The 113,220-nt window shown below is 60.3% G+C and carries 105 protein-coding genes, 4 tRNA genes, 2 pseudogenes and 1 other annotated feature (2 of these 112 running past the window's edge); of the genes and pseudogenes, 64 read left to right on the plus strand and 47 right to left on the minus strand.

The window, feature by feature from the left end:
- Nucleotides 1-443, plus strand: partial view of a helix-turn-helix transcriptional regulator gene (locus tag QO002_RS09530; RefSeq protein ID WP_307228976.1) — the 3' end only. 652 nt of this gene lie to the left of the window's left edge; only the last 443 of its 1,095 coding nucleotides appear in the window; its start codon lies off the left edge, out of view; its stop codon occupies nt 441-443.
- 9 nt (nt 444-452) lie between these two features.
- On the opposite strand, the gene uvrC is transcribed toward QO002_RS09530, so the two are convergent.
- Together uvrC and QO002_RS09540 are read right to left on the minus strand one after the other, a co-directional pair.
- Entirely contained in the window at nt 453-2,471 is a 2,019-nt protein-coding gene (gene uvrC / locus QO002_RS09535; protein ID WP_307228978.1) for an excinuclease ABC subunit UvrC, read from the minus strand.
- Nucleotides 2,468-3,232, minus strand: a complete 765-nt coding sequence (locus QO002_RS09540) for an SDR family oxidoreductase (RefSeq protein WP_307228980.1) — start codon at nt 3,230-3,232, stop codon at nt 2,468-2,470. The genes uvrC and QO002_RS09540 overlap by 4 nt, the downstream gene beginning before the upstream one ends.
- Nucleotides 3,233-3,598: 366 nt before the next feature.
- On the opposite strand from QO002_RS09540, the gene QO002_RS09545 reads away from it, so the two are divergent.
- Both QO002_RS09545 and QO002_RS09550 read left to right on the plus strand, forming a co-directional pair.
- Nucleotides 3,599-4,237: an outer membrane protein gene (locus tag QO002_RS09545; protein WP_307228982.1), complete on the plus strand. Its 639-nt coding sequence runs from the start codon at nt 3,599-3,601 to the stop codon at nt 4,235-4,237.
- Nucleotides 4,238-4,359: 122 nt separating this feature from the next.
- Nucleotides 4,360-5,388, plus strand: coding sequence for an IS110 family RNA-guided transposase (locus QO002_RS09550; protein ID WP_307228984.1), 1,029 nt, complete (start codon nt 4,360-4,362; stop codon nt 5,386-5,388).
- A 455-nt stretch (nt 5,389-5,843) separates the two neighbouring features.
- Here QO002_RS09550 and QO002_RS09555 read toward each other — a convergent pair.
- The 5 genes and pseudogenes from QO002_RS09555 to QO002_RS09575 form a co-directional block, all read right to left on the minus strand.
- Nucleotides 5,844-6,280: pseudogene (locus QO002_RS09555) on the minus strand (DUF1801 domain-containing protein).
- 48 nt (nt 6,281-6,328) lie between these two features.
- A pseudogene (locus tag QO002_RS09560) lies at nt 6,329-6,771 on the minus strand (DUF1801 domain-containing protein).
- 48 nt (nt 6,772-6,819) lie between these two features.
- Nucleotides 6,820-7,410 carry a glutathione S-transferase gene (locus tag QO002_RS09565; protein ID WP_307228986.1) on the minus strand — a complete coding sequence of 197 codons (591 nt, stop codon included), beginning with the start codon at nt 7,408-7,410 and terminating at the stop codon, nt 6,820-6,822.
- 53 nt (nt 7,411-7,463) lie between these two features.
- Complete coding sequence (locus tag QO002_RS09570) at nt 7,464-8,204, minus strand: ribonuclease T2 family protein (RefSeq protein ID WP_307228989.1); 741 nt, start codon at nt 8,202-8,204, stop codon at nt 7,464-7,466.
- Nucleotides 8,205-8,307: 103 nt separating this feature from the next.
- Nucleotides 8,308-9,171 (minus strand): 23S rRNA (adenine(2030)-N(6))-methyltransferase RlmJ, encoded by an 864-nt coding sequence (locus QO002_RS09575; protein WP_307228991.1) that lies wholly within the window; start codon nt 9,169-9,171, stop codon nt 8,308-8,310.
- Nucleotides 9,172-9,239: 68 nt separating this feature from the next.
- Here QO002_RS09575 and QO002_RS09580 point away from each other — a divergent pair, with 68 nt between their 5' ends.
- Complete coding sequence (locus tag QO002_RS09580) at nt 9,240-11,378, plus strand: molybdopterin-containing oxidoreductase family protein (RefSeq protein WP_307228993.1); 2,139 nt, start codon at nt 9,240-9,242, stop codon at nt 11,376-11,378.
- Complete coding sequence (locus QO002_RS09585) at nt 11,375-11,977, plus strand: NUDIX domain-containing protein (protein ID WP_307228995.1); 603 nt, start codon at nt 11,375-11,377, stop codon at nt 11,975-11,977. Before QO002_RS09580 ends, QO002_RS09585 begins: the two co-directional genes overlap by 4 nt.
- A gap of 82 nt (nt 11,978-12,059) precedes the next feature.
- Here QO002_RS09585 and QO002_RS09590 read toward each other — a convergent pair whose 3' ends face one another.
- The 4 genes from QO002_RS09590 to purM form a co-directional block, all read right to left on the minus strand.
- Entirely contained in the window at nt 12,060-12,542 is a 483-nt protein-coding gene (locus QO002_RS09590; protein WP_307228997.1) for a YcbK family protein, read from the minus strand.
- Nucleotides 12,543-13,034: 492 nt separating this feature from the next.
- Complete coding sequence (locus QO002_RS09595) at nt 13,035-13,979, minus strand: omptin family outer membrane protease (protein ID WP_307228999.1); 945 nt, start codon at nt 13,977-13,979, stop codon at nt 13,035-13,037.
- 210 nt (nt 13,980-14,189) lie between these two features.
- Complete coding sequence (gene purN / locus QO002_RS09600; protein ID WP_307229001.1) at nt 14,190-14,822, minus strand: phosphoribosylglycinamide formyltransferase; 633 nt, start codon at nt 14,820-14,822, stop codon at nt 14,190-14,192.
- The gene (purM, locus tag QO002_RS09605) at nt 14,819-15,889 is read right to left on the minus strand and encodes a phosphoribosylformylglycinamidine cyclo-ligase (protein WP_307229003.1); all 1,071 of its coding nucleotides are present in this window, start codon (nt 15,887-15,889) and stop codon (nt 14,819-14,821) included. Before purM ends, purN begins: the two co-directional genes overlap by 4 nt.
- A 226-nt stretch (nt 15,890-16,115) precedes the next feature.
- On the opposite strand from purM, the gene QO002_RS09610 reads away from it, so the two are divergent.
- The 4 genes from QO002_RS09610 to ppx all read left to right on the plus strand — a co-directional run bounded on the left by QO002_RS09610 (nt 16,116) and on the right by ppx (nt 21,740).
- Nucleotides 16,116-17,252, plus strand: a complete 1,137-nt coding sequence (locus tag QO002_RS09610; protein ID WP_307229005.1) for an AI-2E family transporter — start codon at nt 16,116-16,118, stop codon at nt 17,250-17,252.
- Between the two features lie 8 nt (nt 17,253-17,260).
- The gene (hdaA, locus tag QO002_RS09615; RefSeq protein ID WP_307229007.1) at nt 17,261-17,947 is read left to right on the plus strand and encodes a DnaA regulatory inactivator HdaA; all 687 of its coding nucleotides are present in this window, start codon (nt 17,261-17,263) and stop codon (nt 17,945-17,947) included.
- Between the two features lie 68 nt (nt 17,948-18,015).
- Nucleotides 18,016-20,208 carry an RNA degradosome polyphosphate kinase gene (locus QO002_RS09620; RefSeq protein WP_307229009.1) on the plus strand — a complete coding sequence of 731 codons (2,193 nt, stop codon included), beginning with the start codon at nt 18,016-18,018 and terminating at the stop codon, nt 20,206-20,208.
- Nucleotides 20,209-20,219: 11 nt separating this feature from the next.
- Nucleotides 20,220-21,740 carry an exopolyphosphatase gene (gene ppx, locus QO002_RS09625; RefSeq protein ID WP_307229011.1) on the plus strand — a complete coding sequence of 507 codons (1,521 nt, stop codon included), beginning with the start codon at nt 20,220-20,222 and terminating at the stop codon, nt 21,738-21,740.
- A 254-nt stretch (nt 21,741-21,994) separates the two neighbouring features.
- On the opposite strand, the gene QO002_RS09630 is transcribed toward ppx, so the two are convergent.
- The 4 genes from QO002_RS09630 to QO002_RS09645 all read right to left on the minus strand — a co-directional run bounded on the left by QO002_RS09630 (nt 21,995) and on the right by QO002_RS09645 (nt 27,283).
- Complete coding sequence (locus QO002_RS09630; RefSeq protein ID WP_307229013.1) at nt 21,995-23,353, minus strand: esterase-like activity of phytase family protein; 1,359 nt, start codon at nt 23,351-23,353, stop codon at nt 21,995-21,997.
- Nucleotides 23,354-23,802: 449 nt separating this feature from the next.
- Nucleotides 23,803-24,948 carry a ribonuclease D gene (gene rnd / locus QO002_RS09635; protein WP_307229015.1) on the minus strand — a complete coding sequence of 382 codons (1,146 nt, stop codon included), beginning with the start codon at nt 24,946-24,948 and terminating at the stop codon, nt 23,803-23,805.
- Between the two features lie 82 nt (nt 24,949-25,030).
- Entirely contained in the window at nt 25,031-26,437 is a 1,407-nt protein-coding gene (locus QO002_RS09640) for a multicopper oxidase family protein (RefSeq protein WP_307229017.1), read from the minus strand.
- Between the two features lie 174 nt (nt 26,438-26,611).
- Complete coding sequence (locus tag QO002_RS09645; protein WP_307229018.1) at nt 26,612-27,283, minus strand: TetR/AcrR family transcriptional regulator; 672 nt, start codon at nt 27,281-27,283, stop codon at nt 26,612-26,614.
- Nucleotides 27,284-27,349: 66 nt separating this feature from the next.
- On the opposite strand from QO002_RS09645, the gene QO002_RS09650 reads away from it, so the two are divergent.
- The gene (locus tag QO002_RS09650) at nt 27,350-28,486 is read left to right on the plus strand and encodes an FAD-dependent oxidoreductase (RefSeq protein ID WP_307229020.1); all 1,137 of its coding nucleotides are present in this window, start codon (nt 27,350-27,352) and stop codon (nt 28,484-28,486) included.
- 47 nt (nt 28,487-28,533) lie between these two features.
- On the opposite strand, the gene QO002_RS09655 is transcribed toward QO002_RS09650, so the two are convergent.
- Both QO002_RS09655 and QO002_RS09660 read right to left on the minus strand, forming a co-directional pair.
- Nucleotides 28,534-29,769 carry an MFS transporter gene (locus QO002_RS09655; RefSeq protein ID WP_307229022.1) on the minus strand — a complete coding sequence of 412 codons (1,236 nt, stop codon included), beginning with the start codon at nt 29,767-29,769 and terminating at the stop codon, nt 28,534-28,536.
- A 151-nt stretch (nt 29,770-29,920) separates the two neighbouring features.
- The gene (locus tag QO002_RS09660; protein ID WP_307229024.1) at nt 29,921-30,538 is read right to left on the minus strand and encodes a TerC family protein; all 618 of its coding nucleotides are present in this window, start codon (nt 30,536-30,538) and stop codon (nt 29,921-29,923) included.
- 394 nt (nt 30,539-30,932) lie between these two features.
- Nucleotides 30,933-30,988, plus strand: a sequence feature (sul1 is cis-regulatory element that is thought to sense ions involved in sulfur or methionine metabolism; They are found in Alphaproteobacteria).
- A gap of 65 nt (nt 30,989-31,053) precedes the next feature.
- Here QO002_RS09660 and QO002_RS09665 point away from each other — a divergent pair.
- The 7 genes from QO002_RS09665 to QO002_RS09695 all read left to right on the plus strand — a co-directional run bounded on the left by QO002_RS09665 (nt 31,054) and on the right by QO002_RS09695 (nt 38,522).
- Nucleotides 31,054-32,520, plus strand: coding sequence for a SulP family inorganic anion transporter (locus QO002_RS09665; RefSeq protein WP_307229026.1), 1,467 nt, complete (start codon nt 31,054-31,056; stop codon nt 32,518-32,520).
- 359 nt (nt 32,521-32,879) lie between these two features.
- Nucleotides 32,880-33,407 carry a hypothetical protein gene (locus QO002_RS09670; protein ID WP_307229028.1) on the plus strand — a complete coding sequence of 176 codons (528 nt, stop codon included), beginning with the start codon at nt 32,880-32,882 and terminating at the stop codon, nt 33,405-33,407.
- A 150-nt stretch (nt 33,408-33,557) separates the two neighbouring features.
- Complete coding sequence (locus QO002_RS09675; RefSeq protein WP_307229030.1) at nt 33,558-34,028, plus strand: PepSY domain-containing protein; 471 nt, start codon at nt 33,558-33,560, stop codon at nt 34,026-34,028.
- A gap of 4 nt (nt 34,029-34,032) precedes the next feature.
- Nucleotides 34,033-34,698 carry a response regulator transcription factor gene (locus tag QO002_RS09680; RefSeq protein WP_307229031.1) on the plus strand — a complete coding sequence of 222 codons (666 nt, stop codon included), beginning with the start codon at nt 34,033-34,035 and terminating at the stop codon, nt 34,696-34,698.
- A complete protein-coding gene (locus QO002_RS09685; protein ID WP_307229033.1) occupies nt 34,695-36,047 on the plus strand; it encodes a sensor histidine kinase in 1,353 nt (450 codons plus the stop codon). Before QO002_RS09680 ends, QO002_RS09685 begins: the two co-directional genes overlap by 4 nt.
- 193 nt (nt 36,048-36,240) lie before the next feature.
- A complete protein-coding gene (aspS, locus tag QO002_RS09690) occupies nt 36,241-38,031 on the plus strand; it encodes an aspartate--tRNA ligase (protein ID WP_307229035.1) in 1,791 nt (596 codons plus the stop codon).
- A 170-nt stretch (nt 38,032-38,201) separates the two neighbouring features.
- Nucleotides 38,202-38,522: a DUF1236 domain-containing protein gene (locus QO002_RS09695; RefSeq protein ID WP_307229037.1), complete on the plus strand. Its 321-nt coding sequence runs from the start codon at nt 38,202-38,204 to the stop codon at nt 38,520-38,522.
- Nucleotides 38,523-38,719: 197 nt separating this feature from the next.
- Here the strand turns inward: QO002_RS09695 and QO002_RS09700 are convergent, their stop codons facing one another.
- Nucleotides 38,720-39,916 carry an aq_1923 C-terminal domain gene (locus QO002_RS09700; RefSeq protein ID WP_307229039.1) on the minus strand — a complete coding sequence of 399 codons (1,197 nt, stop codon included), beginning with the start codon at nt 39,914-39,916 and terminating at the stop codon, nt 38,720-38,722.
- A 264-nt stretch (nt 39,917-40,180) separates the two neighbouring features.
- Here QO002_RS09700 and parC point away from each other — a divergent pair, with 264 nt between their 5' ends.
- Nucleotides 40,181-42,433, plus strand: coding sequence for a DNA topoisomerase IV subunit A (parC, locus tag QO002_RS09705; RefSeq protein ID WP_307229041.1), 2,253 nt, complete (start codon nt 40,181-40,183; stop codon nt 42,431-42,433).
- A gap of 8 nt (nt 42,434-42,441) precedes the next feature.
- On the opposite strand, the gene QO002_RS09710 is transcribed toward parC, so the two are convergent.
- The 6 genes from QO002_RS09710 to hemB all read right to left on the minus strand — a co-directional run bounded on the left by QO002_RS09710 (nt 42,442) and on the right by hemB (nt 46,691).
- Nucleotides 42,442-42,756, minus strand: a complete 315-nt coding sequence (locus QO002_RS09710; protein ID WP_307233298.1) for a type II toxin-antitoxin system death-on-curing family toxin — start codon at nt 42,754-42,756, stop codon at nt 42,442-42,444.
- A gap of 71 nt (nt 42,757-42,827) precedes the next feature.
- Entirely contained in the window at nt 42,828-43,049 is a 222-nt protein-coding gene (locus QO002_RS09715; RefSeq protein WP_307229044.1) for an AbrB/MazE/SpoVT family DNA-binding domain-containing protein, read from the minus strand.
- 60 nt (nt 43,050-43,109) lie between these two features.
- On the minus strand, nt 43,110-44,015 hold the full coding sequence (locus tag QO002_RS09720; RefSeq protein ID WP_307229046.1) for a DMT family transporter: 906 nt from the start codon (nt 44,013-44,015) through the stop codon (nt 43,110-43,112).
- Nucleotides 44,016-44,019: 4 nt separating this feature from the next.
- Entirely contained in the window at nt 44,020-44,802 is a 783-nt protein-coding gene (locus QO002_RS09725; protein ID WP_307229048.1) for an arginyltransferase, read from the minus strand.
- A gap of 163 nt (nt 44,803-44,965) precedes the next feature.
- On the minus strand, nt 44,966-45,430 hold the full coding sequence (locus QO002_RS09730; protein ID WP_307229050.1) for an RDD family protein: 465 nt from the start codon (nt 45,428-45,430) through the stop codon (nt 44,966-44,968).
- Nucleotides 45,431-45,677: 247 nt separating this feature from the next.
- Nucleotides 45,678-46,691 carry a porphobilinogen synthase gene (hemB, locus tag QO002_RS09735; protein ID WP_307229053.1) on the minus strand — a complete coding sequence of 338 codons (1,014 nt, stop codon included), beginning with the start codon at nt 46,689-46,691 and terminating at the stop codon, nt 45,678-45,680.
- Nucleotides 46,692-46,846: 155 nt separating this feature from the next.
- Here hemB and QO002_RS09740 point away from each other — a divergent pair, with 155 nt between their 5' ends.
- From QO002_RS09740 to QO002_RS09770, 7 genes are all read left to right on the plus strand, one after another.
- A complete protein-coding gene (locus tag QO002_RS09740) occupies nt 46,847-47,284 on the plus strand; it encodes a DUF6163 family protein (RefSeq protein WP_307229055.1) in 438 nt (145 codons plus the stop codon).
- A gap of 130 nt (nt 47,285-47,414) precedes the next feature.
- The gene (ldtR, locus tag QO002_RS09745) at nt 47,415-47,927 is read left to right on the plus strand and encodes a transcriptional regulator LdtR (RefSeq protein ID WP_307229057.1); all 513 of its coding nucleotides are present in this window, start codon (nt 47,415-47,417) and stop codon (nt 47,925-47,927) included.
- A gap of 361 nt (nt 47,928-48,288) precedes the next feature.
- Nucleotides 48,289-49,596 carry a L,D-transpeptidase family protein gene (locus tag QO002_RS09750; protein ID WP_307229059.1) on the plus strand — a complete coding sequence of 436 codons (1,308 nt, stop codon included), beginning with the start codon at nt 48,289-48,291 and terminating at the stop codon, nt 49,594-49,596.
- 212 nt (nt 49,597-49,808) lie between these two features.
- Nucleotides 49,809-51,107 (plus strand): serine hydroxymethyltransferase, encoded by a 1,299-nt coding sequence (gene glyA, locus QO002_RS09755; RefSeq protein WP_307229062.1) that lies wholly within the window; start codon nt 49,809-49,811, stop codon nt 51,105-51,107.
- Between the two features lie 15 nt (nt 51,108-51,122).
- The gene (gene nrdR, locus QO002_RS09760; RefSeq protein ID WP_307229064.1) at nt 51,123-51,596 is read left to right on the plus strand and encodes a transcriptional regulator NrdR; all 474 of its coding nucleotides are present in this window, start codon (nt 51,123-51,125) and stop codon (nt 51,594-51,596) included.
- A gap of 136 nt (nt 51,597-51,732) precedes the next feature.
- Nucleotides 51,733-52,848, plus strand: coding sequence for a bifunctional diaminohydroxyphosphoribosylaminopyrimidine deaminase/5-amino-6-(5-phosphoribosylamino)uracil reductase RibD (gene ribD / locus QO002_RS09765; protein WP_307229066.1), 1,116 nt, complete (start codon nt 51,733-51,735; stop codon nt 52,846-52,848).
- Nucleotides 52,848-53,468: a riboflavin synthase gene (locus QO002_RS09770; protein ID WP_307229069.1), complete on the plus strand. Its 621-nt coding sequence runs from the start codon at nt 52,848-52,850 to the stop codon at nt 53,466-53,468. The genes ribD and QO002_RS09770 overlap by 1 nt, the downstream gene beginning before the upstream one ends.
- Here QO002_RS09770 and QO002_RS09775 read toward each other — a convergent pair whose 3' ends face one another.
- Together QO002_RS09775 and QO002_RS09780 are read right to left on the minus strand one after the other, a co-directional pair.
- Entirely contained in the window at nt 53,469-53,987 is a 519-nt protein-coding gene (locus tag QO002_RS09775) for a GNAT family N-acetyltransferase (protein ID WP_307229071.1), read from the minus strand.
- A gap of 2 nt (nt 53,988-53,989) precedes the next feature.
- Nucleotides 53,990-54,511 carry a cupin domain-containing protein gene (locus tag QO002_RS09780; protein WP_307229073.1) on the minus strand — a complete coding sequence of 174 codons (522 nt, stop codon included), beginning with the start codon at nt 54,509-54,511 and terminating at the stop codon, nt 53,990-53,992.
- Between the two features lie 209 nt (nt 54,512-54,720).
- Here QO002_RS09780 and ribH point away from each other — a divergent pair, with 209 nt between their 5' ends.
- The 4 genes from ribH (at nt 54,721) to QO002_RS09800 (ending at nt 59,365) form a co-directional block, all read left to right on the plus strand.
- Entirely contained in the window at nt 54,721-55,185 is a 465-nt protein-coding gene (gene ribH, locus QO002_RS09785; protein ID WP_307229075.1) for a 6,7-dimethyl-8-ribityllumazine synthase, read from the plus strand.
- Nucleotides 55,178-55,663, plus strand: a complete 486-nt coding sequence (gene nusB, locus QO002_RS09790) for a transcription antitermination factor NusB (RefSeq protein WP_307229077.1) — start codon at nt 55,178-55,180, stop codon at nt 55,661-55,663. The genes ribH and nusB overlap by 8 nt, the downstream gene beginning before the upstream one ends.
- A gap of 9 nt (nt 55,664-55,672) precedes the next feature.
- Nucleotides 55,673-56,908 carry an MFS transporter gene (locus QO002_RS09795; RefSeq protein ID WP_307229079.1) on the plus strand — a complete coding sequence of 412 codons (1,236 nt, stop codon included), beginning with the start codon at nt 55,673-55,675 and terminating at the stop codon, nt 56,906-56,908.
- A gap of 321 nt (nt 56,909-57,229) precedes the next feature.
- The gene (locus tag QO002_RS09800; RefSeq protein ID WP_307229081.1) at nt 57,230-59,365 is read left to right on the plus strand and encodes a sodium-translocating pyrophosphatase; all 2,136 of its coding nucleotides are present in this window, start codon (nt 57,230-57,232) and stop codon (nt 59,363-59,365) included.
- Between the two features lie 98 nt (nt 59,366-59,463).
- On the opposite strand, the gene QO002_RS09805 is transcribed toward QO002_RS09800, so the two are convergent.
- Nucleotides 59,464-59,994, minus strand: a complete 531-nt coding sequence (locus tag QO002_RS09805) for an outer membrane protein assembly factor BamE (protein WP_307229083.1) — start codon at nt 59,992-59,994, stop codon at nt 59,464-59,466.
- Between the two features lie 131 nt (nt 59,995-60,125).
- On the opposite strand from QO002_RS09805, the gene QO002_RS09810 reads away from it, so the two are divergent.
- From QO002_RS09810 to QO002_RS09845, 8 genes are all read left to right on the plus strand, one after another.
- Entirely contained in the window at nt 60,126-60,665 is a 540-nt protein-coding gene (locus tag QO002_RS09810; protein WP_307233300.1) for a ubiquinol-cytochrome C chaperone family protein, read from the plus strand.
- A gap of 58 nt (nt 60,666-60,723) precedes the next feature.
- Nucleotides 60,724-61,275, plus strand: a complete 552-nt coding sequence (locus QO002_RS09815) for a YceD family protein (RefSeq protein ID WP_307229085.1) — start codon at nt 60,724-60,726, stop codon at nt 61,273-61,275.
- A 200-nt stretch (nt 61,276-61,475) separates the two neighbouring features.
- Nucleotides 61,476-62,534: a phosphate acyltransferase PlsX gene (gene plsX, locus QO002_RS09820; RefSeq protein WP_307229086.1), complete on the plus strand. Its 1,059-nt coding sequence runs from the start codon at nt 61,476-61,478 to the stop codon at nt 62,532-62,534.
- 3 nt (nt 62,535-62,537) lie between these two features.
- Entirely contained in the window at nt 62,538-63,509 is a 972-nt protein-coding gene (locus QO002_RS09825; RefSeq protein ID WP_307229088.1) for a beta-ketoacyl-ACP synthase III, read from the plus strand.
- 96 nt (nt 63,510-63,605) lie between these two features.
- Nucleotides 63,606-63,944: an integration host factor subunit alpha gene (locus tag QO002_RS09830; protein ID WP_307229090.1), complete on the plus strand. Its 339-nt coding sequence runs from the start codon at nt 63,606-63,608 to the stop codon at nt 63,942-63,944.
- Nucleotides 63,945-64,244: 300 nt separating this feature from the next.
- Complete coding sequence (locus QO002_RS09835) at nt 64,245-64,778, plus strand: MerR family transcriptional regulator (protein ID WP_307229093.1); 534 nt, start codon at nt 64,245-64,247, stop codon at nt 64,776-64,778.
- Nucleotides 64,779-64,905: 127 nt separating this feature from the next.
- Nucleotides 64,906-64,982: transfer RNA gene (locus QO002_RS09840), tRNA-Pro, on the plus strand.
- 162 nt (nt 64,983-65,144) lie between these two features.
- A complete protein-coding gene (locus tag QO002_RS09845; RefSeq protein WP_307229095.1) occupies nt 65,145-65,855 on the plus strand; it encodes a thermonuclease family protein in 711 nt (236 codons plus the stop codon).
- Between the two features lie 40 nt (nt 65,856-65,895).
- On the opposite strand, the gene QO002_RS09850 is transcribed toward QO002_RS09845, so the two are convergent.
- Genes QO002_RS09850 through QO002_RS09870 form a run of 5 tightly spaced genes read right to left on the minus strand, consistent with a single transcriptional unit; the run spans nt 65,896 to nt 71,785 of the window.
- Entirely contained in the window at nt 65,896-67,131 is a 1,236-nt protein-coding gene (locus tag QO002_RS09850; RefSeq protein ID WP_307229097.1) for a glycosyltransferase, read from the minus strand.
- Entirely contained in the window at nt 67,128-68,405 is a 1,278-nt protein-coding gene (locus tag QO002_RS09855) for an O-antigen ligase family protein (RefSeq protein ID WP_370878473.1), read from the minus strand. The genes QO002_RS09850 and QO002_RS09855 overlap by 4 nt, the downstream gene beginning before the upstream one ends.
- Nucleotides 68,402-69,964 (minus strand): undecaprenyl-phosphate glucose phosphotransferase, encoded by a 1,563-nt coding sequence (locus QO002_RS09860; protein ID WP_307229099.1) that lies wholly within the window; start codon nt 69,962-69,964, stop codon nt 68,402-68,404. The genes QO002_RS09855 and QO002_RS09860 overlap by 4 nt, the downstream gene beginning before the upstream one ends.
- A 46-nt stretch (nt 69,965-70,010) precedes the next feature.
- Nucleotides 70,011-71,201, minus strand: a complete 1,191-nt coding sequence (locus tag QO002_RS09865) for a glycosyltransferase family 4 protein (protein WP_307229101.1) — start codon at nt 71,199-71,201, stop codon at nt 70,011-70,013.
- Between the two features lie 5 nt (nt 71,202-71,206).
- Nucleotides 71,207-71,785 carry a polysaccharide biosynthesis/export family protein gene (locus QO002_RS09870; RefSeq protein WP_307229103.1) on the minus strand — a complete coding sequence of 193 codons (579 nt, stop codon included), beginning with the start codon at nt 71,783-71,785 and terminating at the stop codon, nt 71,207-71,209.
- Nucleotides 71,786-71,990: 205 nt separating this feature from the next.
- On the opposite strand from QO002_RS09870, the gene QO002_RS09875 reads away from it, so the two are divergent.
- Nucleotides 71,991-74,126 (plus strand): GumC family protein, encoded by a 2,136-nt coding sequence (locus QO002_RS09875; RefSeq protein ID WP_307229105.1) that lies wholly within the window; start codon nt 71,991-71,993, stop codon nt 74,124-74,126.
- 29 nt (nt 74,127-74,155) lie between these two features.
- Here QO002_RS09875 and QO002_RS09880 read toward each other — a convergent pair whose 3' ends face one another.
- The 3 genes from QO002_RS09880 to QO002_RS09890 all read right to left on the minus strand — a co-directional run bounded on the left by QO002_RS09880 (nt 74,156) and on the right by QO002_RS09890 (nt 76,567).
- Nucleotides 74,156-75,433 (minus strand): GNAT family N-acetyltransferase, encoded by a 1,278-nt coding sequence (locus QO002_RS09880; RefSeq protein ID WP_307229108.1) that lies wholly within the window; start codon nt 75,431-75,433, stop codon nt 74,156-74,158.
- Between the two features lie 165 nt (nt 75,434-75,598).
- The gene (locus QO002_RS09885) at nt 75,599-76,351 is read right to left on the minus strand and encodes a metallophosphoesterase family protein (protein WP_307229109.1); all 753 of its coding nucleotides are present in this window, start codon (nt 76,349-76,351) and stop codon (nt 75,599-75,601) included.
- 3 nt (nt 76,352-76,354) lie between these two features.
- A complete protein-coding gene (locus QO002_RS09890; RefSeq protein ID WP_307229111.1) occupies nt 76,355-76,567 on the minus strand; it encodes a DUF2842 domain-containing protein in 213 nt (70 codons plus the stop codon).
- A gap of 176 nt (nt 76,568-76,743) precedes the next feature.
- Between QO002_RS09890 and QO002_RS09895 the strand changes: the two genes are divergently transcribed.
- A complete protein-coding gene (locus tag QO002_RS09895) occupies nt 76,744-77,850 on the plus strand; it encodes a COX15/CtaA family protein (protein ID WP_370878474.1) in 1,107 nt (368 codons plus the stop codon).
- 81 nt (nt 77,851-77,931) lie between these two features.
- On the opposite strand, the gene argC is transcribed toward QO002_RS09895, so the two are convergent.
- The 5 genes from argC to QO002_RS09920 all read right to left on the minus strand — a co-directional run bounded on the left by argC (nt 77,932) and on the right by QO002_RS09920 (nt 81,731).
- Nucleotides 77,932-78,864: an N-acetyl-gamma-glutamyl-phosphate reductase gene (gene argC, locus QO002_RS09900; protein ID WP_307229113.1), complete on the minus strand. Its 933-nt coding sequence runs from the start codon at nt 78,862-78,864 to the stop codon at nt 77,932-77,934.
- Nucleotides 78,865-79,013: 149 nt separating this feature from the next.
- Nucleotides 79,014-79,976: an agmatinase gene (speB, locus tag QO002_RS09905; protein WP_307229116.1), complete on the minus strand. Its 963-nt coding sequence runs from the start codon at nt 79,974-79,976 to the stop codon at nt 79,014-79,016.
- 163 nt (nt 79,977-80,139) lie between these two features.
- Nucleotides 80,140-80,613, minus strand: a complete 474-nt coding sequence (gene rpsI / locus QO002_RS09910) for a 30S ribosomal protein S9 (protein ID WP_307229118.1) — start codon at nt 80,611-80,613, stop codon at nt 80,140-80,142.
- A gap of 2 nt (nt 80,614-80,615) precedes the next feature.
- Complete coding sequence (rplM, locus tag QO002_RS09915) at nt 80,616-81,080, minus strand: 50S ribosomal protein L13 (protein ID WP_307229120.1); 465 nt, start codon at nt 81,078-81,080, stop codon at nt 80,616-80,618.
- 225 nt (nt 81,081-81,305) lie between these two features.
- Nucleotides 81,306-81,731 carry a PaaI family thioesterase gene (locus QO002_RS09920; RefSeq protein WP_307229122.1) on the minus strand — a complete coding sequence of 142 codons (426 nt, stop codon included), beginning with the start codon at nt 81,729-81,731 and terminating at the stop codon, nt 81,306-81,308.
- 151 nt (nt 81,732-81,882) lie between these two features.
- Here QO002_RS09920 and QO002_RS09925 point away from each other — a divergent pair, with 151 nt between their 5' ends.
- The 3 genes from QO002_RS09925 to QO002_RS09935 all read left to right on the plus strand — a co-directional run bounded on the left by QO002_RS09925 (nt 81,883) and on the right by QO002_RS09935 (nt 83,334).
- Nucleotides 81,883-82,704, plus strand: a complete 822-nt coding sequence (locus tag QO002_RS09925; protein WP_307229124.1) for an enoyl-CoA hydratase — start codon at nt 81,883-81,885, stop codon at nt 82,702-82,704.
- A gap of 154 nt (nt 82,705-82,858) precedes the next feature.
- The gene (locus tag QO002_RS09930; RefSeq protein WP_307229126.1) at nt 82,859-83,035 is read left to right on the plus strand and encodes a type II toxin-antitoxin system RelE/ParE family toxin; all 177 of its coding nucleotides are present in this window, start codon (nt 82,859-82,861) and stop codon (nt 83,033-83,035) included.
- A gap of 11 nt (nt 83,036-83,046) precedes the next feature.
- Nucleotides 83,047-83,334 (plus strand): HigA family addiction module antitoxin, encoded by a 288-nt coding sequence (locus QO002_RS09935; RefSeq protein ID WP_307229128.1) that lies wholly within the window; start codon nt 83,047-83,049, stop codon nt 83,332-83,334.
- Here QO002_RS09935 and QO002_RS09940 read toward each other — a convergent pair.
- Entirely contained in the window at nt 83,331-84,167 is an 837-nt protein-coding gene (locus QO002_RS09940) for an EamA family transporter (RefSeq protein WP_307229130.1), read from the minus strand. The genes QO002_RS09935 and QO002_RS09940 overlap by 4 nt on opposite strands.
- 215 nt (nt 84,168-84,382) lie before the next feature.
- Between QO002_RS09940 and QO002_RS09945 the strand changes: the two genes are divergently transcribed.
- The 3 genes from QO002_RS09945 (at nt 84,383) to QO002_RS09955 (ending at nt 86,625) form a co-directional block, all read left to right on the plus strand.
- Nucleotides 84,383-84,811 (plus strand): CoA-binding protein, encoded by a 429-nt coding sequence (locus QO002_RS09945; protein ID WP_307229132.1) that lies wholly within the window; start codon nt 84,383-84,385, stop codon nt 84,809-84,811.
- A gap of 129 nt (nt 84,812-84,940) precedes the next feature.
- Nucleotides 84,941-86,221 carry an O-acetylhomoserine aminocarboxypropyltransferase gene (locus QO002_RS09950; protein WP_307229134.1) on the plus strand — a complete coding sequence of 427 codons (1,281 nt, stop codon included), beginning with the start codon at nt 84,941-84,943 and terminating at the stop codon, nt 86,219-86,221.
- Nucleotides 86,222-86,280: 59 nt separating this feature from the next.
- On the plus strand, nt 86,281-86,625 hold the full coding sequence (locus QO002_RS09955) for a cupin domain-containing protein (RefSeq protein ID WP_307229136.1): 345 nt from the start codon (nt 86,281-86,283) through the stop codon (nt 86,623-86,625).
- Nucleotides 86,626-86,634: 9 nt separating this feature from the next.
- Here QO002_RS09955 and QO002_RS09960 read toward each other — a convergent pair whose 3' ends face one another.
- A complete protein-coding gene (locus QO002_RS09960; RefSeq protein WP_307229138.1) occupies nt 86,635-87,894 on the minus strand; it encodes a cytochrome P450 in 1,260 nt (419 codons plus the stop codon).
- 150 nt (nt 87,895-88,044) lie between these two features.
- Here QO002_RS09960 and QO002_RS09965 point away from each other — a divergent pair, with 150 nt between their 5' ends.
- The 7 genes from QO002_RS09965 to QO002_RS09995 all read left to right on the plus strand — a co-directional run bounded on the left by QO002_RS09965 (nt 88,045) and on the right by QO002_RS09995 (nt 98,611).
- Nucleotides 88,045-88,896 carry an endonuclease/exonuclease/phosphatase family protein gene (locus QO002_RS09965; RefSeq protein ID WP_307229140.1) on the plus strand — a complete coding sequence of 284 codons (852 nt, stop codon included), beginning with the start codon at nt 88,045-88,047 and terminating at the stop codon, nt 88,894-88,896.
- A 17-nt stretch (nt 88,897-88,913) separates the two neighbouring features.
- Complete coding sequence (locus QO002_RS09970) at nt 88,914-90,470, plus strand: phospholipase D family protein (RefSeq protein ID WP_307229142.1); 1,557 nt, start codon at nt 88,914-88,916, stop codon at nt 90,468-90,470.
- Nucleotides 90,471-90,764: 294 nt separating this feature from the next.
- On the plus strand, nt 90,765-91,397 hold the full coding sequence (locus QO002_RS09975) for an ATP-dependent Clp protease proteolytic subunit (protein ID WP_307229144.1): 633 nt from the start codon (nt 90,765-90,767) through the stop codon (nt 91,395-91,397).
- A gap of 299 nt (nt 91,398-91,696) precedes the next feature.
- On the plus strand, nt 91,697-92,974 hold the full coding sequence (clpX, locus tag QO002_RS09980) for an ATP-dependent Clp protease ATP-binding subunit ClpX (protein ID WP_307229146.1): 1,278 nt from the start codon (nt 91,697-91,699) through the stop codon (nt 92,972-92,974).
- Nucleotides 92,975-93,347: 373 nt separating this feature from the next.
- Complete coding sequence (lon, locus tag QO002_RS09985; RefSeq protein WP_307229148.1) at nt 93,348-95,768, plus strand: endopeptidase La; 2,421 nt, start codon at nt 93,348-93,350, stop codon at nt 95,766-95,768.
- A gap of 216 nt (nt 95,769-95,984) precedes the next feature.
- Nucleotides 95,985-96,257 carry a non-specific DNA-binding protein Hbs gene (gene hbs, locus QO002_RS09990; protein WP_307229150.1) on the plus strand — a complete coding sequence of 91 codons (273 nt, stop codon included), beginning with the start codon at nt 95,985-95,987 and terminating at the stop codon, nt 96,255-96,257.
- 164 nt (nt 96,258-96,421) lie between these two features.
- Nucleotides 96,422-98,611 carry an esterase-like activity of phytase family protein gene (locus tag QO002_RS09995; protein ID WP_307229152.1) on the plus strand — a complete coding sequence of 730 codons (2,190 nt, stop codon included), beginning with the start codon at nt 96,422-96,424 and terminating at the stop codon, nt 98,609-98,611.
- A 120-nt stretch (nt 98,612-98,731) separates the two neighbouring features.
- On the opposite strand, the gene QO002_RS10000 is transcribed toward QO002_RS09995, so the two are convergent.
- Entirely contained in the window at nt 98,732-99,187 is a 456-nt protein-coding gene (locus tag QO002_RS10000; protein ID WP_307229155.1) for a MarR family winged helix-turn-helix transcriptional regulator, read from the minus strand.
- Nucleotides 99,188-99,394: 207 nt separating this feature from the next.
- On the opposite strand from QO002_RS10000, the gene QO002_RS10005 reads away from it, so the two are divergent.
- The 3 genes from QO002_RS10005 (at nt 99,395) to QO002_RS10015 (ending at nt 104,604) form a co-directional block, all read left to right on the plus strand.
- Entirely contained in the window at nt 99,395-100,678 is a 1,284-nt protein-coding gene (locus QO002_RS10005) for a metallophosphoesterase family protein (RefSeq protein WP_307229157.1), read from the plus strand.
- The gene (locus QO002_RS10010) at nt 100,678-104,148 is read left to right on the plus strand and encodes an ATP-binding protein (RefSeq protein WP_307229159.1); all 3,471 of its coding nucleotides are present in this window, start codon (nt 100,678-100,680) and stop codon (nt 104,146-104,148) included. Before QO002_RS10005 ends, QO002_RS10010 begins: the two co-directional genes overlap by 1 nt.
- An 81-nt stretch (nt 104,149-104,229) precedes the next feature.
- Nucleotides 104,230-104,604 carry a CAP-Gly domain-containing protein gene (locus tag QO002_RS10015; RefSeq protein ID WP_307229161.1) on the plus strand — a complete coding sequence of 125 codons (375 nt, stop codon included), beginning with the start codon at nt 104,230-104,232 and terminating at the stop codon, nt 104,602-104,604.
- Nucleotides 104,605-104,628: 24 nt separating this feature from the next.
- On the opposite strand, the gene QO002_RS10020 is transcribed toward QO002_RS10015, so the two are convergent.
- On the minus strand, nt 104,629-105,693 hold the full coding sequence (locus QO002_RS10020; protein ID WP_307229163.1) for a capsular polysaccharide export protein, LipB/KpsS family: 1,065 nt from the start codon (nt 105,691-105,693) through the stop codon (nt 104,629-104,631).
- 346 nt (nt 105,694-106,039) lie between these two features.
- Nucleotides 106,040-106,115 (minus strand) — tRNA-Val (locus QO002_RS10025).
- Nucleotides 106,116-106,584: 469 nt separating this feature from the next.
- Between QO002_RS10025 and QO002_RS10030 the strand changes: the two genes are divergently transcribed.
- Both QO002_RS10030 and QO002_RS10035 read left to right on the plus strand, forming a co-directional pair.
- Nucleotides 106,585-106,661: transfer RNA gene (locus QO002_RS10030), tRNA-Asp, on the plus strand.
- A gap of 51 nt (nt 106,662-106,712) precedes the next feature.
- Nucleotides 106,713-106,789, plus strand: a tRNA-Asp gene (locus QO002_RS10035).
- 60 nt (nt 106,790-106,849) lie between these two features.
- Here QO002_RS10035 and QO002_RS10040 read toward each other — a convergent pair.
- Both QO002_RS10040 and QO002_RS10045 read right to left on the minus strand, forming a co-directional pair.
- Complete coding sequence (locus tag QO002_RS10040; protein ID WP_307229165.1) at nt 106,850-107,158, minus strand: antitoxin YezG family protein; 309 nt, start codon at nt 107,156-107,158, stop codon at nt 106,850-106,852.
- A gap of 195 nt (nt 107,159-107,353) precedes the next feature.
- The gene (locus QO002_RS10045) at nt 107,354-107,581 is read right to left on the minus strand and encodes a hypothetical protein (RefSeq protein WP_307229167.1); all 228 of its coding nucleotides are present in this window, start codon (nt 107,579-107,581) and stop codon (nt 107,354-107,356) included.
- Between the two features lie 560 nt (nt 107,582-108,141).
- On the opposite strand from QO002_RS10045, the gene QO002_RS10050 reads away from it, so the two are divergent.
- The 7 genes in view from QO002_RS10050 to nuoF are tightly spaced (at most 53 nt apart) and all read left to right on the plus strand, a layout consistent with a single transcriptional unit that may run on beyond the window.
- Entirely contained in the window at nt 108,142-108,507 is a 366-nt protein-coding gene (locus QO002_RS10050) for an NADH-quinone oxidoreductase subunit A (RefSeq protein WP_307229170.1), read from the plus strand.
- Entirely contained in the window at nt 108,498-109,076 is a 579-nt protein-coding gene (locus QO002_RS10055; protein ID WP_307229172.1) for a NuoB/complex I 20 kDa subunit family protein, read from the plus strand. The genes QO002_RS10050 and QO002_RS10055 overlap by 10 nt, the downstream gene beginning before the upstream one ends.
- A gap of 18 nt (nt 109,077-109,094) precedes the next feature.
- A complete protein-coding gene (locus QO002_RS10060; protein WP_307229174.1) occupies nt 109,095-109,697 on the plus strand; it encodes an NADH-quinone oxidoreductase subunit C in 603 nt (200 codons plus the stop codon).
- A gap of 53 nt (nt 109,698-109,750) precedes the next feature.
- Nucleotides 109,751-110,941 (plus strand): NADH-quinone oxidoreductase subunit D, encoded by a 1,191-nt coding sequence (locus QO002_RS10065; protein WP_307229176.1) that lies wholly within the window; start codon nt 109,751-109,753, stop codon nt 110,939-110,941.
- Nucleotides 110,941-111,198, plus strand: coding sequence for a hypothetical protein (locus QO002_RS10070; RefSeq protein WP_307229178.1), 258 nt, complete (start codon nt 110,941-110,943; stop codon nt 111,196-111,198). The genes QO002_RS10065 and QO002_RS10070 overlap by 1 nt, the downstream gene beginning before the upstream one ends.
- 15 nt (nt 111,199-111,213) lie before the next feature.
- A complete protein-coding gene (locus QO002_RS10075) occupies nt 111,214-112,356 on the plus strand; it encodes an NADH-quinone oxidoreductase subunit E (RefSeq protein WP_307229180.1) in 1,143 nt (380 codons plus the stop codon).
- An 11-nt stretch (nt 112,357-112,367) separates the two neighbouring features.
- On the plus strand, nt 112,368-113,220 hold the 5' portion of the coding sequence (gene nuoF / locus QO002_RS10080; RefSeq protein WP_307229182.1) for an NADH-quinone oxidoreductase subunit NuoF. 452 nt of this gene lie beyond the right edge of the window; only the first 853 of its 1,305 coding nucleotides appear in the window; it begins with the start codon at nt 112,368-112,370; its stop codon lies beyond the right edge, outside the window.

Below are 113,220 nucleotides of genomic sequence, written 5' to 3' on the forward strand. Positions count from 1 at the left end.
TCTCCATCGATCAGCCGCAGGCCAACAGGCTGTTGCAGCGCAGCTTCGAACTCCTGAGCGTGCCGGAGAGCCCGCGAGTACAGTCGCTGCCGCTTGCTGCCACCGCTGAAGAGCCGGCACTGGTGCTGCATGTTCTGCCGGTTCGCCGCAACGCGCGCGATATTTTCTCACGCAGCATGGCAGTCCTTATGGCAACCCCGGTCGGCGGCGCCGGCTTGCCGGATATTGGGGTCCTTGCCGGGCTTTTCGATCTGACACCGGGGGAGGCACGTGTCGCCCGCGAACTCGCCAAGGGCGCCAGCATTGAAGCCGTGGCGGCGATACTCAACCTGAGCATCGAGACAGTGCGCACCTACCTGAAGCGCATCTTTCTCAAGACGGGAACCCGCCGGCAGCCGGAACTGGCAAGCCTCCTGAGTGGCTTGGGTCGCGTCGCCGCCTGACGCCGCCGGCTACTTCCCCCCATCCTCGTGGAAATGGTCATAGACCAGCTTTGCGACCGAAGCCGAAATACCTTCCACCGCCATCAGATCATTGACGCCCGCACGCGATACCGCTTTCGCCGTCCCGAAGTGATGAAGCAGCGCCCGCTTGCGCGTCGGCCCGATGCCGCCGATCTCGTCGAGCGGGTTCTTGACCATTTCCTTCTTGCGCCGTGCCCGGTGCGAACCGATGGCGAAGCGGTGGGCCTCGTCGCGCAGCCGCTGGGTGAAGTAGAGCACGGGGTCGCGCGGCGGCATGGTGAAGCTTTCCCTGCCCGGCGGAAAGAAGCGTTCGCGCCCGGCATCGCGGTCCACGCCCTTGGCGACGCCGATGGCGATCACGCTATCTTCGATGTCGAGTTCCTTCAGGATTGCCCGCACCGCCGTCATCTGTCCCTGGCCGCCATCGATCAGGATCACATCCGGCCACGCCGGAAATCCCGCATCCTCGGAAGGCGATATTGTCCGATCCGGCTTGCCTTCCTCCTTCAGGAGGCGGGCAAAGCGGCGGGTCATCACTTCGCGCATCATGCCGAAGTCATCGCCCGGCGTGATGTCAGTCGATTTGATGTTGAACTTGCGGTACTGGCTTTTGACGAAACCTTCCGGACCTGCGACGACCATGCCGCCAACGGCATTGGTGCCCATGATGTGCGAGTTGTCGTAGATCTCGATGCGTTCGGGAGCGCGTTCCAGCTTGAACGTTTCGGCAAAGCCCTGCAACAGCCGCGACTGTGACGCCGTCTCTGCCAGCTTGCGCCCATGCGCCTCGCGGGCATTGGCGACGGCGTGGTCCACGAGATCCTTCTTCTCGCCGCGCTGCGGCACTGAAATCGCGACCTTGTAGTTCGATTTTTCCGAGAACGCCTGGGCAAGCAGATCCTGTTCCTCCACCTGCTCGCAGAGCAGGATCTGCCGCGGACAGGGCTTGTCGTCATAGAACTGCGCAAGGAATGCGCTCAGCACCTCGGAGGAGGGCATGGCCGGGTCGGCCTTCGGGAAATAGGCGCGGTTACCCCAGTTCTGCCCGGTGCGGAAGAAGAACACCTGGATGCAGGAGATGCCGCCCTCGTGATGGATCGCGAAGACGTCGGCCTCCTCGACCCCTGCGGGATTGATGCCTTGATGGCTCTGCACATGGGACAGCGCCGCCAGCCGGTCGCGGTAAAGTGCTGCCCGCTCGAAGTCGAGATTTTCGGAGGCTTCGCTCATGGCAGACGCGATCGTCGCCTTTACCGCCTGGCTCTTGCCGGACAGGAAGTCCTTGGCCTCGGTCACCAGTTCGGCATAGCCCTCGTCGGAAATCTCATGGGTGCACGGTGCCGCGCAACGCTTGATCTGGTGCAGCAGACAGGGCCGCGTGCGGGTCTCGAACACGCTGTCGGTGCAGGTGCGCAGCAGGAAGGCCCGCTGCAGCGAGTTGATCGTGCGGCCGACGGCGCCGGCGGAGGCGAAGGGGCCGAAATAGTCGCCCTTGCGGCTGCGTGCGCCACGATGCTTGTAAAGCGCCGGTGCGCGGCTGTCGCCGGTGACGAGGATGTAGGGAAAGGACTTGTCGTCGCGCAGCAGGACGTTGAAGCGCGGGCGCAGCCGCTTGATCAGGTTCGCCTCGAGCAGCAGCGCCTCGATCTCGGTCCGCGTGGTGACGAATTCCATGTTGGCGGTCTCGCGCACCATGCGGGCGAGGCGGTTCGAATGCAGCCGACCTTGCGCATAGTTGCTGACGCGCTTCTTCAGGCTGCGGGCCTTGCCGACATAGAGGACGTCACCCGCCTCGTTGAACATGCGGTAGACGCCGGGACTGTTGGGCAGGTGCTTGACGAATTCCTGGATCAGCTCCGCGCCGCGAATCCCGTCCTTGACCGCTCCGGCCTCGGCCCAGTCGATTTCGGGCAGGGCGCCATCGGTCGCGATCTCGATCAGGTCTTCGTCGTCTGCGGCATTTTCGTCATACAGGATGCCGGCATCACTGGGCGTGCGTCCGCTCATTCCACGATCTCCAATATGTCAGGCGTCTCCCAGGCCAGATGCTGGCCGCCATCCAGTGCGATCATCTGACCGGTGATCGACGGTGTCTCGAACAGGAACCGGATCGTGCGTCCGAACTCCGAAAGTTCCGGTCCGGTCCGCAGGATCAGCGCCTCGACCTGCGCCTCGAAGTCGGACTGGTTCTGCCTCTCGTTCGGCAGCGTCGGTCCCGGCCCGATGCCGTTGACCCTGATGGCCGGCGCCAACGCCTGGGCCATCGTCTTTGTTGCCATCAGCAATGCCGCCTTTGACAGCATATAGGAATAAAAGCGCGGATTGGGAGCCCAGACCCGCTGGTCGATGATGTTGACGATCAGTCCGCCGCAGGATTTCGGCAGCTGACCGGCAAAGTCGCGCGCGAGGATGGAAGGTGCCTTCACATGCAGCGCAAAATGCCGGTCCCAGATCTCTTCGTCGAAATGATCGATGCTGTCCTTCTTGAAAATCGAGGCGTTGTTGACGAGCAAGCCGATCGGACCTATTGCCTCCACGGCTTTGCTCATCAGGCCTTCCGTGGCCGACGTATCCGTCAGGTCAGCCACGATTGCGGCAGCCTTGCCCCCCTGGTCGCGGATAGATGCCGCCAAGGTCTCTGCTTCATCACGGGCCTGATGGGCATGGATCGCCACCGCAAAACCATGGGCCGCAAGGTCCTCGACAATAGCCTTGCCGATGCGCTTGGCGCTGCCTGTCACAAGGGCGGTTTTCAGCGGTTTTCTCAAGGCCTGTCCCATTGCCAGATTCGGATGCGGTGAGCCGCAAGATATAGGTGGCCAGGCGCTTTCGCGAAACTGCGAATGCACAATAGTTTCGAAAAAATTAATGGCTGTAACAAGAACTGAGATAAATTAGCGCATGTTAAGTATAGCGGCATTAATTATTATTTCACGGTTAACAAGTACCCTGTGGCTCTCAAGCAACATCGAATTTTCGACATGGTTGTGCCACTAAAATTTCACATTTTGGCTCTTGAGATTCCTCATTTGGCAGCCAATTTCACCTCAACCGGGCGGGGTTAAATGTAATTGCCGGTGTATCGATTTGAGCCGCGATAGGCTCGTGACACTGGTCTGAAAGGAGACTTTTATATGCGTACTCTCATCACCACCCTCATGGCATCGGCTGTGACCCTGATCACCTTCACGGCCGTGCAGGCCGCTGACGCGATCGACGAAGTTCCGGCTGCTCCTGCTGCCGAATACACCGAGCCGGCGATCAAGAACTGGTCGGGCGCCTATGTCGGTGGTACGGCTGATTGGGCACGCGGCGAATTCGACGGCACCGGCGGCCGTGGCGCTGCAGCCTTCGGCGGTGGCCTCTATGGCGGTTATAACGTCCAGAGCGGTCAGCTGGTTTACGGCGGTGAAGCCGACGTCAACTACCGCGGCAACGACGCCACCAACCCGGTCCGCACCATGAAGCAGGGCTTCAACGGCTCGCTGCGCGCTCGCGTCGGTGTCGATGTCAACCCGGTTCTGGTTTATGGTACCGCTGGTATCGCTGCTGCCGACGTCAAGGCCTCCGAGAGCGGTTCTTCCGACAGCAACACGATGATCGGATGGACGGCTGGTGCCGGTGCGGAAGCTTTTGTCACCGACAACATCACGGCGCGTGTCGAATACCGTTACACCGACTACGGTTCGAAGGACTTCGATCTGCCGAGCGGCAAGGTTTCCTCTGGCTATGACGAGCATAGCGTTCGCGTCGGTATGGGCGTGAAGTTCTGATTTCAGATAGATGGGGTAATTGGGGTCTTGGCCCGAGTTCCTGGCGAGGAATGGTGGCTGCTCCAATCGGATGATAAAACGAGGTTGCTAGCAAAGCACCTCAATCACCGAAAGGAACAGCCATGCAGTATTATGCCGGACTCGACGTTTCTTTGGAAGAGACAGCAATCTGCGTCGTCGATCAGACGGGCAAAATAGTCCGCGAGATGGTTGCGGTGTCAGAGCCGGAGGCGCTGGCAGCCGCCCTCGCCGGCACGGGACTGAGTTTTGAGCGGATAGGAATGGAAGCGTGCGGCACGACGGCCTGGCTGCACGACGGCATGCAGGAGCGAGGCGTAGCCTCGATCTGCATTGACGCGCGCCGCGCCAATGCAGCGATGAAGACGATGCCGAACAAGACGGACCGAAACGACGCAAGGTCCATCGCCCAGATCATGCGGACCGGCTGGTTCACGCAGGTGCATGTGAAGAGCAGGCGTTCGCGCCAGTGGCGGGCAACGCTGACCGCCCGAAGGACGGTCGCGCAGAACCTGCGAGACATCCAGAACGCGATCCGCGCGTTGCTCCGCGAGGAGGGGATAAAGCTGGGACGGCCGTCCAGCGCCAGTTTCATCGCCAGGGCGCGGGAAGCAGCAGGAGGGGAAGAGGCGCTTATGGCAGCGGTGGAACCGCTGCTGGCCGTTCTCACGGCCATGGAGCAGCAACTGAACCGTCTGACGAAAATCGTCATGAACCTCTGCCGAAGTGACGATACTTGCCGACGGCTGATGACCGTCCCGGGTGTTGGGCCGATCACGGCCGTGAGTTATGTCGCGACGATCGACGATCCGTCGCGGTTCCGGCGGTCGCGCGACGTCGGAGCGCATCTCGGACTAACGCCGCGACGATATCAGTCTGGCGAGACCGACACGCAGGGGCATATCAGTCGCTGCGGTGACGAAGCGATGCGGGCGCTGCTCTACGAGGCAGCGAACGCGCTGCTCTGCGTTTCGAGGAAATGGTCCAGCCTCAAGGTCTGGGGAATGGCGGTGGCGAAGCGGCGCGGTTTGAACCGCGCCCGCGTTGCAGTCGCGAGAAAGCTGGCGACGATCCTCCACCACATGTGGAGTGACGAGACGGACTTCCGGTACGGCAAGGAGATTGCGGCGTAACCGCCGCTCGAGGTTTGGAGCTTCGCCTGACCGGGCGATGACTGAACCGCCCCGAGGGGACGGTGAATGGAGTTACAGCGAAACATGCATTGTCTCGCCTTACGGCGAAGACGTCCGATAGATTGCTGAACTTCCTTCCCCATACCCCATCATGCGGCGGGCCTCGCCCCGACCGCGAAGAGAAGCGAGTGACCCGCGGGACGGGACGGTAAAAAGCAGCGAAGGAATGCCGAATGGAGTCTTGACCCAACGACCCCAATTAGAGAAGCATGTTATGAAGGAAAGGCCGGAGCGATCCGGCCTTTTCTCGTTTCTATGGCATTACTGCATAATTCCTTAGATCGGAATCGGTTTAAGGATAAAATTATGCAGCAGGTATAAGCTTACAGCGAACCTTAGCGCGTCATATATGACGCACGGCGCTGTAAGCTGACCAACTGCCTTCAGGGCGGGGCTCAGTCAGCCTTCGGTTTTTTCGCCGCGCTGCGCTTGGCCGGTTTCGACGTGTTCAGCGCGATGGCTGCACGGACAAGGGCCTTCAGCGCTTCTGCGTCAATGGCTTCTCCCTCACGCACATCGATGGCGCGACGCACGTTGCCCTCGAGGCTGGAATTGAACAGGCCTGACGGGTCCTCCAGCGCCGCGCCCTTGGCGAAGGTCATTTTGACCACGCTCTTGTAGGTCTCCCCGGTACAGATGATCCCGTCATGCGACCAGACGGGTACGCCACGCCATTTCACTTCTTCCACCACATTCGGGTCAGCTCGCGGATGATGCTGCGGATTCTGGCCAGCGTATCGCCGCGCCAACCGCCCAGTTCGGCAATCTTCTGGTCAATCAACTCCGAAGCGGAGCCTTCCTGCGCTGTCCTGTCCCCCTCCTTCGCCACCATTCCTCCGGCCTCCTCTTGGCTCCGCTGCGTGTTTTGGTCGTGCTTCGGCTACATCCGCTCGCCGGACAATCGGCTTGCCTGTTTCACCCGGGATGTGGTCAACGCTTCGTCCAGAGTGTCGGCTTCACGGATATGGACGTAGCCCGTTTCCTGGTTTTTGGAATCGACAGGCGGAACGGGATCGAGCGACGTGCCGCGAAAGAAGGCCACCTTGATATATGTGTTGAAGCAATGAAGGCTGAGGAACCAGCCGTCGTCCTTGATGCCATAGAGCGGCGAGTTCCACTTCACCGCCTTGTGCACCCCCGGTACTGCGTTGCCAATCAAGGCGTCAAGCCGCCGTCAACATCGCTCTTCCAGCCCGGCATGGCGGCGATATAGGCCTGCACCGGCCCGTCGCCTTCGCCCTTGGCGATCTGGGGATTGCCACCGGACAGCAGAACGGGTCCGCCTGTCCCACTTGATGCCTTGCCGGTCGATTTCCGCGCCATTCGGCTCCCTCCACCTCTGAAAAAACGTCTGGCACACTCCGCTTTGCTTCAGGCCTTGAACTTGCCGTAGTCCGGAAACTGCTTTTCGAATTTCTTCGGCCAGTTCTTCAATCTGGGGCGGCCGCGCTGCCATTCGCCGGTAAAACGCAGTTCTATATAGCGCAGCATCGCGGCAAGCGCGAAGTGACCGCCATGCAGCTTCGCCGCCGTCTTCGGCAGGTTGTCTTCGAGATAGTCGAGGCCGCGGACGACCTTTTCCCACTGCTTGTCGATCCAGGGCTGGTGGATCTTTTCCGGCGGATGGATGCGCTTTTCGTAGACGATGGCAAGCAGACTGTCGCAGATACCGTCGCACAGCGCTTCGAGGATTTCGACGTCGGTACGCTTTTCGGCGTTGCGGGGATAGAGCTTGCCCTTCGTCTCCCGGTCGATGAAGTGCATGATCGCCCGGCTGTCATAGATCGCCTTGTCATCGTCGGTGATCAGCGTCGGAATTTTGCCGAGCGGATTGTTGGCGATCAACTCCGGCGGGCTGGCGTTGGTGTCCGTCAACACGCTTTCGGCGGCAATACCGGCATAATGGGCGGCCATGCGCACCTTGTTCGAATAGGGAGAGGCCGGCGAATAGAGAATTTTCATCGCGATGACTTTCTTTTGCGATCGATGGAGGACTTGTCCTAAAGGGCGGGGTCCTAAAGGGCAGGCAGTGTCAGCGATCGCGCGCGGCAGCCGCCGCGATCGATCTCAGGGCATGAACGAAAACCGAGATTGTGGTCCAGGCAGATGCGGATTTCCTCCAGCTGCCCGGACTGGCAGGTCACGGCAACGCCACCAGCAGTCATTCCGGGATTGGCAGAAACCAAGCTCGCCTCGATCTCCGTCGGGCTGGACCGGCTGGCGGTTGCGCCGCTCTTCAGCGCCGGCGGCAATTTCAACTTGTTCCAGGCCGCGCGCATGACGGCGAAATAGTCCCTTTGGCTTAAGCCTGAGCAGGTGCCGTGCTTGCGCCATTCGTGGCCGATCAAACCCATGGACGGTATAATATCGAGAAACTGTCGCCCCAGCGTCTCCGGTACCCGGTCAGAATCGCGGCTGCGGCAGAATTCATAACCGCTGTCGTTCTGCGGCCAGAGCCCGTGCACGATCAGCCCATGACTGCGCGCCGTGTCACACTGCCTGGTCTTGCCCTGCGGGTCGTTTTCACCGCACCAGCTCGGCGACCACGACAGGGAGAGCACGTAGAAATCGAAACCGGTTCCGACTGGCACGGCGGCGGTTGTTTTTTCGGGCTTCTTTGCTGTGCTGGTAGAGGCGATTGGCGTCGGTACCTTGGCCGTCTGGCCATTCTTGGCACCGTCTTCCCCGCTCTCGCCGCATCCGGTAAGCGCAAGCGCCATCACGGCTGCCGCGAGGGTTTTGGCGGGTGATCTCATTGAGGGCACTCCGGAAGTTCGGCACTCGTTCCACTGCCCACCCGCAAGGCCTGATCCTCCAGGCTCCACCAGGGAGAAAAGGAAGCGCGCCGCGCCGCCACCCTCACTCCTCCTCGATCATCTCGCCGCGCAGCCAGAAGCTGCGGGCCGAACCATGCTTGTCCTGTGCCAGTCGCCCCTTCAGGAACGGCAGCAGCACATCGAGCTCGCCCTTCAGCGTAAACGGCGGATTGACGACGATCAGCCCCGAGCCGGAAAGCCCCGTCGTGTCGCGCTCGCTGCGCACCGAAAGCTCGGCACACAGCATCTTAGGAATATTCAGCGCCTGCAAACTCTCATGAAAGGCGCGGATCGGCGCGCCTTGTTTCAGCGGATACCAGAGGCAGAACACGCCGCCCGAAAAACGCTTGTAGGCCTTGGCCAACCCATCCGCCAGTCGATCATATTCGCCGGCTATCTCGAAGGGCGGATCGACTAGCACCAGCCCGCGCTTTTCCTTCGGCGGCACATGCGCGCCAAGCGCCAGCCAGCCGTCGAGCTCGGTGATCCGGCTCTGGAAATCGCCATCGAACAGCCGGTGCAGGGTCTCATAATCGTCGGGATGCAGCTCCATCGCCGAAAGCCGGTCCTGCGGTCGCATCAGCATCCGCGTCAGCTTTGGCGAACCGGGATAAAGCTTGACGCTGCCATCGGGATTGAGGTCGCGCACCGCCTCGAGATAAGGCGCCAGAATATCCGCGACATCGCGCGGCAGGGGCTTTTCGAGCAGTCGCCCGATGCCATCCACCCATTCGCCGGTCTTCTGCGCCTCTTCGCTGGACAGGTCATAAAGGCCGATGCCCGCATGCGTATCCAGCACGCGGAACGCCTTGTCCTTCTGCTTCAGATAGGTGACGAGACGCGCAAGCACGGCGTGCTTCAGCACGTCGGCAAAGTTTCCTGCGTGGTAGATGTGCCGGTAGTTCATTTGCTCAGCTGATCGCTCTCATGAATTGTTGGCATGGATGCGGATTGGCCCTTTGAGAGCCCTTTTTCGTGTCCTATAGAAAAGCGATGAACCTTGCGACCCCCATCAAAGCAGAAAAGTCCATCGGCCACACGGTCTGTCCCCATGACTGTCCGTCGGCCTGCGCGCTCGAAGTCGATCTGACGACTGAGGGCCGCATCGGCCGCGTGCGCGGTGCAGCCAGCAATACCTATACCGCGGGCGTCATCTGCGCCAAGGTGGCCCGCTATTCCGAGCGCCTCTATCACCCCGGTCGTCTGATGGTGCCGCAGCGCCGTCTCGGTGCCAAGGGCGAAGGTCGGTGGCAGGAGGTCTCCTGGGAAGCCGCTCTCGACGAGATCGCCAATGCCTTCGTCAAGGCCGAGCAGATCCACGGCTCGGAAGCAGTCTGGCCCTATTTCTATGCCGGCACGATGGGGCAGGTCCAGCGCGACTCAATCGAGCGCCTGCGCCACGCCAAGCGCTACTCCGGCTTTTTCGGCTCGATCTGCACCAACATGGCCTGGACCGGCCTTGCCATGGCGACAGGCTCGCTGCGTGGTCCCGATCCGCGCGAGATGGCGAAATCGGATTGCGTCGTCATCTGGGGCACCAATGCCGTCGCGACCCAGGTCAATGTCATGACCCATGCGGTCAAGGCCCGCAAGGAACGCGGCGCCAGGATCGTCGTCATCGATATCTACGACAATCCGACGGTCAAGCAGGCCGACATGGGCCTCGTCCTGAAGCCCGGCACCGATGCCGCGCTCGCCTGCGCCGTCATGCACGTCGCCTTCCGCGACGGTTATGCCGACCGCGCCTATCTCGCCCGCTACGCCGACGACCCCGCCGGCCTCGAAGCCCACCTCGCGACCCGCACCCCCGAATGGGCCTCGGCGATCACCGGCCTTTCCGTCGAGGAAATCGAGGCCTTCGCCAAACTCGTCGGCACCACGCCAAAAACCTATTTCCGCCTCGGCTACGGCTTCACCCGCCAGCGCAACGGCGCGGTCGCCATCCATGCGGCAGCCTCGGTGCCGACCGTGCTCGGCTCCTGGCAATATGAGGGTGGCGGCGCCTTCCACACCAATAACGACGTCTTCCGCTTCGACAAGCGCGAACTGATGGGCACCGCCATGGTCGACCCGGATATCCGCATGCTCGACCAGTCGCAGATCGGCCGGGTGCTGACCGGCTATGCCGAGGCGCTGCGCCATCGCGGCCCCGTGACCGCTCTGCTGATCCAGAACACCAACCCCGTCAACGTCGCGCCCGAACAGCGCCTCGTGACCAAGGGTTTCCTGCGCGACGATCTCTTCGTCGCCGTGCATGAGCAGTTCATGACCGACACGGCCAAGGTCGCCGATATCGTCCTGCCGGCCACCATGTTCCTTGAACATGACGATCTCTATCGCGGCGGCGGCCACCAGCACATCCTGCTCGGTCCCAAGGTCGTCGAGCCGCCCTCGACGGTGCGCGCCAACCTTTTCGTCATCGAGGAACTGGCCAAACGCCTCGGTGTCGCCGATCGCCCCGGCTTCGGACTGACCGAGCGCCAGCACATCGACCATACCCTCGTCAATTACGGCATCGGTTTCGATGAGTTGAAGCGGGAAAAATGGCTGGATATCCAGCCGGATTTCGACACCGCCCATTTCATCAATGGCTTTGGCCACCCGGACGGAAAATTCCGCTTCAAGGCCGACTGGACCGGCACTCCAGCCCCGAACCGCCCGCCCAAAGCGCTCGGTGCCTTCGGCCCGCATCAGGACTTGCCGGAATTCCCCGATCATGTCGACCTGATCGAAGTGGCGGATGCAGAACATCCCTTCCGTCTCGCAACCTCGCCGGCGCGGTCCTTCCTTAACTCTACCTTCGCTGAAACCCCGTCTTCGGTTCAGAAGGAGGTTCGCCCCGAGGCGATGATCCATCCGGACGACGCAGCGGTACTCGGAATCGCGGAAGGCGATATTGTCAGGATCGGCAATGTCCGAGGCGAGATCCGCCTGCACGCGAAACTCGGCGGCGGCGCACGGCGGGGTGTGGTGATCGCCGAGGGCCTGTGGCCCAACGACGCCCATCTCGATGGCGAGGGCATCAATGTTCTGACAGGTGGCGATGCCGTTGCGCCCTATGGCGGCGCTGCCTTCCACGACAACAAGATCTGGCTGCGCAAGGACCCCGCATGACGAAATTCAAGGATGCAAGGATCGAAATTCTCAAGGACGAGACGCTCTCGAAAAACTGGTACCACCTGCGCAACATCACCTTCAATTACACCGGCTCGAACGGCAAGACCAAGACGCTGAAGCGCGAGGTCTACGACCGCGGCAACGGTGCGACCATCCTGCTCTACGACCCCAGGCGTGACAGCGTCATCCTGGTGCGTCAGTTCCGCATGCCCGCGCATCTCAATGGCCATTCCGGTTGGCTCCTCGAAACCCCCGCCGGCCTGCTCGACGGCGACAACCCGACCGAAGCCATACGCCGCGAGGTGGTGGAAGAAACCGGCTATGTGGTGAAGGACGTCCACCCGGTCTTCCAGTCCTTCATGTCCCCCGGCGCCGTCACCGAAATCGTCCACTTCTTCGCCGCCGTCATCGACGTGACCGAGCGTGCGGAGGAGGGCGGTGGCGCGGCCCATGGGGACGAGGATATCGAGGTTCTGGAAGTGCCGCTCGCCGACGCGGTGGCGATGATCGAAACCGGCGAGATCTGCGACGGCAAGGCCATCATGCTGCTGCAGTGGGCGATGCTGAACAAGGGGAAGCTTGGGGCACAAGCGTGACCGCTCATCCCTGAGCTCCCGTTTTCCTGCCGTAATCCCTCGGATTTGCCTCAATCCGGCGGTTGATATCAAGCCGAAACGCTCAGGTCCGCCGTCCGGAGCGTCGTCGGGCGCTGAGGATGCCACCCTTGCCCTTGCCGCAATAGGTCCAGTTTCGCCTGGGGCCGATATCGACATGGATGATGCCGTTGCAATAGCGGCCGACGCCACCGATGCCGGGCGCCGACAAGGCGGCCGCGATGATGGAACTCTCCGAAACCCCTGGTACACGGATATCCGCCGCCTGGCAGGTACGATGAAGTGAGCCGCTTCGGCCGGATCGCGGCCTGTGGCCGGACGTTACCAATGGCCGGCGCCCGGTCCGGGCCGCAATATGCGCCAGGATGCCCTGCAGGCGCTGTGAAAAGCATCCTGTCCTGACCGAAACGGTCTGCACCGCGTATGCGATCGAAATACTGTGATTTGGAATTTTGACCTTGCGCCTCTTCTCTTCCTTGGCTTCGCAGGAGGTGAAGAACGACAGGGTCAGCAGACAGGTAAGAGCAATCGAAAAAACGTTACGCATTGCTATCCCCCTTTGCGGATGCCCCTACGGCACGGTGGGTGTTGGATGCGGGCGTATAAGGACACGGAGGGGTACCCACGTGTCGTGTGGTGCGCGGGCTATCCAGGGAGGCCCACGTGGATGAATGTCGGATTATTGGTGGAAGGGTAATTTCATCCAAAATAAAGCTATTTTGTGAAAGGCAATGCTTACTATCCGAAAGAGGTAGGCTCGTGGATAGTCAATTCGTATAGAAGGCAACAATAATATTGAGGAAAATATTCCATATGTGGCCGATCGCGCCGCCACAGCCGCGGGCGTTCGTAAACGTCAAACAATCTTGGGCTCTGTTCCCAGGACCACTGGTCCTTCGGCAACCGTCCGGTCGGATCGATCGCCCAAGCCGCCTGCAGTTCCGCAAGTGTCACCCCATGGAGCGTGCGACCGCCATCGTCACCCAGATCGGCGATCCCGTGGGTCGCGCGGCCTGCCGGTGCCCTACCTTTGCGTGGCTTAGAACGTGCCCTTCAAGCCGAATTTCACGGACATGCTCTGGTACGACGCGCCGGCTCCATTCTTGCGGCTGTCGGTTTCCCCGGTCACCGTATCCCGCGAGCGCACGTCGCCGCGTTTGTTGAAGACGTTTTCGTAGGAGCCGCCGAGATACAGCGATGCGGTCTCGGTCACATGATAGGCTGCCTCGACATTGAGCATCACGACCGGCGCGGCATACATGTCGTCGTGGTAGCGGGTATTGGTTCCCCAGTGATCGTCGATGTCCCTGACGCCGGTCGTGAAGCCGCCCTTGGCGCCGCCGGAAACAGTGAGGCGATCGATATCCGCGGAGCCGTCGAGACCCACGAAGAAGACCGGGATCTTCTGCTGGTAACTGATGACGCGCAACCCGTCCGGAAACGCGCCGATATCGTCGCGCGTCGTGGTGTCGCTGTAGATATAGGTGCCACCGAAGGATTCCCACTTCACGTCGGAATACTTGAACCCGGCATTGATACCGAACTGCTTGTCGTCATCCGCATAAACCTGGCGGGCGATCTCGATGGATCCAGCGAAATAATGGGACAGCCGCGTATCCGGGCTGATCGAACGATCGCTCCAGCCGTCCATGCTGGTATCGACATAGAGACCGGGGACCCAGTCGTAGTCGACCATATGGCCGTCGCCATTGGTGCCGATGTCGACCGTTGCCGTCACCGACCAGTCAGGGGTCAGTTCCACGCCTGCCGCGCCGCTGTAGAGCGTCACGCCCTTGCTTTCCCAGTCGAGCTGGCTGCCTTTGTGGGAGCCCAGGTAGACATATTCCTTGGCCTCGATGTTCGCGAGCCCCACCGAGCCGCTGAAGGTGAAGCGGCCGTTGTCAAAACTGGCGCCGGTGTCATCGGCAAGGCAGGCGGTGGTCGAAAAAAGCAGGCAGGCAATCGATAAAAGGGAAATACGCATGAAGAGAATCCGTCACATGAATTTGAAATTGCGCCGGATTGGTATGTATTCGCGGATGCGTCGCAAGAGCCTGAGGCAGATGCGCCCTATTTTGGACACGATGTGTATCCCCACCCGAACCTTTGCCGGTACGGTGATGCTACGAGGTCACATCGATGGATGAGGTTTTCGCCAATTTATAGCGTGCAGCAGATACGCACCGATTGCGTGTCAGCCCTCGACCCGCACTGTCTTCCCGCCATCCATGCGTACCTTGTCTTCGGCCAGCAGCCGCAACGCCCTCGGATAGGTCTGGTGCTCGACGGTCAGCACGCGTGCCGCCAGTGCATCCGGTGTATCGCCGGCAAGAACGGGCACCTCGGTCTGCAGGATGATGGGCCCTTCATCCATGCCTTCCGTCACGAAATGCACGCTGCAGCCGGCCGTCGCATGGCCCGCTTCGATCGCACGTCGATGCGTGTCCAGCCCGGGAAAGAGCGGCAGCAGGGAAGGGTGGATGTTGATGATCCTGCCTTCGTGGCGGCTGATGAAGGTGCCGGAAAGCAGTCGCATATAACCGGCAAGGCAGATGATATCGGGCGAAAGCGCATCGAGCGCCTCAAGGATCGCCGTCTCATGCTCATCCTTGCTGGCAAAGTCCTTGCGCACGAAGGCGAAGGTCTCGATCCCCAGCGCTTCTGCCTTGGCGAGACCGCCCGCATCCGCCTTGTCGGAGATGACGGCGATGATCTCGGCCGGGAAGTCAGCTGCTTCGGCCGCCTTGGCTAGCGCCAGCATGTTGGAGCCGCCGCCGGAAATGAAGACGACGACCCGCTTGCGGGCGGTGGCAGGCACGTCACTCATAGGGCAAGCGTACCCTTGTAGATGGTGCCGGCAGCACCTTCCTCACGAGCAACCATGCGGCCGAGCTTGAAGACTGTTTCGCCTTCTGCAGTCAGCGCGGCAGCAACCTGCTCGGCTGCGTCTGCGGGCACCACGGCAATCATGCCGACGCCGCAGTTGAAGGTGCGCAGCATTTCGTTGGCGGCCACGCCGCCGGTCTTGGCGAGCCAAGAAAACACGGCCGGCGCCTTCACCGCGTCGAGATCGATCTCGGCCGCCAGATGCTTCGGCAGCACGCGCGGAATGTTTTCCGGGAAACCGCCGCCAGTAATATGGGCAAGCGCCTTGATCGATCCGGTGTCGCGGATCACCTTCAGGAGCGGCTTCACGTAAATCTTCGTCGGCGTCATCAGCACATCGGCCAGCGTGCCTTCGCCGAAGGGAGCCGGCGCGTCCCAGCCAAGGCCCGAGAGTGCCACGATCTTGCGCACCAGCGAGTAACCGTTGGAATGGACGCCCGAGGAGGCGAGGCCAAGGATCACGTCGCCCTCGGCAATATCGCCTGCCGGCAGCAGCTTGCCGCGCTCGGCAGCACCCACGGCAAAGCCGGCGAGATCGTAGTCGCCACCGGAATACATGCCGGGCATTTCAGCGGTTTCGCCACCGATCAGCGCGCAGCCCGCCTGGCGGCAGCCATCGGCGATGCCGCCGACGATCGCTGCACCTTGGTCGGGGTCGAGCTTGCCGGTGGCGAAGTAGTCGAGGAAGAACAGCGGCTCTGCACCCTGCACGACGAGGTCGTTGACACACATAGCGACGAGATCGATGCCGACGGTATCGTGCTTGTTGGCGTCGATGGCGATCTTCAGCTTAGTGCCGACGCCGTCATTGGCGGCGACGAGCACCGGATCGGTAAAGCCGGCGGCCTTCAGGTCGAAGAGGCCACCGAAACCGCCGATCTCGCCGTCGGCGCCGGGACGCCGCGTCGAGCGCACATGCGGCTTGATCTTTTCCACCAGCAGGTTTCCTGCGTCGATGTCGACGCCTGCATCGCTGTAGGTCAGACCGTTCTTTCCCGCCTCGCTCATGGCTTAAGTCTCCGCTGGCTTGTCGTATGGGGACGTGTTTGGTTGCGATTGGCATGGGTGTACGCCGAGCGCAAGCGCAATAGGCCTGCAAAGGCCGTTTTTTCACCGTTTTGCCCGCATCCCCGAAGCGTTTTCTGCCATAGGGTTGACCCCGGTCGGCAGCGCATCCTATTTCCTCTCAAGGACGCGGCGGATAGTGCGGCGCGCGCGGACATGGGAAAACGGCATGATCAGCAACGGTAACCCCGAAAACGGGAGCGGCAAAGGCCTCCAGAGACAGCTCGTCTTCTGGACGCTCTGCTTCGTCGCGTTCATCGCCTTCCTCATGGTTTTCAGCTCGATCCTCCTGCCTTTTATCGCCGGCATGGCGCTTGCCTATTTCCTCGATCCCGTGGCCGACAGGCTGGAGCGCATCGGCCTCAGCCGCCTGATGGCGACCGTCGTCATCCTCATCAGTTTCGTCATTGTCTTTGCGCTGTCGCTGGTCATCATCATTCCCGTGGTCGCTTCCCAGGCCTCCGATTTCATCCACAAGATGCCGGGTTACATTTCCAGCCTGCAAGCCGTGCTGACAGATGCCAACGCGACCCTGGTGCCGGACTGGATATCGAGCCAGATGGGCACGATCAAGGAAAACTCGGCCAAGCTGCTGGAGCAAGGCGCCAGTTTCATCGGCACGCTGTTCCAGCAGCTCTGGAACTCCGGACTGGCATTGCTCGACATTCTGTCCCTGCTGATCGTCACCCCCGTGGTCGCCTTCTATCTGCTGCTCGACTGGGACCGTATGGTCGAGAAGGTCGATAGCTGGATCCCGCGCGACCACATCATCACCGTACGCCAGATCGCTCGCGACATGGATTCGACGATCGCAGGCTTCGTGCGCGGGCAGGGCTCGCTCTGCGTCATTCTCGGCCTGTATTATGGCATCCTGCTGTCGCTGGTCGGTCTCAATTTCGGCCTGCTCATCGGGCTTTTCGCCGGCATGATCAGCTTCATCCCCTATGTCGGCTCGATGGTCGGGCTGGTGCTGGCGCTTGGCGTTGCGCTCGTGCAGTTCTGGCCGGATTATACGTCGATCATTCTGGTGCTGGCCGTGTTCTTCTCCGGGCAATTCCTGGAAGGCAACGTCCTGCAGCCGCGTCTGGTCGGCAAGAGCGTCGGCTTGCATCCGGTCTGGCTGATGTTTGCGCTTTTGGCTTTCGGCGCGCTGTTCGGCTTCGTCGGCCTGCTGATCGCCGTGCCCGCCGCCGCCGCAATCGGCGTCCTTGTCCGTTTCGGTATCGAGCGGTACCTTCACAGTGCGCTTTATCGTGGCCGAAATGCTGCCCTAAAGGTTGAGCCGGAGCACAATCTTCCGGAATGAGCGTAGACATGATCCGTAAGTCAGAACAATTGCCCCTTGCCTTCGGGCATGAACCGCAGACCGGTCGCGACGACCTTCTGGTCTCCGATCCCCTGAGTGCTGCCATCTCGGTCGTCGATAGCTGGCCGAACTGGCCGTCGCCCGTGGTCATTCTTGCCGGACCCATCGGCTCGGGCAAATCGCACCTCGCCAGCATCTGGCGCGAGAAGAGCGGCGCCGTCGACATTCATCCCGAAGCGGATAGCGAAGCTTCCGTCATCGCCGCCAGCCATCCCGTGCTGTTCGAGGACGCCGATCGTCGCGGCTTCGACGACACCGCGCTTTTCCACGTCATCAACAGCGTCCGCGAAAACGGTAGCCATCTCCTGATCACCAGCCGCCTGTGGCCGATGTCCTGGCCGGTCGCGTTGCCTGATCTGCGCTCGCGGCTCAAGGCGGCGACCGTTGTCGAGATCGGCGAGCCGGATGATGAGCTTCTGGCGCAGGTTCTCGTCAAGCTGTTCGCCGACCGCCAGCTTTTCGTCGATGAGCGCCTTGTCGCCTATATCGTTGCGCGCATGGAACGCTCCCTGGATGCGGCCCAGACAATCGTCGAGCAGCTTGATCGACTTGCCCTTTCGCGCGCCAGCCGCATCAGTCGCGCACTCGCCGCTGAAGTGCTCGACAGCCTTGGAAATAAAAGCGAATCCGATTGACTGTCACAGTTCCGTCGTCAAACTACGGTAGCTGCATTGCAGGTGTAAGAGGGGCAAGGACTATGGACATGACGACGGAAGCAGCAGCCAATACGGCCCCCCCGGTCGCACAGGTGGACGACGCGATCGATTTGATGAACAGCCCCGAGCGCTTCATCAACCGCGAGTTCTCCTGGCTGCAGTTCAATCGCCGTGTTCTTGAAGAGACGCTGAACACCGCCCATCCCCTTCTGGAGCGTGTTCGTTTCCTGTCGATCTCGGCCGCCAACCTTGATGAGTTCTTCATGGTGCGCGTCGCCGGCCTCGAAGGCCAGGTGCGCCTGGGCGTGGTCGTGCGCAGCCCCGATGGCAAGACGCCGGTCGAGCAGCTTGAGGAAATCCTCAAGGAGATCGACAATCTGCAGATGGAGCAGCAGGCCTCGCTCGCCGTCCTGCAGCAATATCTCGCCAAGGAAGATATCCTCATCATTCGCCCGGTGTCGCTCTCGGTACAGGACCGTGTCTGGCTTCAGAATGAGTTCGAGCAATCGATCTTCCCCGTGCTGACGCCGTTGTCGATCGATCCGGCTCACCCGTTCCCCTTCATTCCGAATCTCGGTTTCACGATGGGCCTCCAGCTCGACAGCAAGACGGGCCGCGAGCCGATGACGGCGCTGCTGCGTTTGCCGGTGGCGCTGGACCGCTTCGTTCGCCTTCCTGATGCCAAGTCCACGATCCGCTACATCACTCTGGAAGATGCCGTCAGCCTGTTCATCGAAAAGCTCTTCCCGGGCTATGAGGTCAAGGGTTCCGGCACGTTCCGCATCATCAGAGACAGTGATATCGAAGTCGAGGAAGAGGCCGAAGATCTCGTCCGCTTCTACGAGACGGCCCTCAAGCGGCGCCGTCGCGGCTCGGTCATCCGCATCGAGCTCGATTCGGAAATGCCGCTGGAGCTTCGCCGTTTCGTGATCTCCGAACTCGGCGTCGCTGAAAATCGCGTTGCCGTCCTTCCGGGTCTGCTGGCGCTGAACACGCTTTCGGAAATCACGAAGGCGCCGCGCGAGGATCTGCGATTTCCGCCCTACAATGCGCGATTTCCCGAACGCGTCCGCGAGCACGCCGGCGATTGCTTCGCCGCCATCCGCGAAAAGGACATGGTGGTCCACCATCCGTACGAGAGCTTCGACGTGGTGGTCCAGTTTCTTCTCCAGGCTGCGCGCGATCCTGATGTTCTGGCGATAAAGCAGACGCTCTACCGAACCTCCAACGATAGCCCGATCGTGCGCGCGCTGATCGACGCGGCCGAAGCCGGCAAGTCGGTGACCGCGCTGGTCGAACTCAAGGCCCGTTTCGATGAAGAGGCCAACATTCGCTGGGCTCGCGACCTCGAGCGCGCTGGCGTACAGGTGGTCTTTGGCTTTATCGAGCTCAAGACCCACGCCAAGATGTCGCTGGTCGTTCGCCGCGAGGACGGCAAGCTGCGCAGCTATTGCCACCTCGGCACCGGCAACTACCACCCCGTCACGGCCAAGATCTATACCGACCTGTCCTACTTCACCTGCGATCCGGCCATCGCCCACGACATGGCCAACATCTTCAACTTCATAACCGGCTACGGCGAACCCGAAGCCGGCATGCAGCTTGCCGCATCACCCCACACGCTGCGCCCGCGCATCCTGCAGCATATCGAGGAAGAGATCGTCCATGCGCGCGAAGGCCGCCCGGCTGCGATCTGGATGAAAATGAATTCGCTCGTCGACCCAGACATTATCGACGCGCTTTATCGCGCCAGCCGCGCCGGCGTCGCAATCGATCTGGTGATCCGCGGCATCTGCTGCCTGCGCCCGCAGGTTCCGGGTCTTTCGGATAACATCCGTGTCAAGTCGATCGTCGGCCGCTTCCTTGAGCACTCCCGCATCTTCTGCTTCGGCAATGGCCACGGGCTTCCCTCTGACCGTGCGCTTGTGTATATCGGTTCCGCGGACATGATGCCGCGCAATCTGGACCGGCGGGTGGAGACGCTTGTGCCTCTTACCAACCGGACGGTGCATGAACAGGTTCTTTCGCAGATCATGCTGGGCAATCTCATCGACAACCAGCAGAGCTACGAAATCCTCAGCGACGGTACGTCCCGCCGCATGGACGTTGCGAAGAATTCGGAACCGTTCAATGCACAGCTCTATTTCATGACCAACCCCAGCCTTTCGGGCCGGGGTGAAGCTCTGAAATCGAGCGCTCCGAAGGTTATTGCTGGCTGGAAGAGCGGCCGCGGAAAGTAAACTGGACTTGCATGGTCGAATCTGAAGCCCAGGGGCGTCTGCCTGGAATTGCCCCGGTCTCCGTCGTGGATATCGGGTCCAACTCGATTCGCCTTGTGATCTACGAGGGCCTGAACCGCTCGCCTGCCGTGCTTTTCAATGAAAAGGTCATGTGCGGGCTCGGCAAGGGCATTGATGCGACCGGTCGCATGGATGCCGATAGCGTCGAACGGGCGTTGAAGGCGCTCCATCGCTTCAAGGCACTCTCCACCCAGGCCCGTGCCTCCACCGTATTCGTGCTGGCAACCGCTGCCGCGCGCGACGCCTCCAATGGCCCCGATTTCATTCGCCGCGCCGAAGTCATTCTTGGCCAGAAGGTCCGCGTTCTCTCGGGCGAAGAGGAAGCCTATTTCTCCGCGCTCGGCATCATCAGCGGCTATCACGATCCCGACGGCGTTGTCGGCGATCTCGGCGGTGGTTCGCTTGAACTCGTGGACGTGCTTGGCTCGAAGATCGGCAAGGGCATTACCCTGCCGCTGGGTGGTATCCGTCTGTCGGAACATGCCGAAGGGTCGCTGATCAAGGCGCGTTCCTATGTCCGCAGCTTTATGAGCAAGGTCAATGTTCTTGCCAATGCCGAAGGCCGCACATTCTATGCGGTTGGCGGCACGTGGCGCTCCATTGCCAAGCTGCATATGGAATTGCGCGATTATCCGCTGCACATGATGCAGGGCTACGAAATCTCCTTTGACGAAGCGCTGACGCTGCTGGCCGACATCGTAGAGCCGAAGAACCCCAAGGCTCCGGCCTATGCGGCCATCTCCAAGAGCCGCCGCTCCCTCCTGCCGTTCGGTGCAATCGCCATGCAGGAAGCGATCGTGCGCATGAAGCCGGCCCGCATTTCCTTCTCAGCGCTCGGCGTGCGCGAAGGATATCTCTATTCGCTGCTGTCGGAAGCGGTGCGCAAGCGTGATCCGCTGCTCGCTGCCGCCGGCGAGCTTGCCATCCTGCGCGCCCGCTCGCCCGAGCATGCGCGCGAGCTTGCCGACTGGAGCGGCAACATGCTCGGTCATTTCGGCATCACCGAAACCGACGAGGAAAACCGCTACCGTCAGGCGGCTTGCCTGCTTGCCGACATCAGCTGGCGCGCCCATCCCGACTACCGCGGCCTGCAGGCGCTCAATATCATCGCCCACAGCACATTCTCTGGCATTACCCACGCCGGGCGCGCCTACATTGCGCTCGCCAATTACTATCGCTTCGAAGGCCTGACGGACGACGAGGCGACAAGCCCGCTTGCCGCGATCGCCACGCCGCGGCTGCGGGAATTGGCCAAGCTCCTCGGAGGCCTTCTCCGCGTCGCCTACCTCTTCTCCGCCTCCATGCCCGGCGTCGTCCGCAACATCGACATCTGTCCGGCCAAATCCCCGGACCTCGACCTCGAATTCATCGTGCCTGAGGCCTATGCGGAGTTTAGCGGCGAGCGCCTGGACGGACGCCTTCAGCAGCTTGCCCGGTTGACCGGCAAGCGGATCGGTTTCCGGTATCTGTAGCGGCTTCGGATCGGACCGAAGCCCGCGCTTTTTCAGTATTTCCTATTGACGAATGCTGCCGACATGTCGCCGGTCGGTGGGCCGAGGATCATGGCGTTGCGTGGTGAACACGCGCCTAATCGTAAACGAAAGGCACGCGCTACGGCAGAATTCCTCAAACCGGAACCGGTTTTCCCGAAAAGACAAACGAAAACAAAAGAATCTAGAGAATGCCTGGTTCAATCTGAACCAGGCATTCTCCAAGGCTGTAGCCATTACTTCGCGTTCACGAACTCACCGACTTCCAGCAGCACGAACTCGTTGTCATCTGCCTTGTCGATCGAACGGCCGGCCGAGAAGGGCAGGTTGTTGTCGTTGCCGACGACGATGTGGGTCTCGTCAACACGGTCGACGTTCTCGATGGTGACGAAGGGCATGTCGTAATAGCCTTCACCGCCACCCTGGCGCTTCTTGTTGTCCGGGTCGGCGATCTTCAACAGATCGATATAGCCGATTTTGCGCACGGCCTTGCCGACATTGGCGTCGGTCATCTCGATCTTGTAGATGCGCTTCACCTTGGAGCCGACGGCAAAGCAATCCGGCTTCGGGTTTTTGGCGTCGGCGCAGGCCTTGTCGACCGTGCCGGCGCCATTGTCGCGCTCGATCACCAGAGCGGTCGTCGCGTCCAGCATGTTGAAATCGCCGATGGCTTCGCCACCTTCGGCGAGCGGATAGAGCCAGCTGCGGCCGGTCCAGCCCTTGGAGGCAACGTCGAGTTCGATGATGCGCAGCGCCGGGCGGCCGTCCGCCTGCTCGACGGTCTCGCTGTCGACCCAGATCGGACCTTCGAGAAGACCATAAAGCTTGCTGCCGTCCTTCGACATGGCAAGGCCTTCATAACCACCCGAACGCTTCAGGTTGAAGGCTGGCATCGGCTTGGAAGGATCGGCCGGGACCGCGAGGGTGGCGTTGTCCGGAGACATCACCGGCTTGCCGTCGACGACGGTCGGGATCACGTCCGTCAGCTTGCCTTCGGTGTCGAATTTCAGGATGTTCGGCCCGAATTCCTCGCCCACCCAGAAGCCGTCGGCAACCGGCTGGATCGATTCCACGTCGAAATCAGCGCCGGTCAGGTAACGCTTGTCGGAGCCTTCCATGACGATGGGGAAGGGTGCCTTGCGGTTGGGATCGGAGAGGAAAATGGTCTTCAGGGCCTCGACCTTGCCGCCATCCCAGTCGAAACGGATGTTGTGCAGCATCAGCATGGCGTCGGACGAGTTCAGCTTGGAGCCGAAGCCGTTGTCCGAGAGGCTCCAGAAGGTGCCGTCATCCATGGTCTTGATGCCGGAAAAGCCCTGCATCGGCTGGCCGTCGAAGGGCAGCGAAAGACCGGTCAGGCGAACGCCATCCTTGCCAGGAACGCTGCCGAGGCCTTCGGCGCGGTGACGGTCGGGGGTGGTGAACTTGCCGGAGGTTTTCAGATGCTCAGGCGCGTCGGCCGGCGCCGGAATGATCGTATTGGCCGGCAGGATCGCATGGCTGACGAGCTTGGCCGGAAAAACGGTGTCCTCGGCAGAGGCTGCGGTCGCAAAAGCAAGCGTGATGGCCACGGAGGCCAGAAGGAGGTTTTTCATCGGTTTCCCCACGGGTTCGGTTATCGAAACACCATCCCGATAGAGACGCTTGATGACGGTTGCTTGATGGTTGCTTGACGGCGGAGTGAAGCTTTCGTGACGGAAAAATTCTATCGAGGCCGCGACGGCCTTTCGACGGCACGACCGCTGGGCTCAAATGGCTCCCAGCAAGAACTGTAATATTGTCAACGGCTTATTTAAGACGTAGCAATGGAAGTATTGCGATCCCGCGTCATCGATGGGAGTTTAAAAGCCCCCGGTGCCTCCGCCATCCAAGCCTTAACACCGAGGGCCTTCAAGTTTGTAGCTACGGGGAGAAGGTAACGCAGGTTGTGCGAATTTTCCAGCGGCCTCGCAATAGATAAAAGGGGGTGGTCATGGTTGCAGCAAAGCGACCGCCTCAGATCACGCCTGCAAGAAGACGGTCGATCGCATAACCCGGAAAGGCTCTAAATCTCCACCGCCTCGATCTTGCGATCGACGAAACGCAGGGCGACTTCGCCGTTGATCAGCTTCAGCGCGGTATCGCCGAACAGTTCGCGGCGCCAGCCTTTCAGCGCCCCGACATCGGCCTTGTCGCCTTCGGAGGCGATGCGCTCGAGATCGTCGGTATTGGCGATGATCTTGGCGGCAACCCCCTGCTTTTCGGCGATCAGCTTCAACAGCACCTTCAGGAGTTCGCTGGCGGCTGCAGCACCTTCAGGAGACTGCTGCTGGCGCGGCACGCGCGGCATCTCGTTCTTCGGAATATCGAGTGCCGCGTTCACCGCCTCGATGATCGCCGCCCCCGAACTCGAACGCTCCCAGCCCTTGGGGATCGTGCGCAGGCGGCTGAGCGCTTCTGCGTCCTTCGGCTGCTGCTGGGCGATTTCATAGAGACCGTCATCCTTGATGATGCGGCCGCGCGGCACGTTGCGGGCACGCGCCTCGCGCTCGCGCCAGGCGGCAACCTTTTGAAGCACGGCCAGTTCCTGCGGCTTCTTCAGCCGCATCTTCAGCCGCTGCCAGGCGTCATCCGGGTGCAGGTCGTAGGTTTCCGTGGCCTCCAGAACGGCCATCTCGTCGGAAAGCCACAGCGAGCGGCCTTCGCGCTCCAGCTGGTCCTTCAGGTGCAGGTAGACGTCGCGCAGGTGGGTCACGTCGGCCAGCGCATAATCGAGCTGCTTTTCCGAAAGCGGCCGGCGGCTCCAGTCGGTGAAGCGCGACGACTTGTCGATCTGCACGCCCTTGATGCGGCTGACGAGCTGGTCGTAGGATACGCTGTCGCCAAAACCGCAGACCATGGCGGCGACCTGGGTGTCGAAGATCGGATGCGGAATGAGATTGCCGAGATTGTAGATGATTTCGATGTCCTGCCGCGCCGCGTGAAAGACCTTGATCACATCCGGATTGGCCATCAGCGCGAAGAAGGGCGCAAGGTCGATGTCCTTGGCAAGCGGATCGACGATGACCGCGATATCTGGCCCCGCCATCTGGATCAGGCAGAGTTGCGGCCAGAAGGTCGTCTCGCGCAGGAATTCCGTATCGACGGTCATGTAGGGGCCGCGGGCAAGCTGTTCGCATGCGGTGGCAAGGTCTGCGGTTGTCTCGATCATCAAACTTCAATCACTGTGGCGAAAATGGGGCTTAAAAGTTCTCCCGATGTATCGCTTCATGACAGGCCTCACAACGAAAAAGTCAGACCACCCGGAAATAAGCCGACATGCCGGTCTTCTGGTGCTCGATGATATGGCAGTGCAAAAGCCAGTCGCCAAGGTTGTCGGCAACCAGCCCCAGTTCCGCCTGCTCGTCCGGCTGCAGCAGGATCGTGTCCGTCGGCGGCGGCAGGAAGGTGCGCTTGTTGGAGGAAAGCACGCGGAAGCTCAGGCCATGCAGATGGATCGGGTGAGCATGCGGCGTGCGGTTGCGCACCTGGAGCACATAGCTCTTGCCGAGTTTCAGGTCCGATAGAGGCGCCACCGGATCGGGCGTGTCGCCCTGCCACGGAACCTTGTTGATCGCCCAGAACGTATAGCCTAGCGAGCCGCAAATGCTCTCGGTCGGCTTGTGCTCGGCGGTCGCGGTGAAGTCGAGCGGGATGCGCGTGGCGGTGGAAAGATCAGCCTCGGCGATCGCGTTGGCGGGCAGGGCGGTGACGTCGCCGAGATCTCGCTTCAGCGAGGCGCTGCCGACTGCCTTCAGCGTTGCGATCGTCCAGGGAGTGGAGCTGCGGAAATTGCCGAGCGTGACGCTCTTTCCTTCCTCGTCCGGCATGCGCACGACGAGTTCCACCCGCTGTCCAGGCCCGAAATCGAGCCGGTCGAGCAGAAAGGGTTTGTCCATCGCATTGCCGTCGAGCGCCACGATCACGCCCTGGCCGCCCTCCAGTCCGATCGTGTAGATGCGGGTCACGTCGGTCGCGGCGATTCGAACGCGGACGAGCCCGCCCGCCGGGGCTTCGTAGCTCGGCCCCTCCTGCCAGTTGGCCGTGCGCACCGTGCCATAGGTGCCGCCCTTGGCCGCATCGCGCGGCTTGAAGGGTGCCGTGAAGGCCCCGCCCTTGCCAAGCCGCCAGTCGCGCAGGTTCAGCACCACCTCGGCATCGAATTGCGGATCATCGGGATTCTCGACCACGATCACCCCGGTCATGCCATGACCCATCTGGGTCAGCGTGTTGCAGTGGGGATGATACCAGAAGGTGCCGGCATCCGGCGGCGTGAAGGCATAGTCGAACCCGTCTCCGGGATAGACATAAGCCTGCGTCATTTCCGGCACCCCATCCATGGCATTGACGATGCGCAACCCGTGCCAGTGCACCGTGGTCGGCTCATCCAGCCCGTTGAAGAGCCGGGCGGCAAAAGGCTCGCCTTTCTTCATCCGCAGGACAGGCGGCATGCCCTTCGCAACACCGTCGCCGAGCCCGTAGGTCATCACTTTCGGCGTCACGCCGTCACTCGCGATGGCGGCATCGGTAAACTGCGCCTTCAGCATAAGCGGCGTTGCCGATGCCACCCCCGGCCGCGCCGCAAAGCCCGCCCCGACAGCAAAGGAAGTACCGACGACAGCCGAGCCTTTGAGAAATGTGCGGCGGGAAAGTAGGGTCATGGAGGAAGCCTCGGAAGAATATGATCACGCTCTTTTAAACTTGAGCCCGTCTTTCAGCAATCATCCCCCCAAAGCCATCTTGCCGCAGCCGGAGCGGTGCTTCTCCTCGCATCGGGACGGAGGATACGGCATCGCGCCCCGAACTGAACGCGGTGACGCGAGGCGTCGCCGACGTCACATCAGGTCGATACCGCCAAGGATGAGATCGATCCCCGTGAGGAAGTCCGTACGGTCATCATGCGCGGGAAACTGCTTGGCGATGCCGCGGGCGAACGGGTACTCGTCCGGGTCGAGCTTTGACCACATGGCCGATATTTCGCCCAGAAAGTTGGATCTGTCGAGGCCTTGCTCGTGCGCAAGCTGCGCGTTGGCTGCATTCTGGCCGCCGACGCCGAGGATGTAGCTCAGCAACGCGGATGTCACGGACCACTGTGCGTCGTCGCGAACCCCGAGGGCGCGGACTTGCTGGCCTATGCGTTCGAGAATGCGCACCATCGCCATTTGCCCCGGGCTGCGTGTGAGCGCCGAGCCAACCCACGGATGGGCATCGATTGCATCGAACACACCCAGCGCCAGTTCACGAACCTTTGCCTTCGGCGTGCTGCCGGCCAGAGCCGCGTTCGCGGTGCGGGCGACGATGGCATCGCATGCCGCTGTCAGCAGATCGCTTTTGTTTGCGACGTGCCAGTAAATGGCGCCGGGACCGGTGGCGAGCCGTTTGGAGAGCGTCTGGAATGTCAGTCCGGCTTCCCCGCTCTCGTCCAGAAGATCGATCGCCGCCTCCACGATCTGATCCCGTGAAAGCGCTTCCGTCCGCCGTTGCGTGCCGTTTATTTTTTTTGCCATGACCGATCTTGACATGAATGGAACGACATTCCAACTGTGGAATAACATTCCATAGGAGTAAGACGAATGACCCATCATCCGGTGACGATCATCGGTGCAGGCCTCGGCGGGCTGATCCTCGCGCGTGTCCTTCATGTCAACGGCATCGCAGCCGTCATATACGAGGCGGACGCCTCCGCTGACGTCCGCGCCCAGGGTGGCATGCTCGATATCCACGAAGGAGACGGACAGCTTGCCCTCAAGGCGGCAGGCCTGTTTGATGCGTTTCTCGCGCTTGTACATCCTGGCGGCCAGCAAACGCGGGTGCTAGACAGGCAAGGCAAGGTCCTGCTGGATCAGCCGGACGACGGCACGGGCGGCCGTCCCGAAGTTCCTCGGGGCGAGCTTCGCCGGATCTTGCTGGAATCGCTTCCCGCCGATGTCGTCCGGTGGGGATATAAACTCACGGGCGCCTCTGCCTTGGATGGTGATCGACATGAATTGACCTTTGCCGATGGCTCGATTGTGACCACCGACCTGCTTGTCGGCGCCGACGGCGCCTGGTCGAGGGTTCGCCCACTGCTTTCGAAGGCAAAGCCGGCCTATGTCGGCACCCTGTTTGTGGAAACATACCTGTTTGACGCAGATACCCGTCACAGGGCGAGTGCGGAAGCGGTCGGCGGTGGCTCGCTGATGGCTGTCGCGCCGGGAAAAGGCATTCTCGCACACCGGGAGCCCAACGGGGCGCTCCACACCTACGCCGCGCTGAACAGGCCGAAGGATTGGATCGACCATGTCGATTTCTCCGATCCGGCAGCGGCCCTGGCCCGCATCGCTGCGGAATTCGACGGCTGGGATCCGGCGCTGACGGCGCTCATCACCGACGGGGAGACCGCCCCCGTGCTTCGCGCGCTGCACGCGCTTCCGGACGACCACCAATGGACCCGTGTGCCCGGCGTGACACTGCTTGGCGACGCTGCGCATCTCATGCCTCCGTCCGGCGAAGGCGCCAATCTGGCGATGCTGGATGGCGCGGAACTCGGGGAGGCTATCGCCGCAAACCCAGGGGATATCGAGGCCGCGCTGATGACTTATGAAGAAAAACTCTTCATCCGCAGCGCGTCAGCCGCGACGGAGGCAAACCACATGCTCAAGGTGTTGTTCGGCGATGCCGCGCCTCAGAGCCTGCTTGATTTCTTCAGCGATAACCTGCCCGGCCTCTAACTGTCATACGGGTCGCCCAATACGGTAGGGGGAGCCTTATCCTGACCCTACTTCTTCGGCTCATCCCCCCGCGCTGCGAGCTTGGAAAAATACGTCGATGTCCTGAGCAGGTTGCGAAACCGCATCGAACGTTCGCCCGCCGGTACCGGCCCGCGTGCCGTCATGCGCTGCAGCGTATAGATCATGAAGGCAAAGAGCACGGTGGCCGTATAGACGAACAGCGCCTGCGGCCCGAAAAGATCGAGCATGAACGACGCAAACAGCGGCCCGATGATTGCGCCCAGCGACCAGAAAAACAGCATGCCGGCGGAAACCAGTGCATGCTGACCTTCCGCCGCATGGTCGTTGGCGTGCGCCGAGCAGAGTGAATAGAGCGGCATGGCAAAGGCGCCGAAGATGAAGATGCCGGCAAAGTTCAGCCATTCACTCGATCCCGCGACAAATGCGAGAAACAGCCCGGCAAGCAGCGAGCCGAAGGTAGCGATGAGGATGATCAGCCGCCGGTCGAGCCTGTCGGAATAGAGCCCCAGCGGATATTGCAGCACCACGCCGCCGATGATGCCGATGCTCATGAAGGTGGCGATTGCCGTGATCGAAAGCCCGATGCCCTCGGCATAGATCGGCCCGAGCGAGCGGAAGGTGGAGTTGGTCAAGCCCACGACGATGCAGCCGATGGTCGCCAGTGGCGAGATATTCCACAGCGCCTTGACGTCGAAGCGGATCGCCTCGGGCGCCTCCGGGCTTGAGCGGTCGGCAAACGAAATCGGCACCAGCGACAGCGTCAGCGCCATGGAGATGATAGCAAAGAGCTGGAAACCCTCGATCCCGACCGTCGGGATCATGTATTGCGCCGCCGTCACCGAGCCGAGATCGACCAGCCTGTAGATCGACAGCGTGCGCGCCCGGTTGGAATTGGTCACCCGCGCATTCAGCCAGCTTTCCACCGTCGCAAACAGCCCGGCAAAACAGACGCCTGCCACCAGCCGCATCAGGAACCAGAACCACGGATCGATGAGCAGCACCATGGCGATCGAGGCTGCGGATGCAATTGCCGCCATCGCCGAGAAGGTGCGGATATGGCCGATCGAGCGCAGGATGCGCGTCACATAGATGCAGCCGATGGCAAAGCCGATATTATAGCCGGTGCCGACAAGGCCGATCAGCGAGGTTGAAAAGCCCTCGTTGAGCGCGCGCAGCGAAATATAGGTCCCCTGTAGGCCATTGCCGCCGATCAGGATGCCGGCGGTGACGAGAAGGGGAATCAGGGGGCGGATTTGCGACATCGCCGCACTATGCCCAACGGCACTCTTATTGGTAGCGACGAAATCGACAGCTCGTGGCGAAATTTGGGGGGTGCCCTCGATTGACGCCGGAATTTGACTGCTCTCGGTGTCCGCGCGCCGGACAAATGCCCGGCGCTGCGGAGGATCGAATTCAGGCAGCGCCACCCGAGAGGTATGGCATCACTTCCAGCGCCCCGCGATAGATCATGTCGAGCGAGACATAGAGGATGATCGCAAGGCCGATATAGGCGATCCAGTGGTACTTGCCGAGCAGGCGAGCGATCAGGTTTGCGGCAAGACCCATCAGTGCGATGGAAAGCGCAAGGCCGGCGATCAGCACGCTCGGATGCTCGCGCGCGGCGCCGGCAACGGCCAGCACGTTGTCCAGCGACATCGAGACGTCGGCAATCACAATCTGCGTCGCTGCCTGCAGGAAGGTTTTCCGCGGCGCGTTCTCGTTGGCCATCGTTTCTTCATTGCCGTGACCGGCACGCAGCTCGCGCCACATCTTCCAGCAGACCCACAGGAGCAGGAGGCCGCCGGCCAGCAGCAGGCCGATGATGGCCAGCAGATGCACTGCGACTGTCGCAAAGGCGATACGCAGAACGGTGGCCGCCAGGATACCGACGATGATCGCCTTGCGGCGCTGCTCAGGCGCAAGACCGGCGGCGGCGAGACCGATAACCACGGCGTTATCACCGGCAAGAACGAGGTCGATCGCGATGACCTGCAGAAGCGCCGTCAAACCGGCCGCTGTAAAAATATCCATTCAACTCTTCCCCTGGACGTGAAGTCTCGACCCTCTCCGGCCGTGCAATGTTTGGACGCTGAAGCGCTCTAGCAGCCAAATAGACGATGGAACAGGGGTGTCCAGAAGGAAGTCACCGAAAAGACATTCGGCATGCCACATGCCCGCTCGCCCAACCTTTTCAGGCTGCCGAAGGCTAAAGACGTGGGGTTTGATCTCCTCCCGGCAGCCCATCCGCTCGTGCAGACGTGGTTGCACCGGTGGGGACGTTAACCAATGAAGCTGACGGCTTGCTGACATCGGGATGCACAGCGACGGTCGCGCCAGCGGATACGGTGAAATGAACCTTGACGACCTTGTCGCAGAATGAATATTGCACCGCGGCAAATCCGCGGTTTATAACCGGAGCACTCACCACGGACCCGGTGCAATTCCGGGTGGCTCTTCTGGCCGCCGATCCGCCAGACAACGCAAAACCCCGACCACCCAAGGTGCTCGCCAGAGCGCGTCGCCCATGCTTTGCGAGACGTCTCAATATGTATTTTTCCTCCATCCGTCGGGATTGGTCCGCCAATCCCATGCGTGAAATGCTTGCCGGCGCCGTCGCGACATTTGCTCTCATTCCTGAGGTTATCGCCTTTTCCTTCGTGGCGGGCGTCGATCCGCAGGTCGGCCTCTTCGCTTCCTTCGTGATCGGCATCGTCATCGCCTTCACCGGCGGCCGCCCGGCCATGATTTCGGCCGCCGCCGGTTCGGTCGCGCTCGTCGCTGCCCCGCTAGTCCACGCCCATGGTCTGCCGTACCTACTGGCTGCCGGATTGCTGGCGGGCATTTTCCAGATTCTGTTCGGGCTCCTTCGACTGGGCGTTCTCATGCGGTTCGTTTCGAAATCCGTGCGCACGGGTTTCGTCAATGCGCTCGCAATCCTGATCTTTGCCGCCCAGCTGCCGCATATCGTCGGGGGAGACTGGATCTCCTATGCCATGCTCGCCGCCGGGCTGGCCGTCATCTACCTTGCGCCGAAGATCACCACGGCGATCCCGTCGCCCCTGATTTGCATCCTCGTTCTCACGGCCGCCTCGATCGGCCTGCAGCTTTCGGTCCTGACCGTGGCGGACCTCGGGAAACTGCCGGATTCGCTGCCGGTCTTCGGCTGGCCAACCGTTCCCTTCACGCTCGAGACGCTGCAGGTCATCGCAGCACCCGCGCTCGCCATCGCCATGGTCGGCCTGCTGGAATCGATGATGACCGCCAGCGTCGTTGACGACCTGACGGATACGCCGAGTTCGAAAAACCGTGAATGCACCGGTCTCGGCATCGCCAATGCCGCTGCCAGCCTGTTTGGCGGCATTGCCGGCTGCGGCATGATCGGGCAGACGGTCAGCAACGTGAAGTATGGCGGCCGCGGTCGGCTGTCGACGCTGTTTGCGGGCGCCTTCCTGCTGGTCCTCATGGTCCTCCTGAAGTCATGGGTCTCGCAGGTTCCCGTCGCCGCATTGGTGGCGATCATGGTCATGGTCTCGATCGATACATTCGACTGGTCATCGATCCGCACCGTCCTCGTCCATCCAAAGATGTCGAGCGTCGTCATGGTCGCGACAGTGCTGGTCACGGTGTTCACCGCCAATCTGGCCCTCGGCGTGACGGTCGGCGTGCTTCTGAGCGGCGTGTTCTTCACCTTCAAGGTCGCCCGCCTGCTGCGGATCGATATCGACCGCAACGAGGCCGCGGTGCAGCTGACCTATCGCGTTTCCGGGCAGATATTCTTCGCCTCGGCCGATGTGTTCGTCGAGGCATTCGATATTCAGGACGCTGCCGGTTTGAACGTCTGGATCGATGTCTCCGAAGCGCATTTCTGGGACATCACTGCGGTGGCCGCTCTCGAAAAGGTGGTGCATCGCTTCAAGGCGCATGGCATTGCCGTGGAGGTCCTGGGTCTCAACCGCGCCAGTTCGACGCTGATCCAGAGCATCGACAGCCCGATCACGCCGCAGGAGGTGTGAGGCCTCGGGGCGTTGGCATGCCAACCATCGTCCCCGCAAATCCCCGCTGAAATCACTGCCCGTAAACTCCTCGTCGTCCCGCCACGGATACACCGGAGTGCGTTGCCGGCGAGGCGGGATCGGTGCCTTGAAGTCCAGCCGAGACGCAGGTGAGGTTTCAGGGCGCGGCAGAAAATGGTTTCCCTCTCGCTTGAAAGAGAGCGGGGCGTGCCTGTGAGGCACACAAGAAAACGGATGGTGGCGCAAATGCCTCCTGACTTCGGTCCCACCGAAACGGGTACCGTTTTTGCAGAGGAACCGGAGTTGCCGTGAAAGGACACTGAACGGGGCGCCGCAGGGCGTCATTTATAGTTTTTCAGATGCGGCACCTTGCGACGCCCCGTCCGAACCCGGCCTTCCGGGTGTTGAAAGACCTGAACCCCACGGACGCCACCGGCGTTGCGTGGTTTTTGGCGCAGGCATCGATGCTCCCGGACGCTGACGCAATGCTGACAGCCGGGCTCAGCGCCGTGTCAGTGCCTCTCTGCAATAGTGGCGTCATGGAGCTTGAAGCTCCGGTCACGGCGCCGCGGCGCCATTCAAAGAGAGAGGAAAACATGTTCCAGATCGCCTTTAAATCGCTCGTCGCCCGCCGCAAGCTCCTTGCCGCCGGCATTGCTGCTGCCGTGCTGGTGACGAGCCCGATCGTGCCGTCGGGCTTCGGTGCAGGTGCGCCCGACCTTGGTGCCGCCTTCGCCCGCCGTGGTGCCGATGATCCGGTCGGCCACGATGCAAACGACGATCATGGCAAGGACAAGAACGGCCACAAGACCCGCACCCGCGATCGCGAAAAAGAGCGTGAACGGGAGCGCGAGCACCACAAGGGAAAAGATGACAAGCGGTCCTGACCGATCCGTACCGATCCTTCGCCACCCATCCGGCCTCGGGTGGCGAAGGGAGCCCGCCCCCTACGGCGGGCTTCTTGCGTATGTCCGGCGATTGACGCCTGCAAGGATGCGGCCCATCATCGCCGGTACGGGTGTTCCAGGCGGTTGGTGATGACAAGGCGTGATTTTCTTTTCCTGTTTGCCTGCCTTGCCCTTGCCGCGCCTCGGCCCGTCTCGGCAAGAAACGGCAGCGATGACAGCGGCAGCGATAACAGCGGGAGCGGCAGTGACGATCATAGCGGCCATGGACGGGGCGGAGACGGCAATGGTGGCGACGATCACGGCGGCGACGATGATAGCGGCGGGGGTGACGATAAGAGTGGCAGCGGTCGCGAAAGCTCGGGCCGTTCCTTGTCGCAGGATGAGGTTCTCGATGCGGTCCGCTCCGGAAGGATCATCTCCCTGAAACGCGCGCTCGAAATCGTCAGCGACAAGGTCGGTGGCAGGGTTATCGACATTGGTCTCACAAGCCGGATGGGCAGGGCGCAATACAGGGTGACGGTCCGTCGCGCTGATGGCGCCGTCAAGACCGTGCGTCTCGATGCCCGCACCGGCCATTTCGTCGGCTTTTTGGGATTCTAGCGACATGCGCATTCTTCTGGCAGAAGACGATGAGGCAATATCGGGACTGGTCGCCAAGCAATTGGCTTCCGCGGGTTACCTGGCGGAAACGGCCACCCAAGGCCCCGAGATCTGGGAGCTGGGCGGCACGGGCGAATATGCGGCCATCATCCTCGATCTCGGATTGCCCGGCATGGATGGCCTTTCCATCCTCAAGCGCTGGCGCGCTGCCGGCGTCGAAACGCCAGTCCTCGTGCTGACGGCACGCGGCTCGTGGATGGAGCGGGTGGATGGCTTCGACGCGGGCGCGGACGATTATCTGCCCAAGCCCTTCCGGACCGAGGAGCTGATGGCACGGGTGCGCGCCCTTCTGCGCCGCGCCCAGTCGCGCTCAAGCCCGGCGCTCGCCGCCGGTCGTTTCCAGCTGGACGAGCGCTCGGCGCGGGTGAGTTTCGACGGAAATCCGGTCGAGGTCAGCCCCATGGAATATCGGCTGCTTGCCTATCTCGCCGCCAACAAGGGCCGCAATATCACCGCAATCGAGCTCGCCAACCATGTCCAGGGGAGGGACGACGATGCGGCAAAAAACGCCGTCGAAGCCATGGTCACGCGTATAAGGCGCAAGACCGCAACGGAAGCGATCCACAACCGGCGCGGCTTCGGCTACGCCATCTCGGATGAGACCCTATGATTGCGTCACTGAAATTCCGCCTCGCCATCGGCGCCGTCATCGCGATCGGCATGGTGCTGCTGCTCGTCTGGGTAACGCTCAGCCGAACGTTCACCCATTATGTCGTGGATCAGTACCAGACGGAAATGCAGGTGCTTGCCGACAGCCTTACCGCGTCGGTGAAGCTGCAGGATGGCAAGCTGACCCTGACGGCTGCGCCCTCCGATCCCCGCCTCAATCTGCCAGGCGGCGGCCGCTACTGGGAGCTTGAACAGGACGATGCCGTTCTGCAGCGCTCGCGCTCGCTCTGGGATACGGTCATCGAGGAGGATACCTTGAAGCCGTCCGCCTATCCTCCGTTTGAAGAAACCGTTGGCCCGGATGGCGAGCCCATGCTGGTTTTCCCTCTCGTCTCGACGCTGGGTGAGGGCGCATCGTCGCAGGAATTCTGCATTTTCACCGCCTTTCCCAAGGCAGAGATCGAAACGGCCCTTCTCGGCTTCCACGACGATCTAAAAAGAATGCTTCTGGCAACGGCGGCCATGCTGTCGCTCGCAGCGCTTCTCCAGGCATCCGTTGGTCTCTCTCCGCTGAAGAAGATGCGTGAGCGTGTCGCGCGCATTCGAAACGGCGATTCGGCGACGCTTGGAGATGGAGGACCAAGCGAGGTCCAGCCACTGGTTCGTGAAATCGATCTCCTGCTCGAAGAACGCCAGCAGGCGCTGGAGCGCGCCCGTGCCCGGGCATCCGATCTGGCGCATGGTCTGAAGACGCCGCTGACGGTGCTGTCGCAACTGGCGGAACGAATGGGTCCGGAAGATGCCGATATGGCCTTCCGGCAGGTCGATCTCATCCGCCAGCGCGCCGATCGCCAATTGCAGGCAGCCCGGCTCGGTGTCGAGCGCATGGCAACCGCTGACGTCGGCGAGCTCACCATGAAGCTCGTCCAGGTGCTGAAGCCGGTGACGGAACGGCAGGGCCTGGAGTGGCAGGTGAAGACCGCGGGTAACCTCAAGGTCGAGGCCGATCCGGCAGATGTGGCCGAGGCAATCGGCAATGTCCTTGATAACGCGGCAAAATGGGCACGCTCGACGATTGCCGTTCAGGCAAGCGGCGAGGCCGGCGCCGTGGCGATCAGCATATCCGACGATGGTCCGGGCATCGCGCCCGCCGAATGCGAGGCGGTGCTGGCGCGCGGGTTCCATACTGGTGGTGACACCGGCGGCGGCACTGGTCTCGGGCTCGCGATTACCGCCGATATCGTCAACGCCTATAGCGCCACGCTGCGTCTCGGCAGGGCAAAGCTCGGTGGTCTCGAGGTGATCATACAATTTCCCTCAGGCGCGAGCCGCATTCCGGCGCCCGTATAGATGCGTTCTTGGTCAGCTCGCTTCCATTTTCCCCGGCGGCCAAGTTTCCCCGGCGGCCAAGGGTTGTGCTAAGGTGACGCCTTGACACCCAAGCCTTGACAAATCGGGCCGGCCATGCGCTTTTCCGCCCGATTTTCGCGACATTGCCGCCGGTCTCATCCCGCGCGGCCCATCAGCATTTCAGGATACCACGATGCATCGTTACCGCAGCCATACCTGCGCCGCCCTCCGCAAATCCGATGTCGGCTCTACCGTCCGTATCTCCGGCTGGGTTCACCGCGTCCGCGACCATGGCGGCCTGCTGTTCATCGACCTTCGCGACCACTACGGTATGACACAGATCGTCGTCGATCCGGATAGCCCGGCTTTCAAGGCTGCGGAAACCGTGCGCGGCGAGTGGGTCATTCGCGTCGATGGCCTCGTCAAGGCTCGCACCGATGAGACCGTCAACAAGAACATGCCGACCGGCGAAATCGAGCTTTACGCGCAGGAGATCGAAGTGCTCTCCGCCGCCAAGGAACTGCCTCTGCCGATCTTCGGCGAGCCGGACTATCCGGAAGACGTTCGCCTGAAGTATCGCTTCCTCGATCTGCGCCGCGAGACGCTGCACAAGAACATCGTCAAGCGCACCCAGATCGTCTCCGACATCCGCAACCGCATGAGCTCGGCCGGCTTCGGCGAATACACCACGCCGATCCTGACGGCATCCTCGCCGGAAGGCGCGCGCGACTTCCTCGTGCCGAGCCGTATCCATCCCGGCACGTTCTTCGCGCTGCCGCAGGCGCCGCAGCAGTACAAGCAGCTGCTGATGGTTGCGGGTTTCGACCGCTACTTCCAGATCGCCCCGTGCTTCCGCGATGAAGACCCGCGCGCGGACCGCCTGCCTGGCGAATTCTACCAGCTCGACATGGAAATGAGCTTCGTCACCCAGGAAGATGTCTGGGATACGATGGCGCCGATCATGACCGGTGTGTTCGAACAGTTCGCCGAGGGCAAGCCGGTCACCAAGGACTGGCCGCGCATTCCCTACGATGTCGCGATCCGCAAATACGGCTCCGATAAGCCGGACCTGCGCAACCCGATCGAGATGCAGGCCGTTACAGAGCATTTCGCCGGCTCCGGCTTCAAGGTGTTTGCAGGCATGATCGCCGCCAACCCGAAGGTGGAAGTCTGGGCAATCCCGGCCAAGACCGGTGGTTCGCGCGCATTCTGCGACCGTATGAACGCCTGGGCGCAAAGCCTCGGCCAGCCGGGCCTCGGCTATATCTTCTGGAAGGAAGAGGACGGCAAGGTCGTCGGTTCCGGACCTCTCGCCAAGAACATCGGCGAAGAGCGTACGGAGGCCGTCCGCACGCAGCTCGGCCTGGAAGCGGGTGATGCCTGCTTCTTCGTCGCTGGCGAACCGTCGAAGTTCTACAAGTTCGCAGGCGAAGCACGCACCAAGGCCGGCGAGGATCTGAACCTCGTCGATCGCGACCGGTTCGAACTGTGCTGGATCATCGATTTCCCGTTCTACGAATGGAGCGAGGAAGACAAGAAGATCGACTTCGCGCACAACCCGTTCTCGATGCCGCAGGGTGGTCTAGAAGCACTGCAGACGCAGGATCCGCTTTCGCTCAAGGCCTATCAGTACGACGCAGTCTGCAACGGCTTCGAAATTGCTTCAGGCTCCATCCGTAACCAGTCGCCGGAAGCCATGGTCAAGGCGTTCGAACTGGTTGGTCTTTCGCAGGCGGATGTCGAGGAACGTTTCGGCGGCATGTACCGTGCCTTCCAGTACGGCGCGCCTCCGCATGGCGGCTGCGCATTCGGTATCGACCGAGTGGTCATGCTGCTGCTGGGCGCCAAGAACCTGCGCGAAATCACGTTGTTCCCGATGAACCAGCAGGCGCAGGATCTGCTGATGAATGCCCCGTCGCCGGCAACTCCGAAGCAGCTCATGGAGCTGTCGCTTCGCGTCATGCCCGCGCCGAAAAAGGACTGATCAGCCTCATCCGATGCAATCTGCAAATGGCGGCCTCGTGCCGCCATTTCTGTTTTTCCCCGTCTCCTGTCGCCATCGTATGATGCGGTGCTGATGAGGTAGTCGAGGTGAATTTTCGGAACTTTCCGCTGTCTCCTCTGTTTTGTGACATCGCAACAAGGAGAAAGACGATGCGTAAGACAACCTTGATCGCCTCCGCGGCCTTCCTGGCCTTCTCGGCAAGCGCCTTTGCTCAAAGCACCGTGATTGTCACGGATCCGACCGTAACCAGCTCCACAACTGTTCAGCTTCCCGGCGAAGTCCGCACCTATGTCCTCCAGCAGATGCCGTCCGTCGTCTATGATGGCGACATCGTGATCGGTGAAGCCCTGCCGAGCACTGTCGAGATCCATAGGGTCGATGGCTATGACGGCTATGCCTATACCGTCGTCAACGACCGCCGGGTGATCGTTGATCCACAGACCCACGCAGTTATGGAGGTTCTGGAATAGAACAGCTTTTTCGATGTTCTGAATATCAAAACGCCCGGCTTAAAAAGCCGGGCGCCGTATGTGTTTTGAAGCTCTCTCCCCACCCTCCGGCGCCATCCTCGGCTTGACCCGAGGATCTTCCAGCCCCTCGGCGAATGGAGAGTCTGATGGATGGTCGGGTCAAGCCAGACCATGACGGAGGAGGGAATGCAGGCGCCTCAATCGTTCGCGGTAACCTTGACGCCGAGAACTGACGGCATCGTGTTCGGCGCGCCCATGGCGGCACCAACGATCATCGGGAAGGGCACCGGCTTGTCGGGCTTGGCGGTAATCGTCAGGCTCTTCGGCTGATCGAGATAGGTGTTGGCGGCGGCCGAAACCTGGTTCTGTAGTTCCGGCACGTTCAGCTGCGCCATCATGACCGGGATGAGACCCTTCAGCGACTGCGCAAGCTGGTCGCCTGAGACGCCCTGTTCCTTGCCGAGATAATCCAGCACCCGCTTGGTGATGGAGGCATCGTCGAAGCGAATGGAAGCGCCGTTGAAGGTCAGCTGCTGCATCAGGCCCATCATCGAGAGGCCGAGCGCCTGGTTTGCCTCTTCCTTGTTCGGATTGGCTTCCTGTGCCTTCATCGCCTCCTGGACCGACTTCATGAATTCAAGCGTATAGCCGGAAATATCGAAGGCGAGCGCGAGGCGGCCGACATTGGCGAAGTCGAGCGCAAATTCACCGAGGGAGATGTTGCCGCTGGCGATTTCCCAGCTGCCCTTCATGGTAATCTCGCCGGCAAGATTGGTGAGCCCGAGCTTCTGGATCGCATCCTTGGCCTTGGCGTCTTCCACGTCGGAAAGATCGGCCTTGAGCCCCTTCAGCGTCGCATCGAAGTCGAAGCCGGTGTCGCTTTCCTGGCGGGTAAGGTTGGCATCGACGCCTTCCAGAGCAAAGACCTGCTTGCCCTTCGCCGTTACCGAAACCGGCCCGGTGCTGGCGCTCTCATAGAGAAGGATATCGTCGATGGTGCCGCCGGCGGGATTTGCAGGAATGGAAAGACCGCCAAGGGCGATGTCCTTGACACTGACGCTGCCTTCCGTCTCGGAAACATTCACGTCGGGCAGGCTCACGGTTTCGACATAATAGCTGCCGTCTTCGTATTCCTCGATGCCTTCCAGCGTGACTTCGCCGATTTTGAGATCCCTTCCAGGCCCGGCTGCGGTTTTCAAGATAACATTGGAAAGGGTGAGCGTGTCGCCGTCCACATCTGCGCCGTCATAGGTGATGGTCGTGCCGTTCGCAGCCGAGGCGGCGTTGAACTTGGCGACCAGATCTGCACCATCGAGCGCAAAGGCCGGTGCTGCAGCAAGTCCGACAAACGCAGCGCTTGCCAGCATCGAACGGAGGGTGCGCATGGGCATCATCTAGGTTTTCCTTGTCTAAAGGTTTTAATTTGCAACGCGTTTCTAATACGAGCCGGTAGGTGAATATATTCGAAATGAAATGCGCCGGAAGCGGGTCCGGAAGCGAATATTTTTGGGGCGGCATCGATAGCGCCAGGGAGTTGATGCGCGCAGAAACAGGAAAGACGCGGGGCCTTCCCGAAAATGCCCGGAAAATCCCGTTCTCCACAGCGCAATGCCCTGCAAATCCTTGCTGTTCACGGTTTGTTGGGCTAGCAAGAAAGCATGGGACAGAGCCTCTTGCCGCCATCGGGCGGAGATGACAATATTCAGCCGATCGACCTCAAGGCAGCGCTGGAAGAGCGTTATCTCGCCTATGCATTGTCGACCATCATGCACCGCGCGCTTCCGGACGTGCGCGACGGGTTGAAACCAGTGCATCGCCGCATCGTCTATGCGATGAGCGAGATGGGGCTGCGCTCCAATACCGCCTTCCGCAAATGCGCCAAGATCGTCGGCGAAGTCATGGGTAATTTTCATCCCCATGGCGACCAGTCGATCTATGATGCGCTGGTGCGTCTCGCCCAGGATTTTTCCGTCCGTTATCCTCTGGTCGACGGGCAGGGCAACTTCGGCAACATCGACGGCGATAGCCCCGCAGCGATGCGCTACACCGAATCGAAGATGACACCGGTGGCCGAACTGCTGCTCGAAGGTATCGATCAGGATGCCGTCGATTTCCGCGATACCTATGACGAGAGCAGTTCTGAGCCGGTCGTCCTGCCGGGAGCATTTCCCAATCTGCTCGCCAACGGTTCCACCGGCATCGCTGTTGGCATGGCGACCTCGATCCCGCCGCACAACGCCCATGAACTCTGCGACGCGGCTCTGCTCCTGATCCGCAAGCCGGATGCGTCGATCGAGGAACTGGTCGATCTGGTCCCCGGCCCGGATTTCCCGACCGGCGGCATCATCATCGATGGCCGCGAAAGCATCATCGAAGCCTACAAGACCGGCCGCGGTGGTTTCCGCGTTCGCGCCAAGTGGGAAGTCGAGGATCTCGGCCGCGGCGTCTGGCAGATCGTCATTACCGAAATTCCTTATCAGGTGCAGAAATCGCGTCTGATCGAAAAGATCGCCGAGCTGCTGATTGCCCGCAAGCTACCGCTCTTGGAAGATGTCCGTGACGAATCGGCCGAAGACGTTCGCGTCGTGCTGGTGCCGAAGAGCCGGTCTGTCGATCCGACGATCATGATGGAATCGATGTTCCGCCTGACGGAACTGGAAAGCCGCTTCCCGCTCAACATGAACGTGCTTTCGATGGGCCGCGTTCCGAAGGTCATGTCGATCGGCGACGTGCTGACGGAATGGCTGCACCATCGCCGCGAAGTGCTGCAACGCCGCTCGCGCTTCCGGCTGGCAGCGATCGAGCGCCGGCTCGAAATCCTCGGTGGCTACCTGATCGCCTATCTCAACCTCGACGAGGTGATCCGCATCATCCGCGAGGAGGATGAGCCCAAGCAGGTGATGATGGAGCGTTTCACGCTCTCGGACCTACAGGCAGAGTCGATCCTCAACATGCGCCTGCGCTCGCTGCGGAAACTTGAGGAATTCGAGATCCGCACGGAGTTCGAAGGCCTGACCAAGGAGAAGGCCGATATCGAAGCCTTGCTCGCCTCCGACGAGAAGCAGTGGCAGACAGTCGCCTATGAAATTGGTGACGTGAAGAAGAAATTCGCCAAGGCAACCGAGCTTGGCCGTCGCCGTACGCAGTTTGCAGATGCACCGCAAGCGGATGACGAGGCGATCCAGCAGGCGATGATCGAGAAGGAACCGATCACCGTAGTCATTTCTGAAAAGGGCTGGATTCGGGCGTTGAAGGGCCACATCTCCGATACGGCGTCGCTGCAGTTCAAGGAAGGTGACGGGTTGAAGATTGTCTTCCCCGCTTCGACCACGGACCGCATTCTCGTCTTCACGACGGGCGGCAAAGCCTACACGCTGGGCGGCGACAAACTGCCGGGCGGGCGCGGCCATGGCGAACCGCTGCGCATCATCGTCGACATGGAAAACGATCAGGACGTGCTGACCGCCTTCATCCACGATCCCGCGCGCAAGCTGCTGTTGTCTTCCGCGGCCGGCAATGGCTTCGTCATTCCGGAAGCGGATGTAGTGGCCAATACCCGCAAGGGCAAGCAGATCATGAATGTCTCCATGCCGGACGAAACGAAGCTGATCGTTCCCGTCAAGGGCGACCATGTCGCTGTCGTCGGCGAAAACCGCAAACTGGTGGTGTTTCCGCTCGCGCAAATCCCGGAAATGAGCCGCGGCAAGGGCGTACGCCTGCAGCGCTACAAAGACGGCGGCATCTCCGACCTGCGATGCTTCGCGATCGCCGACGGCCTCACCTGGAGCGACAGCGCCGGCCGCAGTTTCGTCAAGACGAAGGATGAGTTGGTGGAGTGGCTGGGCGACAGGGCGAGCGTTGGGCGCACGGTGCCGAAAGGCTTTCCGCGCAGTGGGAAGTTCAGCGGGTAGGCACTCTATCATTTTCTCGGAACGCAATGATCGCGCAGGAAGTTAGCGGCATTGTCTTCTGTGATCTCGCCGGCCGCCACTCCAAGGACGAACAGGATGGCGGTGCCCTGGTCGATCTCCAAGCTTTGGCCATGGATCAGTAGAAATACATAAGCCGCAAGAAAACCGGTTCGCTTGTTGCCGTCGGAAAATGGATCGTTGCGCACGATACCGTAGAGATAGGCGGCAGCGAGTACAAAAATATCGGCTTCGCCATAGCCATGCTTGTTTATAGGGCGAGAAAGTGCAGACTCGAGCGCGTTTTCATCCTTGAGTCCGGGCAGTCCTCCATGTTAAGCAATCTGCTCGGAATGGATGATTTCCCCACCCTCTCGCGACAGCCATCTGAAATGATTCATTTCGCGAGTTCGCGCAGAGCAACACGATATTTAGCCATGCCAATCCCCGCGGCCTCCAACTGTTCTGCGAGGTCAGCGGATTCGACCTTTAGCTCCAAGCCATCGCTGAGTTCGCGGAGCTGCAGCTCGTCACCCGCCTTCAATCCGAGGCGATCCAAAACGTCCTTGGGAATGATGAGGCCTTCGGAATTGCCGATTTTACGGATGGTGACGTTCATAGCGGTGCTCTCGATGTTATAATCGAGTTATAACATGCGCACATCAGATCAACAATGTCGCTAATGCATCGGTGGCGCGATAGCTTGTGCGGACTTTCTCCGCATCTGCCAGAGCGAGTGGCCGATGAGCGCGAAGATGAGGATGGCGCCGCCCAGCAGGGTCTGTGTCGTCGGGACTTCCATGAAAATCATCCAGATCCAGATCGGGGCGAGGATCGTCTCCAGGAGGTAGAACATGCCGACCTCGGGGGCGGTGAGGTAGCGCGGGCCGGTTGCGAGGCAGAAGAAGGCGAGCGGAATCATGAACAGGCCGTCGAACATGATCCATTGCGGGTGGGCAACTGCAAAGCCGGTTACGGGAAGAAGGGCAAGACCGGCGATGGCGGGGACGATTGCGGTGGCGAGCGGCACAAGGCCCATGTCCTTGCCGCTGGCGCGGCTGATGGTGATGGCACCGGCAAGCAGGAAGGCGGAGGACGCGGCCATGGCGTCTCCGAAGAAATTGCCGCTTTCCAGGCCGTCATGAACGATGAGGCCGACGCCGACCACCATGATGGCCATGGTGATCAGCGTGGCGTTCGACGGGCGCTCCTTCAGGAATATCCACGACATCAGCGCCGCAAACATCGAGGTGAAGGCGAGGATGAACACAACATTCGCCGTCGAGGTGTTGAAGACGGACAGAAGGAACGTGAAGGAGTTGACGCCGTAGAGAAGACCCACCACAAGCCCGGCCTTGCCGGGGATGAGCGCGATCTTGCGGCCCATCAGTCGGTTCAGCACAGCCCAGGCGATGAGTGCCACGATGAAGGTGCAGACGCTTCTGAGAGCCAGAACCGACCAGACTTCGCCGTCGCCGGAGCGCAGGAGTGGAATGTCGAAGGAAAGGGCCAGTCCACCGAGACCGGTGATGGCAAGGCCGCGGCGGTGATGCGCGCCGTCCGTGGCGTTGATTGCATGGCTCAAGATGTCAGTCCGATTCGTTCGGGGTTGTGTCAGGTTCGCCTGTATAGCGCTCCCAACCCCTCGCCATAAGGTGCTCTTGCGGCAGAAACTTTGTTTTATAGTCCATCTTACGCGATCCCTTGACCCAATATCCTAGATAGACGTGGGGCAGGCCGCGCTCGTTTGCCTTGCGAATATGATCGAGGATCATGAAGGTGCCGAGCGAGCGGTCCTGATGGGCCGGATCGAAATAAGAATAAACCATAGACAGGCCGTCGCCCATCTTGTCGGTGAGGGCGGCGGCAATTAGCGGCCCCTTGCGCTCATCGCCGGAAATGCCCTGACCTTCGACGCGCAGCCGGTATTCGATGATCTTGGTGTTGACGTGTGTATCCTCGACCATCATCGCATAGTCGAGCACCGACATGTCAGACATGCCGCCCTGCTGGTGGCGGTGGTCGAGATAGCGTCGGAAAAGGCTGTATTGCTCGCTCGACGGCTCCGCCGGATATTCCGTGGAGACGATGTCCTTGTTGGCGGCGAGGATGCGGCGCATGGAGCGGCTGGGCTTGAACTCTCCCGCCAGGATGCGCACGGAAATGCAGGCCCGGCAGCTTTCGCAGGCGGGGCGGTAGGCAATGTTCTGCGAACGGCGGAAGCCGCCCTGGGTCAGGAGATCGTTGAGCTCGGGCGCCCGCTCGCCCACCATATGGGTAAACACCTTCCGTTCCATTTCCTGCGGCAGGTAAGGACAGACTGCCGGCGCGGTCAGATAAAACTGCGGAGACGGTGCGGTTTGCGTGTTCATGTGGGGCGGAAATAGCTCTCGGTGCCGCGATTTGCAAATACTGCGCTACAGCATGGCGCAAGTTTTCAAAAGGTCAACTATGGGAAGAGCCTGCGCTTGCACACAGGCTCCCGAAACTTGGTGATATTTGACACAGAAAGCGGCAGATTGTGGGCCGCGTGCCTCAGAAGCTGTCGCGGCGGACCATGACGGTGCCGAGCAGCAGGTCCTGCAGCAGCCGGCCACGATCTGTGAACAGGCCGATCAGCACGATGAATGGCGTCAGAAGCGCATTGCCGACCCAGAAGAGCACGAGGTGGACGATCGCCGTCAGAAAGTCCATCGGGCGGCCATCGGTGCGTGCCAGCGCCAAGCCCATCATGTTCATGCCTGGCGACGCCTGCCGGCTGCCGCCGACGGTCAGTCCGAAATAGAGCATGGCGACCACGACGAACAGGATCGGGTAGAGGAGGAAGCCGAGGCCGAGCGTCAGGATGCCGAGAAAGAAGACGACCACGGCGGCCGGAATCCACAGGAGCGCCACGATCGCATAGTCGATCAGGAACGCAAAGACACGCCGGCTCAGCACGCCCTGATAGGCACGCCAGTCATCACTGGGCAGTCGAAGGTTCTCGTCGCGAAAGGTCATTCCAGTCTCTCCGTTTTGTTCCGAGAGAGGATATGGGGAGAAACGAGGGGAAAAACAATGGAGGGGCAGGCGGTCTTGATGGTTGTTAGTCAGGAAACACCCCAGCCCTCCTCACAAGGGGGAGGGCGTTGATCTAGAGTGCCGAACCTCTACTGACTAAACCTTGCCCCTAGACTTCCGCCCCCTTGTGGGGATGGCTGGGGTGGGGCCTCTGCTTCTATGCAATAGCCTGACTTACACGCTGGCTTCACCGCTTCGCCAAAATCCTCGCCACATCCATCGCAAAATAACTCAAAATCCCGTCACATCCCGCGCGCTTGAAGGTGAGCAGGGTTTCGAGCATGACGCGCTCGCCGTCGATCCAGCCGTTGGCGGCGGCGGCTTTGATCATCGTGTATTCGCCGGAGACCTGGTAGGCGAAGACGGGGAGGCCGAAGCTTTCCTTCATCCGCCAACAGATATCGAGATAGGGAAGGCCGGGCTTCACCATCAGCATGTCGGCGCCTTCCTCGACGTCGAGAGCGGCGTCGCGCATAGCCTCGGTGCCGTTGGCCGGGTCGATGTAATAGGTCTTCTTGTCGCCTTTCAGCAGCCCGCCGGTGCCGATGGCCTCGCGGTAGGGGCCGTAGAAGGCGGAGGCGAACTTGGTGGCGTAGGACATGATGCCGACATTCTGGTGGCCGTTCACATCGAGCGCCCGGCGGATCGCGCCCACGCGACCGTCCATCATGTCGGAAGGAGCGATGATGTCGGCGCCGGCATCGGCCTGGGCGACGGCGGCGCGGGCGATCTGGGCGACGGTCTCGTCGTTGACGATCTCGCCATCTCTGACGATGCCGTCGTGGCCGTGGCTGGTGAAGGGGTCGAGAGCGACGTCGGTAATGATGCCGATGTTGGGCACCGCCTTCTTGATGGCGCGGGTGGTCTGGTTGATCAGGTTGTCGGCGGCAAGGCTGTTGGAGCCGGTCTCGTCGCGCAGCGACATCTCGATATTGGGGAAGGTGGCAAGGGCCGGGATGCCGAGATCGGCAGCTTCACGGGCGGCCTCGACCGCCTTGTCAATGCTCATGCGATTGACGCCGGGCATGGCGTCGATCGGCTCGATGATATTGCTGCCGGGCACGATGAAGATCGGCCAGATGAGGTCGTCGACGGTCAGCTGGTTTTCACGCACCATGCGGCGCGTCCAGTCTGCCTTGCGGTTGCGGCGCATGCGGCGGTGGCCGGTGATGATATCCACAGGGTTCGTCTTGTCCGCCATTTCAAATGCCTTTCCGCCGTCATGGGTGTGGGCGCGGTTTATCATGGGGGCGGGGGGAATGAAAACCTGGGATGATGCGGTAAAGTGATGCCCGCTTTTCATTTCCTCGGGCAAAGCGGCTGGCGAAGGGAAGGGGAGACCCTTATCCTGCGGCCATGACCCTTGATTCTGTCCAGGTGCCGCGTCTGTCGCTTGCCGAAATCCTTTTCGGCATTTTCCTGCGGCTGGTCGCTGTCTGCTGTTTCTGGTTCGGCCTGAACTACTGGGCGCTGGTGATCGGCTTCTCCTTCAATGGCGCCGGCCGCTTCGATCTCTTGCCCGTGGGGTGGCGCGTGGCGGCAACTGCGCTTGCTGTGATCTACCCCGTGGCAGCACTCGGCCTTTGGCTGATGGTCTCCTGGGGGCCGGTGATCTGGCTGGTGGCGGCAGCCGCCGAAATCGCCATGTTCGGCTTCTATCCTCAGATCTTCGGGACCAAGCCGCTCCTGCTTTTGCTGCATGGAACGGTCGCCATTGTCTTCGTGCTTTTCCGGGTTGCGATCCTCTATCAGCGGGCAAGGCAGGCCAAGGCTGCAAGAAATGATTCACCCTGACACAAAGGTCGCAAAATGTAAGGCGCTGTTAAGCCTACGGTTTAAGTCGAATTTTATACGTATTCGATAATGTCTGTCTCAAGGCGGGGATAACCAATCACACCGCCAAACAAAACAGTGAGGCAGTACAATGAACACCAAGATCAAGCCGCAGGCCGTTGTCGCAAAAGACCCCCATGAAGATGCGATCCGTTCGCTTTACATGGAATCCCTGCACCTCGTCGAGCGTCTGCACCGTCGTCTGCTCGACGTCATCAAGGACGAGTTCGACCGTCAGGGCCGTAGCGACGTCAACGCCGTCCAGGCTCTGCTTCTCTTCAATATCGGCAACTCGGAACTGACCGCCGGCGAACTTCGCTCCCGCGGTTACTATCTCGGCTCCAACGTTTCCTACAACGTCAAGAAGCTGGTCGACCTCGGCTTCATCAACCACCAGCGCTCGCGCATCGACCGTCGCTCGGTCCGCATCAGCCTGACCGAAGAAGGCCAGGAGATCGCCGAAACCGTCGCCAAGCTCTATGAACGCCATATCGGCTCCATCCAGAAGGTCGGCGGCATCGGTACCGACGAATTCGGCGAAATGAACAAACTCCTGCAGCGCCTCGACCGCTTCTGGAACGACTCGATCATGTATCGTCTCTAATCGAGCCAAAAACGCCATTCCAGCAACGCCCGGTCGCCATGCGGCCGGGCGTGCTCATTTATGGGTATTGCCTGAAATATACCGCACTTTGCTGCAACTGTTGCAGGATTGCCGATGGGCAAAACAGGCGGGTGTGCAGGCGGCTCAAGTCTTCGGAATGTGACACGAATTGGCCATATTGCTATGACAGCCACAGATTGAATAACCGGGTTTCGGGGCTGGTCCAGTAGCCTCCCGGACGGCATGTTCGCGTAATCGTGAACGGTAAAAGCCGACCCCGGAGAGTATGATTTGGCTTTGGTTAACCTTGTTCGTGGTAGCGCTGACGTGTCTTTGCGCTGCAGCATTGGGATGGTGAGATATGTCGAAGAAAAACGGAATTGATGCTTTCTCGCGCCGGTCTTTCCTGCGATCGGCCGCCGCAGTCGGCGCCGCTGCGTGGGCCGGTGGCGCCAGCGCACAGGATGCGCTGCTTGAGATCATCAATGCGCCGCGCCGTGGTGCTTGGGACGACCAGTTCGACGCCAAGGCTTCGCGTTCCGCCGCAACCGTGGCTTCCAACACGCCGATCTTCAGCATGGAGACGATCGGTAACACGCAGCAGGCGATTGCCGACTACCAGCAGATCGTTTCTGCCGGCGGCTGGCCGATGGTCAATACCGGCCTGAAGCTTGAGATGGGTGTTTCCGATCCGAGCGTGCAGGCTCTGCGCCAGCGCCTGATGATCACCGGCGACCTCGCGCAATCGGCCGGTATGTCGAATGCGTTCGATTCCTATGTCGATGGTGCCGTCAAGCGCTTCCAGGCGCGCCATGGCCTTCCGGCGGATGGCGTTCTGGGCGAATTCTCGATGAAGGCCCTGAACATTCCCGCGGATATCCGTCTCAACCAGCTGAACACCAACCTCGTTCGCCTGCAGTCGATGTCGGGTGATCTCGGTCGTCGTTATGTCGTCGTCAATATTCCGGGCGCGCAGATCGAAGCCATCGAGAACGGTCGCGTCGTGCAGCGCCATACCGCGGTCGTGGGACGTCTCTCGCGCCCGACGCACATCATCAATTCCAAGATCTACGAGGTTATCCTCAACCCTTACTGGACGGCGCCGCGCTCGATTGTCGAAAAGGACATTGTTCCGCTGATGCGCAAGAATCCGGCTTACCTTACGGACAACGCCATCCGCCTGCTTGATGGCAGCGGGAACGAGGTTGCTCCGGAAACGATCGACTGGAACGCCGAGAAGGCGCCGAACCTGACTTTCCGTCAGGACCCGGGCAAGATTAACGCCATGGCGTCGACCAAGATCAACTTCCACAACCCGAACAACGAATACATGCACGACACACCGTCGCAAGGCCTGTTCAACAAGCTTGCGCGTTTCGAATCGTCCGGCTGCGTGCGCGTGCAGAACGTTCGCGACCTGACTGTCTGGCTCCTGAAGGAAACCCCCGGCTGGAGCCGCACCCAGATTGAGGCAACCATCCGCGCGGGCCAGAACAACCCGATCAATCTGGCGGAGGAGGTTCCGGTGTACTTCAAGTACATCTCGGCCTGGTCGACGATCCCCCGCGTTGTGCAATTCCGCGACGACATCTATGAGATGGACGGCGCTCAGGAACTGGCGCTGCAGACCACGACCGGCATTGAGCCGGTGGTTGGTTCGGTCGAGTAAGTTTTCGGCTGCCGCAAGGCGCTTCAGAATTTGAGAAAGCCGTGCTCTTTCGGGAGTGCGGCTTTTGCATGTCCGGGGTTGTTCGGGAAGGGCGCAAAGCGTCGCAGGGATGCGGAGTATGCATGGGAAATGGCGCAAATCGCACAGCCCGTATTGCCCTTGCCATGCGAGGACGGTAAACACCGAGCCACATCCTCACAGGAGCCCTGAGAATGAGTGTTTCTTCCACAACCGACAGCTTCTTCACCCGCTCGCTTGCCGATACCGATCCGGATATCTTTGGCGCGATCGAGAAGGAGCTGGGTCGCCAGCGACATGAGATCGAACTTATCGCCTCTGAAAACATCGTCTCGCGCGCCGTCCTGGAAGCGCAGGGCTCGATCATGACGAACAAGTATGCCGAGGGCTATCCGGGCAAGCGCTATTACGGCGGCTGCCAGTTCGTCGATATCGCGGAAGAACTTGCGATCGAGCGCGCCAAGAAGCTGTTCGGCGTCAACTTCGCCAATGTTCAGCCGAACTCCGGTTCGCAGATGAACCAAGCGGTGTTCCTGGCACTCCTGCAGCCGGGCGACACGTTCATGGGCCTCGACCTGAATTCGGGTGGTCACCTGACGCACGGCTCGCCGGTCAATATGTCCGGCAAGTGGTTCAACGTCGTGTCCTACGGCGTGCGCGAAGGCGACAACCTGCTCGACATGGATGCCGTTGCCGAAAAGGCCCGCACCCATAAGCCGAAGCTGATCATTGCCGGCGGTACCGCCTATTCGCGCATCTGGGACTGGAAGCGTTTCCGCGAGATTGCAGACGAAGTCGGCGCCTATCTGATGGTCGACATGGCCCACATCGCCGGTCTCGTCGCCGGTGGCCAGCACCCGTCGCCGTTCCCGCATTGCCATGTTGCCACGACCACGACCCACAAGTCGCTGCGCGGTCCGCGCGGTGGCGTGATCCTGACGAATGACGAGGATCTGGCCAAGAAGTTCAACTCGGCCGTGTTCCCCGGCCTGCAGGGCGGCCCGTTGATGCACATCATCGCTGCCAAGGCTGTCGCCTTCGGCGAGGCGCTGCAGCCGGATTTCAAGGATTACGCGGCCCAAATCGTCAAGAACGCCAAGGCGCTTTCGGAAACGCTGGTTGCCGGCGGTCTCGATATCGTTTCTGGCGGCACCGACAACCATCTTATGCTCGTCGACCTGCGCAAGAAGAATGCGACCGGCAAGCGGGCGGAAGCGGCTCTCGGCCGCGGCTACATCACCTGCAACAAGAACGGCATTCCCTTCGATCCGGAAAAGCCCTTCGTCACCTCCGGCATCCGTCTCGGCACGCCGGCCGGCACGACGCGCGGCTTCAAGGAGGCCGAATTCCGCGAAATCGGCAATCTCATTGTTGAGGTTCTCGATGGCCTGAAGGTCGCCAACTCGGATGAGGGCAATGCTGCCGTCGAAGCCGGCGTTCGCGAAAAGGTCGTCAAGCTGACCGACCAGTTCCCGATGTATCCCTATATGTAATCTCAAGGAGTCCGGATGCGCTGCCCCTATTGCGGATCGGAAGATAGCCAGGTCAAGGATTCCCGTCCTGCAGAGGACGGGGCCGCGATCCGGCGGCGGCGCATCTGCCCAGATTGCGGCGGTCGTTTCACGACGTTCGAGCGGGTGCAGCTGCGCGAGCTGATGATCCTGAAGAAGACCGGCCGCAAGGCACCCTTCGACCGGGACAAGCTGCTGCGATCGTTCGAGATCGCGCTGCGCAAGCGTCCGGTCGATCGGGACCGCATCGAACGTGCAGTTTCCGGGATCGTGCGTAGGCTGGAAAGTTCCGGCGAAACGGAAATCCCCTCGGAAGAGATCGGCCTGCAGGTTCTGGAAGCCCTGAAGAGCCTCGATGACGTAGCTTTCGTGCGCTATGCCTCGGTTTATCGCGATTTCTCCCATGCGGAGGATTTCGAGAAGGTGATCACAGAAATCAGCGCCAAGATCGCTCGCGATCCCGGCGTTTGAGCGGGAATGAACACCAAGCGGCGCTTGAGGGATTTCAAAATCATCCCCGTCTTGTGATTATCTTGAAAACACAGTCCGCAAGCCTCACATGATTGCTCCCACCCCGTTCCCCGACTCGTAGCGGAGCTTTACAGAAATGACCGAATGGACCCGCGACGATGAGCGTTTCATGGGGGTAGCCCTTGCTCTCGCGCACCGGCATCTCGGTCAGACCGCCACCAATCCTTCCGTTGGCTGCGTGATCGTGCGCGATGATGGCGATGGTCCCCGCATCGTCGGCCGTGCCGTGACGGCTGTTGGCGGACGGCCGCATGCGGAGACGCAGGCGCTGGCGGAGGCGGGAGATCTGGCCCGCGGTGCGACAGCCTATGTGACACTCGAACCCTGTTCTCACCACGGCAAGACACCGCCCTGTGCCGATGCGTTGATTGCGGCGGGTGTTGCCCGCGTCGTGATCGCCGTCACCGATCCTGACGAGCGGGTGAGTGGCAGGGGCATCGACATGCTGCGCGACGCCGGCATCGTGGTCGAAACCGGACTGATGCAGGTGGAGGGTGAACGGGAGCTCGAGGCCTACCTCATGCGCAAGCGCGAGGGGCGGCCATTCGTGACGTTGAAGCTTGCCGTCTCTGCCGATGGCATGATCGGTGCGACGGGCAAGGGCCAGCTTGCGATCACCGGGCCTGAAAGTCGCGCGGAGGTGCATCGCATACGCTCGGAAAGCGATGCCATTCTTGTCGGCATCGGCACGGCCGTCGCGGATGATCCGGAACTCACGACCCGGTTGCCGGGTCTTGAGCATCGTTCGCCAATCCGCATCGTGCTCGACAAGCGGCTGGAACTGCCGATCGGCGCAAAACTGGTGAAGACGGCCCGCCAAGTGCCTGTGATCGCTGTCAGTGATGCAGATGTGTCTTCATTCAGTGAACAAGCGCGCCGGGATGCGCTGGAGGCCGCGGGGGTCGAAATCCTGATCTGCCACCAGGATGATCTCTCCGATCTGCTTGGGGCGCTTGCGACCCGTGGCATATCTTCCCTCCTGGTGGAGGGGGGCGCGAAGACGGCGGAGCTTTTCCTGAACGCCGGTCTCGTCGACCGCATCCTGCTTTTCACCGGCACCGTGACGGTCGGGGAGGGTGGCGTCGCGTCGCCCATCGACCGAATGCTTGTGCCGGTTGGTTTCGTGTATCGCGCGAGCCATTCCTTCGGCAATGACGTCCTTGATGAATATGAATATGAAAGAAGCTCCTGATGTTTACCGGCATTATCACCGATATCGGCACCGTTGAATCTGTCACCCGGCTCGATGAGGGCGTGAAGCTCAGGATCGGTACTGTCTATGACCCCAAGGGCATCGATATCGGTGCCTCGATTGCCTGTTCCGGCGTCTGCCTGACGGTGACGACCCTACCGGAGGAAGGCTCGAACGAACGCTGGTTCGAGGTCGAGGCCTGGGAAGAGGCCTTGCGGCTGACGACGATTGCCGACTGGCAGGCGGAGCGAAAAATCAATCTGGAGCGCTCGCTGAAGATTGGCGACGAGCTGGGTGGGCATCTGGTCTCCGGACATGTCGACGGCAAGGCGGAAATCCTGTCCGTCGAATCCGAAGGGGAGGCGACGCGCTTTCGGCTGAAAGCACCGGATCATCTGGCGCGCTTCGTGGCGCCCAAGGGATCGGTTGCGCTGGATGGCACATCGCTGACGGTCAATGCCGTAGACGGCAGCGTCTTCGACGTGCTGCTCATCCGCCATTCGCTGGAAGTGACGACCTGGGGACAGAAGCAGGCCGGTGACTTCGTGAACTTCGAAGTCGACACGATGGCGCGGTATGCTGCGCGGCTCGCGGAGTTTCCGGCGCCAAAGGCCGAGTGATCACCGCTCTAAGATGATCACATTGGCGCCGTGATAGGTCGTGCGACGGACTTCGTGGAAACGGAGCTTCGTGGCGACACGGATCGAAGCCGTGTTTTCGACATCGATGATGCAGGTCTTTTTCAGCGCCGGGCAATACTGGTCGCCCCAGCGCAGCATGGCGCTGACGGCTTCCGTTGCGTAACCCTTGCCATGAGCGGCGGGCGACAGCGCCCAGCCCGTTTCCATCATGCCCTCCAACGAAGGCGTGATGACCCGGTGCAGATCGTGGAACCCGGCCTCGCCGATGAACTGGCCGGTTTCCTTGTCTTGCACGGCCAGGAAGCCAAAGCCAAAATAGTGCCACATGCCGACCTGGCGCAGGAAGCGCGTCCATGCCTGCTCGCGCGAGAACGGCACCCCGCCGATGAAGCGGGTGACCTGCGGATTGCCGAACAGAGCCGCATAATGGTCGAAATCTGCACGGCGATAGGGACGCAGGCGCAGGCGATCAGTCTCGATGGTGGGTACTTGCTGCATGGTCAGTCCGTTTGTGGTTCCCCGATCCCCGGTTCGCCTTCCCAGTAATCCGCAGTGGAGGGGAGGCGACCGATGAAGCGGAAGACCGATTTCTTGGTCGTGGCGACCGATTTGGCGAGGAACTTGCCGGAATCGGGATACTCGACGATTTCAGCCTTGGCTTTCGTGGAGATGGAGAGATATTTCAGCGGTATGGATCCCGTGTTGATGATCTGATGCGCGGTCTCCTGTCCGCCGGCAGGCGCGCCAAGCACATCACCGGCCTTGACCGGGCGGCGCTCGGAACCGAAGCGGTAGTCGGCCTCCCCTTCCAGGATCACGAACAGCTCGTCCTCGATATGGTGGTTGTGGAAGGGGCAGCCGGACTTGCCGGGCGGCACTTCGCCATAGCCAACACCGAGTTCCGTTAGGCCGAGAAGTGCGCCGAAGGCAGCATCGCGGGACTCGAAGAAATTGCCTTCGCTCCAATGCTCCAGATCGAGGTTGGACAGGGTGACGACGGGAAAGTTCGTCGTTTCAGTCATGCTTTTCTCCAATCTTTTGCGCAGCATCGCAGAGCCGCGGCTACATTGCAAAGCATGTCGAGAGGTCAGATGACATCGCCAAAGGTGCCTGTCTCGCTCCCGTAGACGCAGCGTTTCGTCGAAAAACACTTGCCATTGCGGGCCTGCCGTGGTTTGACCCACCACTCTGGCCGGTAATGATCGGCCGTGATTTTCAGACAGGTGAGACAATGTCCGATACCTCGAACCCACATATCCTGATTGTGGAAGCGCGCTTCTATGACGACATGGCCGATGCGCTGCTCGATGGCGCGACGTCTGCGCTCAAGGATGCCGGCGCGACCTATGATCTCGTCACCGTTCCCGGTGCCCTCGAAATTCCCGCTGCGATCGCCATGGCGCTCGACGGCGCCGATAACGGCGGCACCGATTATGATGGCTTCGTTGCGCTCGGCATGGTCATTCGTGGTGAAACCTACCACTTCGAAATCGTTTCCAACGAATCCTCCCGTGCGTTGATGGATCTTGCCGTCAGCGAGAGCCTGGCGCTCGGAAACGGCATCCTGACGGTCGAAAACGACGCTCAGGCTTGGGCCCGCGCCCGCAAGTCGGAAGGCGACAAGGGCGGTTTTGCCGCTCGCGCAGCGCTGACCATGATCGAACTCAAGAAGAAACTGGGCGGCTACGGTGACTGATACTCCTTCCGAACCGCGCGTTCCCAAGCAGGCCAACCAGCGTGGCGCGGCCCGTCTTGCAGCCGTTCAGGCACTCTACCAGATGGATGTCGGCGGCACCGGCGTTCTGGAAATCGTCGCCGAATACGAGGCGCACCGCCTCGGCCAGGAAATCGACGGCGATACCTATCTGAAGGCGGACGCCTCATGGTTCCGCTCGATCGTCTCGGGCGTCGTGCGTGACCAGCGCAAGCTTGATCCGTTGATCGGCACGGCACTTCAGGACGACTGGGCGCTCTCGCGCCTTGACAGCACTGTGCGTGCCATCCTGCGGGCCGGCACCTTCGAGCTTGTCGAACGTAAGGACGTTCCGGTTGCGGTGATCGTGACGGAATATGTCGAGATCGCTCGCGCTTTCTTCGAGGATGAAGAGCCGAAACTCGTCAACGCCATCCTCGACCGAATTGCCCGACAGATCCGCACCGATGTCAAGCCGTAAGGTTTGAGCATGGCAGCGGCGAGCGGTGAAGCGCAGGGTACGGCCAGTTTGCTGCGTTCCGCGCGTCGCAACGTCTACCTGCTGACAGCCGCCCAGGCGGTGCTTGGGACAATGGGCCCGGTCACCTTTTCCGTTGGCGGCGTCGCCGGCTACCAATTGCTTGGCAACGACAAGTCGCTTGCGACGGCACCGTTGACCGGCTTCAACATCGGGGTTGCTATCGGCGCCATTTTTGTGGCGCTCCTGTCGCGGGTTTTAGGGCGGCAGACGGCGTTTATTGTCGGTGCGCTGCTTGGCGCCGCCGGTGGAGTGCTCGCTGCCTATGCCCTCTATCTTGCTGATTTCTGGCTGTTTGCCATCAGCTTGCTGGTGATCGGCCTTTCCGGGGGCTTTACGCAGAAGTTGCGCTTTGCGGCGGCGGATGCTTCGCCAAGCTTTTACAAACCGCGGGCGATCTCCTGGATCCTGGCCGGCGGCATGGTTTCGGCCGTGCTCGGGCCGCAGCTGGTGATCCAGACGCGGGATATGCTGGCGCCGATCTTCTTCGCCGGCGCTTTCCTGGCCGTCGTTCCCGTCTGCCTCGTTGCGATCATCTTCCTTGCACTGCTCCGACTGCCGGACCAGCGGCCAGCGGTGAATGCTGCGACCGCGCTTCCGATGCGCCCGTTGCGCGAGATCGTGCTGACCCAACGCTTCATCACCGGCATGGTCTGTGGCATCTCCACCTATGCACTGATGACCTTCATGATGACCGGTGCGCCGATCGCCATGGTGATTGGCTGCGGCTTCTCGCAGGATATGGCGACGCTCGGCATCCAGTGGCATGTGCTGGCGATGTTCGTGCCAAGCTTCTTTACCGGCATGCTCGTCAGCCGTTTCGGCGCGGAAAAGGTGGTGGCATCAGGGCTCTTCATCCTCATGGCCTGCGCGCTCGTCGCCCACGCAGGCATTGAGCTCTGGAACTTCTGGGGTGCGCTGATCCTGCTCGGTCTCGGCTGGAATTTCGGCTTCATCGGCTCGACGGCGATCGTTGCCGCAAGCTACCGGCCTGAAGAGGCCGACAAGGTGCAGGGTTTCCATGACATCATTCTCTTTGCCGCCGTGGCGCTCGCCTCCTTTGGCTCGGGCAAGGTGCTGACGGCCTATGGCTGGGACATGCTGAATGCCGCTGTCTGGCCCCTGACGTTTTTTTGTCTGTTTCTCCTTTTCGCACTGTTTTTCCGCGAAAAACCCCGTTCGGCCTGACTTTTACGCGCAAAGACGTACCGCGCGGCGTGTAAGCGCCTGCCAACATACCGGAAAACGTAGGTTTTTGCCGTTTCAGCGGCTTGACGATACCGATTCGCCACAGCACTCTGGCCGCGCGTCTACTACCCCCGCTTGAGGAGGCTGGGGATGGTAGACGCGGTTCCAAAGTATCCCGCTTTCGATGTGGCGACACTTGAATGGCCATGGATGCTCTGGAGGAGGACAGGGGGCGATCGCGGCGTTCGGGTGGACGCGGATTGTTCCAAGCCCCTGCGGAACAGAGTGAGCCCGCAGGTTCGCAACGGAGGAAAGAGCGAAATGAGCATACTTCTGGGCGTAATCGCATGCGGGTTGCTTTCGGTGGTCTATGCCATCTGGGCGACCCGGTCGGTGCTTGCCGCTGACCAGGGCAATGCCCGCATGCAAGAGATTGCGGGCTTCATACGCGAGGGGGCGCAGGCCTATCTCACACGTCAATACAAGACCATCGCCTTTGTCGGCGCCGTCGTCTTCATCGGTGCCTGGGTGCTCCTTTCGGCCACAGCCGCGATCGGCTTCCTGATTGGAGCCGTTCTGTCCGGTGCTGCCGGCTTCATCGGCATGCACGTCTCGGTTCGCGCCAATGTGCGCACGGCGCAGGCTGCATCTGTCAGCCTCTCGGCAGGCTTGGATATCGCCTTCAAGTCCGGCGCCATCACCGGCATGTTGGTGGCTGGTCTCGCCCTTCTTGGTGTCTCGATTTATTACCTTATCCTGACCGCAGGTCTGGGCTATCCCGAAGGCTCGCGTGAAGTGATCGACTCGTTGGTCTCGCTCGGTTTCGGCGCCTCGCTCATTTCCATCTTTGCCCGTCTCGGCGGCGGTATCTTCACCAAGGGTGCTGATGTCGGCGGTGACCTTGTCGGCAAGGTCGAAGCCGGTATTCCGGAAGATGATCCGCGCAACCCGGCAACGATTGCCGACAACGTCGGTGATAACGTCGGCGATTGTGCCGGCATGGCGGCCGATCTGTTCGAGACCTATGCCGTCTCGATCGTTGCGACCATGGTGCTTGCGGCAATCTTCTTTGCAGGCAGCGCCGGACTAGCAACCGTTATGGTCTACCCGCTGGCCATCTGCGGCGCTTGCATCATCACCTCCATCGTCGGCGCCTTCTTCGTGAAGCTTGGCTCCAACGGTTCGATCATGGGCGCGCTTTACAAGGGCCTGATCGTCACGGGCGTCCTGTCTATTGTCGGTCTGGCGGCTGCGACCTCGGTGACCATCGGCTGGGGTTCCATCGGCGCGGTCGATGGCAAGGACATCACGGGCACGAACCTGTTCGTCTGCGGCGTTCTCGGCCTGGTCGTGACGGCGCTGATTGTGGTCATCACCGAGTACTACACCGGTACCAACAAGCGCCCGGTCAATTCCATCGCCCAGGCCTCGGTCAGCGGCCATGGCACCAACGTCATCCAAGGCCTTGCTGTCTCCCTTGAATCGACGGCGCTTCCGGCCATCGTCATCGTCGGCGGCATCATCTCCACTTATCAGCTCGCCGGACTGTTTGGCACCGGGATTGCGGTTACCGCCATGCTCGGCATTGCCGGCATGATCGTGGCACTCGACGCTTTCGGCCCGGTGACCGACAATGCCGGTGGTATTGCCGAAATGTCCCATCTGCCACCGGAAGTCCGCAAGTCGACCGATGCGCTCGATGCTGTGGGCAACACCACGAAGGCAGTCACCAAGGGCTACGCCATCGGCTCTGCCGGTCTCGGCGCGCTTGTGCTGTTTGCCGCCTATTCGAACGACCTGCGCTACTTCGCCGCCAATGGCGACAAGTATCCGTATTTCGCCGATGTCGGCACGATCTCCTTTGATCTCTCCAACCCGTACGTCGTCGCCGGACTGATCTTCGGCGGCCTCATTCCCTACCTGTTCGGTGGTATCGCCATGACTGCTGTCGGCCGCGCCGCGAGCTCGGTGGTGGAGGAAGTACGCCGCCAGTTCAAGGAAAAGCCAGGCATCATGGCCGGCACCGATCGCCCCGACTACGGCCGGGCGGTGGATATGCTAACCAAGGCGGCGATCCGCGAAATGATCATCCCGTCGCTGCTGCCCGTACTGGCGCCGATCGTCGTCTATTTCGGCGTGCTGGCGATCTCGGGTTCGAAGGCCTCGGCGTTTGCAGCGCTCGGCGCATCGTTGCTCGGGGTCATCGTCAACGGCCTGTTCGTTGCAATCTCGATGACATCGGGCGGTGGTGCCTGGGACAATGCGAAGAAAAGCTTCGAGGATGGCTTCGTCGACAAGGACGGCCAGCGTCATCTCAAGGGGTCCGATGCCCACAAGGCTTCGGTAACGGGCGACACGGTCGGTGATCCCTACAAGGATACGGCTGGCCCCGCCGTCAACCCGGCGATCAAGATCACCAATATCGTGGCCTTGCTTCTGCTTGCGATCCTCGCCTAACCGGCCTTCCTGAAACGATAAACCCGCGGACACGTGCCGCGGGTTTTTTGATGTCCGGTTCCGAGGGCAGCCGGCGTGCGTTGGATCGCGCCGGGCGATTACTTGCCGTAGTCCGAACCATCGGAGAGAATGGAGCGGGCCATGCTCTTGCCGACGCCATTGCCGGTCAAAAGCTGGTTGAGGAAGGTCAATTCCTTGCCACCGGTCGGTGTCGTGCGGGAAATCATGTCGAAGACCTTGCCGTCCTTCAGCGAGTAGTGGGCCAACTGGGAGACGGTGCCTTCCTTGTCGAAATAGACGGCAAGAATGCTCTGCTCGACCAGCTTCGGCTTCATGAACGCCACCGGCCGGGTACGCTTCTGCGAGATGTAGTAAAACACTTCGTTGTCAAAGGTGGCGGTCGTTGAGGGCGTGCCGAGCGAGAGCAGAACCTGCTCGCGGCTTGAGCCGACGGGCGCAAGTGCGAGCGTTTCCTCATCGACGACGTAACCCTGATGCAGTACTTCACCGGTGCCCAGCATGTCGGTGGTTTTGCAGCCTGTCAGCACTGTGGCACTGAGAGCGAGTGTAAATGCGAGATGACTTGCGAATTTCATATCCGACCTGAAGTACCGTTTCGTCAACGACATATCCCTCAATGTAACGCTGGCGGATGCGCCATTGCATTTCGTGCCTGCTTCGGTAAACCAGCTTCGGTGATCATGCAACAACCCCATACGCGGGCTGGCGCATTTTGAAGCAGGCAAACTTGGGCTTTATGATGATTTTCGGACTGTTCGGCAGAAAAAATAGCAATGTGGCGATCGTGGAACGCCAGTATGCGACGCTGACCGCCGCCGCCCGCGATCCCTACCTCTATACCGACCTCGACGTGGCCGACACGGTCATGGGCCGTTTCGAGATGTTATCGTCCGTGCTGATCCTCTATTTCCGCCGTACGCGCAGCTCCCCTCGCGCGGGCCAGGAGATTGCGCAGGAGATCGTCGATTCCTTCTTCGAGGATGTCGATCACTCCATTCGTGAGCTTGGTGTCGGCGACGTGGCGGTGCCCAAGCGCATGAAGAAGTTTGCCTCGATGTTCTATGGTCGGCTGGAAAGCTATGCGGCGGCGCTGGAAAAGAGCGACGCAGCGGAGCTCGCCGCGGCACTGAAGCGCAACTTTCACCCGAAGAGCGATGATCCGGCACTTACAATGCAGGGGCTTGCTTCCTATCTGCTGCGCGTCGAGGCAGACCTTGCGGTGCAAGGGGAAGACGTCGTAGAAACCGGCACTCTGAAGCTGCTCGATCCGCAGGCGTGAGCGCATCACTGCTGGCGCGACGGCCGCCCGGCCTCGCAGACGGCGGAAAGGAACCGATATGAAACATGACGAAAAACCCGCATTCTCCTTTCCGGTAAAGGTCGGGCATATTTCCGCCAACGCCGTGGAAGTGCATCTCAAGGCCGATGACACCGAGCGTGCAGCCCTTGCAGAGCTCTGGAACATCCTCGACGTGCTGTCGCTCGAAGCCGACCTCCAGATCGCCCGTTGGAAGAGGGATGGCGTCAGGCTCAAGGGGCATGTTGCGGCAAGGATCGTTCAGGCCTGTGTCGTCACGCTCGAGCCAGTCGAATCGGTGATCGAGGAACCCATAGAGGCAATCCTTGTGCCCGAAGGATCGCGTCTGGCCCGTATCGCAGCCAACGACACCGGCGAGATGGTGCTGGATCCCGACGGGCCGGATATTCCCGATGTCTTCAGCGGCGATACGATCGACGCAGGCCAGGTGGTAAGCGAACAGGTTGCTCTTGCAATCGACCCCTATCCTCGTAAACCGGGTGTAAGCTTTGGCGAGCGGATCGAAAGTACGGAGAAGGACGACGTGCGTCCTAACCCTTTCGCCTCCCTCAAGGATTGGAAAAAGGACTGAACCGGCTTCGATCGTCCGCAGAAAATCGGTTGTCAGCAGAGGGAAAAACGGTATTTTGGCCGCAATCCCGCCCGCTGGGTCGACCGCTGCGACACGACGCCAAAGCGTCTCCAACGTCGTGAAAATTTGTGTGTTTCCATCGTCACGCAACGCGCCGGAACGAAGCAGGCAGTGTGGCAGGAAAAAAGGAAAAGGCACGCGTGGTCAGAATTTCTCTTGATGTGATGGGCGGCGACTTCGGTCCTGACGTCGTCATTCCCGGCGCAGCCCGGGCGCTGGAGCGTCATCCCGACATCCGATTTGTGTTGTTCGGCGATGAGGCGCTGTGCCAGCCGCTGCTGGACAAATATCCGAAGCTCAAGGCTGCCAGCACTTTTCATGCCAGTGAAATCGCCATTGCCATGGACGAGAAGCCGAGCCAGGCGCTGCGGCGCGGCCGCGGCAAGTCCAGCATGTGGCAGGCGATCGATGCGATCAACACCGGCGAGGCTGATGTCGTCGTGTCGGCGGGCAATACCGGCGCGCTCATGGCGATGTCGGTTTTTTGCCTGCGCACGATGACAGGCATCCAGCGTCCGGCGATTGCCGGCATCTGGCCGACGTTGAAGGGCGAAAGCATCGTGCTTGACGTCGGGGCAACGATCGGCGCGGATGCGCAGCAGCTGATGGATTTTGCCTTGATGGGCGGCGCGATGGCGCGCGCCCTGTTCGAAATAGAACGCCCCACGCTTGGCCTGCTGAATGTCGGCGTCGAGGAAGTGAAGGGACAGGAAGAGGTCAAGGAAGCCGGTCGTCTGCTTCGTGAAACCGGCATTGATAGCATAGACTATTTTGGCTTCGTCGAGGGCGACGATATTGGTCGGGGCACTGTCGATGTCGTGGTGACCGAAGGCTTCGCCGGCAACATAGCGCTCAAGACGGCGGAAGGCACTGCGCGCCAGATTGCGGAGTACCTGAAAGCGGCGATGTCGCGCACGCTGATGGCCAAGATCGGCTATATCTTCGCCAAGGGTGCGTTCGATCGCCTGCGCGAGAAGATGGACCCGCGCAAGGTTAATGGCGGTGTCTTTCTCGGTCTGAACGGGATCGTTATCAAGAGCCACGGCGGCACGGATGCCGAAGGGTTCGCCGCGGCGATCGATGTGGGCTATGATATGGTTCGCAACGGCCTGAAGGCCAAGATCGAAAACGATTTGCAGAGGTACCATGCCATGCTGCCGGCTAATGCTGCCGCAAATGGCGCGGTTGGTGAGGTTTAATAGATGATCCGCTCAGTGGTGCGCGGCTTCGGAGCATCGCTTCCGAAGCGTGTGGTGACCAATCACGATATGGAAAAGCAGGTCGACACGACCGATGAATGGATCGTGCAGCGAACCGGCATTCGCCAGCGCTATGTTGCTGGAGAAGGGGAGACGACCGCGTCCCTCGGCGAGGCCGCAGCGCGTGCGGCGCTGGATCGCGCAAAGCTGACCCCTGCGGATATCGATCTGATAATCCTAGCAACATCGACGCCCGACAACACCTTTCCGGCAACCGCGGTCAACATCCAGAACCGGCTTGGCATGCATCATGGTGCAGCCTTCGACGTCCAGGCCGTCTGTTCCGGCTTCATTTACGCGGTGACGACCGCCGACGCTTATATCCGCGGCGGTCTTGCCAGGCGCGTTCTGGTGATTGGGGCCGAAACCTTTTCGCGCATTCTCGACTGGAATGATCGAACGACCTGTGTGCTGTTCGGCGACGGCGCCGGCGCGATCGTGCTTGAAGCGCAGGAAGGCGAGGGAAGCAATGCCGACCGTGGCGTGCTGACCACGAAGCTCCGCTCCGATGGCGCACACCGTGAAAAGCTCTATGTCGACGGCGGTCCTTCGACCACCGGAACCGTTGGGCACCTGCGCATGGAAGGCCGTGAGGTTTTCAAGCATGCCGTGGGCATGATCACCGATGTCATTGAAGCGGCTTTTGAAGCGACAGGCACGACGGCAGAGGATCTGGATTGGCTCGTTCCGCATCAGGCAAACCGTCGCATCATCGATGGCTCCGCCAAGAAGCTGGGCATCCCACTCGAAAAGGTTGTCGTCACCGTGGATATCCATGGCAATACGTCTGCCGCATCGATCCCGCTTGCGCTTAACGAAGCAGCGTCGGATGGTCGTATCAAGCAGGGCGATCTCGTCCTTCTCGAAGCGATGGGCGGCGGTTTTACCTGGGGCTCGGTGCTTCTGCGCTGGTAAAGAAAATCACGATATAGCGCAAACGCTTGACCGGGATGAGCAAGGGCAATAGTCTTCCCAGGCTGATCGATATTCAAGAAAAATCGGTGGGGAAAGATGAGCGGAAAAACGGTAACTCGCGCAGACTTGGCTGAATCGGTTTTTCGCAAGGTTGGCCTTTCGCGAACTGAATCGGCGGAACTTGTCGAAACCGTCATTGATGAAATCTGCAACGCAATCGTGCGTGGAGAAAGCGTCAAGCTTTCCTCCTTCGCGACCTTCCAGGTGCGTGACAAGAACGAGCGGATCGGCCGCAATCCCAAGACAGGGGAAGAGGTTCCGATTTCGCCGCGTCGGGTGATGACCTTCAAGGCCTCGAATGTGCTCAAGCAGAGGGTTCTGAAAGCCCATCTGGCACGCAAGGCGAAGCAGAAGCCGCAGGCACCTGCGACCTAAAGCGTTCGCAATCTTTTCAGATTAGCTCCAACGCTTGAGGTCTTGTTTTGGCGCGTGTCGTTTGCGCAAAGCCTCCGTATATTTTTGCGCGACATGCTTTAATCCTGGCATCGGCGATAAAAGCAGTTGAAAGCGGCTTCATAACCCGTTGAATCGCACAGGATTCGTGCGATCATGGATTTCGGTGTCCGTGACGCCGGTGAGTCTGGTTGTGTCCTGTCTCAATGTGCCGACAGCAGGGCGCAGATATGTCCAGGCAAGACGTTGTTGCCGCGTTCACTATGCGAGTTCGGGGAAGATATGGATAAGAGCCCAGATGCATTTCGCACCATCAGCGAAGTAGCCGACGACCTGGATCTGCCACAGCATGTGCTTCGCTTCTGGGAAACGCGTTTTCTGCAGATCAAGCCGATGAAGCGCGGCGGTGGAAGACGCTATTACCGACCCGAGGACGTCGATCTGCTGAAGGGCATCCGACATCTGCTCTATGATCACGGTTATACGATCAAGGGCGTACAGAAGCTGCTGAAGGCAAATGGCAACAAGTTCGTGGCGGCGATCGCCAGCGGCGATCTTGCGACTGTGGAGGCACTGGCCGCAGCCAATGTCGAAGAACAGGCGCAGCCCAAGCTTGCCAATTCCGATGAAGACCAGATCGTTGGACGCGCCAAGGCACCAGCGAGCCGCCGGTTTTTCTCCTTTGTCGGCGGCAACGACGATGTTCCTGAAGTTTCCATAGGCAAGACATCGGTAGGCAAGGAAGACCGCGCGCTCCTGCAGGAGGCGCTCTACGATCTTCTCGAATGCAAGCGGCTTCTCGATCAGGTGCGCTGACGTGGGCGGCGCAGCGGATGGAGACTCTACCCTGTTGATATGCGCTTTATTTTCCGCCCATTTCTAGCTGATTGGCGAAAATAGGACTTGCCAGTAACGGGCGGAGACTATAGGGCTTTCCACGGTTCGGAGCGTAGCGCAGCCCGGTAGCGCACTTGACTGGGGGTCAAGGGGTCGTGGGTTCGAATCCCGCCGCTCCGACCATTTTCCTTTAGGCTTTAAGCCTGATTTCCAAAATTTTCATGTAGATTACCGGCGGTCTTGGGATCGGCTTTTTGGGGCGATATCAGCCTCGGAAAAAAGCCGTCATGACAACCTTTCGGAAACCCATGCCGTCGATAATAGTCCCCAAAAGGGATGACATCCATGGGCAGGACTGCAAGCGGCCGTAAAACGGCAAAGAGGGGCACGAAGCGGCGTGTGGCCAAGGCGACGTCCAAGAGCGCGATGTGGCCGTGGTATATGGCCGGCGTTCTCATCGTTGCAGGCATGACCGGCTATGATCATCTGCCGATGCTGCGTGGATTGTTGCGCAGCGATGGCTCCCGTGTCGCCGCCAACGTTATATCGGAAAAGCCCCGCACCGAGGCGCATACGGCGGCAATTCCCACACACGACAAGCGACCGGCAGGCGATGTCACGACAAAGCGGCAGGACGCCGAGGACCTTCCGCTTCGCCTGGTGCCGCCGACTGCCATTCCTGTCCATACGGCTGCTCTGCGTACTGTCGCGGCCGGACCATTCTACTTCTGCACGGATCAGAAAAACGATTGCATCATCGACGGAGGGAGCTTCTGGTTCAAGGGACAGAAGATCGGACTTGCAGATATCGCGCCACCGCAGATGAAGAAGGCGAAATGCGATGCCGAACGGGAGCTTGGCTCCCGCGCCAAACGCCGCCTGCGGGACATTCTGAACACGGGCGACTTCAAGCTGGTGGCGGTGGACGGGCAGGGCGAGGCCGGCGACGGTCGGTTGACCCATGTCGTGCTGCGAGACGGCACATCCGTCAGCAGCGTGCTCATTTCCGAAGGACTGGCGCATAGTCGCAAGGATGCTTCAAAGCCCTGGTGCTGAGCTTCGGGGGATGGCTTCCGTCTGGCAGTGAAATTTCCGGTCAGGCTATGGTTCTGGGTGCCGGTGCAAAAGAGTGCTTCCCTGGCAGATGTGCTTCGCTGGCTGTTGCCAGAGGCGCGTGTCCGGCAAGGCGCAGATAGACGCTTTCGGTCAGGTCGAGCATCGCACCGAGCGAGAAGCGCGAGGCCGTTCGCTCCGCTTCGCTTGCAAGGATAGTGTGCCGCTCCGGCTCGGCGCATTCCAGCATGGCTGCTGCCAATTTTGCCATATCACCATCGTTGGCGATGATCCGGCCGTTGCGCCCGTCTTCGATGACCGTGGAAGCGCCCCCAAAAGCTGTGCACAGGATAGGCTTGCCGGCAGCAGCCCCTTCCAGCATCACATAGGACATCGCCTCGTAGAGGCTCGGCATCACCAGGAGATCGAAGGCACCCACGGCCTGGGGACCGGTAAAGGTCTTTGTCAGGTGCATACGGTCGGCAAGGCCGCTATCTGCAATCGCTCTCGCCACATCCTCTTCCAGCTCCCCGCTTCCGACCATCAGGAGCTGGGCATGGGGGTTCTTCGACGCAAGCAGGCGAAACGCTTCAACCAGCCGCAACGGAGCCTTCTGGGCACAGAGCCGTCCAATGAAGCCGAAAAGAAATGCGTCGTCCGGAATGCCGAAGGTGGAACGGACGGTTCGGGCCATGTCCGCGGGGGGAGGGGCAGCGCCATTGACCACCACGGATAATGTCTTGGCGGGCATGCCCAGGCTCAGGGCATGGCGATACTCGTCTTCCGAAACGCAGATCAGCCGATCTGTGAAATGCCGGGCCAGCAGGTTTTCGATCGTGCCGTAGATCAAACTTCCACCCTTGCCGAGGCTTGGGTCCATGGTGCGGAAGGCATGCGGGGTGTAGACGCGTGGGACATGGAGACCCGGCAGGCGAAGACGGGTGAGGGCGCCCGCCTTGGAGCTATGGCCGTGGATTATGTCGAAGCGATCCTTGCCGATGATGGAGCGAAGCTTTCGGTGGGCGGCGATATCAGACAGGCCTGGAGAGCGCTTCATGTCGACCGAATGCACGGCTGGAAGACCAAGGCTCTTCAATTCCCTGACGAAGGTTTCTTCCGCCCGCAGCGGGGAGTAGACGGCTTCGACGTGATGCCCGCGCTGGGACATGCCGCGGCAGAGATCGAGCATATGGCGGCCCGAGCCGCCGCCGCTGGGTTCAAGAACCTCAAGCAGACGCAGGGGCGTGGTATGGCGGGCGTTCGGGTCGTATGCATTCATGCGATATGTCCTTTGGGCTCGCCGCTACGCGCCGCTTTTATCCGCATGCCAAGCCTGGCGCGGTGGCGCATCTCAAGCGCACCGCAGCCCCAGACGATGCCGAGCAGCATGTAGAAGTGGCGCCAGTGATCGGTGTCGATGACATTGCCGATGGCGGTGTGGCCGATCACCACGATCCAGGAGATCATCAGGGCGGGCTGCCATGGTCGGTCGAGCAACAGGAAGCGAAAACCGATCGTGATGGTCCAGCAGATCAGGGTCACGTAGCAGACGAAGCCCAGCCAGCCGTATGAGGTGAGCGATTTCAGCCAGATATTGTGCTCGTCCTCAGGGAAGATCTTGCTGAACACCATCGGCCCGATGCCGAGCGGCTTTTCCATCGACATCAGAAGACCGATGCGGTGCCGCTCGAAGCGTCCGAGATGGCCGCCGTCGTAATCCTGGACAAGCTGGGTACGGCTTGAGAAGAGATCTGCGATCTGCGGAATCTGCAGCGCGACGACGAGCGCCCCGATCATCAGGATACCGCCGCTCAGCGTCAGGACCAGGATTTTCAGCCGGAACGCGCCTGTACGTTGCTTCAGCATCATGATCAGGATCAACGCGCAGGCACAGAAGAGGTAGAGAGCCCAGGCGGCGCGCGAGAAGGACAGGAAAAGGCCAAAGGCCATGAGCAGGATACCGACCACCTTCAGCGGTGCGCGGGTGAGGCGTTCGGTCAGCAAGCCGTGGATGAGATAAAGCGACGGGGCAACGAGAAAGGGGCCGAAGACGTTGGGGTCCTGAAAAGCGCCCTTGGCGCGATCATAGAGCGTAAACTGCTCGCCGCCCGGTATGGCGCCGAAATAGCCGAGAATGCCAAGCAGAGCGGTGATGACAGCAGCAGCCACCCAGGCGTTGAAGATCAGCGTCAGCCGTTCGTGGCGTGCCTCGATGATTGCAGCGAAGAAGACGGCAGACAGCGCGAGAAAGCCCGAAACCGCCATGTACATCGGGCCGGTATCCAGATCATCCATGACCGTCAGCGACAGGATACCGCCGACCATGAACAGGATCAGCAGGGCAAGGAGCGGTGCGACATGGCGCGATATCCTGAGCCCGAAAAGCGCCCAGAGGCCGATGAGGACGGCCATGAACACTTCGTAGGGGGCGGGTTCTGCGATGACGAATCCGGAGAGAAAGACGGCAAAGGTCACCATGGCCGAGCCGGTCATGGTGACCTTTGCCGTCTGCGGCCGAAACCCGGGAACCGGGCTATCGGCGAGCGCGCTCAATAGGCGTTTTCCGTATTGAGGAGCCGGATCGGCGTCAGCAACAGGATCTTGAGATCGAGCCAGAGTGACCAGTTTTCGATGTAGTAGAGGTCGAAAGCCGTCCTGAACTTGATCTTGTCATCGCTGTCGATCTCGCCGCGCCATCCATTGATCTGCGCCCAGCCGGTAACGCCAGGCTTGACGCGATGGCGGGCGAAATATCCCTCGACGACGTCCGAATAGGTACGATCTGCCGTCTGGGCCAGAACTGCATGCGGGCGAGGCCCGACGAGGGACAGCTGTCCCTTGAGAACGTTGAAAATCTGCGGCAGTTCGTCGATCGAGGACTTGCGCAGGAAGCGGCCGACGGGGGTCACACGGGGATCGCCCTTGGTGACCGCGTTCTTTGCGGTCGGGTCGCTCATATTGGTGAACATGGAGCGGAACTTGTAGACCTCTATCATCTCGTTATTGAAGCCATGGCGCTTCTGCTTGAAGATGATCGGCCCCTTCGACGACAGCTTTACAGCGATAGCCGCCCCGATGAAGACCGGCCAGAGAAGCGCAAGCGCAACGAGGCTGAAGAAGATGTCGAAGGCGCGTTTGGCGACTGAATCCCAGTCGGCGATCGGCTTGTCGAAGACATCAAGCATCGCGACGTTGCCGATATGCGAATAGCTGCGCGGACGGAAACGCAGGTTTCCGGCATGGGCGGCGATACGGATATCCGCTGGCAGCACCCAGAGCTTCCTCAGGAGCTGCAGAATGCGCTTTTCCGCTGTCAGCGGCAGGGCGATGATGAGGATATCGACGCGGATAAGGCGCGCGAATTCGACGAGTTCGGCAATCGTGCCGAGCTTGGGGTAGCCGGCGATGATATGGGGCGAGCGGCGCTCGTCACGGTCGTCGAAGATACCGCAGATGCGGATGTCGTTGTCGCTCTGTTGCTCGATGCTGCGGATCAGATCCTTGGCCGGTTGCCCGCCGCCGACGATCACCGCGCGCCGCTCCATCGTGCCATTTCTGGCCCAGCGGCGGATCGAAAAGGCAATGAAGAACCGCTCTGCAATCAGAAACAGCGCGCCGGCAACATACCATGCGGCAACCCAGGACGGTGAAAGACGGTTCTCGACATGAAAGACGACGAACAGCAGTGCGGTCGCAACGAAGGCGAGGGTCCATGCGGCAAGAAGGCGAGGCAATGCACGTGTCGCGGAGCGCAGCATCGGAACCTGATAACCATCTGCTGCCTGCATGAAACCGAGTGCCAGCATGCTGCCGGCCGCAAGGATCATGCTGTAGCTGAGCCACTGTTTCAGGTTGGGCGCCGCGTAGAACATGGTGATGGCATAACCGATGGCAAACAGCGCCGAAAACTCGAAAAGCCGCATCAGCCCGATGATCATCGTCGGCGAATAGGTTTCCATGCCGAATTGCGCTGCGATACGGCGAGCGAGCGGATTGAGCGTCGATGGCCTGTTGGCATCACTCTTCTCGCCAGGGGAACGTGTGCGGATTTCCGAGATTTTACGGCGCAGCGCTTCGGTGTCGAAGGCTTCCGGTCTGTCGATCTGGTTCATGATATTCGCCCGGCCATTGATTGACCTCGGAAATACCATAAAGCCCCTAAAAAACTCTTGCGGGCTCTTCGGACTCAGCGATAGGCTGCTTGTTCGCGAGAAGCCTGTGATAGAGATGCATAAGCGAGCCCGCCATGGTCGATGTCGAGAAGCTCGTCTTGAAATGAACAGGCTCCGGCAGGGCGGATTTTGCCCAGCCCGGCTCGGTCACGGATGCGGTCATAATGGTTGCAAGCGCCTCCGCGTCGGCGGGCGCGGCAAGCACATGCGCATTGTTTCCAAGGACTTCCGCAATGCCGCCGACATTTGAAGCAATGACCGGCTTTTCTGCGGCCAGAGCCTCCAGAACGATATACGGCATGGCTTCCGCACGTGAAGGCACAACCACGGTATGGGTGAAGGCGAAGGCTTCGCTGGCCTTCATGGCAGGGATCATTTCGATGCGCTGCCCCAGGCCGAGCTCCAGCATCATCTGCTCGTATTCGGCTTTCTGGGGACCGTCGCCAACCATGATCGCCGAGAGTGGCCGGCCGATAATACGTTCGGTGCGGGCAAAGGCATCAATGAAGATGTCAGGGCCCTTCAAGTCGCGCAGCATGCCAATACAGAGGAAATTGACCGCATCAGGTCGGGCATGGATCTTCTTGAAATCCAGGTCGTTCACGCCATTATAAATGCGCTCGCTATGGGTGCGCGGACGACCGATCTTTTCCTCATAAGTCCGCCGCTCGAAATCACAGACGAAGACGATCGCGTCCGTCAGGTATTCCTGCATCTTTTCAAGAAGGAAGACCGAGCGGCCAAGCAGCGTCTTCTTGTCGTAGTGCAGGCTGCCGCCATGCGGCGAATAAAGACGGGCAACGCAATACCTGTTTACCCGCAAGGCTGAGCCGATGATCCGGGCGACGGCGCCACCCTTGGCGCCGTGACCGTGAATGACATCTGGCCGCAAACTGCGTATTTCCTTGTAGCTTCCCCACAAGGCCTTGAGATCCGATGGCCCGACCGAGCGCCGGATCGGCAGCCGAACGAGACCCAACGCCAGAAACGGGCGGATTTCGTCGAAAAGCTTGTCTTCGTAGTCGCCGCCGGTCGTGCTGTCGCAGAGGATGCCGACCTCGTGGCCCGCCTTCGCGTGGGCTTCCGCCAGATCGCGCACATGGCGAAAGATGCCGCCGAGTGGGGACCTGAAACAGTGAATGATGCGCAAGGGACGTTCGGCAGCGGGGTCTGGCATGATCTTCAGAACAGCCGCTCACGCACGTAAACGGTGTCGCCCGCCATGATCGGGTCAGAGATCGGGATACGTCCCGTGATGACGCGGCCGTTGATCTTGCGCGTGACATCGACATTCGCCTGGTTGGCGCGGGCAGAATAGCCGCCGGCAACGGCAATCGCGTTCTGGACGGTCATTCCGGGAACGTAAGAGTATTGCCCGGCCTGGCCAACCTCGCCCATTATAAAGACCGATCGATACCGATCGACCTCGATCGTGACGTCCGGATCGCGCAGATAGCCCTGGCGCAGCTTCTCGGCAATCATCTGTTCCATTTCGGGCAACGTATGGCCGCGCGATGGTACCGCGCCGATCAACGGGAAGGCGACGTATCCTGCCTGATCGACGGTGTAGGTGCCGGTCAGTCCCGCTTGCTCGAAGACGTTGACGCGCAGACGATCACCGCTATCGAGGCGATAGGGTTGTATCGTTGCTTCGCTGAAGGATTTTGGGGCGGGCTGATATGTGTTGCAGCCGGACAGCGTGGCGCACAACATGGTGGCCACGGCTATTGCCAATACCGATTTTGCTCCTGCGAAAGTCATGCTGATCTCGTGCTGCTCGATGCTGCTTTGGCCTGTTATCGATCCGTTAGGGTTAATAGCCGGTAAAAACGGCGGCCGCATCGCAGGGATATTTCGCACTCGCTGGCGAACGCGGTGTTGCGGGGAAGGGAAGGCCGTCATTAACGGTTGAGTTACCATGTTTGTTTACGGTGCCGCTCAAATGGTATCTGTTCGGAGTAAAGCGATGTCGGACGTCGGCGCCGTTCATCAGGATGTAGACATCGATCTCGGTGGGCTTGTCCGCGCGATCTGGAAACGGCGCATGCGGGTGCTCATGGCCACCGCACTGTGCACAGGTATCGCCTTCGTCGGCGCGAACATAATTTCTCCGGATTATCGCTCCGAGACGCGGCTCCTGATCGAATCGCGTGAGCCGGAATTCAGCGGCGCCAACCAGCTCCAGACCCCGTCCGACAGCAACTTCGATGAATCCGCGATTGCAAGCCAGGTGCAGCTCCTGCGCTCGGCCGATCTGATCAAGCAGGTTGCGCGCAACATGAAGCTCTACGAGCTGAAGGAATTTGATCCGACCGCCAGTCCCTCGGCACTCTCCGATATTCTGGTCATGCTCGGCGTAAAGAAGAACCCGCTCGACCTGCCGCCGGAGGAGCGTGTCCTCAAGGAATTCGACGACAAGCTTCAGGTCTATCAGGTCGAGAAATCCCGCGTGATAGCGGTCATGTTCAATTCGAAGGACCCGCGTCTGGCCGCGGCCATTCCCAACGAGATGGCCAAGGTTTACCTGTCGCTGCAAAGCGGGGCAAAACTGGATTCGAATTCCGAGGCAAGCCGTTGGCTCGAGCCGGAAATCGCCAATCTGCGTGAGAAGGTGAGGGAGGCTGAGGCAAAGGTCGCCGATTACCGCTCGACCTCCGACCTGCTGATGACGGGCGACAACAGCAACTTCGCCACCAAGCAACTCAACGACATCTCCACGGAACTTGCCCGTGTGCGCAGCGAACGCGCAAGCGCCGAGGCCCGAGCCGAGGGGGTTCGCACGACATTGGCCAGCGGTCGCGCTGCCGATACGTTGAATGATGTCGTGGGATCGCAGATGATCCAGCGCCTCAAGGAAACCGAGGCGAACATCCAGGGGCAGATCGCCGATCTTTCTACAACCCTGCTCGACGGTCACCCACGCCTCAAGGGACTTAAGTCTCAGCTTCAGGGCATTCGCACACAGATTCTGAGCGAGACCCAGAAAATACTCGCCAGCCTGGACAATGAAGCCGGTGTTTCCCGGTTGCGCGAACGCCAATTGATCCAGCAGATGAACACCCTGAAGGCCGCATCTGCCAAGGCCGGTGAAGACGAGGTAGGACTGCGCGCGCTTGAACGCGAAGCGACGGCCCAGCGCCAGTTGCTCGAAACCTATCTGGCGCGTTACCGCGAAGCGACGTCCCGCGTGGGCAGCAACGCGACGCCAGCCGATGGCCGCGTGATTTCGCAGGCCGTGGAACCGACCGAAGCCTATTTCCCCAAGGTGTTGCCGATTACCATTGTCGCTGGTCTGGCAAGCTTCCTGATCAGCTGCGTCGTCATCATGCTGTCCGAGCTTTTCAGCGGCCGTGCCCTACGCCCGGTCGGTTCATCGCGGCAACTACCGCAGGAGCACACCGAAGCCGATGCGCTACCGGGTATTTCGCCCAAGGAAGCCTCGCCTGCTTTCAAAGCTACCGGTGCCCCGTTGGCAGGCTGGCAAGCTGACGAAGACCTCGAAGCGGATCAGGACTTCTCCATTTCGGCCATTGCTGATCAGCTTGACATGAACGATGCGCGCGTCGTGGTTTCCGTTTCCCCGGCGGGCGACGAAGGCTCGACGAATGTGGTGATGCTGACAAGGTTGCTGGCCGAGCAGGGGCGCAAGGTCATTCTCATCGACCTCACCGGATCGGCCTGCCCGAGCAAGTTGATGGCGCAGTCTCTCCAGCTGCCCGGGATCACAAATCTGCTCGCAGGCGAGGTTGCCTTTGCAGACACCATCCATGCGGACAGATTGTCGGACGCGCACATTATCCCGGCCGGCGACGCCGATCCTGCAGTGGCAATGCGTGGCGTCGATCGGCTCTCGATGATTGTCGATGCGCTGTCCAGCGCTTACGATACCGTGCTGGTCGAATGCGGCCCTGCCGGGACAACCGCAATTTCCCGCGTTGCGCGTTCGCCTGAGACGACAATCGTGATCTCTGCCTTCGGTGTGGACCATGCCGAGATCATCGCAACCGTCGCGGGCTTTGGCGAAGCCGGTTACAGCGATATTCTCTTGATGAGCGGCTCCGGTTATCCGCGCTCGGATAATCCGGGTCGTCGCGCTGCCTGACACACAAGCCTTGGCAGAACCAGGTTCGCTTATTCTTCGGCGTCCGTATCGGTCGTTTTTGCGCTGGTCTGGCGCTGCTGCCGTATCTTCTGAAGAGTGTTGTATATCCGTCGGTTCTTCTTGATGGCGGCCTTGGAGCGCACGATCGTCCTGTGGATGTAGGCTGCCAGTCGACCGCGCGCGGTGAGCGGCAGAACGATATCGTACTGTGCAGTCTCCACGGTGCACCACGAGCGCTTGTAGGGTTGGTCGCCGATGCCGAAATCGAAAAGCGCAGCGCCTTCGCGGCAGCATCTTTCAATCATCAGGTGAAAGAGAAACTCTCCCGGGCTGCAATCGGTCGCCAAGGTTTCGTCGATCGAGCCGAATTGGCAGATCACGTGATCGCCCTTGCGCGACACGCCGGCGATTGCGATGACGCGACCGGCGTTTTCGCCCTTGAGGCGAATAGCGTGCAACTCCAGTGGCCTGTGTTCATGCTCGCGTGGCCGGGCGGCCAAATCCTTGAAAAAGGCCTGCGTCTCCGCGTCTTGGAAGACGTTCGGCAGCCCCATCGTCTTGAAGCGTTCGGCCTTTTGCTGGAAGAATGTGCAAAGGAGCCGCCGGCTTTCGTCGTGTGATGTGGCTACGACGTATTCGTAGCCACCGAGGGCCTGCAATCGTTTTTCGGAAACGCGAAACTTCTTTCGTCGGCGCTTTGCATTGACCTGCGTCAGCGTCTTCTCAAAAGACTCGAACAACGGCAGCTGATAGGAAGAGTTCTGATTGCGCACGGCCGGGAGCGCGGCAAAGGGATGCTGGAAGCCGCGCCACGCCAGGGGGATTTTCTCCAGCGTTACGATGTCGGCAAGTCGGGCCAGTTTCAGCGAAAGCTCGCTGATAAGCTTTGCAGCCAGTTCCCCATCGGCGGCGGGATCGAAATCACGGGCAAAGATGCCCGTGTTGATGTTGGAATGATCAGAGCCGATGAAACGCACGGTCTGGAAGAATCGTCCACGTATGAGTTCCAGCGGCAGGATGAAGGCGGTATCCTGACCGACGCGTCCGCGCACGAGCAGGAGCTGGTTCTCATGGGTCGCCGCCCAGGCGGCACACCAGTCGAAACTTTGATGCAACGAATTTTGGCTGCCCTGTTCCAGTGCACGCCATTCGTCTTCAAGGCGATCGAGGCTGACGTGAACGCTGAGACTAAAATCATCGCGTACGGCGTCAAGCGCCAGCAAATCAAGCGGGGGGGTGCGACGCGTCTGCCATACGCGGCGGGGAGCCTCGTTCGCGGGCATTATGTTGAGGCGCACACCGCTCATGGCAATCGCTGGTCAGGGTTCTTGATGAGATCGTTCTAATGCGCAAACCCAACGGCTTCCTTTAAATTGGATTGTTTCGCGGCCATAAAACGCTGAAATTTTCAAATGCGGTTACCGAATGGATAACTACTTTTCGAACGTGCAGACGAAAAATGAAGGAGGCGCTCAGGATGAAGCAGGATCGAGCCATCCGGTTTCAAGCACGTTTGCCCATTCCTCCCGTCCGCGTTCACGGGCAAGTGATGCCATTGCGCTGTGATCATAGGCAACGCGGCGGAAGGTAGCGTCCCATTTGCCGTTGATTTTGGTAAGGATGGCATAGGAGGCGTCGGGCGATCCGGTTTCGACCTTATGCGGTATTGGCTCATCGCTGTAATATCCTTGGCAGCCGACACTGCCGGGATTGACGATCAGCGGACCATCCGGGAGCCGAACCATGCGCGCAACGTGGGTGTGAGCGCAGAGCACGACCGGAAAATCGACGCCGGCCAGCCGCTCGCGGATGAGATGCCGGTCAGCCATATGCACGATGCCTTTCGGCGTCAGATCCTCAAGCCAGTAGTCGATATCGCTCTCGGGTGTGCCATGGCAGAGCAGGATTTCGTCGTGGTAGATCAGTGTTGCCGGCAACGATCGAAGCCATTCGAGATGGTGTGATGACAACTGATCGAAGGCGGCGCGGTCGGAGCGCCCCATGTCGGCGGGATCGAGCGTGACCAGCCACCGATCATGGTTGCCGCGGACGGAAGGGAAATTGCGAGCCATCAGAATATCGACCGTGCAAGCAGCATTGAGCGGGCTGCTCAGATGATCACCAAGATTGACGATATCGGTGATGCCGTGGTGTTCGATATCCGTCAGCACGGCTTCAAGAGCGAGGTCGTTTCCGTGGATATCGGCAATGACTGCGATCTGCATCCCTCACTCCGGTTTGGCGGGTTTTTCCATCCATTTGATGATCAGCATCGCCGGCAGAACCCACAGCAGGCCGGTGAAGAAGAAATAGAGCAGATGCACCCACCAGGGTGCTGCACCCAGCAGCAGGGATGCAAATGTGGTGGCCGCCAAGGAATAGACGACGACGAGAATGATGATGAGGATCGTGCCGATCAGTTTTCTGAGGCGTACTGGCATTGCATACTTTCCGGTGGGCGGGTTTCCATCATCGGCCTCGTTCGTCGGGCCGCGACGGCATGCCGCAAAGGGTCAAGCCTTGTTTTGCATCGTGCTCTGGTGCAAATCAACGGCTTTGACGCTTGAGCCCGGGGACAAATTGTCGTCTCCCGGCATATCGGAAACGGAAAGACTTCATGACGCAGATTAGCGCGACGCCAACGGAACAACAGCTTCGTGGGGAAATGGATACGGCGCGTCGCAATCGGCGGCAGATCCGCACATGGCTCTGGGTCGTTGTGTTCACGCTGTTTGCGCTCGTTCTCGTCGGCGGCGCCACGCGTCTGACTGAATCCGGCCTGTCGATTACCCAATGGAAGCCGATCCACGGCGTCATCCCCCCGCTGAACGATGCCGAATGGCAGGAAGAATTCGCGCTCTACAAGCAGATCCCGCAATATTCGCAGCTCAACAGCGACATGACCGTCGAGGGTTTCAAGTCGATCTTCTGGTGGGAATGGGCGCACCGGCTGCTGGCGCGCTCCATCGGCATGGTCTTTGCGCTGCCGCTGGCGTGGTTCTGGCTGCGCGGAAAGGTCGAGACAGGGCTGAAGCTGCCGCTTGTCGGTATTCTTGCTCTTGGCGGGTTTCAGGGTTTTATCGGCTGGTGGATGGTTTCTTCCGGTCTGGCGGATCGAACCGAGGTCAGCCAATATAGGCTTGCGACCCATCTGGTCATTGCCTGTCTGATCTTTGCTTCCTGCGTCTGGATCGCGCGGGGACTTTCGCCGCATTCGAATGACAAACCGCCGGCAAGCTGTTCGAAGACTATGGCTGCAGCGATCGCGATCATGGCGCTGTTCCAGATCTATCTCGGTGCACTGGTCGCCGGGCTTGATGCAGGTTTGAGCTACAATACCTGGCCGCTAATGGACGGCGCGGTCGTGCCGAGCGACCTTTTCATCCAGCAGCCGGCCTGGATCAATATCTTCGAAAACCCGAAGACCGTGCAGTTCATCCACCGTTGCGGCGCTTATGTGTTGTTTGCAATGGTTTTCGTGCACATGCTTTACTCGCTGGCGCGCGGTGCCGGCACCACCCATGCTCGTCGCTCCGTGCTGCTTTTCGTGCTGGTGACGCTGCAGGCCTCGATCGGCATCGTGACGCTGTTGATGCAGGTGCCGGTCGTCTGGGGTGTCGCGCATCAGGGGGGCGCACTCATCGTGCTCGGCTTCGCGCTCGCGCATTGGCGTGGCTTTATCGGCGAATATCCATGGGAGATGCGCATCAAGGAGAGGCAGTAGGGAGTAGGCAATAGAAAAAGGCGCTACCGCCTCGCCCGCCTCTTGAAGCTCTTATTCGAAGTTTCCCTACTACCTAACCCCTCACGCCGAGAGCATCAGGTCCATGTTCTGGACGGCGGCACCGGAGGCGCCCTTGCCGAGATTGTCGAGCAGGGCGACGAGGTTGACCTGATCGCTGCCCGGCGTGCCGAAGACGAAGAGCTTCATCGTATCCTTGCCGGCAAGCTCGATAGCATCAATGCGTGGCAGCTTGGCGCTCTCTTCGAGTGGCACGACCGTGACGATATCCTGCCCGGCATAATGAGCAGCGAGGGTTGCGTGGATGCTTTCCAGCGTCGCGCCATCCTTCAGCTGGTCGAGGAACAGTGGCACCTGCACAATCATGCCCTGCGGGAAACGACCGACGGAGGGCGAGAAAATCGGCGAACGGGCGAGAAGCCCGTGCGTGCGCATTTCCGGGACATGCTTGTGCTTGAGCGGCATGGCATAGAGGAAGTGCGGCGAACTGATCGGGTCAGGGTTTGCGGGGTCTTCCATCTGGGCGATCATCTGCTTGCCGCCGCCGGTATAGCCGGAAATGGCATTGACGCTGACCGGATATTCCTCGGGCAGAATGCCGGCTTGGCGCAGCGGGCGGATGAGGCCGATGGCGCCGGTCGGGTAGCAGCCCGGATTGGCGACCAGCCGCGCGTCGCGGATTTTCGCGGCCTGTTCCTTGTCCATCTCGGCAAAGCCGTAGGCCCAGTCGGGCGCGATGCGATAAGCGGTCGAGGTGTCGATGATCCGCACCCTGTTGTTGCCTTCGAGCATGGTGACGGCCTGTTTCGAGGCGTCGTCCGGCAGGCAGAGAATAGCGATGTCGGCGTGGTTCAGCAGGTCTTCGCGCATCGCGGCGTTGCGGCGCTCGGCCTCGGGGATCGACAGGAGTTCCACGTCGGCGCGGCCGGCCATGCGGCTGCGGATCTGCAGGCCGGTGGTTCCGTGTTCGCCATCGATGAAAAATTTCGGCTTCATGGGAAATCCTGTCTTTTCAAATGCCTGCGGCCATTGTCCGAATCAGATCGGAAGCCGCTTGATTCAGTCTCTGAAGACCGGGAGCGGCTCATGACGAGCATATATACATTGTGCGACGACCTCGCAACGCGCAGGGCGTTTTTGAAGCGTCAGGCGACCGGTTCGCGCTCGGCCAGGTCTTCCGCATGCAGCCCCAGCATGTACATCGCAACGGTGGACGCCGCGATGGCGGTGACATCGGCATGGTCATAGGCGGGCGCCACTTCAACGACATCTGCGCCTTTGAAGCGGAGCGGACCCAGCTTGCGAAGAACGGAGAGGATTTTGGCGCTCGACGGGCCGCCGGAGACGGGGGTTCCTGTGCCGGGCGCATAGGCGGGGTCGAGGCAGTCGATATCGAAGGTGAGATAAGCAGCCTTGTCGCCGACCTGTTCGATGATCGCATCGGCGATCGCCTGTGTGCTCATCTCCTCCACGTCGTAGCCGTAGAGAATGCGGATATCGCAATCATCAGGCGCATGGGTGCGGATGCCGATCTGGATCGAGGCTTCCGTGTCGATCAGGCCCTCGCGGACGGCGCGGCCGAGGAAGGAGCCGTGATCGATGCGGCCCTTCTCATCCGGCCAGGTGTCCTGATGTGCGTCGAAATGGACGAGGGCGAGGGAGCCGTGAACGGCGGCATGGGCGCGCAGCAATGGCAGGGTAATGAAGTGGTCGCCACCGAGCGTCAGCAGGAAGGCGCCGCTCTTCAGGATCTTTGCGGCTTCACGCTCGATCGTTGCGGGCGTCTTCGAATGGTTGCCATAGTCGAGCAGGCAGTCGCCATAGTCTATGGTCGCCATATGAGCAAAGAGATCTCGCTCGAAGGGGTATTGCGGATCGTTGTCGAAGATCGCCGAGGCGCGGCGGATCGCCTGCGGTCCAAAGCGGGCACCGGGGCGATTGGAGGTCGCGGCATCGAAGGGGATGCCCCAGACAACGGCGTCGACGCCCGCAAGCTTCTTCGTATATTTGCGGCGCATGAAGGACAGGATGCCGGCATGGGTGGGGTCGGACGCAGCAGATGTCAGCGACGTCGCTGTGATTGCGTGATCGATCGTCCGGTTTGCCATGGTGTCCTCTTCAATGCCCTTGTCTCGTTGGGGCGAAGGATAGCGAGAAGGTTTTGCCAAGGAAACGGGAAAAGGCTGGGAAGCCAACAATTTCCAACGGTTCTGCAGGCAAAGAAAAGGCGGCTCGAAGGCCGCCTTTTCCAAAGTGCAATCCGTAAAGCGATTAACGCTTCGAGAACTGGAACGAACGGCGGGCCTTGGCCTTACCGTACTTCTTACGCTCGACAACGCGGCTGTCGCGGGTCAGGAAGCCACCCTTCTTCAGGACCGAGCGCAGGCCCGGTTCGAAGTAGGTGAGAGCCTTGGAGATGCCGTGACGCACGGCACCGGCCTGGCCGGAGAGGCCGCCGCCGGCAACGGTCGCGTCGATATCGAACTGGCCATCACGGGCAGCAGCGAAAATCGGCTGACGCAGGATCATCTGCAGAACCGGACGGGCGAAGTACTGAGCGAACTCCTTGCCGTTGACTGTGATCTTGCCGGAGCCCGGCTTGACCCAGACGCGGGCAACGGCGTTCTTGCGCTTGCCGGTCGCGTAGGAGCGACCCTGGGCATCGACCTTGCGGACATGAACCGGAGCCGAAGCAGTTGCTTCAGTCACCGTGCCGAGGTCTTTCAGAGAAGAGAGATCAGCCACGATTAGGCGCTCCTTGTGTTCTTGCTGTTCAGCTTGGCGACGTCGAGGACGGTCGGCTGCTGTGCTTCATGCGGATGGTTGGAACCGGCGTAAACGCGAAGGTTCTTCATCTGGCGACGGCCGAGCGGGCCACGGGGAACCATGCGCTCAACGGCCTTCTCAAGAACGCGCTCCGGGAAGCGGCCTTCGATGATCTGGCGCGCGGTGCGCTCCTTGATGCCGCCGGGATAGCCGGTGTGCCAGTAGTACTTCTTGTCGGTGTACTTCTTGCCAGTCAGGACAGCCTTCTCGGCGTTGATAACGATGACGTTGTCGCCATCATCAACGTGAGGGGTGTAGGTTGCCTTGTGCTTGCCACGCAGGATGTTGGCGATGATAGTGGCGACGCGGCCAACAACGAGGCCTTCGGCGTCGATGATGATCCACTTCTTCTCCACCTCTGCAGGCTTCTGAACGAAGGTTGACATGTTAAACTCTTTCGTTTGGACCCGGTACGTTGCCGCCGGGCGTTTCTTGTTGCTTAGCTTGGCGGGTTTGACCCATGCCAAAAATGAAAGCGGCCCAAGAGGACCGCGATCTGCAGCAGCTTATACGCAAGGTCGGAAATACCGTCAAGCGCGAGGAATTTGCGTGCCGCAAAAAATATTATTAAAAATCAATATCTTAAATATATGGTTTTATAATACCACATATTATTTGGGCGGAATCGAATAGGTCGCGGTGGCATGGGCGACGATTTTCGTATCTCCGGTTGCGGTGATGGCGGCATCGAGCACGGCGAGGCGCTTGCCGAGTTTGAGGATACGGCAGCAGCATTCGAGGGGGCCGAGTCCTGGCTTGCGGAGGAAGTTGATGTTGAGATTGGTTGTCACCGCGAGCGCGACCGGGCCGATATGGGCGATCAGCGTCACGTAAGCAGCGACATCGGTAAGCGTAAAAAGGGCGGGGCCTGAGATAGTGGCGCCGGGGCGCAGATGCCGCGTCAGGGGATCGAATCGCATTGTTGCGGTGCCTGGGCCGACGCTCACGACCTCGAACACGCGCCCGTCTGTATGAACTTCGGGGAAATCCGAATCGAGAAAACGGTTCAGCTCTTCGACCGTCATGACGGGGTTCATGGAGTTTCCTTCGTGTGTTTTCGCCAGTTAAATCCCGTCATCGGCGACGGCGCAAGCCGGCAGAAAGCCGAAGCGGCAAGGCGGGTTGAAACAGGGACGACGGCGGCGTACCAACGGCAACGTATCTCATGCCAAGCCGAAGGAGCCGCCGATGGCCGATATCGTTTCCCTGCACCCGGAAGAGCCTCGTGGACTTCTGCTTAAAGACCGCACCGAAAATGTGCTGCGGCTGACGCTCAACAATCCACCGACCAACGCGCTTTCGATTGCGGTCATGGAGGCGCTTCTCGCGGAACTCGATGCGATCGCCGGTATGACGGATATCCGCGTCGTCGTGCTCGCGGCGACCGGACAGGTGTTTTCCGCCGGCCATGATCTCAAGGAGCTTACGGTCCATCGCGACGACGAGGATCAGGGACGCGCGTTCTTTGAAAAAACGACAAGGCTCGCCGCTGACCTGATGCTGAAGATCAACGGCCTGCCGCAGCCGGTGATCGCCGAGATCGACGGGCTCGCGACCGCTGCAGGCTGCCAGCTCGTGGCCAGCTGCGATCTGGCGATCTGCACCGATACCGCGACCTTCTGTACGCCGGGCGTCAACATCGGCCTGTTCTGCTCGACGCCGATGGTCGCCGTCTCGCGGGCGGCGCATCGCAAGCAGGCGATGGAAATGCTGTTGACCGGCGAGACGATCGACGCCTCGACGGCAAAGGATTTCGGCCTCGTCAACCGTATCGTGCCGAAGCAGTACCTGCAGCAGGTTGTCAACAAATACGCCGCCGTCATCGCCTCGAAGTCGCCGCAGGCGTTGAGGATCGGCAAGGAAGCCTTCCATCGTCAGGCGGAGATGGGGCTGGAGGAGGCCTATGCCTTTGTGACCAATGTGATGGTCGAGAACCTGTTGCTCGAGGATGCGCAGGAAGGGATAGGCGCGTTTCTGGGCAAGCGGATGCCGGAGTGGAAGGGCGTCTAGGGGCTTATTCGTTAGACATGCTACGTCACGCGTAGTATGTTTTGCGTATGATCAAGTCGATTGCCAACAGCGCGACCCGACAGCTTGTCCAGTCCGGAAAATCCAAGTTTTCCGGACTGGACAAGCTGTCGATAAGGCGAAACGGCGTCTGGTGATGTTGCACAATGCGCGTTCGTTGGACGATTTGAGCCCGCTGAAGTCTGTCGGTCTACACAAGCTTTCGGGCGATCGTAAGGACCAACGGGCGCTGATCATCAACGGCCCGTGGCGTCTTTGTTTTCGGTTTGAAGGTGGCGATGCCTATGACGTGGAAATCATCGACTACCACTGATGGAGAGAGCAATGTTTGAGGTTCATCCCGGCGCAATTCTGAAGGACGAACTCGAGACCCGTGAAATGACGGGAAACGCTTTGGCCCTGGCGCTGCGTATCAATTCCGGTCGCGTGTCGGAAATCCTCAATGGCAAGCGCGCGATTTCTGCGGACACAGCATTGAGGTTGGGGCAGTTCTTCGGAAACGACCCGCAGTTCTGGCTTGGCCTTCAGGCGACTTACGATCTCGCCGTTGCTTCGCGCGAGAATGGTGACCGTATCAAGATCGAGGTGTTGCCGGCGAAATCGGCAGCTTAGGCCAGCTTCAACAACAACGCTCCCAAGGCAATCAAGCCGGCGGCAGCGATGCGGAAGGGGCTGACGCGCTCTTTCAGGAAGACGATCGAAATCACCACGGCAAAGAGGATCGAGGTTTCGCGAAGCGCAGCTATTGTCGCAACGGGGGCCTTGGTCATGGCCCAGAGGGCGAGGCCGTAGGCAGCAAGCGATCCGCCACCGCCGATCAGGCCGCGCCACCATTGATGACGAACGTGGAAGATGACGGGTGCAACACCGCGTTTATAGAAGGCCCAGGCGAAAAGAAGCACCGGCGGCAACAGCGCCATCCACAGCGTGTACGATATCGGATTGCCGGCAAGGCGGGCGCCGATGCCGTCGACATAGGTGTAGCTTGCAATCACCACGGCGTTGGCGAGTGCAAGCAGAATGGCATGCTTGCCGCCTTTCCTGGCTTCGAATGCAAGCGTCAGGACCCCGGTGGAGATTGTCAGGATACCAGCCAGTGCACCCGTCGAAAGCTGTTCCTTGAGGATGAAGCCGCTGGTGGAGGCCACGATCAACGGGGCAACGCCGCGCATCAGCGGATAGACGAGGCCGATGTCGCCCGCCCGATAGGCGGCTGCAACAAGCTGAAAATAGGTGAACTGGAACAGTGCGGAAACAAGCAGGAAAGGCCAGGCTTCCCTATCGGGAAACGCCATGAAGGGGAGAAAGGGCAGGGCGACGACCGCTGCACCGAGTGCGATCATCGCAGCATCGAGCGATTTCTCCGAGCCGGCTTTGACCAATGCGTTCCAGGTAGCATGCAGGAGCGCACCGAGAAGAACGAGCGCAATGACGTCGGGAGCCACAATGACCTCAAGGAAGGAAGAAAGATTTTTCCTGCTTCTGAAGCGGCCAAGGGGGTTTTGCAATCGTAATACGCGTTGCAGAAGAGAAAACGGCCAGATTTGCCGACATCGACGCCAAAAACTCCTGATAGCGCGTGCAACCAGCCCATTCCGCGCGGTTGACAGGCCGAAAGGCTGTTCCAACTATCCAGTCTGGAACAGGAGCGGCGAGAATCATGAACCACGACAGCTATCCCGATTATTTCCTGAAGGAGATCCTCACGGAAACCAATACCATCGCCCTTGTCGGTGCTTCTCCCAATCCGGAGCGACCGAGTTACCGCGTCATGGCCTTCCTCTTGCGCAAGGGCTACACGGTTTATCCCGTCAATCCGGGGCAGGCGGGCAAGGAGATCCAGGGGCAAAAGGTGTACGCAAAGCTTGCCGACGTGCCTCGGCCGGTCGATATGGTCGATGTCTTCAGGGCGGCCGATCACCTTCTGGCTCTGGTCGATGAAGTGCTGGCGCTGCCCGAGCATCCCAAGGTGATCTGGGGGCAGCTTTCTGTGCGCGATGATCAGGCCGCAGCGAAGGCAGAGGCACAGGGCATCAAGGTGGTCATGGATCGCTGCCCCGCGATCGAATATCCGAGGCTTGTAGCCTAGCGCCGACGACATCCTAGAAATGACGCAACCGGAAAGTGCGCGATGCCGCACCATTTTGGAAAAACAATCTTTGACGGGTGGGGATTTGCTCTGGAATAGTGCCGCGACTTTTCCAGGGAGGATATCTTGATGAGCACGAAACCCGGCTTCAATACGCTTGCCATCCACGCGGGCGCGCAGCCAGACCCTACCACCGGCGCGCGGGCGACACCGATCTACCAGACCACCAGCTTCGTCTTTAACGATGCTGACCACGCGGCTTCGCTCTTCGGTCTGCAGGCCTTCGGCAATATCTATACGCGTATCATGAACCCGACCCAGGCCGTGCTGGAAGAGCGCGTTGCAGCACTTGAGGGCGGCACCGCCGCGCTCGCCGTCGCATCTGGCCATGCAGCACAGCTTCTTATCTTCCATACAATCATGAGCCCCGGTGATAACTTCATTGCCGCCAGGCAGCTCTATGGCGGCTCGGTCAACCAGTTCGGCAATTCCTTCAAATCCTTCGACTGGCATGTGCGCTGGGCGGACGCCGCCGACACCTCGACTTTTGAAAGCCAGATCGATGACCGCACCAAGGCGATCTTCATCGAAAGCCTTGCCAACCCGGGCGGCACCTTCGTCGATATTGCCGCCATTGCCGAAGTCGCACGCCGACACGGCCTGCCACTGATCGTCGACAACACCATGGCGACACCCTACCTTGTCCGACCGATCGAACACGGTGCCGATATCGTCGTGCATTCGCTGACGAAGTTCATGGGCGGCCATGGCAATTCCATGGGCGGCGTGATCGTCGATGGCGGCACGTTCGACTGGTCGAAGTCCGGAAAATATCCGCTGCTGTCGCAGCCACGGCCGGAATATGGCGGTGTTGTGTTGCATGCGACCTTCGGCAATTTCGCCTTTGCGATTGCCTGCCGCGTTCTGGGCCTGCGCGATTTCGGGCCGGCGATCTCGCCTTTCAACGCCTTCCTGATCCTGACCGGGATCGAAACGCTGCCGCTACGCATGCAGCGCCACTGCGACAATGCGTTCGCCGTCGCAAGCTGGCTTGCGAAGCATGGCAAGGTTGCCTGGGTCAACTACGCGGGACTTGAGGGCGATGCCAACCACACCCTGCAGACCCGCTATTCTCCCAAGGGAGCCGGCGCCGTCTTCACGTTCGGGCTGAAGGACGGCTACGAGGCCGGCAAGCGTTTCGTCGAAGGGTTGGAGATGTTCTCCCACCTTGCCAACATAGGCGACACCCGTTCTCTCGTTATCCATCCGGCGTCCACGACCCATCGTCAGCTGACGGCTGAGCAGCAGACTGCCGCCGGTGCCGGGCCGGAAGTGGTTCGGCTTTCGGTCGGCATCGAGGACGTTGCCGACATCATTGCAGATCTGGAACAATCGCTGTCCAAGGCCTGAGTTCAGCATCATATCGCTCGACGGTTGTTCTCGACCGTCGAGCCTATTCTGGAGACACCATGAGCAAGGCCCTGACATTCGACCTCTCGACCATCGAGCCGGAGATCGGCGCACCCGCAGCCGATCGCCTGATTTCCGGCGCGCCGGAATTCCGCACCTGGAACGTCGAGGAAGCCGATGGCGGCATCTATGCTGGCGTCTGGGAAGCGACGCCCGGCAAGTGGCAGATCGTCTATGACGAATGGGAGTATTTCCATGTTCTCTCCGGCCATTCGATCGTCACCGAAGACGAGGGGGTGCCCTTTCACCTGAAGCCCGGCGACACGATGATCCTCAGACCCGGATTCAAGGGAACCTGGGAAGTGATTGAAACGACTCGCAAGGATTACGTGATCAGGCTTTGACTTCTGCGATCATCCCCACTGCAAATCCAACCGCTCCAATCCATGGAAATGGTAGCTGTCCTTGACCTGCGGCTCATCCTTCAGCCGCAGTCCGGGCAGTCGCTGGAACAGTATTGGAAGAGATTGGCGCAGTTCGAGCCGGGCCAATGGCGCGCCGATGCAGAAGTGCAGGCCTGCTCCGAAGGACAGATGGGCGCCTTCGTTGCGGTCCGGCCGGAAGGTGAGGGGATCGCTGAATTTCCCAGGATCGCCATTGGCGGCGGCGAGCAGCAGGCCGATCTTCTCGCCTTTTTTGAGGATTATGCCATCTTCCAGTTCGATATCGGACAGCGCGTAGCGCTGGAAGACATGGAGGGGGGCGGCAAAGCGCATCGTTTCTTCGATCGTTTTTTCCGTCGTCGCGTCGTCTGCAAAGACGATGGCGGGGTCGGAACCCGTTTTAAGAAGCGTGTTGACGGCATTGCCGACCTGATGCACGGTTGCCTCATGACCGGCGTTGAGAAGCAGGACCGCGGTGGAAACGAGTTCGTCGTCCGTTAGCCGCTCCCCATCCTTCTCGGTGACGATCATGTGTGTGAGCATGTCATCTGCCGGATTGTCGCGCTTCCAGTCGACGAGGCCCTTCAGATAATCGGCGAAATCGGCTGAGGCCTGATTGGCGTCGAGTTCCGTCTCGTAGCTGGGGTTGAACATGTACATCTTCACCATGCGGTGAGACCAGTCCAGCAGCTTCGGCGCCATCTCGACCGGCACACCGAGCATGCGTGCAATTACGGTCACCGGCACGATCTCGGCGTAGTGTTTTAGAAGCTCGACCTCGCCATCCCTTTCGAAACCATCGATCAGGCTGTGGCAGAGAGCCTCGATATCCGGCTTCAACTGCTCGATCTGGCGCGAGACGAAGGCGCGATTGACCAACGTGCGAAGCCTGGTGTGCGCCGGGGGTTCAAGTTCCAGCAAGGAGTGCTCTTCAAGCCGGTCGAAATCTTTCACGTGCGGTTTCGGCTGCGCCATGCCCAATTCCTCGCGGGTGGCGACGTGGAGAATCTGGCGGCCGAAACGCCGGTCGCGGAGAAAGCCGTTTACCCGGTCGTATCCCGCAAAATACCATTGTCCGCGCTCTTCCCAATAGAAGGCAGGACATTCCGCGTGAAATGCCGCGTAGGTCGGCAGGGGGTCTCGGTAGAAGGCAGGGTCGTTGACATTGAGGCTGACGTGGCGGCGTGCACTGTCGATTGCGGCGGGCATGGCTGTCTCTGTTCTGGTCATTGGTCTTGCCGGTTTAAGAGGTGGTGAGCAGGGCCGCAAGCCGCATTTATTTACACCTATTTGCCCTATTTTCGGCCAGGAGCAGTCGTCTCCCTTGTCATCCCACCACGCGCGTCTAAATTTCGGATCATGGAACGAGCGGGAGCAGCGATGACGTCGCCGCATAAGAGCATATCAAGCGGGATTTTCTCCGCCCTCCGGGGAAGGCGTGTGTCACTGGCAGGCAGGGAGCCTTCCGGCGATCGTGGCGATACCGTCATAGCCTCCTACAACATCCACAAGTGCGTGGGTGTGGACAAGCGCTTCGATCCTGGCCGGATCACCGAGGTCATCAGCGAGATCGATGCCGACATCATCGCCCTGCAGGAAGCTGACCAGCGCTTTGGCGAGCGGGCCGGTCTGCTCGACATGGAGCGGCTGCACCGCGAGTGTCATCTGGTATCCGTGCCGATTTCCGCCTTTTCGCCCAAGGGGCACGGCTGGCATGGAAATGTCCTGCTCCTGCGCGAGGGCGCTGTCGCCAAGGTCCATCAGTTGAAACTGCCGGGTGTGGAGCCGCGCGGTGCGCTGGTTGTCGATCTGGATTTGAAGATCGGGCCGCTACGGATCATCGCTGCCCATTTCGGACTTCTGCGCCATTCGCGTGCACAGCAGGCTGCAGCTATTCTGCGGGCCATCAACGAGGCGGAAGACCGGCCGACGCTCCTCATTGGCGATCTCAACGAATGGCGCATGGGGCGCCGCTCCGCGCTTGCTTCTCTCAGCCCGAAGTTCGATCACATCGCGACGGCGGTGCCGAGTTTTCCGTCTCGTTTCCCGGTTCTTGCATTGGACCGGGTCATGGGAAGCCCGCACAATCTGGTGACCGCGGTGGAGGTTCATAACACTCCGCTTGCACGCGTGGCCTCGGACCATCTCCCGATCAAGGCCTTTATTGATCTGAAGCGCGCGCTCGGAGGTGAGGCAGTGACGGCCGAGGGCGCCTCGACCGGTCAGCCTTGAGCGGAGCCATCGGGACAATGCATTCCCTCATTCTGTTCGCTGCGCTTCTTGCGGTCCTGCTGGGGCTCGGTGTTGCCTATGTGTACGGACGTTTTGGCCGTCATCTCCAGGGCGGCCCGGCGCATGCGTTGCCGCCGGGACGTGACGAAACGGAGATCGACCGGCTGGCGGTCTCCCTGCTTGACGAACATCGGGGACAAAACGGCATCACGCTGATTGCCGACAATATCGATGCCTTTGCTGCCCGTGTCGTCTCTGCGCGCCGCGCGGGACGCAGCCTCGATCTGCAATATTACTACTGGAAGAACGACTTGACCGGGAAACTCCTGACCCGCGAGATCATCGCGGCGGCCGATCGTGGCGTACGGGTCCGGCTGCTGCTCGACGATATCAATGCCGGCCTGCACGACAGGATGTGTCTTTCGCTGGATGCCCATGAGAATATCGAGGTCCGGCTTTTCAATCCGAGCCGGGCGCGTACAGACCGGCTGAGGCGCGGGTTGGAAATGATGCTGCGGCCGCTGAGTGCAACGCGGCGGATGCATAACAAGGCCTGGATTGCCGACGGTCATGTTGCGATTACCGGTGGACGAAACATAGGAGACGCTTATTTCGATGCCGATGAGCAGGCGAACTTCCGCGATCTCGACGTGTGGATGCTGGGGCCGGTGGTCGACGAGGCAGCAGCGATGTTCGACCAATACTGGAACAGCCCCGTGGTCTTGCCGATCGGGGCCTTGCGCACGCCCCGACGCCACTATCTGCCCCAGCTTCGCTACAATCTGGAAACGCGATCGGTCACGCCAGCGGCGAAACATTACCTCGATGAGGTGGAGCGCGACATGGCGGCGGGCGGCCTTTACGCCGGAGAACACGAGATTAGCTGGACGACAGGCGTCAGGCTCGTCTGCGATCCACCGGAAAAAGCTCACCTCCAGAAACGGCAGAACTGGATCATGCGTGAATTGCTGCCGGTACTGACGGCCGCCAAGCACGATATCAGGATCATCTCGCCTTATTTCATTCCCGGACAGCAAGGCACAGCCCGGATCGCCGAACTGGCATCCCGCAATGTTACGGTTTCCGTGCTGACCAACTCACTTGCCGCGACGGATGTGGCGGCCGTTCACGGGGCTTACGCGCCATACCGCAAGCCGCTCCTGCGCAGCGGCGTTACGCTGTTTGAATTGAAGGCCATCCATGCGCCGGGGGAGCGAAAGCGCATGTCGTTATTTGGTTCGCGCGGTGCGAGCCTGCATACCAAGGCATTTACGGTCGATGGCGAAACAGGCTTTGTCGGCTCGATGAACTTCGATCCGCGCTCGGCCTCGCTCAATACCGAAATGGGCATGCTGTTCACGCATCCCGCTTTGGTCGAAGGCGTGAATGCGCTTTTCGCCGAGGAGACGCGCGACATCAACAGTTTCCGCCTCCAGCTTTCCGGCAGCCGGATTGAATGGTACGACCGCGAGGATGGTGAGCCGCGAAGGCTGAAACGCGAGCCGGAGGCCGGCTTCCTGCGACGCCTGATAGCAAGCGTCATTCGCATTTTGCCCATAGAATCCCAGCTTTGACGCAGATTGAGAGCACAAGGTACGGAATTTTACACTTTGTTGATGATCGCAGGAGCAATGGCTGGGGGCGAGCCGATCAAGCTGTCATGCTGCGTTTACTCCTGGCGGAATCTCGCTAGATGCAGGGGATGGGTATCGATGTATGATCGGTTCAGGCAAGTCTATCGGCTATTAACGTTATAGCCACTTGGCGACTTGAAGTGGGGTGTAGGGACACTCTATGTATGGAACGAGATATTTTCGATGATTCCCGGCGCGCAAAGGCTTTGCGGGCCAGACAGACAAAGGTTTGATATGAGAAATCCCGTTGATACCGCCATGGCCCTCGTTCCTATGGTCGTTGAACAGACCAATCGGGGCGAACGTTCCTACGATATCTATTCCCGTCTTCTGAAAGAGCGGATCATCTTCCTGACCGGTCCGGTGGAAGATCACATGGCGACGCTGGTCTGCGCACAGCTGCTTTTCCTCGAAGCTGAAAACCCGAAGAAGGAAATCGCGCTCTACATCAACTCGCCGGGTGGTGTCGTCACCGCCGGCATGGCGATCTACGACACGATGCAGTTCATCAAGCCAGCCGTTTCGACGCTTTGCATCGGTCAGGCGGCTTCCATGGGTTCGCTGTTGCTGGCTGCCGGCCATGCCGATATGCGCTTTGCGACCCCGAACGCCCGCATCATGGTTCACCAGCCGTCGGGCGGTTTCCAGGGCCAGGCTTCGGACATCGAGCGTCACGCCCGCGACATCATCAAGATGAAGCGTCGCCTGAACGAGGTTTATGTCAAGCATACCGGCCGGACCTACGAAGAGGTTGAACAGACGCTCGATCGTGACCATTTCATGACTGCCGACGAAGCCCAAACTTGGGGTGTTGTCGACAAGGTAATCACCTCCCGCGAAGCCTCAGAGGCCGCTGCGCAGGGTTGATTTCAAGCTTTTGTGTGCGGATAGAGGCTTTTGTGACACATTTGTAACCGTCACGGGGCTTTATCCGCAGCCCAAAGCCGTTAATATCGACCGTTAATGCTATGTTGAGTTTTGAAGTCCTAGCATTCGGTTATTGGTGGGAGATTCGTTGCCCCCGGACGTCAAGCATGGTTGTTTGAAGCCGGTTCGTACTCCCGATAAGTTCTGAGACCCGGTATTCGCGTGCCGAAGGCTCAGGGCGGTTGGACTGGTCCGTGGTGCCTTGCGCGAGGTGTCCGGCGTGCTGGAAGGAAAGTGATATGAGCAAGGTCAGCGGTAGCAACGGCGGTGACTCTAAGAATACCCTCTATTGTTCGTTCTGCGGCAAGAGCCAGCACGAAGTCCGCAAGCTGATTGCCGGACCGACCGTATTCATCTGCGATGAATGCGTCGAATTGTGCATGGATATCATCCGCGAAGAGAACAAGACCTCGATGGTCAAGTCCCGCGATGGCGTTCCGACGCCCCAGGAGATCATCAAGGTTCTCGACGAATACGTCATTGGCCAGCAGCAGGCCAAGCGCATTCTCTCGGTCGCGGTGCACAACCATTACAAGCGCCTGGCCCATGCGGCCAAGGGCTCTGACGTGGAACTCGCCAAGTCGAACATCATGCTGGTCGGCCCGACCGGCTGCGGCAAGACCTATCTTGCCCAGACGCTCGCCCGCATCATCGACGTGCCGTTCACGATGGCTGATGCGACGACGCTGACGGAAGCCGGCTATGTCGGTGAAGACGTCGAAAACATCATCCTGAAGCTTCTGCAGGCAGCCGACTACAACGTCGAGCGCGCCCAGCGCGGCATCGTCTACATCGACGAAGTCGACAAGATCTCGCGCAAGTCGGACAATCCCTCGATCACCCGTGACGTTTCGGGCGAGGGCGTTCAGCAGGCTCTGCTCAAGATAATGGAAGGTACGGTCGCTTCGGTTCCGCCGCAGGGCGGTCGCAAGCATCCGCAGCAGGAATTCCTGCAGGTCGACACGACGAACATCCTGTTCATCTGCGGCGGCGCCTTTGCCGGCCTCGACAAGATCATCTCCGCTCGTGGCGAAAAGACCTCGATCGGCTTCGGTGCTTCGGTGAAGTCGCCTGAAGATCGCCGCGTCGGTGAAGTCCTGCGCGAACTGGAGCCGGAGGATCTGGTGAAGTTCGGCCTCATTCCGGAATTCATCGGCCGTTTGCCGGTTTTGGCGACGCTGGAGGATCTCGATGAGGAAGCGTTGATCCAAATTCTGTCGGAACCGAAGAACGCGCTGATCAAGCAGTATCAGCGCCTGTTCGAGATGGAAGACGTAGAACTCACCTTCCACGAGGACGCGCTGCGCGAGATCGCCAAGCGCGCCATCATCCGCAAGACCGGTGCACGTGGTCTGCGTTCGATCATGGAAAAGATCCTGCTCGACACGATGTTCGAATTGCCGACGCTGGAAGGCGTACGCGAGGTCGTCATCTCCGACGAGGTCGTCAAAGGGTCTGCACGTCCGCTCTACATCTACTCGGAGCGCTCGGAAGAGAAGGCCAACGTCTCGGCCTGATCCGTTTCGCTGTCGCATGATCAAAGGCCCGCTTGCGCGGGCCTTTTTCATGCCGGGTTTTTTGTGTAAGTTTTGCGTCAGAAGCAAACTCCGCTTCTTTCTCTGATTGCTAAACGACCTCAACAACGCGATTATCATACGATTCTGTGACGGCGCGTCCGGTGTTGTTCTCTTGTGTTCGAAGCTGCGGCAAGGTCCGCGACAGGCCGGTGCCATTTAATGTGCTTCAAGGTTCGGCCACCCGCGCCGCACTGCGGCAAGGGTTGAAAACGAGCTTCATACTCTCCACTTGTCATGTGGAAAAAATGTTGACGCGGAGCGACCTTGAACGCTCCGGGTAACGAGCCCGGAAACGGGACGGAAAGGAACTGACATGGCGAATAAAACGTCTCCGACAACTGAGAGCGCGACCTATCCGGTGTTGCCGCTGCGCGACATCGTGGTGTTCCCGCACATGATCGTGCCGCTCTTTGTCGGTCGCGAAAAGTCGATCCGCGCGCTTGAAGAGGTCATGGGCACCGACAAGCAGATCATGCTTGCCACCCAGATCAATGCGAGCGACGACGATCCCGAACCTTCGGCGATCTACCAGATCGGCACCATCGCAAACGTGCTGCAATTGCTGAAGCTGCCCGATGGCACCGTCAAGGTGCTGGTCGAAGGCCGCTCGCGCGCCGAGATCGACGGTTATACCGCCCGCGAGGATTTCTATGAGGCCATGGCGCATGCGCTTGACGAGCCTGAGGAAGATCCGGTTGAAATCGAAGCGCTCAGCCGCTCGGTCGTTTCCGAGTTTGAAAGCTATGTGAAGCTCAACAAGAAGATCTCGCCCGAAGTGGTCGGTGCCGCCAGCCAGATCGAGGACTACTCGAAGCTCGCTGATACCGTCGCCTCGCATCTCTCCATCAAGATCGTCGAGAAGCAGGAAATGCTTGAGACGACGAGCGTGAAGCTGCGCCTTGAAAAGGCTCTCGGCTTCATGGAAGGCGAGATTTCGGTTCTGCAGGTCGAAAAGCGTATCCGCTCGCGCGTCAAGCGCCAGATGGAGAAGACCCAGCGCGAGTACTACTTGAACGAACAGATGAAGGCGATCCAGAAGGAGCTTGGCGACGGCGAGGAAGGCCGCGACGAGATGGCCGAGCTGGAAGAGCGCATCTCCAAGACCAAGCTCTCCAAGGAGGCCCGCGAAAAGGCGGAAGCCGAAATGAAGAAGCTGCGCCAGATGAGCCCGATGTCGGCGGAAGCCACTGTCGTGCGCAATTATCTGGATTGGCTGCTCGGCATTCCGTGGAACAAGAAGTCCAAGATCAAGACCGATCTCAACAACGCCGAGAAGGTGCTGGAAATCGATCACTTCGGTCTGGACAAGGTCAAGGAGCGCATCGTCGAGTATCTCGCGGTCCAGGCCCGTTCGCAGAAGATCAAGGGCCCGATCCTGTGCCTCGTCGGTCCTCCGGGCGTCGGCAAGACCTCGCTCGCCAAGTCGATCGCCAAGGCGACCGGCCGCGAGTACGTGCGCATGGCGCTCGGTGGGGTTCGTGACGAAGCTGAAATCCGCGGTCACCGCCGCACCTATATCGGCTCGATGCCCGGCAAGGTCATCCAGTCGATGAAGAAGGCGAAGAAGTCCAACCCGCTCTTCCTGCTCGATGAAATCGACAAGATGGGCCAGGACTTCCGCGGCGATCCGTCATCGGCTCTCTTGGAGGTGCTGGATCCGGAACAGAACTCGACGTTCATGGACCACTATCTTGAAGTCGAATACGACCTGTCCAACGTGATGTTCATCACCACGGCCAACACGCTGAACATTCCAGCGCCCCTGATGGACCGCATGGAAGTGATCCGCATCGCCGGCTATACCGAAGAGGAAAAGCTGGAAATCGCAAAGCGGCATCTGCTGCCGAAGGCGATCGCCGATCACGCCCTGCAGCCCAAGGAGTTCTCGGTCACCGACGGTGCTTTGACCGCGGTGATCCAGACCTACACACGGGAAGCCGGTGTTCGCAGCTTCGAACGCGAACTGATGAAGCTCGCCCGCAAGGCCGTGACCGAGATCCTCAAGGGCAAGACCAAGAAGGTCGAAGTCACTGCGGAAAACATCAATGACTACCTCGGTGTTCCGCGCTATCGCCACGGCGAGGCCGAGCGCACCGACCAGGTCGGCGTGGTCACCGGTCTTGCCTGGACGGAAGTCGGCGGCGAGCTGCTGACGATCGAAGGCGTCATGATGCCCGGCAAGGGCCGCATGACCGTCACGGGCAACCTGAAGGACGTGATGAAGGAATCGATTTCGGCGGCGGCCTCCTATGTCCGCTCGCGTGCGATCGACTTCGGCATCGAGCCCCCGCGCTTCGACACCAGCGACATCCACGTGCACGTGCCGGAAGGTGCGACACCGAAGGATGGTCCGTCTGCCGGTGTTGCCATGGCGACAGCCATCGTCTCGATCATGACCGGCATTCCGGTCAACAAGGACGTGGCGATGACCGGCGAGATCACGCTTCGTGGTCGCGTGCTGCCGATCGGTGGCCTGAAGGAGAAGCTGCTTGCGGCTCTTCGCGGCGGCATCAAGAAGGTGCTGATCCCGGAAGAAAACGCCAAGGACCTGGCGGACATCCCGGACAACGTGAAGAACAACATGGAGATCATTCCGGTCTCGCTGGTCGGGGAGGTTCTCCAGCATGCACTTCTGCGCATGCCGGTGGCCATCGAATGGGATCCGGCCAAGCAGGCACAGCCGATCGCGAGGCCAGATTCGGTCGACGAAGCGGGCTTGACGGTGGCCCATTAAGTGCCTTTTTCCGGCCTTCTTTCGGGGGCCGGAACCCCTCAAAATCGATAAAACGTGGAAGACCGGCATTTTTGCCGGTCTTTTTTTGTAAAACTGCTCGCAAAGCCTTGCATTCCTAGGCGTTCGGGGCGATTGGGATTGCCAAGGCGGGGCAGCGATCAAGCTCTCCCGGCTTGAAATTGAGTCGTTTCGAACCAGTATGAAAGGGGTGGAAACATGAACAAGAATGAGCTCGTGTCGGCCGTTGCTGAGAAGGCCGGACTTTCGAAGACGGACGCGTCCTCTGCAGTGGATGCACTCTTCGACGTTATCCAGGCAGAACTGAAGAACGGTGGCGACATTCGCCTCGTCGGCTTCGGCAACTTTTCGGTTAGCCGCCGCGAAGCATCCAAGGGTCGCAACCCGTCGACCGGCGCAGAAGTGGACATTCCGGCACGCAATGTGCCGAAGTTCTCTGCCGGCAAGGGTCTGAAGGACGCCGTGAACTAAGCTTCATGTTTCATCTGCAGCGCCGCGGTCTCGTGCCGACGGTTCGATAGCAGGTTGATTGGAGGTCCGGGTTTCCCGGGCCTCTTTTTTGTTTGCGCTGTCATGCCCCTGTTACAGTGAAATCGCAAAACCCTGCCGTGTTCGAGAACCGGAGAGGGATTCCAATGAAGACACTTTCTATCACCGCAGCGCTTGCCGCCGTGCTCGCCGCATCGACATCGGCGATTGCTGTCGCCGAGCCCGTATTCAACCGTGTTGCTTCCTTTGCTGTTGCTGACAGTCTGCCGGCCGAAACCGACAGGAAGACGCCGACGTCTTCCGAAATCATTACAGCCAGCGAAGATGGCAACACGCTCGTTTATTCCGACAGCCCCCTGAAGGCGATCGGCTTCATCGACATCACTGACGCCAAGGCTCCTAAGGCCGGCGGAATCGTTTCGTTCGAAGGCGAGCCCACCTCGGTCGCAGCTGTCGGGGGCAAGGTTCTGGCTGCCGTCAACACCCGAGAGAGCTTCACCAAGCCGTCGGGCTTCCTCGCCGCAGTCGACCTCGCCAGCAAGAATATCGATGTGAAGTGCGATCTCGGCGGGCAGCCGGATTCCGTTGCGATCAGCAAGGACAAGACACTTGCCGCCATCGCCATCGAGAACGAGCGTGATGAAGACGTCAATGACGGCCAGATCCCGCAGATGCCGGCCGGTGACCTTGTCATCGTTTCGCTGAAGGATGGCCTGCCTGATTGCGGCACGCTGAAGCATGTCACCCTGACCGGCCTTGCCGAAGTTGCAGGCGATGACCCGGAGCCGGAATTCGTTGCCTTCAATAGCAAGAACGAGATCGCCCTGACGCTTCAGGAAAACAACCACATCGTCATCATCGACGGCAACACGGCAACGGTGACCGGACACTTCTCCGCCGGCACCGCCGACCTGACGGGCATAGACACCCAGAAGGACGGCGCGCTGTCGTTCACCGATGATGTTGCCGGCGTCAAGCGCGAACCCGATGCCGTCAAGTGGCTCGATGACGACCGCATTGTCATCGCCAACGAAGGCGACTACGAAGGCGGCTCGCGCGGTTTCACAATCTTCGACAAGGCCGGCAAGGTTCTGTTCGAATCGGGTTCCAGCTTCGAGCATGCGGTCGCCAAGCTTGGCCACTATCCGGACAAGCGTAATTCCAAGGGCATCGAGCCGGAAGGTCTCGAAGCTGCGACCTTCGGGGAAGACAAGCTGTTCTTCGTCCTGGCTGAACGTGCGTCCGTCGTCGGCGTCTACAAGGATACCGGTGCCGAGCCGGAACTCCTGCAGATCCTGCCATCGGGCGTTTCGCCGGAAGGCGCTGTCGCCATCCCTGGCCGCAACCTGCTGGCAACCGCCAACGAAGTCGATCTCGTCGAAGATGGCGGCGCCCGCTCGCATGTCATGATCTACGAACGTGCTGAAGGCACTGCCGCTTATCCGCAGATCGTCTCCGCCGAGAAGGATGGTGTTCCGATTGGCTTCGGCGCACTCTCCGGTCTCGCTGCGATCAAGGATGAACCCGGCAAGCTCCTTGCTGTCAGCGACTCGGTTTACTCGTCGCAGCCGCGCATCTTCAAGATCGACGCAACCCAGAAGCCGGCGGTGATCACCGACGCGCTCACCATCACCCGCGATGGCGCTCCGGCTCAGAAGCTCGATATCGAAGGCATCGTTGCCGATGGTGAGGGCTTCTGGCTCGCTTCGGAAGGCAACAGCGACAAGCTCTATGCCCACGCGCTGCTGCAGGTCGATGCCAAGGGCAAGATCAAGAAGGAAGTCGCCATTCCGGAAGAACTGCGCGCAAACGAAATCCGCTACGGCTTCGAAGGTATCACCAGCGTTGGCGAAGGCGACGACCAGACACTCTGGATGGCTGTTCAGCGCGAATGGAAGGATGACGAGAAGGGCTTCGTGAAGCTCGTTTCCTACAAACCGGCAAGCGAAGAGTGGGGCGCCGTGCGCTATCCGCTCGAAGCGACGGCTGAAGGCTGGGTCGGTCTCTCGGAGATCACCGTTCACGGCGACCGAGCCTACATCATCGAGCGCGATAACCTGATCGGCAATGCTGCAAAGCTGAAGAAGATCTACAGCGTTGCCCTCGCCGACCTGAAGCCTGCCAAGCTCGGCGGCGAACTGCCGGTCGTCAAGAAGGAAGAGGTCAGCGACCTCATCCCCGAGCTGAAGTCGCTGGGTGGCTACGTCGTCGACAAGGTTGAAGGCTTTGCCGTTGATAGCGCCGGCAATGGTTATGTCGTTACCGACAATGACGGCGTCGACGGCTCGTCCGGGGAAACGCTGTTCTTCTCCATTGGTACCATGGACGCGATGTAATCGATCTTTGCAACGGCTCTACCCGTCAACATGAATGTTTTCGGGTAAAGCCTTCGGACTGCGAAGCGAAAGGCCGGGCATGATGCTCCGGCCTTTTTTCGTTTTGGGGTCTGGCTAAAGTCAGTGTTTTTTTTCGTCTTCGCGGCGCAGGCGGATGTCATCCGCCTTCCGCACGAGACTGTTGACGATAGACTGCAGCTGATCGAGTTGCTGATCGTCAAGCGCGGAGAAAATCTCTTCCAGCACCTGCTTACGGGGTGTTTCGGCGGCTTCGAGCACCTGACGGCCTGTCTGGGTTATCGAGACGATTTTTGCACGCCGATCGGCCGGATCCGGCTTGCGCTCGACCAGCTTGTCCCGTTCCAGCCCGTCGATCGCCTCCGTGACCGTGCGAGGCGCGAAACTGAGCGCATCGGCGATATCTGTGGAGCGACAGGGGCCAAGCTTGCTGAGGAAGAAGAGGAACTTGCTGCGGGCGAGCGAAACGCCTTCCTCCGTCATCGACTCGTTGATGAGCTTGTGGACGCGGTGGTAGAGCTCGAACAGTTTTTCCGACACTTCGAAATGCGACTTCATGGCGTCCCGTGTGATCCTGAAGGGCCATGTCAAATGGCAGTTCCCGTTTTAGCGCAGCGGTTCCAAAACCGATATCGTTTTCGCACATGAACACGCGCTTTTGAGAAATGCCAGCACCCCCCGCCGTCCACAGGAGAACGCCGGGCGAGGGGGGCGGGCGGGCCTCCTCCCATTGACGTCCAGCGCCGCGGCAGGCCATGGTCGGCGATGCCTTTCCGCTTTGTTCACACGGCCGACCTTCATCTCGATTCTCCACTGCGCAGCCTCGCCTTGAAGAATGTCGAGCTCGCCGAGCTTGTGCGTGGCGCGACGCGCACCGCGCTGTCGTCGATCGTCGATCTCTGCATCGCAGAGGCAGTCGATGCACTGCTGATTGCCGGCGATCTCTATGACGGCTCGCAGACATCGATGAATACGGCGCTGTTTCTCTCCACCGAGCTTCGGCGGCTGGAGCAGGCGGGCATCCCGGTCTTTATCATTCGCGGCAATCACGACTCCCAGTCCACGATCAAGCGCGAGTTGTCGCTTCCAGCCAATGTCCATCTTTTTTCCGGACGAATAAAATCGGTCCGCGCCAAAACGCTGGATAACGGCCGGGAGGTCTATGTCCATGGTGTTGGTTTCGACAATCCGCATGCGCCTGAAAGCCTGCTGTCATCCTTCGCCGGACCTATGGCCGATGCCATCAACATCGGCATGCTTCATACGAGCCTGGCCGGTGCGCCGGGGCACGATCCCTATGCGCCGGCAAGCGTCGCCGATCTCGCAGCCCACGGTTTCGACTACTGGGCGCTTGGGCACGTGCATCTGCGGCAGGTTCACAGCGAAAAGCCTGTTATCGTCATGCCCGGCATGCCGCAGGGGCGCGATATCAACGAAGCCGGCGACAAATCCGTAACGCTGGTGACCGTTGGAGATAATGGGACGATTTTCCACGAGGAACGGCGGATCGGACAAGCCGCATTTCATCGCCTTTCAGTGGAATTGACGGGTGCGGATGACTGGCAGGCGATGCTGGCGCGTGTTCGTGCGGCAATAGCTGATGCCCGCGACAAGATATATGCAGAGCAACTCATTTTTCGGATCGTGCTGACCGGTACGACCTCGCTTGCCTGGAGCCTTCGCCGCGATCCGGAGTTCCTGCAGGCTGAAATATCCAATGTCACCGCAGGCTTTCCAGGCTGCTGGGCAGAGGCTGTCGAAGTCTCCTGCCGGAATGCTGAAAGCGATGCGACGCAATCGGCAGCGGATCCCGTCCACGAACTGGCGCTGACGGTGCATGGGGATGTTCTCGGGTCCCACGCCTTCCGGCAGGAGGCAGAGCGGATAGTGGAGGAACTCCTGGCGCAATTGCCACGGGAGTTGCGGGAGCAGATGGCCGGCGACGAGGCCGCGCTCGGGCGGTTGGTGGAAACGGTCTCACGCGAAGGCAGCGACGATATGCTGGCCTATCTGCAGGCCGGCAGGGCGGACGGCGAGGGCGCGCGCTGATGCGGCTGAAGGCACTCGATCTTGTCCGCTACGGCAAGTTTACCGACCGCCGGCTGGATTTTGGCGAAAGCCTCGGCATTGGTCGGGATTTCCACGTCGTCTACGGGCCGAACGAGGCCGGCAAGTCGACCCTGTTTTCGGCCTATCTCGACCTGCTCTTCGGCATCGAGGCACGCAGCGGGTATGGTTTCCTGCATCCCTATCCGACAATGCGCGTGGGCGGCACGATCGAGACCGGGGAGCGAACGCATGAGGTCTTCAGGGTCAAGCGCAATCAGAATACGTTGATCGACGCTGACGATCGTCCCTTGCCGGACACGCTGTTTTCGGCGGCTTTGGCGGGCATTGATCGGGCCGCCTATCAGATGATGTTTTCGCTGGACGATGACAGCATCGAGCGGGGTGGTGAGGCGATCCTGAAAAGCGAGGGCGAGCTCGGCGCGCTGCTTTTTTCCGCAAGCTCCGGCTTGCCGGACAGCAGCGTAGTGCTTGCCCGGTTGAGAGCCGAAGCCGAAACCTTCTACAAGCCGCGAGGGAGCAAGCATCGTCTTGCCGAATTGAAAGCAGAGTTGGAGGTTCTGAAGGAAAAGAAGGCCGACGCGGATACCAACGCCCGGGAATTTGCAGCGCTGCGCAAGGCGCGCGACAGTGCCGCCGAGCGTCATGAGACGGCGCTCACCGCGCGCGCGGAGATGCGTGTCGGGCTCGATCGACTACGGGTTCAGCGAGAGGCGTTGCCCTTGCTGGGGCGCTTGCGCAGATCGCGGGAGGAGCTGGCTGATTTTGGTGATCTGCCGGAGGCACCTTCACCGTGGTATCAACTTTATCCAACGCTCTTGCGTGAAGACGCCGACATTGCCGGGCGCATCCAGCAGCTGGATGCGGACATCGAGCGGCGGGAAAACGAGATTGCTGCCATCGTCGAAGATCAGGCGGCGCTTGCTGCTGCAGGCAGGTTGGAAGATATCGAACGCTCCGGTCTTAAGGCTCGCTTCAGGACTGCCGTTTACGACATGCCTTCGCGCCTCGACGAGCGGGCGAAGGTCGAGGCCGACATGGCAGCACGGCTGCGGCAGTTGGGGCAGGCGGACGGGGCTGATGCCAGCGCCTTCCTGATCCCGGTCGCCGTAATCGGACGCATCCAGGATCTTTCGCAACAGCACGCGGCGCTGAAGGAGCGGCTGGTGACGGCCGAGCAGGAACTGTCCGTGGCGCAGGAGGCATCAAGCGAGATCGAGGCGACCTATCCCGGTGCCGGTGATGAAGAGTATGACGGCAATGGCTTGCGGACCATTGCCGATCTTGCGAGGCGCTTGCGGCAGAACGACTGCCTGCTGCGACAGCAGGCGGCGCGCCGGCAGGCTGCAGGCCTCCAGGATATGCTGGAGGAGCGGCTTGCCGCACTTTCTCCCTTTGCCGGCGATGCCGATGCCCTTTCCAGATTGCCCGTCCCCACCGCTGCCGAACTGGCCATGCTGGCGGCAGAGAGACTTGCATTGGAGGAAAGGCGGCAGCGTCTGGACGACAGGATTGGCGAGGAGGAGGCTGCGCTTGCCGGCGACAGGGCGCGGCTTGACAAGCTGCATCGCGCTGCCCCGTTTGCAGCCGATGATCAGGCTCTTGCCCTGCGGCACGCACGCGACGAGGCCTGGACGGCGCATAGTGCGGTGCTTGATGGCAGGAGTGCGGCCCGGTTCGAGGCCGCTATGCGGCGCGACGACGAGGCGGTGGCCTTGCGATCTGCCCAAGCAGACAGCGTGGCGCAGGCAAGGGTGCTCACCCTTTCGCTGGCCGAGAGGACCGCTCGTGTTGAGGCTTGGAGGAACCAGAAGGCTGCGCTGGTAACAACCTCATCGGAGCTTTCCGATCGTATTGGAATCATCGCCATAGCATGCGGTCTTCCAAGGGAAACCGGTCTGGCCCGACTGGAACAATGGTTCGCCGCCCGGGTCGTGGCTCTTGAAACGCGGACGACGCGCCGAAACGCGCTGCAGGATCTCAGGCAGGCTGAAGAGGACGAAGCCTCAGGATTGGAGAAGCTTGCCGAAGCCTTGCAACGTCTGGATGGCGACCTCTCGCTTCCGGACGATCTGGCCGGCGCGCTGGATATTGTCGAGCGGACGATTTCCGACGTGGAGAAAAAGCTCGCCACAAGGCGAGAGGCCGCGATCGCCCGGCAACGGGCGGAGGCCGCTCTTGTCTCGCGACAGGTTGCATTTGATGCCGCGGATTTGGCGATGACGCGCTGGGTGGCGCAATGGCGCGAAGCGCTTGCAGGAACCTGGCTCGCCACGGGCGACAATCCACCGTCACCGGGAGAGATCCTGCCAGCCTTGGCGCTGTCCCAGGATATTGAGAAGCTGGCGCAGAAAAGAGCCGATCTCGATCATCGCATCGACGGCATGGCCAAGGACCAGTGCAGCTTCACGTCAGCCGTCGAGGAGATTGGCCGCACTCTTGAGATCAGCTCCGATGGGGACGCACTTTCGCTCTTCGAGCGGCTCCTGGCGCGCGTGAGCGAGGCGACGAGATGCCGAGACCTCGCGACAAGGCTTGGACGTGAGAACGGCGAGCGGCGCCATGAGCGGCAGGCACTCCTGGAGAAGAGGGTGCTGCAGGAGACGCAGAAGAGCGTCATGCTCGCGCATTTCGGATGTGAAACCCTGTCCGAAGTCGGCGCACGGCTCGATGCGGTCAAATTGCGTGACCGGTTGCGGGAGCGTATCGCAGAAACCGAGACGGATCTTTGCGCGCGGCTGAGTGTCGCGCGTGTCGAGGAGGCCGAACTTGTTCTCAGCGCTGTGGACGAGGAGGGGCTCGATCTGGCGACGGTGGAGCGGCAGGCCGCCTTCGACCAGATGGATCGCGACGTTGGCGACCTTCACGCGGAACGGCGCGAAGCTGAACAGCTGCTCTTGAGGATCGGTGGCGATGACACCGCAGCCCATATGGAGGAGCGTCGGCGCACTGTGCTAGCCGAGATCGAGGCGAGGGCGGTCGCCTATCTCAGGCTTCGTACGGGGATCGTCGCAGGCGAGGCGGCGCTACGGCTTTACCGCGAGCGCCATCGCAGCGCCATGATGCAGCGGGCCTCGGCAGCCTTCAGCATGATCAGCGGCGGTGAATATGACGGGCTTTCGACCCAGGCGGAGAGGGGCGAGGAATATCTGATCGCAAACGCCGCCGGCGGCGGATCGAAACTGGCCCGGGATCTGTCCAAGGGCACGCGCTTCCAGCTTTATCTGGCCCTGCGCATGGCCGGCTACCACGAGATTGCCGCGACCCGCGAAAGCCTGCCTTTCGTGGCAGACGATATCATGGAAACCTTCGATGACGGCCGCGCGCGCAACGCCTTCTCCCTGATGGGCGAGATGGCGAAGGTCGGCCAGGTTATCTATCTTACCCACCACGAACATCTCTGCGAGATCGCGCAGAAGGCATGCCCGGGCGTGGTTGTTCACAGGCTCTGACATTTGCCGTGCCTATCGGCGGCCTTGGCGCTATATAGGCTGCAACTTGTCATCATGTCGCATCGCAGATCGGGAGGCCGAATGATCAATTTTCATGTGGGGCAGAAGGTTGTCTGCATCGACGACACCTTCAAGCATGTGTCGATTGACCAGGGAATTCGCAAAGGCCAGATCTATACGATCCGCTGGGTCGGTCCCTACAAGCACTACGTCGATGGCGAGTTCATCGGCGTCAAGCTGGAGGAGATTCACCGCGGCAATGACGACGGTCCGGAAGGCTACGGTGCCGCGGACATGCCCTATCGCGCCACGCGTTTCCGGCCATTGCTCAAGGATCGGCTGTCTGCTTTGAAGAACATCCTCGTTCCGACACCCAGGGGCGAAAAGCCCTATATGCCGGAGGCGCCGGAAGAGCCGAAGCGCAAGACGCCGGTGCGCAAGAAGGAAGAGGTCTGAAACGCCCTGGGTGCTGTGTGCGGCTCAGGAAGCAGCCTGCAGCCGCATCTGGTGGAGAGTTTCGACGGCATCTTCGAATTCGATCCCGCGCATGGCCTGTGGATCGTAGTAGCGCGAATACAGGATGTAGGCAGCCGCAAAGATATCGGTGACATCGCGTCGGGCGGTTCGCCGGGGGCAAGACTGACGATCGTCGGTGGCGCCCCAGCCGGCATAAAACGGCATGCCGAGACAGGTCACCGGAATACCACGCATGAGCGCTTCGAAGCCCGCAAGCGATGTTACCGTATAGACGCGATCGACCGTTTGAAAGGCGTCCGCAAGGGTGATGTTGGTTTCCAGCACCTGCACATTGGCCGCCAGTCGCTCGCGGCTGAAGTTGCTCGGCCGGTGTCCATGCATGATATCGGGATGCGGTTTGAAGATGATCTGCGCACCGGGATTGTCGCTGACGGCAGCGTCGATCAGGTCGTTGTTGCCGACGGGACGGTCGCATCCTTTTAGAATCGACATGTCGTCATCGACCTGCCCGAGAACCAGGACGCGCGTGCGATCCTTGGGGCCGTAGACCGCTTCGATCGTGACATCGGTGGCATTGTTGTATTTGCTGAGGCGGGTAGCCAGTAGTCGTTGCAAGCCGCGTTCAGCCCGCTGGCGGAGCGTCGCGTCACGGGCAAAGTCGTGATTCTCCAGGATGTGCTCCAGCTGCGAACGACCGGTCGAATCGTAGTAGAGAACGGGACTGTCGAAGCAGAGCGACAGCGGTGGGACATTGGTGGAGCCGAGATTCACGGATCGCAGAAAACCATCTTCAACCCGTATCAGAGGGATGTGATTTTTCTCGCAGAACTGCTGCAGAAAGGGTGGGTGTTTATAGCCCCAAACATAGACCTGAGCACCCTCCGAGCGGCGCAGCAACGGCGCCCAGCGCGTTTGGAATTCAAGAGCGGTGAAGCGAGAGCGATCGCGTTGTACGATGCGTCGCTCAGGCAGCCACACCGGCAGGAATGTTCGCCAGGGGGCCATGCCGAAAACGAAGGCCAGAGGTTGCCCGGAACGATCCGCGGTGATGTCGTCGTCGAGTTTCACGATCGGAGCCCTGATGCAGCAAGCGCCGTGCTATGGCAGTTTTACGCCCAGAAGTCGAGCCGCGGAAACACTTCAAGCCGGCCGGCGATCTCGATCTGGGGGGTATCGGTACGGGAGGAAAACAGGGACGGCCAGCGTGATCTCGCGGCAGCGACGTGACGTCAATCGGTCGCCCGACCCCGTTCTATAGATAACGGCAGTCGCGCCCATTTGGGCTTCTGACAGACCGGACATCATCCGTCCAGCAAACTTTCAGGAGAATCATGTACCGAGGCGTTCCGCTCGCCAAAACACCGCAGGCACGAGCTTCGTGCGCGCATAAACAGGTCTGTTGTAATGGGAAAAATGGTGGGCGATGACGGACTCGAACCGCCGACATCCTCGGTGTAAACGAGGCGCTCTACCAACTGAGCTAATCGCCCGCCGCGAAGCAGGGCTGATGTGCCTGCCGCGTCGATGGCCGTGATCTATGCGGATCGTGCGAAAACCGCAAGAGCGTCGTTGCAATTTTTTTGACTTTTTTATCTCGGCTGTGACGGATTGAGGGCCGGACGACAGAAAGGTGCCGAGAAAGAATGGCGCAATGCACGGGCGAGAATATGGTGTTGATGGAAGGGAGGGGCTTACTGCCGCGGATCGCCATTTTTTCCGTATCGTTCTTGCTGCTGTGGATAAAGTCCGCACCATTTGACGCAATAAGCCTCATCTAAATGTGCAGGCGCGGGTTGCCGATCTCTAAAAGCGCGCCCGTGGAAACAAATTGTCGGCTGTCATTGTTTTGTCTCCAAACCTGCTTGACACCAAAAGACGAACCCCGTAGTTAGCCGCTCATCGAAGCGGTCAGCCGGTTCGACAAGGATGCGAAAGCATCTGGAATGCCTGGAATGAAGTGCGGGTGTAGCTCAGTTGGTTAGAGTGCCGGCCTGTCACGCCGGAGGTCGCGGGTTCGAGCCCCGTCACTCGCGCCACTTCAAGGCAAGCGTTGAAAAACGCAATTCCAGAGATCGTATCCGTAGTGCGCGGGTGTAGCTCAGTCGGTTAGAGTGCCGGCCTGTCACGCCGGAGGTCGCGGGTTCGAGCCCCGTCACTCGCGCCATTTTTCCTCTGGAGTCATTGCCTTAGGGCAAGTTGTTCTGTCTCCGCTGCAACCCTGGCTTCACTCGAAGTGAACCGCATATTCACCCGACCGCTTCAGCAGGAAGACAGCCTTCGTCCAACCGGACTTCTCGGTGTCGGCCATGATTCGACTGAGATCACGAATGGCGCGGGAAACGGAGTAGTCGAGCTTTCGCACGTCGAGATCGAGCGTTTCACCCTCGGCCGTTCGATAATCACCTTTCAGCCCGACGGACTGGTCGTCCACATCGGCTTGCAGGTGAATTTCGATCCAGTCGCCATCAATGCTCATCATGACAGCGTCAAAGACGTGATCATAGATCTCTGCTGGAGATTGTGTCGTTTCCATATCGGCCTCCGCTAACCGATGGGTAGCAGGCGCACATGCGCAATGGAGGAAGTTTATCCCGCTGGGACCTCAAGGCAAGGCACTGTCGTGCTTTTCCTCCGCGAGGTGGGGGGCGGACCACAGCAGCGTCCATGTCGTCCTGCAAAATGACCAGCACCTGGAAGGTACAGCCGCCGGTCTCGATCAGGGCTGTTCTCAGGAGTGCAGAATCTTTTCGATCAGATAGGTTGATTCTGCGGCCTGGTCGCAAAGCTCGTAGGTTCCTGCTTCTTCAACCTGCCGGCAGACGAAATTGACGCGCGCTTCGTCGTAGTTCAGCGCCATCAGCAGGGTTTCCCGCAGGCCGATTGTCGTCAGCAATGCAGGCTCGCCGATGGCGCCTCCCAATCCCAACGCCTGGATGCGAATCGTTATAGGCATCATGCGACCTCTCCTTCTGTGGGATGTCTACCGCCTAGGTTGCAAACCGTCGATCACTAGAGTTGGCGGTAGCGCGGGGCATAGGGGCTGATTTGTCGTCGACGCAGGGCGCCTCGCTTGGTCGCAGAGCGCAATGAAATGCAGCCATATCGGGAAGTCATGCCGATGCCAGATTGTGATCTCCTTATGGCGACCTTGTTTTCTCATGCGAGAGAATGGTTTCGCAGCGCGAAAACTCCATCCGTGAGTCGTCTGCGGGGTGCGGTGCGGCCGGGCTGCGACATTTTGGCCATCCGTACGCTCAGAAGTATCGTTTCTTTTCGCCCGGAGCCCGCTTGCTGACGCGAGGGTCGCCGATTTTTCGGGGTTTGCGCCCGCCTGCCGGGGGTGCTACGTTTTGGCTGGGCTCCATTCCTTCGGCTTGAGGGGGTGAAAACCTTTCTCAAGGCTTGCACCGCAGCCCGGGCTGCGCTAACCACACGTGCGTTGCAACATATTTTTCGGCTTGCGGCTTTTTGGCTTTCGCGCTTCTCCAGCGCCCGCTGCAGGCAGGGACGGATACAATGACAGACCTTCTCGGTTCCTATATTCCGATCGCGATCTTCATCGGTATATCTCTCGTTATCGGCATTGCCCTGCTGATCGCGCCGTTTGCCGTGGCTTACAAGGCGCCCGATTCCGAGAAGCTCTCGGCTTATGAGTGCGGCTTCAATTCCTTTGATGACGCGCGCATGAAATTCGACATCCGCTTCTATCTGGTGTCGATTCTCTTCATCATCTTCGATCTGGAAGTTGCCTTTCTCTTTCCCTGGGCGGTCTCGTTCAAGGATCTGGGATGGTTTGGCTTCTGGTCCATGATGGTCTTCCTTGGTGTTCTGACCATCGGCTTTATCTATGAATGGAAGAAGGGAGCGCTCGAATGGGAGTAGCAACCACCACCCCACTTGTTGCCCAGGCGCCGAAGGGGATCATCGATCCCTCGACCGGCAAGCCGATCGGTAGCAACGACAAGTTCTACGGCGAGATCAACAATGAGCTCGCCGATAAGGGCTTTCTGGTCACCTCTACGGACGAGTTGATCAACTGGGCCCGTACCGGCTCGCTGATGTGGATGACCTTTGGTCTTGCCTGCTGCGCGGTCGAAATGATGCAGATGTCGATGCCGCGTTACGACGCCGAGCGTTTCGGCTTTGCGCCGCGCGCTTCGCCGCGCCAGTCCGACGTCATGATCGTTGCCGGCACGCTCACCAACAAGATGGCGCCCGCCCTGCGCAAGGTCTACGACCAGATGCCCGAGCCGCGTTACGTCATCTCGATGGGATCCTGCGCCAACGGCGGCGGTTATTATCATTATTCCTATTCGGTGGTGCGTGGTTGCGACCGCGTCGTGCCGGTCGATATTTATGTGCCGGGCTGTCCTCCCACGGCGGAGGCGCTCCTTTACGGGGTGCTTCTGCTGCAGAAGAAAATCCGCCGCACCGGCACGATCGAGCGCTAAGGGCAGGGGACCAGAACGATGAGTGAAGCCCTCGACGAGCTTTCCGCCTATGTCCGCGAAATGCGCGGCGCATTGGTGACTGACGCTGCCGTTACTTTCGGCGAATTGACGCTGACAACCAATGCTGAAAGCGTGATTGAACTCCTGACTTTCCTGCGGGATGATGCCCGCTGCGGTTTTGTCAGCTTCATCGATATCTGTGGCGTGGACTGGCCACAGCGCGCCGAGCGTTTCGATGTGGTCTATCACCTGCTGTCGCCGAAGCAGAACCTGCGCATCCGCATCAAGCTTGCGACGGGTGAAGATCAGCCGGTTCCGTCTGCCTGTCCGGTTTACCCGGGCGCTGACTGGTTCGAGCGCGAAGCCTACGACATGTACGGTATCCTGTTCACAGGCCATCCGGACCTGCGCCGTATCCTCACGGACTATGGTTTCGAAGGGTACCCACTGCGCAAGGACTTCCCGACGACCGGTTTCGTTGAGGTGCGGTATGACGATGAAGTCAAGCGCGTGATCTATGAGCCCGTCGAACTGAAGCAGGAATTCCGGAACTTCGACTTCATGTCGCCCTGGGAAGGAACGGATTACGTTCTACCGGGTGATGAAAAAGCGAAGCAGTAAGGAAAAGAAGCCGGTGCCGCCGTTTGGGCGGTGTCAAGGCTTGGAGCGATGCGATGAACGAACACAACGTCCGCAATTTCAATATCAATTTCGGACCCCAGCATCCCGCGGCGCACGGCGTTTTGCGTCTGGTGCTGGAGCTGGACGGCGAGCTTGTCGAACGCGTCGATCCGCATATCGGCCTGTTGCACCGTGGTACCGAGAAGCTGATCGAGACTAAGACCTATCTGCAGGCCGTTCCCTATTTCGACCGCCTCGACTACGTGGCGCCGATGAACCAGGAGCATGCCTTTGCGCTGGCCGTCGAAAAGCTGACGGGCACCGAGGTTCCGATCCGCGGTCAGCTGATCCGTGTTCTCTATTCGGAAATTGGCCGTATTCTCTCTCATCTTCTGAACGTCACGACGCAGGCCATGGACGTCGGTGCGCTGACGCCGCCGCTCTGGGGCTTTGAAGAGCGCGAAAAGTTGATGGTGTTCTATGAGCGTGCCTGCGGCGCGCGCATGCACTCGGCCTATTTCCGTCCGGGTGGCGTCCATCAAGATCTACCGCACGAGCTTGTTGAGGACATCGGCAAGTGGATCGATCCGTTCCTGAAGACCGTCGACGATATCGATGAGCTTCTGACAGGCAACCGCATCTTCAAGCAGCGCAACGTCGATATCGGCGTCGTTACGCTCGATGACGCGTGGGCCTGGGGCTTCTCCGGCGTCATGGTGCGCGGATCGGGCGCTGCCTGGGACCTGCGCAAGTCGCAGCCCTACGAATGCTATTCGCAGATGGATTTCGACATTCCGATCGGCAAGAACGGTGACTGCTTCGACCGATACCTGATCCGCATGATCGAAATGCGTGAATCCGCCAAGATCATGCGCCAATGCGTCGATCGCCTGCTGGGCGACGCCAAGATCGGTCCGGTCTCGTCGCTCGACGGCAAGATCGTGCCGCCGAAGCGTGGCGAGATGAAGCGGTCGATGGAAGCCTTGATCCATCACTTCAAGCTCTACACCGAAGGTTACCATGTGCCGGCCGGCGAGGCTTATGCCGCCGTCGAAGCACCCAAGGGCGAATTCGGCGTCTATCTTGTATCCGACGGCACCAACAAGCCGTATCGCTGTAAGATCCGGGCTCCGGGTTATGCGCATCTTCAGGCTATGGATTACATCTGTCGGGGTCACCAACTGGCTGACGTTTCGGCCATTCTGGGCTCGCTGGATATCGTGTTCGGCGAGGTGGACCGTTGATGCGTCCTGTTGCCCTCTCGCTTCTCGGCGTGCTGATTGCAGGTTCCGCGCTGGCCCAGGATACGGGCGTGGCGTCGTCGGACGACGTCAGCAGCTCGGCCGAAAGCGGCATGGGCAATCTGCTCGTCAAGGGTTACGAGATCAGGGCGGCCGTCCAGAACGGTACGCGCTACATCGTGTTTTTGCAGAAAGAAAAGTCGGCCTATGCTTGCGAATTCGTCTCCCTGACGAAGTCGCGGTGCGGTTCGATTAACTGATAGGGTTCGGGAATTATGTCCGTTCGTCGACTAGCCGAGGATAGTGTCCAGCCACAAAGCTTTGCCTTCAGGGGCGAGAATGTGGCGTGGGCGCAGGCAACGATCAAGAAATATCCGGCAGGCCGTCAGCAGTCCGCCGTTATCCCGCTTCTGATGCGGGCGCAGGAACAGGACGGCTGGGTGACAAAGGCCGCGATCGAATCGGTCGCGGACATGCTCGACATGCCGTATATCCGCGTCCTCGAAGTCGCGACCTTCTACACGCAGTTCCAGCTGAAGCCGATCGGCACGCGCGCCCATATTCAGGTGTGCGGCACGACGCCATGCATGCTGCGTGGCTCGGAAGAGCTGATCAGCCTCTGCAAGAAGCGTATTCATCCGCAGCCGCTGACCCCGAACGAGAGCGGCACGCTTTCCTGGGAAGAAGTTGAATGTCAGGGCGCCTGCGTCAACGCGCCGATGGTGATGATTTTCAAGGACAGCTACGAAGACCTGACGGTTCCGCAGCTAGAATACATCATCGACCGTTTCGATGCAGGCAAGGGCAAGGACGTTGCTCCAGGTCCGCAGATCGACCGTATTTACTCCGCTCCGGTTGGCGGCGTGACGACCTTGGCGACGCAGCCGGCAATCCAGCGCAATCAGGTCACCGAGGCAGCTCCTGCTCCTGTGGTTGCCGATGCCGCACCGGTTCCTCCGTCAAACGCCGGACGTGCAAAGACTGCCGCCGATGAGACCAATCCTACAGTGAAGACGCCGGCGACCGCCAAGGCGGCGGCTGCTGCCAATGCCAAGGTTGAAGGCGAGAACAAGGATACAGGCATTGTTGCCGAACCGCCGGCCAATAAAGCTGGCGCGACAGCGCAGCCTTCCCTTGAAGACAAGAACCGTCCTGCCGGCATAGAGCGTCCTGCCGCCGTTGATGATCTGAAGCTGGTTTCGGGCGTCGGTCCGAAGATCGAAGGTATTCTGCACGAACTCGGCATCTTCACCTTCGCGCAGGTCGCGGGTTGGAAGAAGGCCGAACGCGAATGGGTCGATGGCTACCTGAATTTCAAGGGCCGCATCGACCGGGACGACTGGGTCAAGCAAGCCAAGGCGCTGGCCAAGGGCGGCGAAGCCGAATACATCAAAGTTTTCGGCAAGAAGCCGCGATAGACAGGTGAACCATGCTCGACGATAAAGATCGCATTTTTACCAATATCTATGGCATCTTCGACAAGTCCCTGAAGGGCGCGATGAGCCGTGGTCATTGGGATGGTACCAAGCAGATCCTCGAAAAGGGTCGTGACTGGATCATCAACGAGATGAAAGCCTCCGGTCTGCGCGGCCGTGGCGGTGCAGGCTTCCCGACGGGTCTCAAGTGGTCCTTCATGCCGAAGGAAAGCGACGGCCGTCCGCATTACCTCGTCGTCAACGCCGACGAATCCGAGCCCGGCACCTGCAAGGACCGCGATATCATGCGCCACGATCCGCATACGCTGATCGAAGGCTGCGTGATCGCGAGCTTCGCCATGGGCGCGCATACCGCCTACATCTATGTTCGCGGTGAATATATGCGCGAACGCGAAGCGCTGCAGGCTGCGATCGACGAGTGCTATGACGCGGGCCTTCTCGGCATCAACAACAAGCTCGGCTGGGATATGGACATCTATGTCCACCACGGCGCCGGTGCGTACATCTGTGGCGAAGAAACCGCGCTGCTCGAAAGCCTGGAAGGCAAGAAGGGCCAGCCGCGCCTGAAGCCGCCGTTCCCGGCTAACATGGGCCTCTATGGCTGCCCGACAACCGTCAACAACGTCGAATCGATCGCCGTGGCACCGACCATCCTGCGTCGCGGCGCCGGCTGGTTCTCAGGCATCGGTCGTCCGAACAATGTCGGCACCAAGCTGTTCATGGTTTCCGGTCACGTCAACCGCCCCTGCACGGTCGAAGACGCGATGGGCATTCCCTTCCGCGAACTGATCGAGCGCCACTGTGGCGGCATCCGCGGCGGCTGGGATAACCTGCTTGCCGTGATCC

Source organism: Pararhizobium capsulatum DSM 1112 (assembly GCF_030814475.1).
GTDB classification, from domain to species: domain Bacteria; phylum Pseudomonadota; class Alphaproteobacteria; order Rhizobiales; family Rhizobiaceae; genus Pararhizobium; species Pararhizobium capsulatum.

Bases quoted from the DNA above. Each gene is read 5' to 3' on its own strand.
- uvrC (WP_307228978.1), bottom strand. From the start codon at position 2,471: ATGAGCGGACGCACGCCCAGTGATGCCGGCATCCTGTATGACGAAAAT.
- QO002_RS09545 (WP_307228982.1), top strand. From the start codon at position 3,599: ATGCGTACTCTCATCACCACCCTCATGGCATCGGCTGTGACCCTGATC.
- QO002_RS09550 (WP_307228984.1), top strand. From the start codon at position 4,360: ATGCAGTATTATGCCGGACTCGACGTTTCTTTGGAAGAGACAGCAATC.
- QO002_RS09565 (WP_307228986.1), bottom strand. From the start codon at position 7,410: ATGAAAATTCTCTATTCGCCGGCCTCTCCCTATTCGAACAAGGTGCGC.
- QO002_RS09570 (WP_307228989.1), bottom strand. From the start codon at position 8,204: ATGAGATCACCCGCCAAAACCCTCGCGGCAGCCGTGATGGCGCTTGCG.
- QO002_RS09575 (WP_307228991.1), bottom strand. From the start codon at position 9,171: ATGAACTACCGGCACATCTACCACGCAGGAAACTTTGCCGACGTGCTG.
- QO002_RS09585 (WP_307228995.1), top strand. From the start codon at position 11,375: ATGACGAAATTCAAGGATGCAAGGATCGAAATTCTCAAGGACGAGACG.
- QO002_RS09590 (WP_307228997.1), bottom strand. From the start codon at position 12,542: ATGCGTAACGTTTTTTCGATTGCTCTTACCTGTCTGCTGACCCTGTCG.
- QO002_RS09595 (WP_307228999.1), bottom strand. From the start codon at position 13,979: ATGCGTATTTCCCTTTTATCGATTGCCTGCCTGCTTTTTTCGACCACC.
- purN (WP_307229001.1), bottom strand. From the start codon at position 14,822: ATGAGTGACGTGCCTGCCACCGCCCGCAAGCGGGTCGTCGTCTTCATT.
- purM (WP_307229003.1), bottom strand. From the start codon at position 15,889: ATGAGCGAGGCGGGAAAGAACGGTCTGACCTACAGCGATGCAGGCGTC.
- QO002_RS09610 (WP_307229005.1), top strand. From the start codon at position 16,116: ATGATCAGCAACGGTAACCCCGAAAACGGGAGCGGCAAAGGCCTCCAG.
- hdaA (WP_307229007.1), top strand. From the start codon at position 17,261: ATGATCCGTAAGTCAGAACAATTGCCCCTTGCCTTCGGGCATGAACCG.
- QO002_RS09620 (WP_307229009.1), top strand. From the start codon at position 18,016: ATGACGACGGAAGCAGCAGCCAATACGGCCCCCCCGGTCGCACAGGTG.
- ppx (WP_307229011.1), top strand. From the start codon at position 20,220: ATGGTCGAATCTGAAGCCCAGGGGCGTCTGCCTGGAATTGCCCCGGTC.
- QO002_RS09630 (WP_307229013.1), bottom strand. From the start codon at position 23,353: ATGAAAAACCTCCTTCTGGCCTCCGTGGCCATCACGCTTGCTTTTGCG.
- rnd (WP_307229015.1), bottom strand. From the start codon at position 24,948: ATGATCGAGACAACCGCAGACCTTGCCACCGCATGCGAACAGCTTGCC.
- QO002_RS09640 (WP_307229017.1), bottom strand. From the start codon at position 26,437: ATGACCCTACTTTCCCGCCGCACATTTCTCAAAGGCTCGGCTGTCGTC.
- QO002_RS09645 (WP_307229018.1), bottom strand. From the start codon at position 27,283: ATGGCAAAAAAAATAAACGGCACGCAACGGCGGACGGAAGCGCTTTCA.
- QO002_RS09650 (WP_307229020.1), top strand. From the start codon at position 27,350: ATGACCCATCATCCGGTGACGATCATCGGTGCAGGCCTCGGCGGGCTG.
- QO002_RS09655 (WP_307229022.1), bottom strand. From the start codon at position 29,769: ATGTCGCAAATCCGCCCCCTGATTCCCCTTCTCGTCACCGCCGGCATC.
- QO002_RS09660 (WP_307229024.1), bottom strand. From the start codon at position 30,538: ATGGATATTTTTACAGCGGCCGGTTTGACGGCGCTTCTGCAGGTCATC.
- QO002_RS09665 (WP_307229026.1), top strand. From the start codon at position 31,054: ATGTATTTTTCCTCCATCCGTCGGGATTGGTCCGCCAATCCCATGCGT.
- QO002_RS09670 (WP_307229028.1), top strand. From the start codon at position 32,880: ATGCGGCACCTTGCGACGCCCCGTCCGAACCCGGCCTTCCGGGTGTTG.
- QO002_RS09675 (WP_307229030.1), top strand. From the start codon at position 33,558: ATGACAAGGCGTGATTTTCTTTTCCTGTTTGCCTGCCTTGCCCTTGCC.
- QO002_RS09680 (WP_307229031.1), top strand. From the start codon at position 34,033: ATGCGCATTCTTCTGGCAGAAGACGATGAGGCAATATCGGGACTGGTC.
- QO002_RS09685 (WP_307229033.1), top strand. From the start codon at position 34,695: ATGATTGCGTCACTGAAATTCCGCCTCGCCATCGGCGCCGTCATCGCG.
- aspS (WP_307229035.1), top strand. From the start codon at position 36,241: ATGCATCGTTACCGCAGCCATACCTGCGCCGCCCTCCGCAAATCCGAT.
- QO002_RS09695 (WP_307229037.1), top strand. From the start codon at position 38,202: ATGCGTAAGACAACCTTGATCGCCTCCGCGGCCTTCCTGGCCTTCTCG.
- QO002_RS09700 (WP_307229039.1), bottom strand. From the start codon at position 39,916: ATGATGCCCATGCGCACCCTCCGTTCGATGCTGGCAAGCGCTGCGTTT.
- parC (WP_307229041.1), top strand. From the start codon at position 40,181: ATGGGACAGAGCCTCTTGCCGCCATCGGGCGGAGATGACAATATTCAG.
- QO002_RS09715 (WP_307229044.1), bottom strand. From the start codon at position 43,049: ATGAACGTCACCATCCGTAAAATCGGCAATTCCGAAGGCCTCATCATT.
- QO002_RS09725 (WP_307229048.1), bottom strand. From the start codon at position 44,802: ATGAACACGCAAACCGCACCGTCTCCGCAGTTTTATCTGACCGCGCCG.
- QO002_RS09730 (WP_307229050.1), bottom strand. From the start codon at position 45,430: ATGACCTTTCGCGACGAGAACCTTCGACTGCCCAGTGATGACTGGCGT.
- hemB (WP_307229053.1), bottom strand. From the start codon at position 46,691: ATGGCGGACAAGACGAACCCTGTGGATATCATCACCGGCCACCGCCGC.
- QO002_RS09740 (WP_307229055.1), top strand. From the start codon at position 46,847: ATGACCCTTGATTCTGTCCAGGTGCCGCGTCTGTCGCTTGCCGAAATC.
- ldtR (WP_307229057.1), top strand. From the start codon at position 47,415: ATGAACACCAAGATCAAGCCGCAGGCCGTTGTCGCAAAAGACCCCCAT.
- QO002_RS09750 (WP_307229059.1), top strand. From the start codon at position 48,289: ATGTCGAAGAAAAACGGAATTGATGCTTTCTCGCGCCGGTCTTTCCTG.
- glyA (WP_307229062.1), top strand. From the start codon at position 49,809: ATGAGTGTTTCTTCCACAACCGACAGCTTCTTCACCCGCTCGCTTGCC.
- nrdR (WP_307229064.1), top strand. From the start codon at position 51,123: ATGCGCTGCCCCTATTGCGGATCGGAAGATAGCCAGGTCAAGGATTCC.
- ribD (WP_307229066.1), top strand. From the start codon at position 51,733: ATGACCGAATGGACCCGCGACGATGAGCGTTTCATGGGGGTAGCCCTT.
- QO002_RS09770 (WP_307229069.1), top strand. From the start codon at position 52,848: ATGTTTACCGGCATTATCACCGATATCGGCACCGTTGAATCTGTCACC.
- QO002_RS09775 (WP_307229071.1), bottom strand. From the start codon at position 53,987: ATGCAGCAAGTACCCACCATCGAGACTGATCGCCTGCGCCTGCGTCCC.
- QO002_RS09780 (WP_307229073.1), bottom strand. From the start codon at position 54,511: ATGACTGAAACGACGAACTTTCCCGTCGTCACCCTGTCCAACCTCGAT.
- ribH (WP_307229075.1), top strand. From the start codon at position 54,721: ATGTCCGATACCTCGAACCCACATATCCTGATTGTGGAAGCGCGCTTC.
- QO002_RS09795 (WP_307229079.1), top strand. From the start codon at position 55,673: ATGGCAGCGGCGAGCGGTGAAGCGCAGGGTACGGCCAGTTTGCTGCGT.
- QO002_RS09800 (WP_307229081.1), top strand. From the start codon at position 57,230: ATGAGCATACTTCTGGGCGTAATCGCATGCGGGTTGCTTTCGGTGGTC.
- QO002_RS09805 (WP_307229083.1), bottom strand. From the start codon at position 59,994: ATGTCGTTGACGAAACGGTACTTCAGGTCGGATATGAAATTCGCAAGT.
- QO002_RS09810 (WP_307233300.1), top strand. From the start codon at position 60,126: ATGATTTTCGGACTGTTCGGCAGAAAAAATAGCAATGTGGCGATCGTG.
- QO002_RS09815 (WP_307229085.1), top strand. From the start codon at position 60,724: ATGAAACATGACGAAAAACCCGCATTCTCCTTTCCGGTAAAGGTCGGG.
- QO002_RS09825 (WP_307229088.1), top strand. From the start codon at position 62,538: ATGATCCGCTCAGTGGTGCGCGGCTTCGGAGCATCGCTTCCGAAGCGT.
- QO002_RS09830 (WP_307229090.1), top strand. From the start codon at position 63,606: ATGAGCGGAAAAACGGTAACTCGCGCAGACTTGGCTGAATCGGTTTTT.
- QO002_RS09835 (WP_307229093.1), top strand. From the start codon at position 64,245: ATGGATAAGAGCCCAGATGCATTTCGCACCATCAGCGAAGTAGCCGAC.
- QO002_RS09845 (WP_307229095.1), top strand. From the start codon at position 65,145: ATGGGCAGGACTGCAAGCGGCCGTAAAACGGCAAAGAGGGGCACGAAG.
- QO002_RS09850 (WP_307229097.1), bottom strand. From the start codon at position 67,131: ATGAATGCATACGACCCGAACGCCCGCCATACCACGCCCCTGCGTCTG.
- QO002_RS09860 (WP_307229099.1), bottom strand. From the start codon at position 69,964: ATGAACCAGATCGACAGACCGGAAGCCTTCGACACCGAAGCGCTGCGC.
- QO002_RS09865 (WP_307229101.1), bottom strand. From the start codon at position 71,201: ATGCCAGACCCCGCTGCCGAACGTCCCTTGCGCATCATTCACTGTTTC.
- QO002_RS09870 (WP_307229103.1), bottom strand. From the start codon at position 71,785: ATGACTTTCGCAGGAGCAAAATCGGTATTGGCAATAGCCGTGGCCACC.
- QO002_RS09875 (WP_307229105.1), top strand. From the start codon at position 71,991: ATGTCGGACGTCGGCGCCGTTCATCAGGATGTAGACATCGATCTCGGT.
- QO002_RS09880 (WP_307229108.1), bottom strand. From the start codon at position 75,433: ATGAGCGGTGTGCGCCTCAACATAATGCCCGCGAACGAGGCTCCCCGC.
- QO002_RS09885 (WP_307229109.1), bottom strand. From the start codon at position 76,351: ATGCAGATCGCAGTCATTGCCGATATCCACGGAAACGACCTCGCTCTT.
- QO002_RS09890 (WP_307229111.1), bottom strand. From the start codon at position 76,567: ATGCCAGTACGCCTCAGAAAACTGATCGGCACGATCCTCATCATCATT.
- QO002_RS09895 (WP_370878474.1), top strand. From the start codon at position 76,744: ATGACGCAGATTAGCGCGACGCCAACGGAACAACAGCTTCGTGGGGAA.
- argC (WP_307229113.1), bottom strand. From the start codon at position 78,864: ATGAAGCCGAAATTTTTCATCGATGGCGAACACGGAACCACCGGCCTG.
- speB (WP_307229116.1), bottom strand. From the start codon at position 79,976: ATGGCAAACCGGACGATCGATCACGCAATCACAGCGACGTCGCTGACA.
- rplM (WP_307229120.1), bottom strand. From the start codon at position 81,080: ATGTCAACCTTCGTTCAGAAGCCTGCAGAGGTGGAGAAGAAGTGGATC.
- QO002_RS09920 (WP_307229122.1), bottom strand. From the start codon at position 81,731: ATGAACCCCGTCATGACGGTCGAAGAGCTGAACCGTTTTCTCGATTCG.
- QO002_RS09925 (WP_307229124.1), top strand. From the start codon at position 81,883: ATGGCCGATATCGTTTCCCTGCACCCGGAAGAGCCTCGTGGACTTCTG.
- QO002_RS09930 (WP_307229126.1), top strand. From the start codon at position 82,859: ATGTTGCACAATGCGCGTTCGTTGGACGATTTGAGCCCGCTGAAGTCT.
- QO002_RS09935 (WP_307229128.1), top strand. From the start codon at position 83,047: ATGTTTGAGGTTCATCCCGGCGCAATTCTGAAGGACGAACTCGAGACC.
- QO002_RS09945 (WP_307229132.1), top strand. From the start codon at position 84,383: ATGAACCACGACAGCTATCCCGATTATTTCCTGAAGGAGATCCTCACG.
- QO002_RS09950 (WP_307229134.1), top strand. From the start codon at position 84,941: ATGAGCACGAAACCCGGCTTCAATACGCTTGCCATCCACGCGGGCGCG.
- QO002_RS09955 (WP_307229136.1), top strand. From the start codon at position 86,281: ATGAGCAAGGCCCTGACATTCGACCTCTCGACCATCGAGCCGGAGATC.
- QO002_RS09960 (WP_307229138.1), bottom strand. From the start codon at position 87,894: ATGACCAGAACAGAGACAGCCATGCCCGCCGCAATCGACAGTGCACGC.
- QO002_RS09965 (WP_307229140.1), top strand. From the start codon at position 88,045: ATGACGTCGCCGCATAAGAGCATATCAAGCGGGATTTTCTCCGCCCTC.
- QO002_RS09970 (WP_307229142.1), top strand. From the start codon at position 88,914: ATGCATTCCCTCATTCTGTTCGCTGCGCTTCTTGCGGTCCTGCTGGGG.
- QO002_RS09975 (WP_307229144.1), top strand. From the start codon at position 90,765: ATGAGAAATCCCGTTGATACCGCCATGGCCCTCGTTCCTATGGTCGTT.
- clpX (WP_307229146.1), top strand. From the start codon at position 91,697: ATGAGCAAGGTCAGCGGTAGCAACGGCGGTGACTCTAAGAATACCCTC.
- lon (WP_307229148.1), top strand. From the start codon at position 93,348: ATGGCGAATAAAACGTCTCCGACAACTGAGAGCGCGACCTATCCGGTG.
- hbs (WP_307229150.1), top strand. From the start codon at position 95,985: ATGAACAAGAATGAGCTCGTGTCGGCCGTTGCTGAGAAGGCCGGACTT.
- QO002_RS09995 (WP_307229152.1), top strand. From the start codon at position 96,422: ATGAAGACACTTTCTATCACCGCAGCGCTTGCCGCCGTGCTCGCCGCA.
- QO002_RS10000 (WP_307229155.1), bottom strand. From the start codon at position 99,187: ATGAAGTCGCATTTCGAAGTGTCGGAAAAACTGTTCGAGCTCTACCAC.
- QO002_RS10005 (WP_307229157.1), top strand. From the start codon at position 99,395: ATGCCTTTCCGCTTTGTTCACACGGCCGACCTTCATCTCGATTCTCCA.
- QO002_RS10010 (WP_307229159.1), top strand. From the start codon at position 100,678: ATGCGGCTGAAGGCACTCGATCTTGTCCGCTACGGCAAGTTTACCGAC.
- QO002_RS10015 (WP_307229161.1), top strand. From the start codon at position 104,230: ATGATCAATTTTCATGTGGGGCAGAAGGTTGTCTGCATCGACGACACC.
- QO002_RS10040 (WP_307229165.1), bottom strand. From the start codon at position 107,158: ATGGAAACGACACAATCTCCAGCAGAGATCTATGATCACGTCTTTGAC.
- QO002_RS10045 (WP_307229167.1), bottom strand. From the start codon at position 107,581: ATGATGCCTATAACGATTCGCATCCAGGCGTTGGGATTGGGAGGCGCC.
- QO002_RS10050 (WP_307229170.1), top strand. From the start codon at position 108,142: ATGACAGACCTTCTCGGTTCCTATATTCCGATCGCGATCTTCATCGGT.
- QO002_RS10055 (WP_307229172.1), top strand. From the start codon at position 108,498: ATGGGAGTAGCAACCACCACCCCACTTGTTGCCCAGGCGCCGAAGGGG.
- QO002_RS10060 (WP_307229174.1), top strand. From the start codon at position 109,095: ATGAGTGAAGCCCTCGACGAGCTTTCCGCCTATGTCCGCGAAATGCGC.
- QO002_RS10065 (WP_307229176.1), top strand. From the start codon at position 109,751: ATGAACGAACACAACGTCCGCAATTTCAATATCAATTTCGGACCCCAG.
- QO002_RS10070 (WP_307229178.1), top strand. From the start codon at position 110,941: ATGCGTCCTGTTGCCCTCTCGCTTCTCGGCGTGCTGATTGCAGGTTCC.
- QO002_RS10075 (WP_307229180.1), top strand. From the start codon at position 111,214: ATGTCCGTTCGTCGACTAGCCGAGGATAGTGTCCAGCCACAAAGCTTT.